This window comes from Pseudoalteromonas sp. 2CM41L (assembly GCF_023161905.1).
Lineage (GTDB): Bacteria > Pseudomonadota > Gammaproteobacteria > Enterobacterales > Alteromonadaceae > Pseudoalteromonas > Pseudoalteromonas atlantica.
Genome location: NZ_JALNTN010000004.1, coordinates 157,468 through 272,810, shown reverse-complemented (window position 1 = coordinate 272,810; position 115,343 = coordinate 157,468). Strand labels below are relative to the sequence as shown.

The following is a 115,343-nucleotide window of genomic DNA, read 5'->3' as shown; positions in this document are numbered from 1 at the left end:
TAAATTAGCGTAGGTTTGCGATGCACTCAATGTGGCACCACTTTGATAGGTTAACGAGTTATCGCCGTTTTTTAATAAAAAACTTAAAATACTGTTCGCTAAGTAATGCGCGCTGCGCTTACTGGTTAAGTGGGCATCAAGTTGGGAAGTGATTGTTTTGTCGAGCTTAAATATGTCTTGCTCGGTTTCAACGTTAATACGGTTAAATGTTGGATGGTTTGCAAGGGCAAGCGGTGGCGGTTCACGCACTGTGGTGTTACATGCGCTTAAATATAAGCAGCTACTTAGTAATAATGCGTTAAAACAAGATATGTTCATAAACCACCTCCAACATATTACATCTATAAGTGTAGATGCAATATGCGCAGGTGGCTTATTAAAGTGTTACAAAACGTGTTTAGTGGTGTTTTTCAAAGGTGGCTACGAGTGCATCAAGCGCTTGAGCGCTATTTGCTAAATCGCGAATTGCTTGCTCGGTGTTTATTTGCTCATTCATAGCACGGTCACTAATTTCACTTATTTGCTCAATATTACGTCCTACATCAGCAACCACGTTACTTTGCTGCTCAGTTGCGGTGGCAATTAAGGTAGCCATGTCGTTTATTTGATTTGCTGTTTCGCTTATCGCATCAAGCAATTCAACAGAGCTTTGCATTGCGCCTACGCTTTGTTGGGCTTTTTGCTTAGATTGACTAATATCGTTTACTACATCTTCAGAAATAGTGGTTAGCTCTTCAATCATTGACTGAATTTCGGTGGTTGATTGCGAGGTACGATTAGCAAGCGCGCGTACTTCATCGGCCACCACTGCAAAGCCTCTACCATGCTCACCAGCCCGTGCCGATTCGATGGCTGCGTTTAAGGCCAGTAAATTAGTTTGCTCTGAAATGCCGCGAATAGAGTCAACAATACTCGCTATATCAATTGTTTTTTTAGAAAGCAGTGTTACTTGCTCGGTAATGCCGTCAATATCAGTGGCAAGCGCTGAAATTGTAGCTTGGCTTTGCAGTACTTGCTGATGGCTTTGGCTGGTGTTTTCTTGACTGCTTTGCGTTAACTTAGCTGCATTAGCCGCACTTTGTGCTATTTCTTGTACAGTTGCGCCCATTTCGTTAATGGCTGCAGCAACCGAAATGGTTTGCTCTTTTTGATTATCAATAGACTGCGAGTTGTTTTTTGCTTGTTCAAATACATGATTAGAACTTTGGCGTATTTCTGTACTTTCGTTGGCGACTTGCTTTATGGCAGTTTCAATTTTATGAATAAACTGGTTAAAGCCATGGCTTAAATTGTTTAGCTCTGGCTGATTAGACTCTGGCAAACGGTACGCTAAATTAGCATCGCCTGATCCTAAACGTGAGAACAGTTCGGCCATATCCGAAAGCGGTGACGCTAAAGAGCGTGCTAACAAGTAACTTAGCATGCTAGCAACTAGGGCTATCACTAGTGTAAAGGTAAATATTTGCCACTCCAATGTACCTACAGTCGCAAATACCTCACTTTTAGGTACTTGGGCTAATACGTATAAGTCGGTATTGGCTATTGGCATGGCTGCTAAAAATGTGGCTTCGTTATTAAGTGATAATTCTGTAATTGCAAATCCAGAGGGGTTATACAAAGTACTATGAACATTACTGCCATAAAGTGTGTCTATGTTTACTTTAGCCACTTTATTTGCATCTTTATGTAACTGAATTAAGCCGCTTTTATCTGCAATAAACACAAAGCCAGTTTGCTCAATTTTAAATTGTTGTAATAGCTTTTGCATGTCGGTGATGCTTTTTGCAAGCCCCGCTAACCCAAGCCCATTTGTTTGTTGATGATTTACAAACATTTTTACATCAGTCGGGGATTCTTGATAAATACTGATTGAGTACGGGTTATTTGAGTTGGTAAAGCCAAAAAACCACCCATCAGCCGCATCGTTTTTAAGCACGCGTAAAAATCCGTGTTGGTTCCAATATTGTGCTGTATCACGGTTAGCCCACGACGCCGTTGCTAAATCAAACTGCTTTGCTACGCGGTTTAATTCTTTAAGCAGTAGTGTGTCGTCTTGGTTATTTGAGCGCGCCCACTCTAAGATAAATTCATTTGATGATAGTTGCTGTGCAGCACCTAGTAGTTCGTTTATTTCGCCACCAATTTGATTGCTAATACTATGTAATTTGCTGGGTAGCTCAGATTCAATCATACGTCGTTCTATAATATCTTCAGAGCTATATAAAGACGTTAAACCAATTAATGCAGCGACACAGATTGCAATGGTACTGCCTAAAATGGTGATTTTTTGAGTGATAGTTAGGTTTTTTATCGTCATATTATTTAACTTTACAACTAGGTAGATAGCCATGTTAGCACATTATTAATTAAGCGCTAATTATTGCAATATATCTAAAAGGGTATACTCGCTTTTTATTATTACTAGCACGAAAAAGCCCACAGCGTATGCATGTGGGCTTGGTTTCTAACAAGCGAAACTAGTTATACAATTTTCTTCATTGCTGACATGTAGCCGCGTAGTCTAGCGCCAACAATTTCAACAGGGTGCTCACGTAGTGCAGTGTTAATTTGAATCAGTGTTTGGTTATCTACTTGGTTACTTTGCTCATTTAAGCCTTTACCAATAACATCGGTGTCGATGTTTTTCATAAAATCGGCCAATAATGGTAAACACGCATGGTTGTATAAGTAACAGCCGTATTCTGCAGTGTCAGAAATAGTACGGTTCATTTCGAATAACTTTTTACGTGCTATTGTGTTGGCAATTAACGGTGTTTCGTGTAAAGACTCATAATAAGCCGACTCGTCAATAATGCCTGCTGCAGTCATGGTTTCAAATGCAAGCTCAACGCCCGCTTTAACCATAGCAACCATTAAAATACCGTTATCGAAAAACTCTTGCTCAGAGATTTCTACATCACCAGCAGGGGTTTTTTCAAAGTTAGTTTCGGCAGTTTCTGCGCGCCATTTTAGTAAGTTTGCATCGTCGTTTGCCCAATCTTCCATCATTACGCGTGAGAAAGTACCGTCGATAATGTCATCTTGGTGCTTGTTATAAAGCGGGCGCATAATAACTTTAAGTTCTTCGCTTAGTTCAAACGCTTTTACTTTTGCAGGGTTTGATAAACGGTCAAGCATGTTAGTAACGCCGCCGTATTTAAGGGCTTCAGTAATTACTTCCCAGCCGTATTGAATTAGTTTTGATGCGTAACCCGCATCAATGCCTTTTTCAATCATTTTATCAAAACATAAAATTGAACCGGTTTGTAACATGCCACACAGAATTGTTTGCTCGCCCATTAAGTCTGATTTAACTTCAGCGATAAACGATGACTTAAGTACACCGGCACGATGACCACCGGTACCCGCAGCGTAGGCTTTAGCTTGTGCTAAACCGTGACCTTGTGGGTCGTTTTCTGGGTGAACAGCAATAAGAGTAGGTACACCAAAGCCGCGTTTGTATTCTTCACGCACTTCAGAGCCAGGACACTTAGGAGCAACCATGATTACCGTAATGTCTTCACGAATTTGCATGCCTTCTTCAACAATATTAAAACCGTGCGAGTAAGCAAGTGTAGAGCCTTGTTTCATTAAAGGCATAATGGCAGTTACAACGGCCGTATGTTGCTTATCAGGTGTTAGGTTTAATACTACGTCAGCGCTCGGAATTAGCTCTTCGTACGTGCCTACAGTAAAACCGTTTTCAGATGCATTTAGGTATGACTGACGACGCTCATCAATTGCTGATTGACGTAACGTGTATGATACATCTAGGCCTGAGTCACGTAAGTTTAAACCTTGGTTAAGACCTTGTGCGCCACAGCCAACAATAACCAGCTTTTTACCTTTAAGTGCATCAACACCATCGGTAAATTCACTTGGGTCCATAAATTCACATTGCGCTAATTGAGCTAACTGCTCGCGTAAAGGTAAGGTATTAAAATAATTCGCCATGTTAGTGTCCTATAATTCGTATTTGTTAGATGCAAAGCGTATTTGCTTTGCTTAAACACACCATAAAAAAAAACTTTGCTTGCGTAAAATGATATATTTGCACTAAAGTATTTCAAAAAATGAAACGTAGAGGCGTGTAATGGATCATAAGCATTTAAATTACTTTTTAGCGTTAGCTAAAACGCTCCATTTTGCCCGTGCGAGCGAGCTGTGCCATATAAGTGCACCTACATTAAGTCGCAATATTAAGCAGCTTGAAGATGAGGTCGGCGTTGCTTTATTTATACGTGATAACCGAAGTGTAAAATTAACTAAAGAAGGGGAGTCGTTTATTGATTACGCCACCTCTACACTGGCTAATTGGCAGCGCTTTAAAGCGAATGTGAAAGACCCAACCCAGCATATTTACGGTAATGTGAGTATTTATTGCTCAGTCACCGCCTCGTATAGTTTTTTGCATCAAATATTAGAACAGCTCCGCGCGCAGCATCAGCATATAGAAATAACGCTAAATACCGGCGATCCGGCGTTGGCAATAAACCGTGTGCTGGATGCCCATGAATCAATGGCTATTGCTGCACGGCCAAGTAAACTGCCTGCCCAAATTGCTTTTGTTAATATAGGCCACTCTCCACTGGTTCTTATTGGACCTAAAATTCAATGCCCGATCAGCGAAAAAATAGCGAAAAACGCCCCACATATTGATTGGTCAGAACTGGAGTTTATTGTACCTGAGCAAGGTTTTTCTAGGCAGCGGTTAGAGCAGTGGTGGCGGAAAAATAATGTGCATGGAAAAATTTATGCACAAGTAGCAGGGCACGAAGCTATGGTGTCTATGGTGAGCCTAGGATTAGGTGTCGCCATGGTTCCCAAAATAGTGCTAGATAATAGTCCGCTACAAGACAAGGTACACGTACTGCCCAGTGAAAATTACCAGCCAGAAGGGTTTGATATTGGTTTGGCGGTGCTAAAAAAAGAACTTAACGACCCTGCAATCAGTGCATTATGGAATATTGCACAAACTTTAGGCGCAAATGTTATTTAAGCTTTTAACGATTAATATAATTCAGTAAATAGTATGATTAACAGTTGCGTATGAGTTTACTATTACTTAACATGAAAGCTTAATAATAAAAAATAATGACGCACGAGAGTTTATAATAATTATGGATCATGCTGTATCGCTCGCTCATTCTGCTCAATGTTTAAAAAAAGCAATTCCTCTGATGGTAAAATACCGAATGCCGGTAACGCCTATCAATTACGCTATTTGGTATTGCTATGTACAAGGCAGTAAGCCAGCATTAAATGCTGAGCTTGATCACGTCATTGCTGAGCAACAAACATGTACTCAAAATAAAGCAAAAGAAATTTTTGATAAGCATTTAAGCGAAGATGACTTAGTGTTTTTTCAAGAAATGGCTGATCGCTTCCATGGCACTATGGAGCAAGTACAGCATGATATAAGCGTTACCCTCGATCATTCTAAAAGCTTTACCACGTCGTTGGTAGATTCTCAAAATGAGTTGGCAAGTTTAGCTAATGTAAATTCGTTTAACGAAATACTCGGTTGTGTTGAACGCTTAACCGACGAGTCGGTGGCTATGCAAGACTATGCGCGAGAATTTCAAACTAAGCTTGCGGTAGCCTATAACGAAATTAAAGATTTAAAAGAAGCACTTAACCTTTCTCAAGAAGCAGCCGATACAGACCCCCTGACAGGCTTTTTTAATAGAAGAAAGTTTGATGATGATATTCAGCAGTTTTGTCAAACCTATTCAGAGCAAGCTGACGAGAGCGTATTGGCGGTACTAATCATGTTTGATATTGATCACTTTAAGCGTTTTAACGACGATTTTGGTCATCAAAAAGGCGATGAAGTACTTAAATTAGTAGCCAAAAAAGTTTCGCAAAATATTTCCGATAGCCTGAATGTTTACCGCTATGGTGGTGAGGAGTTTTGTATTACCGGGTATTTTGACAGCATTAACGAGATTATGGTGTTTGCTGATAAAATTCGTTTAGATATTGCCTCATTAACTATCCGTAAAAAAGACGATGTAAACTCTAAACGTGCAATTTCTGCAAGTTTTGGGCTCGCTATTTTACGTCCATTCACGAAAGGTTCGGTACTTATTGAGCGCGCCGACCGTGCTTTATATATAGCTAAAACACATGGTCGCAACCGTATTGAAATAGCCCCTGATATTTAAATGTGATACGCATGTATAAAAATTGTGAATGATTGTAACCAGGTGGCGCACATTTGTGCTTACCTTGCTAGTATGGGTGACTTACTTATTTTACTCATTTAGATTAGGTTAATGCGGCTCAATACTTTTATTTACATTTTTTGCTTTGTGGTGTGTCTTGTTTGCGTGCCTAGCACAGCTTCGCAGGCCTACAACGAACAAGAGTATGCGCAGCAACATATTACTGTTAAGAAGTGGCATGTAAATCTAAGTGCCGGCGCGGGTGTTATTACCAACCCTCTGCATGGCGGAAAAAACGTCCCGCTCCCTGTGATCCCGCGCATTGCTTTTTATGGCGAGCGTTGGTTTTTCGATAATGGTCGCCTTGGCTACACACTTAAAGAAAATCAAAAGCATCATTTTAATATCGTTTCAGAACTGAACGCAGAGTCACGCTTTTTTATTGATTGGCATCCTAATAACCTCTTTGTTTTACCAGCAACCGCAGGCGCTTCTGCATTAGCGCAAAATAATCCCCAGCCTAAAAAAATAAATATCGATAATATTGATAATCGCCATTTAGCCCTAGATGCTGGGGGCAGCTATCATTATGTGCAGCAAAATCATGTGCTATCGATACAGTTATTACACGATATAAGTAATGTTTATAACGGTACTCGAGGCGCTATACAATGGCAGTACCACAGTGAAGTAGGGCGTTTAAAGTTAAAGCCAACGCTTGGGGTTAACTATAAATCAGCTGAATTAAACAGCTACTATTATGGTTTAAAAGCACACGAAACCTCATTAGGTAAAATTGACGTTGGTAGTAGCTGGCAACCTTATGCTAAAATCGACGCCAGTTGGCCATTGAGTGAGGCTAACAGTCTTCGTTTTCATGTAGCATATTACGACTATTCAGCTATGGATGGCAGTCCGCTTTTTGAACGTAACTATTCAATGACTGCTTTTATAGGATTCGATCATACTTTTTAATATGAAGTATTTAATGTTGATTGTGCTTACAGTTTTTCTGTTTAGCCCTCCCGTTGTAGCGCAAAATGCGTCTTTAAAGGTCTCCCCCAAAGTGTGTGTTGTGTCTGAGCAGCAAGCGTTTTGCGATCTTGATTTAAAGTTTAATTGGCAGCAACCATCGCCAAGCGATGCATGCCTGTACCAACAAAACAAACTGATTAAATGCTGGCAACAGCAGGCTGTTGGTGTGTTTGAGTATAAAGCGCGTGTTCAGGTAGAGACCATATACTCCTTAATCAATCCTCATACCGGTGTGTTAATTGCTAAAACACACGTTGAAGTGCAAAGTGCTGATGCTAAAAAAAGTAGGCGCAGGCTTCGCTCTCCATGGAGCTATTTTTAATTTAGGAGCAACTCATGCCAAAAATTTTACTTGTTGAAGATGACCTAGGTTTACAACAACTAACAAATGATTATCTTGAACATAATGGCTTAGAAGTAGACGTATTAAGCCGTGGTGATGAAGTATTTAGTTATCTTGAGAATAACGCTGCTGATTTAATGATTTTAGATATTATGCTGCCAGGTAAAGATGGCTTTAGCGTATGTCGACAAGTGCGTGATAAGTTTTCGTTGCCAATTTTAATGCTTACTGCAAAAGGTGAAGACTTTGACCAGGTGATTGGCTTAGAGCTTGGCGCAGATGATTATGTGGTAAAACCTGCAGAACCGCGTGTTTTACTGGCGCGTGTAAATGCATTACTGCGTCGCGGGCAACCCGTGGTTAAGGCCGCAGAAGAGATTCAGTTTGGTGATTTAGTCATTGATAAAACCAGCCGAATTGTTAAATTAAACGAAAACGAAATAGTACTTACATCGCATGAGTTTGAGCTACTATGGCTACTTGCCTCAAATGCAGGCGAAGTACTAAGCCGTGAACATGTTCATCAACATATGATTGGCCGTCAATACGACGGGCTTGACCGTACCGTTGATGTACGCGTGTCACGAATTCGTAAAAAGCTAGGTGATAACAGCGATAAACCTTACCGTATAAAAACCGTGTGGGGGCAAGGTTACTTGTTTGTATCAGACGCCTGGGAAAAATAATATATGAAGGTAAATAAGGAATAATGGGCAAACTATTTATAAGTTTATATGTTTATATCATTGTTTCTTTATTTATTGTTAGTGGTGTTATAGAACAAATTTGGCCTTACGAAGAGACGCAGCAGCAAGTGCTGTTAGATGATGAGTTTGGCCAAGCACTTTGGTTATTATCGCAAACCGATGATGGACTAGATAAGCTAAAACACAGCTTTGAAAGCCAAGTTATTGCCCGCAAAGATCTTATTTTACCCCTTAAGCAGCAAGCCTCATTAGACAAAAACCATTACCTGTACCTGTATGATAAAAAGCAGCGCATAGTGTGGTATGTTGAGCTTGGTGATAACAAACTACTTCAAATTGGTCCTGTAGGCGTTATAAAAGCACCTGAAAGCTCTGTTATTCCGTATTTAATGTTACTGGCTATTGTAGGGTTACCTGTGGGGCTGTGGAGCTTTTTACTATGGCGTGATTTTTCTAAATTAAGCCATGCGTGCGAAGCGGTAGATGGCTCGCAAGACTTTAACTTAAGCAGTCCTTCTAAATCGTTTTTTTTACCCGTTACTGATACTCTAAAAGTAATGCAGCAGCGCATAGAGCATCTTCTTAGTGCGCAACAAGAACTGACCTCCTCTGTATCTCATGAATTTAGAACGCCCCTTGCACGATTAAAATTTGGTATAGCCATGTTAGAAGAAACACTGCAATCGGAAAAAGGGCAACATTACCTAACTAATATGCAGGCAGATATAAGCGAACTTGAAGCGCTTGTGTGTGAAATGCTTGAATATGCTCGGCTTGATTCGCAGCAACCAAGCTTAGCTAGAAGCGACGTTGATTTGGCTGCTTTGACACAATCGGTCATTAATAAGCTAAACTTTGCAAGCGGCATAGAGTTTAATGCGGTGTTACCACAGGCTCTAGTGTACAAGTGTGATGCGCACTTTATTGCGCGTGTAATGCAAAACCTGGTGGGCAATGCGTTAAAGTACGCTGTTAGTCGTGTTGATGTCACACTCAAAGCGCAGGGTGATGCAATTTACTTTATTGTGGAAGATGACGGAGAAGGTATTTTAAAAAGCGACAGAGAAAGCGTATTTAAACCTTTTACTCGTTTAGATAAAAGCCGTGATAAAAGCACAGGGGGCTTTGGTTTAGGCTTAGCCATAGTGGCAAAAATTGTATCTTGGCATAAAGGGCACTATGCAATAACAGACTCACAGCTTGGTGGCGCTAAGTTTATAGTTACCTTACCTAATACCTATCCACAATAATATTTAATCATTTTGTGGGGCCAAATGTGTCGCTACCTACGTTAAAAATTCTCATTTACGATTGCATGGATGCAGAAGGTAGAGCAATGCAGGAGCAATTGCCGAGAACAACTAAATAGCGAATTTTTTGCTTAGCTATCCACTCGTTTTTCCATCCTCAAAATAGATCACTTTATTATGCGGATTGGTATAAAAGCAATTCACCTAAAAACGCCAGGCATAAAAAAAGCGCCTAAGGCGCTTTTTGTGGTTAAAAACCAAAATCAACAAGTAGCAAAATAGTAGACCCGGCTACGTGGAAAAAGTTCTCAATTATTTTTCATTTTTTTTAAGTAGGGGCATCAGCATTTGCTCAAGCCCGTTTAATTTAACCTCGTACATCATTGCAAGCTGCGCTCCGAGTTTACTTTCTGGAAACCCTTGCTGTTTAAACCACACTAGGTAGGGCTCTGGCAAAAGCAATAAGGGTCTGCCTGCGTATTTTCCAAAGGGCATAATTGTATTAATGGCGAGCTTGAGTTCGGCTGTATCCATAATAAGTCAGTAATTGATAAAACGTATAATAGTAATACTACTGCTTATTAATAATAAACGCATTAAATAGTGGCTGGGTAAGCGGGCAAGTAAACAGAAATAAAATAGGCTGTGACGGGCAAGAAACAGCCTATTGAACGAGGGAGTAGGCCCTCTGATTGAATAAATTTGTGTTGATAAATAAATGCTTACCTTGCATTAATTAGCTGGAGTCTAATTATGTGACACAGGTGCGAAGGCGTTTATTTAAACAACACCGGTAGTTTATCTGTTTTTTTTACAGATAGAGAGAAGTAATGTAAAGGAATGTAAATAAAATGAGTTTTTAAACTAAAACTAATAAAAAAGCCTTATTAAAAATAAGGCGTTTTCATTTGGTTGTTTTTATTATTTAGTATAAAAGTGCTATTTTTCGAATAGCTCTTGCTTTACGTGCTCGGCAAAACCACTTCCTGCTTCTAAATAAAAGTTATAGGTCGAGTTTACGCCCATTTGTTCAAGCTCTTTTTGTTGATCAGGGTAATTGGCGATAGCTGTTACTTGGCCGTTATAGCCTGAGGCTTGTAATTGCTCTAGTGCAAAAATATTTTGCATATGCTTTGGCATAGCTAACATGACCATTTCAACATGAGAGTGGTTAACGCGCTGCCAAAAGTCAGGGTCGGTGGCATCGGCAAGGAGTACCTTTCGATTGCGTTTAATATGTTTTTCTACCACCTCTGGTTTTATATCAATGCCCGCCACTACATTAGGGTGAGTCGCATTTATTGTTTCGTAAGCACCTGTACCTATGCGGCCCATACCAAATATAACGATTTTAGTGTCGTTTAAATTAACGGGTAACTCTTCAGCTAAGCGGGTTTTGCTTTCGAATTTTAATAGCCAGCGCTCAATTTTTACGTATAACTCGTTTGAGCGTTTATTAAGAGGCGATGCAATAACAAAGGTAATAGACACCGCAATAGCCATTACCGCCAGCCACTCTGAGGTGATCATGCCTGTAGAGGCTGCCACAGCAAACACAATAAGGCCAAACTCACTAAAATTAGCAAGGCTAAATGCAGTGAGTAACGAGGTGCGTGCTCTGAGCTTAAAGGTATTCGTAAACACATAATAAAGTAAGGTTTTAACTGGCAGCACAAATATAAGGATTAGCGCTACAATTAATGAATTCGCTGTAAGCTCTGCGTTTAAACCAATGCTTAAGAAAAAACCGACCAGCAAAATATCTTTTAAATTAAGCAGCGACTTTGAAAGCTCTCCCGCCTTTTTATGTGGCGCAAACATCATCCCCATAATGAGCGCGCCTAAATCGCCCTTTAAACCTGCAAAATCAAAAGCGTTATAACCGGCTACCAACGCAAAGAAAAAGCCAAATAACGGCAATAGCTCACCATGTTTAGAGCGGTTAAGCACTGCATACATAAGTGGGCGCACTAAAGGTAGTGCAATAATTAAAGCAAGAGCCCACATATTAGGTACTTTGCCGGTGCTAATGGCTAAAAATATAACCGCAAAAATATCCTGCATAACTAAAATGCCAATGGCTATTTTACCGTGTAGGCTTGCCATTTCACCGCGCTCTTCAAGTACTTTTACCGCAAATACAGTGCTTGAAAAGCTTAGCGCAAACCCAACTAATAAGGCACTTTGCCAGCTTAAATCAACAAACATAGGCACAGCAAAAATACCTAGCAGTAACATAAAGCCACTAAATAATGCACTGCTAAAAATAATGTGTAGGGTAGCGGGTGCCCATACTTGGGGCTTGATTAAGCTGTTTACTTTAAGTTTTAAGCCAATACTAAATAAAAGAAGTGTTACACCCAGTGCCGCAATGGTATCGAGTAGTTCGGTGCTTTTATAGCCTGATAAATTTAATGCAAAACCGGCAAGTAAAAAGCCAATAAGGGGAGGAAGTTTTAATTGATAAACACCAAAGCCACAAACAAACGCGGCGGCAAAATAGATTAGTTCCATAATTCTTAATATCACTTCATTTGGGATTGCAGTGTAGCGAAAATTTTATACCATTGAAAATAAAAATAGCCCTAAAAATGAGCGCGTTTAATCAATTATTTGCCCAGCTACGTATAAAAAATGCACATTAAACACGTATTTAATCGTAAATAGCATGTAAATAACATTTTTTCACTGACATTGGCTTTTAAATATGGTTAAGATGCTTTAACGAAGGAGTTTAAGCTTGAGCAACAAACTGAGCCGCTCAGCTTAAGGAGATAGATATGTTTAAAAAGATTTTAGCGTCGGTAGGTATTGGCGCTGCAAAAGTAGATACAATTTTAGAAACTGAGCATCTTCAGCCAGGGCAACTTTTTAACGCTAATATCGTTATAACTGCAGGCGATGTGGCTCAAGAAATTGCTGGCCTTGATTTGTTTTTAATGACTCGCGTTAAAGTTGATGGCGAAGAAGGTGAGTACTTTACTAATCACGTAATTGATCAGTGGCGTATAACCGATATAGGCACTGTTGAGCCAGGTGAAGTTAAAAGTATTCCATTTGAAGCGCGCCTTCATCCAGAAACGCCAATTACTGAAATTAATGCCGGCTACAACCAATCACATGTATGGATTGAAACAGGCCTTGATATTGATTTAGCACTAGACCCTACAGATAAAGACCACTTGCATATTTACCCTAACGAAGCTGTTAAAACCTGTATGCAAGCAATGGATAAATTAGGGTTTAGTTTATTAAAAGCTGATGTTGAAAAAGGCCATTTACGTGCGCCCACTTTTCAGTCGGTATCGGGGTGTTATCAAGAGTTAGAGTACAAGCCTAATAGCCGCAGCTTATTTGGTATTCAAGAAATTGAATTATCGTTTGTACCAGAAGCACACAAAACGCATGTTTTAATTGAGCTGGATAGAGCATTTAGAGGCGATGGTTATGTTGATTTAACCATAGAGCACGACCATGTGAATTTATCGCAATTGTGCGACCAATTAGAGCGTTTGTTTGCCTAAGTGATGCGTAATTTAACTAAACCCAGCTTAGGCTGGGTTTTTTATTTTAGGATTTTATATGTCGTTTAAATGTGCGCATTTTGATGCGCTTGATACGCGTACTTTATTTACGATAATGCGCGGCCGTGTTGATGTATTTGTTGTAGAGCAAACGTGTCCTTACCCTGAGCTTGATGAAGTAGACATTAACCCTAGTACTCAGCATTTATATGCAATTGCAGATAATAGTTTATTAGCTTATGCCCGCTGCTATGAAAAAAATGAGCAGTACAGCGCAATAGGCCGTGTACTGGTTTGCAAAAGTGAGCGAGGTAAAGGGCGGGCTACTGAGCTTGTAAATGCGGCCATAGCATGTTGTAAAAAGCAGTGGCCAGAGCGTCATATTTATATAGGCGCACAAACCTATTTATTAGCATTTTATCGCTCTTTTGGCTTTACAGAAGTAGGGGAGCAATACCTAGAAGATGGCATCCCTCATCAAGATATGGTGTTAAATACACTAAGCTAATTTATTACGAGTAAATTTAAGCTATTAAAAAGCCCACTTAACGCGTGGGCTTTACTTAATTTAGAACTTAACCTGAACTCGGGTAAGTTAAAAATAACGTTTTAACTTAACACCGAATGTAAAAACACAGCACCAATAGCTATAGGGCACACAAACTTAGTGTATACAGGCCATACTTTCCAAAATAGTGTGTTATGAACCTCAGGGTTACCTTGCTGTATTGCTTTTAGTAGTGAGCCACGGTACCAAATCCAGCCAACAAAAATACAACACATTAAGCCAAGTAAAGGCTGAGCAACTTTAGTTGTTAGGGTGATCACTAAACCAAATAAGCTTCCTAAGTTACATACTATGGTAATGCTCACTGCGCTTATTAGCGCGCCAATTAACCATGTTGCCTGCAGACGGCTCATTGCAAAGCGCTCCACAGTATACGATACCGGCGCCTCTAACATTGAAATAGAGGAGGTAAGTGCGGCTATACTCATTAGGGCAAAAAATGCAAAGCCTATAAATAAACCCACAGAGCCCATACCATCAAACAATGCTGGTAGCACTTGAAACACCAGTGTGTCTTCAGAGAGAAGTTTGCCTGTAGATGAAAAAATTTCTACGCCTTGAGCTTGTGCGACATACATGGCAGGTATAATTAAAAGGCCCGCTACAAACGCGATAAACACATCTATTAAGGTTACATATGCGCCTAGCGTGACTAGGTTTTCTTTTTTACTTATGTAAGAGCCATAAATAATCATCACACTGGTGCCTAATGACAAAGAGAAAAACGCTTGCCCGAGTGCACTTACGAGTAAATTTGCATCAAATATAGATGAAAAATCAGGCACTAAATAGGCTTTAAGCCCTTGCATGGCACCTTCTTGGGTCATAACGTAGGCAATTAAGGCAAATAAAATACCTAAAAGCGCAGGCATCAGACGCTTAGACCATTTTTCTATGCCGTTTTCTACGCCACGACTAATAATAGCCACGGTGAGTATAATAAATACCACTGTAAAAATGATGTTTCGTGTAAGTGACTGCTCACTTAACCACGCTGAAGCTTGGTTTGCACCAGCTAATGTAGTGATAGGTTCAATTGTTGCGCTGAGCATCCAGCCTGCCACAATGGCATAAAAACTTAAAATAAAGCCCGCACATAAAATTCCGCCAAAACCCACGATAAAAGCAAAGCGCTTATGCCACGCGTGTGATGTTATTTTTGTTAAAGAAGACACCGCATTAGCTTGTCCGTGGCGGCCAATTATAAGCTCAGCCATAAGTGCGGGGTATGCTAAAAAGAACGCAAGTACCAAATAAGCGACTAAAAAAGCTGCACCACCATTGCTTGCTGTTTGGGTAGGAAAACCCCAAATATTACCTAAACCTACTGCAGAGCCTGCGGCGGCCATTATAAATCCAAAGCGAGAGCTAAACTCACCTCTAACTGCGCTCATATTGTTGTACTTCTCTATTTTTTGACGGCGCTGACAATCTACTGGAATTGCAAATAAATAAAAAGTACTTATTTGCCCAATTGTGACAATAATTATCGTCTGGTGTGTCTATCACGCGATGCATTTAATTAATGTTATCAACAGGTTTAGAATAAGGAGTTGATTTTGTGTAAATAATATTTTACGAATCGTGATGCTGGCCAATTTTAAGGGTAAAACACGCCCCTTGAAGCCGCGCACTTTTACTAACGCTTACACTGCCGTGATGCCAATCTGCCACTTTTGCAACAATGGCTAAGCCTAAGCCATAACTTTTATCAGCACGGTTACGGTGGCTTTCTTCTCTAAAAAATGGGCTAAAAACGTTATTAAAGTTCTCTGGTGCGATGCCTGGGCCATCATCTTCAACTGTAATATATAAATAATGCTCATCGCGCTTTGCACTGACATAAATAGTGTCTTTTGCAAAGTCGCAGGCATTGCCAATTAAATTACTAATAGCCCGGGCAAGCCAATGTAAGTCAGCAAAAACCATATCGTCACTACTGTTTAGTTGTATTTTAAGTTGGCTGGTTTCAATTTTAGGCGAAAGCTGAGTAAGTAAATCTTCTAGATAGTGCGATAAATTAGTTTGCGAGTAGGTGAGCTGGTTGGCATTTTGCTCAAGGGTTGCAAAGGCTAAATAGCTTTTAAGCATTGATTCCATATGATCGAGATCGTTTTCCATACGCACAAGGTATTGTTTAACTTTAGGCATATCTGCGCTGTCGAGCGCAGCATCTAAGCCAAAGCGTAAACATGCGATAGGGGTTCTAATATCGTGCGATAAGCTCGATGCCATTAATTTGTTCTCCGCCACGAGCTTTTCTATTTGGCTAGCCATTCGGTTAAATGTAAGCTCAACATCTCTTATGTAGGTAAAGTGAGAGACCTTTATTCTCGCTTGCACATCTCCTGCGGCAAATTTTTTAGCCGCATCGTTTAATACTGTTAAGCGTTTAGCAAGTGGGGCAATAATAAAGCCCATAAAAATGCAGAGCCCAGCATAAAACAACAAAGTTAAAATAATATCGTTGCGCTGATCTGTTTCAAAGCCTTTATCTAGGCGCATGGAAAGATGATAAGGCGACAATACTTCGCTACTGTAGAGCATATAAAAACCTTGCTGGTCTTCTAAAATAAGGCCGCTTTGGGTATGCATTTGTAGTATTAATGACGGCGGCAGGGCTAGGGATTCATTATTTTTGTAATCAAGCTTTACATTAAAGTCGTTTGCCAATTGCTTTACATAAGCTGCGCGCTCTGAGGTCGCTACACTACTCAAATGTTTACTAAAGCCGTTGATCATTTGGCTTTGAAGGCTAAATTCATCATGCGGTGTTTGAGTTTGTTGGCTAAATGCATCGATTAGCCAGCCCAATACAACAATAGAAAGCAGCGCACTACCGAGTAGTGAAATGTAAAATTTTTTCATTTAAACCGCCACGGTTACTATTCCCACGCAGTGGCAACAAGTAAATAACCACGCCCCCAAATAGTTTTAATTTTTTCTGGATTTTGCGGGTCATCATGAAACTTTTTGCGCAGCGCAGATATTAGTACATCAACACTTCTATCAAGCCCATCGTATTCACGGCCTTTGGTTGCTTTAAACACAGCATCACGCGAGACTACTTGGCCTGCATTACTGGCTAAATAGTGCAGTAGGAGGTACTCAGCACTAGAAATAGCCATATCTTGATTATTAAGCGTTACACTGCGTGATTGAGTATCAATACTGAGTGCGCCTACAGTAATCACACTCTCGTTAGTGGTTACTTTAGTCGGTTCGCTGGTTAGGCGCAGTGCTGCTTTTATACGGGCCAGTAATGCGCGAGGGCGCACTGGTTTCATGATGTAATCACTCGCACCTACTTCTAAACCAATTACTTCATCCATTTCATCATCGCGGGCGGTTAGCATAATAATGGGCGCGGTGTAAAAGCTACGTAGCTCTCTGCACACACTTATACCGTCTTGGCCTGGCAACATAATGTCGAGCAGCACTATGTTAGGGTTTAAGTTTTTTACCTGGCTTATTACTTCATCGCCGCGATGGCAAACATGGGTGGTATAGCCTTGCTCGGTTAAGTACTCTGCAACCCATTGGGCTAAAGAGGTGTCATCTTCAACTAATAAAATAGTGCCGTAATTATCCATAAAGCTTCCTTAGTGTTAGAGGGTTGCCGTGTGTGGATTGAAACTCGCCCTTAAATAACTCTAAGGGATGCATAGGTTTGGGATTTATGCTGCGTTAGTGCCTATTTAGGTGAACGACCACACTTTATAAACGCTGACTTACTTAATTACCAAACACATTATTGTAAAATCAATCACGAAGGTCACACCTCTAATTAGAACAAGCGCCAGCGGCGTTTTTTTTGTCTATTTTGATAAACCCACTGCAGTTTAACCTCTGTTGTGGCAATAACTTGGGCTGTATTACTATCAAACAGTTCAAAAGAAATACTTTGCTGGGCGTCGAAGGTATATTCAAATACGCCTTTTTGCTGCTTTAACCAGCATTGCATTATATATTTTGATGTTGCGTCTCTTAGGCAGTAATTACCAATAGTTGGTTGCTGCCAGCTAAGCGTTACATCAGCGTAGCAATTGCGGCCTTCACGTAGTGCAACACAGGTGTCGGGCAGCGCAATTAATGGGGCTGTTTTATCTGTTGTTTTAGCAGATGAAATAGCAGGGAAGATCAATAATAAACAGATCCATCTAAAATACATAACGTAGGCCTACCTTGGCTTTATGTTGATACCCTTGAGAAATAATGGGGCTGTCGTCTATTTCTTTTGAAAACCACGTTGTTAACCAGCCAGACAAAAACACCCAATCTTGAGAAATAGGGTACTCAGCATGAAACTCAAACATAATACTGGTACTGCCATTAGGGGTGTAAATAGGGCGGTTAGCGGTGGCTTCGTCTGCATCTATACCAAAGTAATAGTTAGTAAAACTGCCCGAATAAGCGCTAATACCCACCCCAGATCTAAACTCCCAATTACGCCATGGCAAAATATGGCTAAAAAAGGTGTTAAACACCCAGCCATTATGTGTACCTGTAATATCATGTAAAAACTCAAACGAAATTTGCGAGTTTTCAAAGCGGCGCGTTAATCTTAGCCCAGCATCAAAATCGTAATTACGCGATTTTATACCCGCAAGCTCTTCTATTACACCGTGGTTGTAAAAACCTAAACCTTTGTCATCAAAGCCAGCCTGAGTATTGGTGCCTAATATATCCAAGCCCCAATCAAATTTATCTATAAGGCTGTAACCCACAACTAAGCCGCCGCTTAACTGGTTATGATCAAAGTCGAGATAAAAGTTTTCGTAGGAAATAGCCAGGCTTAAATCGAGTTCAATGCCATCGTCGTAGGAATCAAGGCCAATTAGGTAAGAATCTTCTACATAATAACCAGCCCCAGCGCTCCAATCCCACGCAAAACCTTGGGTGGGCTCTAGCGTGTTATCAGCATAGTATCGATTGCTTGCCTGGCTTTGAAAGCTCAAAAAACTGGCGCAAAGCAATACGCTATTAATAAAAGTATGCTGTAAGAAAGCGTTTTTCATCCCTGGGGACCTAATTATTATTTGTTATTAAGCGTATTATATTGGTAAGTGAATCCTTGAATCTGTAAAAAAATGTAGTTTTTTACGTTATTGCACTTTTATTTTATCAATTAAAATACTGCTTAAGTAATATTGCATCATAGGCGTTAAGGCACTCACCTCTGTACGCGTACATGGGCCTTGTAGTTTAGTTAAGCTGCTTAATTTAGTAATGGTTTTAAAGGGCGGTACAGTTACTTCCTTACCTGCGCGCGCTATACGGGCTTGCTCGGTATTTTGTTGATGTACAAATGTTGCCACTTCTAATTCATTAGTAATTTTTTGCTCTTGGGCGAAGCTAAACAATAAAGGCTCACGGTGGAAGCTTGCGCTGTCTATTGATGATTTTGCAAACCATACCACATCGCCAGAGGCGCGGTGCGTAATGCGCATGCTCACTTGCGCTAGTATGGTGGCGCATTGTTGAGTAGGGTATTGCTGCGCTACTTTGGCAAATAAAGGGTACGGGTTTTCAGGTTGAGTTAACGCATATTTTGTATCGTCAGTAAATGCTAAATCTAACTGATGGATAGCTAACGTGTAGTCACTGTTTTTGCTATCAGTCACTTCTAAGCCTTTATCGTTCAAGGCTTGTGTTATTTGCTTTAATAGCGTGTCTGTTACGCTTGCTTTATCGGTTGTAATACGCACTGTTTGGCCGCGTGTTACTTTGTGCGCCGGTAACTGTACAGACTTAACTTTTGGCGATGCGTGCTCTGTTTTATACTCAAGCTGGTAAGTTTCGCTCTTTAATGTTGGCTTTAACGGTAAAGCCAAAGGCTCGGCCGGCTGTTTGGTAATTGCACAACCTGCTGATAATAATATAAAAAGTGATACAACTATAAAACGCATAAATACTTAACATCCACTTAAAAAGCCAATAATCGCAACATTGTACGTTAGTCCTATCAAAACTTCATGATATTATGCACATAGATGTAGTTAAAAAAGAATAAATTTGTAACGAATGAAGTATCTCACTAATTTTATGTATGTTTGGGTCGCTATTTGTCTATCTTTACCGCTTCAGGCAATAGCTAAAGCAGACTCAAGCTGGGATGGATTCGTAAAACAGTATGGACGCTACGCAGAAAAAAAACTCAACAGTAAAGGTATTCCTGGCGCTGCGCTTTCGATAGTGAGTATTGGTAACGCTGATTATATCCACACCATGGGCCGCACTAAGGCAAGAAGTGGCACACAGGTTAACCGCCACACCCGCTTTAGGTTGGCTTCTGTGTCAAAAACATTTGCAGGGTCGTTAACTGCAAAGCTTGCAAGTGAAGGGTTAATAGATTTATTTAAACCGGTAAGTGAGTATATACCTGCTTTTAAAGGCACTGTTTATAAAGACAATTTAAAAGTGTTTCACTTATTAAGCCACTCCAGCGGGTTGGTTCCTAATGCGTATGACAATTTAATCGAATCAAGAATGAATTACCCCGATATTGTCGAAAAGCTATTAACAGTAAAGCCCATTTGCGAACCAGGCCAATGCTATGGCTATCAAAATGTGATGTTTAGTTTAATTGATGATGTAATTTACAGCAGTACCAATAAAAAATATGACCAGTGGCTGCAAGAGGGGATTTTTACACCATTAAAAATGAGCGATACCAGCTTAGGCTACGATGCAATGGTGCAGGATAAAAATTATGCGCTGCCGCACGTTAGAGGAAAAAAACGTTGGTACACAGCCAAGCTGAAAAAAAACTATTATAAAGTTGGTCCGGCTGCGGGCGTAAATGCAAGTGCCACCGATATGGCAAAATGGTTAAATGCGCAATTAGGGCAAAACCTAGATGTACTTTCTTTAGATGCACTTGCTACACAAACACGTCCTTATACACTTACAAAAAAAGAGCGTTATAGACGAGTATGGAAAAAGGAATTAGAACAAGCTTATTATGGATTAGGCTGGCGTGTTTATAACTATAACGATGAAACGCTTTATTATCATAGTGGCTGGGTGCAAGGCTATCGCAGTGATTTGGTGGTTATACCGCATTTAAATGTGGGTTTTAGCTTGATTGTTAACGCGGAAACAGGCGTGATAAACGAATTAACTACTGAATTTTTAGACCGTTTATTAAAATACAAACGCACTAAATAAAACAGGCCTAAAATTGCTTAAAAAGCGCCGTGCTTTAAATTTATTGCTTAAAGGTAAAAAGCATAAATAAGCGCATATAATAAAAAAACCAGCTTAATGCTGGTTTTTTTATAAAAAGACTCACTGCACAATTAACTTATGCTCGTGGTAATTGAATCTTTTTTTCTGCACTTTGACGATACAATACAACAGTGTGACCTATTGTTTGTAGCTTAGTAGCGCCGGTTTCACGAACGATTGCATCAAAAATAAGTGCTTTTGTTTCACGATCGTCAGTAGGTACTTTTACTTTAATCAATTCGTGAATTTCTAATGCACTTTGAATTTCGACTACTACGCCCTCGGTTAAACCGTTAGAACCTAGTAAAACTACAGGCTTAAGGCTATGCGCCTGACCTTTTAAAAACTGCTTTTGTTTGTTTGATAATGTCATGTTTATACAAATTTTGCTGAATATGGCTTGAATTAAGGGTATTCTAACGCCATCTAAAGAATATTACTAATTAGTTGCGTGTTAATTTATGACAAATAAAAAACATTCAGCCAGTTCAAAGCGATGGCTGAAAGAACATTTTGATGATCAATATGTTCAGCAAGCGCAAAAAAAAGGCTGGCGTTCTCGAGCTGTTTTCAAATTAGATGAGATCCAAAATAAAGATAAACTGCTTCGCCCTGGTATGACCGTTGTTGATTTAGGTGCTGCACCTGGCAGCTGGTCACAATACTTAGCCGAGAAAGTATCTGATAAAGGTCAGGTTGTTGCGTGTGACATATTACCTATGGACTCACTTGCGGGGGTTGACTTTTTACAAGGCGATTTTCGTGAAGAAGCCGTACTTGATGCATTGTTAAAACGCATTGATGGTAAAAATGTTGATGTGGTACTCTCTGACATGGCACCAAATATGAGCGGTAATAACTCGGTAGATCAAGCGGGTAGCATGTATTTGGTAGAATTAGCACTTGATATGTGTCATCAAGTATTAAAGAAAAATGGTGCATTTGTTGTTAAAGTGTTTCAAGGTGAAGGCTTTGATCAATACTTGCAAGACGTTCGTAATAGTTTTAAAGCAGTGAAAATACGCAAACCTGATGCCTCACGTGCCCGTTCTCGGGAAGTATATATAGTAGCGACCGGCTACAAACTGTAGTACAGTTGCTTGGCGTTTAGTTGAATTTAAATTAATTGGATACAAGAGGTTAACCCCTTGAGCGATATGGCGAAAAATCTAATACTCTGGCTGGTTATTGCAGTTGTGCTAATGTCAGTATTTCAGAGCTTTAATGGCGGCGATCAAGTTGATCGTCAAACAAGTTACACTCAATTTGTAAAAGACGTGCGTAGCGGCTCTTTACAAGAAGTTATTATTGACCGTGGAACGGGTAATATTACAGGTACTAAAAGCAGTGGTGAGCGTTTTCAAACCACAATGCCAATGTACGATGAAGACTTAATTAATGATTTACTTAAAAATGATGTAAATGTGAAAGGCGTTCAGCCTGAAGAACAATCGTTTTTAGCAAGTATTTTTATCTCTTGGTTCCCAATGTTGCTGCTTATAGGGGTATGGATATTCTTCATGCGTCAAATGCAAGGCGGTGGCGGTAAAGGCGCAATGTCGTTTGGTAAAAGCAAAGCGCGCCTGATGAGCGAAGACCAAGTTAAAACAACTTTTGCTGATGTAGCAGGTTGTGATGAAGCAAAAGACGACGTAACAGAGTTAGTAGACTTTTTACGTGACCCTTCTAAGTTCCAAAAACTTGGTGGTAGTATTCCTAAGGGCGTACTAATGGTGGGTCCTCCTGGTACAGGTAAAACATTACTTGCAAAAGCCGTAGCCGGTGAAGCAAAAGTACCGTTTTTCACCATTTCAGGTTCTGACTTTGTTGAAATGTTTGTTGGTGTGGGCGCATCGCGTGTACGTGACATGTTTGAGCAAGCTAAAAAGGCTGCACCCTGTATTATCTTTATAGATGAGATTGATGCTGTAGGTCGTAAGCGTGGCGCTGGCATGGGCGGTGGACACGACGAACGTGAACAAACGCTAAACCAAATGCTAGTAGAAATGGATGGTTTTGAAGGTAACGAAGGTATTATCGTTATAGCGGCAACTAACCGCCCTGACGTACTAGACCCTGCATTACTTCGTCCTGGTCGTTTTGACCGTCAAGTAGTGGTTGGTTTGCCTGATATTCGTGGCCGTGAGCAAATTCTTAAAGTACATATGCGTAAAGTGCCATTAGGCGATAACGTAGAAGCGGCAGTTATTGCACGTGGTACGCCTGGTTTCTCTGGTGCTGATTTAGCAAATCTTGTAAACGAAGCCGCACTTTATGCCGCACGTGGTAATAAACGTGTTGTAAGTATGGCCGAATTTGATGCTGCTAAAGATAAAATCATGATGGGTGCAGAGCGCAAGACCATGGTGATGAGTGAGCAAGAGAAAGAAATGACGGCTTACCATGAAGCGGGCCATGCTATTGTTGGCCGTATGGTGCCAGAGCACGACCCAGTTTATAAAGTGTCGATTATTCCACGTGGCCGTGCCCTTGGTGTAACTATGTACTTACCTGAACAGGACCGTGTTAGCCATTCTAAAGAGCTTTTAGAGTCAATGATTTCAAGCCTTTACGGTGGCCGAATTGCTGAAGCACTTATTTATGGCGAAGACAAAGTAACAACGGGTGCGAGTAACGACATTGAGCGTGCAACAGATATTGCACGTAAAATGGTAACGCAGTGGGGCTTGAGTGAAAAACTAGGTCCGTTACTTTACGCTGAAGATCAAAACGAGATGTACATGGGTGGCGGCGGTGGTCGCGCAATGAGCATGTCTGATGAAACAGCTAAAGTAATTGATGCCGAAGTACGCTTATTCTCAGACCGTAATTATCAAAGAGCAGAAGATATATTAAAAGAAAATATTGATATTCTTCATGCGATGAAAGATGCATTAATGAAATATGAAACAATTGATGCTAAACAAATTGATGATTTAATGGCGCGTCAGCCTGTGCGTGAGCCACGTGATGCACACGACCGTTTAGACGATAAGCCAACTAAAACAGTCGCACCTCAAGAAAAGCCGGTTGATGAAAGCCAAAAACCGGATGATTCATCGAAAAAAGATGAAACAAACCTTGATGATAAAGCTGAATAATCGTTAAAATAATACTTTAAAAGCCCCGTACTTCGGGGCTTTTTTGTATCAAATAACTAAAAGGTTGGCGATGACTAACATAATAAACCTTCCCCGTGGGCGTAAACTTAATTTAGAAAAACCATGTGTGATGGGTATTTTAAATGTGACCCCAGATTCATTTTCTGATGGTGGAAAGTTTTTAGATACAGCGCACGCGGTGCAACAGGCAATGCAGTTGTTAGACGAGGGTGCAACTATCATTGATATTGGCGGGGAGTCTACACGTCCAGGCGCGCCAGATGTTAATTTAGACGATGAACTTAATCGTGTGATACCTGCAATAAAAGCCATTAGAGCTAAAAGTGACTGCGTTATATCGGTAGATACCAGTAAAGCACAGGTCATGGAGCAGGCGATTTTAGCAGGTGCTGATATAGTTAACGACGTACGTGCATTACAAGAGCCCCACGCACTTAGCACACTCGCTAAGTATCCCGATGTAGCAATTTGTTTAATGCATATGCAAGGGCAGCCACGGACAATGCAAAGTGAACCCACTTATACTGACTTGCTAGCGCAAATTAACCTCTTTTTTGAGCAGCGCATAAGCGCATGCGAAACAGCGGGTATTAAGGTGGAGCAACTTATCCTCGACCCAGGTTTTGGCTTTGGCAAAACCCTAGAGCATAATTTTGAAATACTTGCTAAATTTAATGCATTTAATAAATTTGAACTACCGCTTTTAGCAGGTCTTTCACGCAAGTCGATGATAGGTAATTTGCTAAACAGAAAAACAGATGAGCGATTAGCTGGCAGCTTAGCCGGTGCGCTAATTGCCGCGCAAAATGGCGCAAAAATTATTCGTGTACACGATGTAAAAGAAACAGCAGACGTGCTTGGTGTACTCCAAGCTTGCGAAAAAGGAGCTTTGTAATGAGCGAAAGAAAATATTTTGGTACCGATGGGGTACGTGGTTTAGTGGGCACAGCTCCAATTAACCCTGAGTTTGCAATGAAATTAGGCTGGGCCGCAGGTCGAGTTTTGTCTCTAAGTGGAACAAAAAAAGTAATTATAGGTAAAGATACCCGTATTTCAGGTTACATGCTAGAAACCGCGCTTGAAGCTGGTTTAATTGCCGCAGGAATAGATGTCGTACTGCTTGGGCCAATGCCAACGCCCGCTGTTGCATATTTAGCGCAAACGTTCAGAGCCGAAGCAGGTATTGTAATTAGTGCATCGCATAACCCATATTACGATAACGGGATTAAGTTTTTTAATGGCCAAGGCTTAAAATTGGATGACGACGTTGAGCTACAAATTGAAGCGATGCTTGATGAACCAATGACCTGTGTTGCCTCAGATAAACTTGGTAAAGCCTCGCGCTTAGTAAGTGCTGATGGGCGCTATATTGAATTTTGTAAAAGCCAATTTCCACAAGGCTTATCACTTGAAGGTTTAAAAGTTGTACTAGATTGTGCCAATGGCGCAACCTACCATATTGCTCCGTCGGTAATGCGTGAGCTAGGCGCTGAAGTGATTACTCATGCATGTGAGCCTAATGGGGTGAATATAAACCATGAATGTGGTGCTACACACGTTGATACGTTAAAGCGCAAAGTGCTAGAGCACAAAGCTGATGTGGGTATTGCTTACGATGGTGATGGTGATCGCGTAATGATGGTTGATCATAACGGTCGCGTATTTGACGGTGATGACTTAGTTTACATTATTGCCTGTCAAGCGGCTGAAGATCATATGCTAGGTGGTGGTGTTGTTGGCACGGTTATGTCGAACATGGGGCTTGAAAATGCATTAAAAGCAAAAGGAATTGAATTTGCGCGCAGTAAAGTTGGCGACCGTTATGTAATGGAAATGCTGCAGCAAAAAGGGTGGAGAATTGGCGGTGAAAGCTCAGGCCATGTATTAAACCTCGATTTAATCACCACGGGTGATGGTATCATTTCAAGCCTTCAGGTATTGGCTGCAATGGTGGCTCAAAATCGCACATTACAAGATTTAGGAGCTGGTTTTACAAAGTACCCAATGAAAATGATTAATGTACGTTACACACCTGGCACAGACCCTACACAAGCACCAGAAGTACAAGATGCGGTTGCGCAAGTAGAGCAAGCTTTAGGCGAAAAAGGCCGTGTTTTACTTCGTAAATCAGGCACTGAACCGGTAGTACGTGTTATGGTTGAAGCCGAACAAGAAAAAATAGTCATAGACAGCGCGCAAAAAATTGCAGCAGTTGTCGAATCTATGAGCAAATAAACTGATTGAGAACAATAACCTCTTGTAACTTAGGGCGAGAAAAGTTAATATCTCGCCCGCTTTCTAATCTGGAGTGGAAAATGGCAATACGTAAGGCAATGGTCGCAGGCAACTGGAAAATGAATGGCTCTTTAGAGCTTGTTACTCAACTGTCTGATGCCATTAACAGTGTTAAATCAAATGAGATAGACATTGTTTTATTTCCTCCATTTCCATTAGTATCAGCACTGGTTGACAGTGGTGTTACCACGGGTACCCAAACGCTAAGTGAAAATACCCCAGGCGCCTTTACCGGTGAAGTGGATGCTCAGCTTATTAAAGATTTAGGTGCTAAGTATGTACTCGTAGGTCATTCAGAGCGACGCAGTATTTACAAAGAAAGCAATGCAACCGTAGCCGCAAAATTTGCCCGTGCACAGCAAGTAGGACTAACACCTATCTTGTGTATCGGCGAAAGCGAGAGCGAACAAGAAAACGGTCAAACCGAACACGTGGTTGCTGCACAAATTGATGCAGTAATTGAGAAATTAGGTGTAGCAGCACTGAAAGATTCTGTGATAGCATACGAGCCCGTTTGGGCCATAGGCACAGGTAAGACTGCATCGCCAGAACAGGCACAAGCTGTTCATAAATTTATCCGTGACAAAATTGCTTCATTAGATAGCGATTTAGCACAAGGGCTTACCATCTTATATGGTGGTAGCGTTAACGAAAAAAATAGCGAATTATTATTTGCACAATCAGATATAGACGGCGGCCTTATTGGCGGTGCTAGTCTAAAAGCAGATTCGTTCACTGCAATCTGTAACAGTGCAAAAGGGACCGTATAAGATGTACGAAATTTTATTAGTAGTTTATTTAGTTGTTGCTTTAGCTTTAGTTGGTATGGTTTTAATCCAGCAAGGTAAAGGCGCAGACATGGGTTCTTCATTTGGCGCCGGTGCTTCGGGCACAGTTTTTGGCTCATCAGGTGCAGGTAACTTCATGACCAAAACAACAACAAGCTTAGCAACAGTGTTTTTTGTTTTAAGTATTGTGTTAGGTAACTTAACTGCCGGTCAAATTAAAAAGACCGATGAGTGGGAAAACCTTGAAGCAGCACCTGCAGTAGAAACTGTAGCGCCAGCAGAAGAAGACGTACCTGTTACTCAACAGCAGAGCTCTGACGTACCAAACTAATTTAGCGTAAAGCTAACGTTAAACGACTTATACTCCTCAAGTAAGTCAATAAGTTTAACAACTAAGCGAAAGCTTAAAAATTGCGGATGTGGTGGAATTGGTAGACACGCTACCTTGAGGGGGTAGTGCTTTCGGGCGTGGGGGTTCAAGTCCCCCCATCCGCACCAAATTATAAAACCAGTAGCAGCAATGCTACTGGTTTTTTTATGGGAAATTTTCAATTTGCTCACTTATTAATCGCCTGATCCTTTTTGCGTTTATTAGTTGTTTAAAACTCGCTGTATTTGTAAAAAAAACTAGAAATATTACAAATTTAGTTAACACTTATAGGTAATAAGCCGATAATAGATATAGACAACAAAATAAGGTATACACAATGGCTTCAGGCTTCTCTTTTCAAAACCTCAGCATAAGTAAAAAAATACATGCGATTACCAGCATTGCGGTTGTAGCATTTTTAGCAATCGTTTTGATTAATTACTTTGCAATGAATGACAATAGAATCGCACTTGATGAAATGGAAAAGTCTTCATATCAGGTTGTTAAGTTAACTTCAGCAAATGTAAGTCTTTTAGAAAAGCTCGATGAGCTTTATACGCAAGCAGTTACATTTGGAGAGCAGGAGTTAGTAGAGAAAGCAGCTGATACATACAATGCACTAAGTAACAACATAAATGCGGTTGAGCAAATAAACGCTTCGTATATTCATAGTGACACGAAAGTTCAGTTAGCAAATTACGAAAAAATATCAGCCAGTATTGCCAATGGCATGGTAAATGGAACGGCTGACTTTAGTAAAATTCAGCAACAAGCACAAAGAAAAACAGCACTGTATAATGATGTGCTTGAAAGGTTTAAAACCGCTCAAGCAAAAGCAGACGATCGCTTTTTTGAATTAGTTGCAAGTACTAAAGAGCGTTCTGATCACGCACTAACACTTATGTTGGTGGTATCTATTGTTTCGTTAATTTTACTGCTATTTATGGCTATTTGGATTGCCAAACGTATTGCAGCCTCTGCAAGTGATGCCGCTAATAACCTGAGTCTACTCGCAAACGGTAAAGGGTCGCTGAGCACTAATCTGAGCGTAAATTCAGAGGATGAAATTGGTCAAGTATCAATTAACTTCAACTCCTTCATCGCTTTGCTGAAAAAAACAGTACTTGAAGTAATCGCGGTATGTGAGCCACTAATGGAGAACTCAACTCGCTTAGTGCAAGGTATGGAGCAGGCTGAACGTGCTACCACAAAGCAAACAACAGAGGCTGAGGTGGTTAAACAGTCTATGGAAGAGATGAAGCAAAGCGTGGGTGATATTTCTCAATCGGCGGCAAGTGCATCAAATGCAGCGCAAACAGCAGAAAAAGAGGTAGAACAAAGCAGAACTCAAGTTCAAATGTCAGTCACAGCCTCACGTACGTTAAGTGATGAAATAAATCAAGCCGCCTCAACTATCAATAAGTTAGCTGATGATACAAAAAATGTGTCTCAAATTCTTAATGTGATCACATCTATTGCTGAGCAAACTAATTTATTAGCACTAAATGCTGCTATAGAAGCGGCTCGTGCAGGTGAGCACGGTAGAGGCTTTGCCGTGGTTGCGGATGAAGTAAGAGAGCTTGCATCACGTACAGCACATTCAACGAATGAAATTCGTGAGTTACTAAGCACCTTGACTGAGGCTGCAAATGAGTCTGTAACGGCGATGACATCAGCGCGAGATATGGCCACAGATAACGCAACAGCCGCAGAGAAAACAGGCGTTTCGATAGAAAAAATTGCAGAGCAAATGTTAGAAATAAATGGTATGAACTCACAAATCGCCGCTGCAACAGAAGAGCAAACATCGGTTGCTGCGATGGTTGTAGAAAATGTGACGAATATGCATGAATCGTTTGAAGACACCATGGACTCACTCGCGGCGGTAAGGGATGTAGCGAAAAATCTACACTACCTTTCAGATAACCTTTTAGATGCCACTGCGAAATTTAAAATTGAGTAATATTAATCTGCAATAATACTTAATCATTTTAGAGGCTAAGCTAGGCGGTAGCTGCATAAAAAAATCGTTATTTAGAGCAACTAAATAACGTTTTTTTTGCCTAGCTATCTACACACTTGTCCGCCTCTCAATTGCTTATTTATTTAAGGGTATTAGTATAAAGCCGTAATATTTAGATATAAAAAAGCCACCTAATCGGTAATGCCGATCAGTTAAGAAATATTTTAATGATCGGTTGACCGATCTTTTATAGATGTAAGAATCCGATGAGCATTTGCCATCGGATTTTTTTATGAATATTAATAATGCGTTACCCCAGTGACGAAATTGTAGACTTATACAGTCACCGCTGGGAAATTGAGCTAGGGTATCGTGAAATGAAACAAACGCTACTGAACAGTGAATACATGCTTAGAAGCAAACGCCCAGACATGGTTGAGCAAGAATTGTGGGGATTACTGCTTGCTTACAACTTGATAAGAGTGGCTATGACCGAAGCGGCTACACGTAAAGGTATCTGGCCAAATCAGCTAAGCTTCAGCGGGTGCTCAAGCGCGGTTGTAGCATTCTTACTTACAACAGGACTTACAAGCCCAGGAAAGCTCCCCGTGCTGTATGAAAATCTCATCACTCAGCTAACTTATTACGCACTTCCGACGAGGCGGGAAGATAGATTTTACCCTCGAAGGGTCAAACCCAAACCAAGTAAATACCCCACCAAAAAGAAAAATGCCAGTCAGCTTAACTGACTGGCATTAACCTAATCGGTGGTTTTTTTATATCTAGCTACCGCGCTTAAAACGTAGCAACTACCTTAACTTTATCTGTTGCCTTACTGCTGTCTATGTAACCAATTGAGTCGCCATTACTAGCAACAAAATCAATAACAGCCTGGTCAGAATCAAATTTCTCTGGTGGTGTACCTTTACCGGTAAAAACAAGTTTTGACCAATAGGCATTTAATTGGCTACTTGATTTACCAACTACTTTAGAATTGAATTCATCAGCAATAGCGGTACCATTTTGAGTGGCTGGGTTCACTTTATTACCGTTAGCAAATGACTTTGCTTTTCCTAGGTAAATCTTTTTAATAGTATCGCCATCAAGTGCACTTGCATTGCCAGGGTTTACTATTACCGCAACTTCAGCATAGGCGCTAAACGCACATACCGACAGTACACTGGCTAGGGTTAATTTTTTCATATTTCGCTCCAATTAGAATACTAAGTCAACGCCGACAGCTACTACATCAGTGTCAATATCAGTTACGTCATCATCAAAACGACTAAAATCAATTTTAAATGCAGCCGATGGGTGGAAGTCGTATCGTGCACCAATGGTGTATACATTGCTTTGCGCGCGCATACTTTCTAATGCGTAATTTACAGTAGTGTTTAATAATGGAATTGACTCAAGCGTATTAAAACGTGATGAATCGTGTTTATCATCATTATTCTCATAAGTTACATGAACAGTTACATCATCGAATCGGTAACCTCCAGATACATAGTATTGTGACTGTTCAGCTAAAATACTGCCTTCCACTTCAAATTGAGTGTACTCAGCATCAAATAAGAAGTTGTCATAATCAACTGAGAAACCAATTCCGAAGAACGTGGTCTCATCCTCATCAGTTACAAGATCATTGGCGGTATCGGTCAACCCACTCGTGTTTAGCACATCGATAAGTTGAATTAGGTCGCTGTCATCAGAAGAGATTGAAGTATCAGCAACAATGTATGCGGCTCTCGCACTAAACCAGTCGTAAGAAACACTCCAGTTAACACCACCTAAGTTATTTAACTCAGCAGGTAAGCTATCTCCAAATACATCAATATCACCGTCGAAAGCGCCGTAAAAGCCTTGTAATGTAGAATCCCAGTCACCTAATTGGCTGTTATAAACTACGCTAAGTCCTTCATAAGTAGAAAAAGGAATACCGTACACAGATCTCGGTGGGCGAACCCAGCGATAAGCATAGCCAACGTCTAAAAAGTCAGAGTACTTGTAAAAAGGGACACGCATTTTACCAGCGCTTAATTGCAGTTCATCGCTGTATTCATAGGTAACATAGGCCCATTCGAATGTTGCGTCAAAGTCATCCTCTCCACGCGCAATAATTTGCGCTGTAGCTGTTAGCTTTTCTTGAAGGTCAGCAGAGAGTTGTAAGGCGAACTTACTCTCATTTTTAAATGAGATATCGTCATCATATCCGTATAAAGTTTGATCACTGTCTAGACTTTTGCCACCCACTATAGATGCAAAGCCATTTATACGAACTTCAGCACTCGTGTAACTAGATGCAAGCGCGGCACATATTGCTACTGCTACAGATAGCTTTTTCATATGTATTTCCTATTTGTTATTTAGATGTTGATTTCATGGGGATTATAGAAGTGATTTTAGTTTTTATCTAATAATTTTAGGAAGTTAGTTAAAAAAACTTTACCGACCGTGTTTTTCTTTTGGTTACAAATGTTAAATCATAGAAGCTATTATTTAAAGCAGTATGATTTTATTAGATATTTTTTATTTTGGTACTAAATGATGATTAAAGAGTGGAATACTATTTTATTAATATAAGCTTATTGCGCATATAAAAGCCTAAAAGCATTTGTCGTTATGCTACATCTTTAAGCTTAATTATTTACTTTATTAAGATTGGCTTGACACCATAACAAGGCCTGCTGCTTGTTTTTAACAGAAATTTTTTGATAAATTTTATGCAAATGTACACGAACTGTTGCTTCGCTAATAAATAAGTTGTCAGCAATGGCGCTGGAGTGTAGCCCTGAGAATAACAAGTTTAACACTTTTATTTCTTTGCTAGTTAAGTTGCTAGATTGTACCGCTGACTGCTTCTCAGTGGCTAGCATTTGCTTCATCCAACAATCAGAAATATCTCGTGGAAACCAGAGCTTCCCTTTTTCAATTGCCTCAAGGCCTTTTTGAAAATATTTTTCATCGGTATTTTCGTAAAATAACCCTTTTAGATTAGGCCACTCTTTCAAAGAAAGTGCATTGCAATTTTTAGGGACATCAAAAATAACTAACCCTTGTTGCTTATTCTGCGCCATAAATTGCGTAATTAAATCATGGGTAGTAATTATGTTAAGTGCTTGGTAGTTAACCAGTAAAATATTGTATTTCGCAGCTACGCAAAATAGCGAGGTGTAATCAGGGTTATTAAAACATTTAAGACTTTTATTACTAGTATTGTCTGATTCCATAACGATTCAATCCATAAGGTTGATAATTATACTATATTGTTATTTATTGCCGATTTCAATGAAGTTTAAAGCCGTTATTTGAAGCATCTATTTCTATAAAGAAAATTAGTTCACCTATATCTATTACACTGTTTTGCTATGTATTTGAATAGGTTGCTTAAAAGTGAGGCCTTATGGCCTGCCGTTATTATTTATAATGTAAGTAATATTATCCAACAATAATCAAAAATTATAATTAATTTGTACCTGTATGTTTATTAAATGAAAATTTTTATACATTTCTTCACAAATATGTAATATAATACCCTTCCAGAGGAAAGATGCTATTAGGCGTCTTTTTTTATGCCCAAAACTTATTGCCCAAGCCAATAAGTTCGCATAACTAAATTATACGGTATCCTTTGGAGAATATTTTGAAACTACGCAAACTCTCACAGTTAAGCCTCGCAATTGTCGCTGCACTAACTACCTCAGTAAATGCTGAAGAAGCTAAAACAACAGCAAAACAAGACGCGTTTGAAAAAATCGAAGTTACAGCTCGTAAACGTACAGAGAGCTTGTTTGAATCTCCAACCGCTATCACATCAATTGGTGCTAACCTAATTGATAAAGCCAATATGAGTAACCTAGAAGATATTGGTAAATACGTTCCAAACTTAAATATCACTCGCTACGGTGTAGGTAATGCGGCGCATGCCTCTGTGTTTATTCGTGGTATTGGTCTACAAGATCACATAATTACAACCGATCCGGGTGTAGGTGTTTATTTAGATGGTGTTTACTTAGGCCGTCAAATGGGGTCAAACTTATCGTTACCAAATGTAGAGCGTGTTGAAGTTCTACGTGGACCACAAGGTACATTATATGGTCGTAATACCTTAGGTGGCGCAGTAAATGTAATTACTAAGCAACCAGGTGATGAAGGGATTGTTTCAACTACAGCTAAAATTGGTAGCCGCGGACGTATTGCTGGCGATGTATACTTTAATAACTCGCTAACAGATGAAGTAAGTATGTCTGCAAGTGCATCATACAAAACGCGCGATGGTGTGGGTGAAGCTGTCAATTTAGCTAACCCAGAAAAAGAAATTGGTGAAGAAGAAGAGTTTAGCGGTCGCGTAGCCCTTAAATGGCAGGCCAATAGCGATTTAGCGTTTACTTTTTCACTTGACGGTGTTGATAACGAGTCGGGTCAATCGCCTTACACTATTGAGTTAACTGAGCCGCTTGATGCAAATGATGTGTTTAATGGTGACTTTCCTTTATTAACACAGGATATGATCCCATCTGACCCCGATGATTTAGGCACTACTGTTGCTGGTATTGAATCTACGTCTTACTCAGGGTGGGGTACGTCATTTACTGCTGATTGGGCAATTGATGATACGTACACGGCTAAATTTATTTCAAGTTACCGTACTTCTGAATACGAAGGTGGACTTGATGATGATGCCTCACCACTTAATTTATCTGAGTTCCCAGAAGAGGGTGGTGCAGACCAATACTCGTTTGAAATTCAACTAAATGCGACTTACGACAATATGGACTTTGTATCAGGTCTTTACTTCTTTAATGAAGATGGCTTTACACGTTCAGGTCCATTTGTATTTAGCCCATTCAATACTCCTAATGGCTTATTAAACGATGGTGTTACACCTTCATTTGGTGGCTATGGCGATTTTGAAATTAACCAAGAAACAAACTCATACGCTGTATATTTTAATACAAGTTACGATTTAACAGATGATTTAAGTATTGGCGGTGGCCTTCGATACTCAAAAGATGAGAAAGATGCCGATGCGATTTTCCCAACATTTGCTGAACGTAAATACGTAAGTGCAGAGTTTGACGCTGTAACATGGGATGTAAACGCATCATATCAAATCAGCAATAACATGAATGTATATGGTCAAATTCAAAAAGGTTACCAAACAGGCGGTTTCCCTCCACGTCCATTTGGTGGCCCCGATCAGTTTGTATCGTTTGATGAAACTAAAGCAATTAACTACGAAATGGGCTTAAAGGGCCAAGTACATGAAAATGTATCTATGATGTTAGCTGTATTTGTAACAGATTACACTGACCTTGCTTTACCATTTTCTGACCCTACTGCAGGCGGTGGTTTTGTAACGATTGTTGAGAATGCTGGTGAATCTAAAGCGCAAGGTATTGAGCTTGAAACTACCGTTGCCATTACAGACGATTTCACAATTCGCAGCTCTGTAGGTTACTTAGATTCTGAAATTACAGAAGTAGATGCAGGCGTACAAGGTATTGGTAAAGGTGATTCACCAGCATTAACACCACGTTGGACTGTAATGATTGCCCCTTCTTACTTTATGGATTTAGATAGCGGTGCAACCGTTGCATTTAACGCTAACTACTCTTTCAGAAGCGAAATGCAAGGCCAGTCGGTTTACAATGAAAGCGAGACTATTGATTCGCGTGAGTTAGTTGGTTTTAATATTTCTTACACTAACCCTTATGGCGATATGGAAGTAACCTTATACGGTGAAAACGTATTAAACGAGGTTTACGATGTAGGTCGTTTACAGCAGTCAGGTTTTGTTGGTGTAATGCGTAGTAATGACCGTAGCGAGTTTGGTTTAAAATTCAAAAAAGACTTTGAGCTTTAATAACCCGCAATGAGTTAATTAAAAGGTAAGCTTAGGCTTACCTTTTTTTTCGCCTGTAAAAAGAAAAACTTAGATCAACAGTGAATCCCTTTAGAACAAGCGCTATACAAGCATGCAGTGCAATTGCTATTGATATATTTAGTGTGGTGCGATGGCTAATCGCTAAGTATTAAAAAGTGCCACTGCCACCAAAAAAACCTATTTTTAGGCAATAAAAAAGCCCACAGAGAGGGCTTTTAAACAATCAACATAAGTTTAAATAAAAACCTCTGCCATTCTTATTTGTTAGATTCATTGTATTCACGCGTTAGTCTTGCGTGCTCACTTAAATCTGTCAGGCCAAGCTTTTCGTAGCTTTTTTCCATCATCTCAAGTGCAGGCTCTAAATAGCTGCTTTGCGAGTAATGCTCAACAACGTACTTACCACGATTAGCGGCCGCTAGGTAAGCTTCACGTTCGTAGTAGTAATTAGCCACTTTTAGCTCGTAACGCGCCATGCGGTTTAAAAGCCACACTAAGCGGCGTTTAGCCTCTGGTGCGTAATCACTTTTTGGAAAGCGTTTTACAAGCGTTGATAAATCGGTAAATGCAACACGTGTACGGTTTGCATCGCGGTCAGCTCTGTCTATGCCAAAATACTCTTGGAAGGCATTTTTATCTGCTTTAATGTTAACCAAGCCACGCATGTAGTACATGTAATCTAAATCTTTGTGGTTTGGGTTTAAACGAATAAAGCGATCAATGGTCGCTAATGCTTGTTCCGTATTACCTGATTGGTAATGGGCATACACTAAATCCATTTGTACTTGCTTTGAGAAAGGGCCAAATGGGTAGCGTGAATCAATAGCGGTTAACAGCTCAATTGCACGGGCGTATAAACCTGAGTCGAGCGTTTGTTTTGCATCTTCATACAAAGCGTGTGCAGATTTGTTAGGAACGCGTTGGATATCTTCTTGGTCAGGCGCAGAAGAACAGGCCCCTAAAGTAAGTACAGAAGCTGAAAAAACAATGGCGAATGCACGTTTCCCTATTTTATTTATCATTTTATTTGTTACCTTCGATGTCTTCGGCTAGGCCACGGCGGTAAAACCGAGTAAACTATGCGTATTATATTATGCTTTTATTAAAAGCGATTCTAACCCAGTCAGGCACAGCTTGCACTGGTAAATTGGGTAAAGTTACTAATGTCAGAACAAATTTCACTTCAAGCCGAGGTTCCTACCGAGTTAGGTGGTAAACGTCTAGACCAAGTATTAGCGCAATTGTTCCCTGATTATTCACGTTCACGTATAAAAACATGGATATTGGATGATAAAATCACCGTTGACGGTGAAATCTATAACACACCTCGAGAAAAACTACTCGGTGGTGAAGTTGTAAATGTTGAAACCAGCATTGAAGCACCACGCGAATACGAAGCACAAGATATCAAATTAAACATTGTTTATGAAGATGATGATATTTTGGTTATCAACAAACCTATGGGCCTAGTCGTTCACCCAGGTGCAGGTAACCCAGATGGCACAGTACTAAATGCATTGCTGCATCATTTTCCGGATATTATTAACGTACCGCGTGCTGGTATTGTGCACCGTCTAGATAAAGACACCACAGGCTTAATGGTGGTGGCTAAAACTATTCAGGCGCAAACACATTTAGTTAAAGCACTGCAAAAACGCGAAAACTTTACGCGTGAATACGAAGCTTTATGTAATGGTACTATGACCGCAGGTGGCATGGTTGAAAAGCCGATTGGCCGTCATCCAACGCAGCGTACACACATGGCAGTTCACGAAATGGGTAAGCCTGCTATTACACATTACCGTGTTGCTGAAAAATTCCGTGCTCATACACGTTTACGCCTTCGCCTAGAAACCGGCCGTACACACCAAATTCGTGTTCATATGGCGTATATAAACCACCCGTTAATTGGTGATAGAGCCTACGGCGGGCGTCCTCGTCCACCTAAAGGTGCTACGCCAGAGCTGTTTGAAATGTTACGTACATTTAATCGCCAAGCCTTACACGCAGTAAAATTGAGTATTGCGCACCCTATTACGGGCGAGATGATGACCTGGCAAGCGCCTATTCCAGATGACATGGTGGCAATGACTCAGGTGCTTAGAGAAGATACCAAAGCTAACCCTAACATAGAGTATTAATGGCTTTTTTGTCAGCACCTTGGCCTAATTTAACCTCGGTAGGTACGCTCAGTACCACACGAGAAGGCGGCGTGTCAAAGCCGCCTTTTAATAGCTTAAATTTAGGCCTACATGTTGATGATGATCCAGAGCATGTGCTAAAAAACCGTGCTTTGGTTGAGCAATCCCTGCCAAACCCGCCACTGTGGCTTAATCAAGTGCATAGTGGCGATGTGCTCTGCGTTGATGCAGATTTTAATTTTCAAACATTACACAGTGCTGATGCGTTGTATACAAAAGTTAAAAATCAGCCTCTTGCTATTATGAGTGCAGATTGCCTGCCTATTCTGTTTGCAAGTCATGATGGCCATGAAGTTGCAGCAGTGCATGGTGGTTGGCGCGGCCTTGAAAAAGGGATCATAAAAAATACGCTTGCCTGTTTTAGCGCGCCTAGTAAGCAAATATATGCGTGGCTTGGGCCTGCTATTGGTGCTGAGCAATTTGAAGTGGGCGCCGAGGTTGCTACGCGATTTATTGCAAAATCCTCGTTGTTTAAAGAGGCGTTTAAATTACAAAGCAATAATAAATACTTGTGCGATATTTACCTAATCGCTCGCATTGAGCTTGAGCAATTAGGCGTTATTAATATTAGCGGAGGCGATTATTGTACTGTTTCTCAGCCATCATTGTTTTTCTCTTATCGGCGAGAAGGTAAAACAGGACGTATGGCAAGTTTGATCTGGCGCAAATAAAACACTATTTCCCCACAATATTCTTCTTAACACCTTGAACAATTCTATTAACATACCCATTTATTAAGCAATTAGTTTATTAAATAGGTAAACCCTCATGCGTTTAGATAGATTCACAAGTAAATTTCAATCTGCGCTTTCAGATGCTCAGTCGCTAGCATTAGGGCGCGATCATCAATTTATTGAACCCGTACATTTAATGTATGCGCTTTTACAGCAAAATGGCTCTAGCGTGCGCGCCTTGCTTGCACAAGCAGGCGTGAGTGCGGATGAGCTCAACACCAAGCTTTCTCAAGAAATAGAAAAGCTGTTTAAAGTTGAAGGAGTAGGGGGCGACGTACAGCTTTCTAATAACATGGCTTCGCTTATTAACTTATGTGATAAGTACGCGCAAAAACGTAAAGATAAGTATATTTCGAGCGAATTATTTGTATTAGCGGCCTGTGACGACAAAGGCCCTTTAGGTGATATTTTTAGAGCGCTTAATATCACTGCAACTAAAATAGAAAGTGCTATAAAAGCAATTCGCGGTGGCCAAAAGGTCGATGACCCTAACGCCGAAGAAACCCGACAAGCACTTGAAAAATACACCATTGATTTAACCGAGCGCGCAGAGCAAGGTAAGCTCGACCCCGTTATTGGGCGAGATGACGAAATCCGTCGCACGATTCAAGTTTTGCAGCGCCGTACTAAAAATAACCCCGTGCTTATTGGTGAGCCAGGGGTAGGTAAAACGGCTATTGCAGAGGGGTTAGCGCAGCGCATTATAAATGGCGAAGTGCCAGAGGGCCTAAAAAGTAAGCGTGTTTTATCGCTAGATTTAGGCGCGCTGGTGGCGGGTGCTAAATACCGTGGTGAATTTGAAGAGCGTTTAAAATCGGTGCTCAACGAGCTGGCTAAAGAAGAAGGCCAAGTGATTTTATTTATTGATGAAATTCACACTATGGTGGGCGCAGGTAAAACCGATGGCGCTATGGATGCTGGCAATATGTTAAAGCCAGCGCTTGCTAGAGGGGAGCTACACTGTGTGGGCGCCACTACGCTTGATGAATACCGCCAATACATAGAAAAAGATGCCGCACTTGAGCGTCGTTTTCAAAAAGTATTGGTTGAAGAGCCCTCAGTTGAAGACACCATTGCCATTTTACGCGGCTTAAAAGAGCGCTACGAGTTACATCACTCGGTGGATATTACTGACCCGGCAATTGTCGCCGCTGCGCATTTATCGCACCGTTATATTAGTGACCGACAATTACCAGATAAAGCCATTGATTTAATTGACGAGGCTGGCTCTTCAATTCGTTTGCAAATAGATTCTAAGCCTGAGTCTTTAGATAAGCTTGAGCGCCGTATTATTCAATTAAAACTTGAAGATAACGCTTTAGCTAAAGAAAAAGACGATGCAAGCCAAAAGCGGCGCAGCGAAATGCAGCAGCTCATCACCGACTTAGAAGCGCAATACCGAGAGCTTGATGAAGTATGGAATGCAGAAAAAGCCTCGTTACAAGGCACGCAAGTAATTAAAGCTGAGCTTGAACAAGCGCGCCTTGATTTAGAGGTTGCCCGCCGAGCGAGCGATTTACAGCGTATGTCGGAGCTGCAATACGGAAGAATTCCAGAGCTTGAGCGAAAACTTGATTTAGCCTCGCAAGCTGAAATGCAAGAAATGAGCTTACTAAAAAACCAAGTAGGCGAGGACGAAATTGCAGAAATACTTTCTCGTTGGACCGGGATCCCAGTATCGCGGATGCTGCAAGGTGAGCGAGAAAAACTGTTAAAAATGGAAGAGCAACTTCACAGTAAAGTGATAGGGCAGGACGAAGCAGTTGTTGCGGTCGCGAATGCGATACGCCGCTCTCGTGCGGGGCTTGCCGATCCTAATCGACCAATAGGGTCATTTTTATTTTTAGGACCCACTGGGGTGGGTAAAACAGAGCTTACTAAAGCGCTTGCAGGTTTTATGTTTGATACAGAAGATGCCATGGTGCGTATCGACATGTCAGAGTTTATGGAAAAACACGCGGTAGCACGTTTAGTGGGCGCGCCTCCCGGTTATGTTGGTTACGAAGAAGGCGGTTATTTAACCGAAGCCGTTCGCCGTAAGCCTTATTCTGTAATTTTGCTTGATGAAATAGAAAAAGCGCACCCCGATGTATTTAATATTTTATTGCAAGTACTCGATGATGGCCGCCTTACTGATGGGCAAGGGCGTACGGTTGATTTTAAAAATACGGTTATTATTATGACCTCAAATTTAGGCTCAGATATTATTCAAGAGCAAGCGGGTAAAAACGACTACGCAACGCTTAAGAGCAAAGTTATGAATGTGCTCGTTAATGAATTTAGGCCAGAATTTATAAACCGTATTGATGAAACCGTCGTATTTCATCCACTTGCCAATGAGCATATTAAAGAAATTGCCGATATTCAGCTTGTTAAATTGCGTGAGCGTTTAACAGAAATGGGCTATTTACTAGAGATAAGTGATGCGGCGCTTGAAAAAATTGCCTCTAGCGGGTTCGACCCTGTTTACGGTGCTCGGCCATTAAAACGAGCTATTCAGCAAACAATTGAAAACCCACTGGCTCAGCAGCTATTAGGGGGAGAGTACAACCCTGGCGATATTGTCGTGATAGATGCAAATGAGCAGGGCCTGATTTTTTCAAAACGCTAATATAGACGCACAATAAGCCGCCAAGCAGGCGGCTTATTGCCTTGCTTTATACTTTAAATGTATAAAGTAGGTTGTTTACTTTTTGAGAGCCGGCAACTAATTCCGCGGCATCTTTAGCAACGTCAAAACTTAAAGCTAAGTTTTCGTTACTCACCTCTTTTATATTATCTACATTATTAGCAATATCATGGCTCACCATCTGCTGCTCCTCTGCAGCCGTCGATATACTGTTTGTAAGTAATGCTATTTCATTAATTTGATTGAATATACTATCGAGCTCTTGGTGTGTTTGCTCGGTTGTTTGTACGCAGCCCTCAGCTTGTAGTTTTGTACTTTGCATTACCTTTGACCAATTAACCAATGTATCCTGTATATCTTTAATCGAGCTGTGAATTTGCCCCGTAGCACTTTGCGTACGAGAAGAAAGAGCACGTACTTCATCAGCAACTACGGCAAAACCACGGCCATGCTCGGCTGCTCTTGCGGCTTCTATTGCTGCATTAAGCGCTAGTAAATTGGTTTGCTCAGCAATACCTTCTATCTCATTCATTACTTGGCCTATTTTATCTGCTTCCTGCGCGAGGTTATTAGCCGTATTGGCTGCATGATCTACGTGAGTTGCCAGCTCAGATACCATTTTTTTGTTATCAGCAATATGTTGTTTTATATCCGCGCAGCTGTGCTGAGTAGAATTAACTTTGTCGGCGGTAGTTGTTGTACTATTCGAAATCTCACCAATAGTGGCGGTCATTTGCGCCATAGCAGTGGCGATTTGTGTAAGCTGTGTGCTTTGTGCCTCAATGCCTTTTTCGGTGAGCGTCGATTTATCATCTAGGTTTTCAGCAATGTTATTAAAGGCATAGGTAGCATCTTTTACGCGCCCCAATACAGTTCTGAGCTTAGCAAGTAACATTTGCTCTTTATAGTCACTCACACTTAGCGGTGAGTTATCGCAAAAAACATAGCGCGAGATAGAGTCAGAATGCTGTTTATAGGTGTTTAATTTAGCAGGGGTTGCCACAAGCTCTTGATAATTTAAGGCCAAAATAAGCACGCAAATTAATACGTTGATAACCGCTGCCATGGCTGAAAAGGCAAACCCACTCATTATTAGCCAGCTAAATACAACGGCTAACGTAAGCATTTGGCGCAAGTGTGTGCGTTCGTTAAAATTAAAAGCGGCTTTACCGCTATTTAATTTTTCGTATAGTTTATAGGCTGTTAAAACATGTTTTTTATCTGGTTTTGTACGTACAGATTGATAGCCAACTAACTGATCACCTTCAAAAATAGGGGTTACAAATGCATCAACCCAGTAATAGCGCCCATCTTTACATCTATTTTTTACTATGGCGCGCCATGAGTGGCCGCTTTTTAGCGTACTCCACATTTCTTTAAATGCTGCTTTGGGCATATCTGGGTGGCGCACAATATTATGATTTTTACCAACCAGCTCCTGGGCACTAAAGCCTGCTACATCGCAAAATGCCTTATTTGCATACGTAATGACTCCTCGTAAATCGGTCGTGGATACCAATTGCTGAGCATCACTAAAGTGAACCTCTTCATTTATTAAGCTTTGATTATGACGCATGTTAGTTTTAACCATCCTTTTTAATTAACTTGTCATTGTATTGGGTAAACAAAAGGAGGTGAAGTAAAGGCGCTGCGCTAAATAAAATTGTCATCAAAATTGCGACTTTTTATGATCTATATCAAATACTGCGTTTAAAATGTTAAAGCTTATGAAGTGTAATCTATTAATTCAGGGTCTTTATGTTTGGGGCGTGAAGGTTTTTGGTGGCTGAATTTACAGCAGTATGTTTGGTTTTTAGGCAAGGGGTAAGAGCAGGACGCGAAAGCTTTGTTCGGTTTTTACTTATTCTTACATGGATGTAAGTCATAAGAATAACGCAGGGCAGTTATCGAGCCCATTAGGTTACAAATATCGCACCGCGATTGAATCGCCCTTAGTTTGGACAAATTTCAATTCACAAAGGCCCACACGCCCTAGCAAAGCGATTGTATATTAGCGTGAGCAGTGGCAAGATTAGCTTGCTGGTTGATGCTTATTGTATCAAGCGCATGCTCAACAGGGTAAATAGCTAAAAATTTTGAAAAATTATATTGTTCTTAACAATTTAATCTTGAGTATGGGCAATTAGCCCCCATAACCCTAAGATTAAGCCACGTGGCCGAGGAAGCATTTTTTGACTATACATGATTTATCTAGCGCGCTAAACGCGTTATCAGCAACACCGCATCAGCACGCAATTAAAGGGATCAAACGTGGTATTGAGCGAGAGTCGTTGCGTATTAAAGGTAATGGCGCCATTTCCACTTTAGGACATCCTAAAGGCGTAGGTAGTGCATTAACAAACGGACATATTACTACCGACTTTTCAGAGTCACTACTTGAATTTATTACCCCTGTTAGTGAATCAGCGACAGAAACCTTAGCGCAACTAAAAGACCTGCAAAAGTTTACACTTGAGCACATGGGTGATGAGCTTTTATGGCCCATCAGTATGCCATGCTTTATTGAAGATCAAGATGACATCGTACTGGCTCAATTTGGTAACTCAAATACTGCGCGTATGAAAACCCTATACCGTGAAGGATTAAAAAACCGTTACGGTAGTATGATGCAAGCGATTGCGGGTGTTCATTTTAATATTTCTTTTCCAGAAACACTTTGGCAATCTTTACACACCTTAAAGCAAAGTGAGCAAAGCCTAGAAGCATTTATTTCGGATGGTTATTTAGCGCTTATTCGTAATTTTAAACGCGAGCTTTGGTTAATTAGTTACTTATTTGGTGCCTCACCTGCATTATGTAATTCTTTTTTACAAGGGCGCAAAACTGACCTACCGTTTAAAAAGCTAGGTAAAGGCACACTTTATTTAGAAGTAGGAACCGCGCTACGCTTGGGTGATTTAGGTTACACCAACAGTGCGCAATCTTCATTACGCGTAATGTATAACTCGCTTGATGAGTACGTTGCTGGGCTTAAAAAAGCAATCAACACGCCTTCTGACTTATACGGCGATATTGATGACTACACCACAGCAACACCTAAGCAGCTTAATAAAAATATTCTGCAAATCGAAAACGAATTTTATTCGCCGATCCGCCCTAAACGTAATGCTAAAAGTGGTGAAAAACCAACGGATGCATTATTAAGAGCAGGCATTGAATATGTTGAAATTAGAGCGCTGGATGTAAACCCGTTTAGTGAAACGGGTATTGATATAGAGCAAATTCATTTTTTAGATGTGTTTTTAACGTATTGTTTGTTAAAAGACTCCCCAGAAATGCAGTGGAAAGAGCAAGCCCGCAGCACTGAGAATTTAGACACAGTGGTTAATCAGGGGCGTCAGTTAGGTGTTATGCTTAACGACAACAACCAACAGCGTACGTTACAAAGTTGGGGGAGAGAAATTTTTGACCAACTAAGAGAAGTCGCTGAGCATATGGATAAGGCGTATGGGGTGACCTATTACAGCGAAACCATCGCACAAATGGCTACTTGGGTTGATAACCCTGCGCTGACTTTTTCAGGGCGTTATGTGCGCGAGCTAGAAAGTGCGGGTATAGATAACGGTTTATTTGCTATTCAATTGGCTAATAAATATAAGCAAAGCCATGCGCACGCCAACTACAATGTGTTTTCTAAAGAATGGCTAGAGCAACAAGTTGTACTCTCGGATAAAGCGCGAGAAGAAATAGAGCGCGCCGACACGCTAAGCTTTACTGACTTTTTAGATGAATATTTTAATGCCAAAGCACCCGCTTAAGCTTTTTTAAGCAAAAAAAACGCAGCCCAAGGTGGCTGCGTAAATATTCTTCAGGGATGAAACAATGCTATACTGCTGCATTCATATACTCAGACCCACGCTTTTTTAAAAAGTTCAGTGAGATCTTATAAAAATGAAAAAAAATGCAATTATTTTATCTTTTGCCCTCTCTTTAGCTGGGTGTGCCACTGCGCCACCAAAGCAACCTAATGATCTTTGTAAAATTTTTGAAGAAAAGTCAGATTGGTACTTTGATGCAAAAGATGCACAAGAAAAATGGGGCTCACCTAAACATGTTCTTATGAGCATGATGTACCAAGAAAGTTCGTTTCGTCATGATGCCGCACCACCCATGGAGTATTTTTTATGGATAATTCCAACTGGGCGTGCCAGTGATGCTTACGGGTACTCACAAGCAAAAACTCCAACTTGGTCTGACTATATTCGTGAAACGGGTAACAGTGGGGCTGACAGAGATGATTTTGACGATGCAATCGACTTTATGGCATGGTTTGTTTATAAAACACATAAAGTAAATGGTATCTCTAAATGGGATGCTTACGCCCAATACTTAAATTATCACGAAGGGTGGGGCGGTTATAAGCGCGGTACCTATAAAAAGAAAAAGTGGCTAATGAGTGTTGCTAATAAAGTAAAACACCGCGCAAGCCGTTATGGTGCGCAGCTTAAACGTTGTGAAGAGGAGCTTGATAAAGGCTGGTTTGAGCGACTGCTTTTTGGCTAACTACATATATTAAAAGCAAAAAAAGGAGCCAAGGCTCCTTTTTTAATGCATTATTTACACTTACAACTTACGTTGATTTGGCTTAATTTTTACCTGTTTGATCATATTCTCTTTTACTTCTAACACCTCAACAGGGTAGCCGGCTATTTTAAGGCTTAAATTAGCATCTGGAATATCTTCTAGGTATTCCACAATTAAACCGCTGAGTGTTTTAGGGCCATCAAGAGGAAACTCCCAGCCCATCTCTTTGTTTAAGTCGCGCACGTTAGCGCCGCCATCAACAAGGTAAGAGCCATCGCTTTGTGTGGTCACTTCTTCACTTGGCGTACGTGTTTGCGTGGTAGTAAAATCGCCAACCACTTCTTCAAGAATATCCTCAAGGGTTACGAGACCTTGTATGTCGCCATATTCATCAACCACTATACCAATACGCTCTTTTGATTGTTGGAACTTTAATAGCTGGGTATTTAGGGACGTCCCCTCAGGAATAAAGTAAATCTCACGTACAGCACGCAATAATGACGGTTTATCAAATTGCTCTTTGGTTAAAAGACGAAGAGCGTCACGCGAATGGATAAAACCTACCGCGTCATCAATATTGTCGCGATAAAGCAATACACGGGTGTGCTGAGCATGAGTTAATTGGCGGCTAATGAGCTTCCAATCGTCGTTAATATCAATCGCCACTATTTCGTTACGAGGGATCATAATATCTTCAACGGTCACTTGCTCTAAGTCTAAAATAGAGGTCAGCATGCTTTGGTGACGAGCTGGCAGTAATGCGCCTGACTCATTCACCACTGTTTTAAGCTCTTCTTTACTCATGCTGTGCTCATCTATTTGTGCTGAGCTGATACCAAATAGACGTAAAATACCGTTGGTCATCCAGTTAACAACAACCACAAATGGGAATAGTATTTTGAGTAACCCTTTGAGAATAATAGAGCTTGGAAAGGCTACTTTTTCAGGGTACAACGCAGCAAGCGTTTTTGGGGTTACTTCTGCAAATATTAGTACCACTAGCGTTAACACACCGGTTGCAATACCAATACCTAAATCACCGTATAAACGAATACCAATGATTGTGGCTACCTGGGCAGCAGCGATATTTACAAGGTTGTTACCAATTAATATTAGGCCAATGAGTCTATCAGGACGGCTAAGTAATTTACTGACTCGTTTAGCTGCGCGATGTTCCTCTTTTGCAAGGTGGCGCAAGCGTATACGATTAATTGACATGATCCCGGTTTCTGAACCCGAGAAATAAGCAGAAAAAAGCACCAATAAACCTAAAATGATAAACAAGGTACTTGTCGATATGTCGTCCAACGATGGATCCTTTTTTTATAAACCAATGCGTATTAAGCTAGAGTGAGCTGACAGAGTCAAGTTAAAACTTATTTAACACCACTTCTTGTATAAAACGGCTGCCAAAATAAGCAAGTGTGAGGATAAATGCAGCGACCATGATGGTAATAACCACAGGTTTACCACGCCAGCCTTTTTTCATGTGCCCAAGCGCAACAGTGACAAAAATAACCCATGCGACAAGCGATAAAATGGTTTTATGGATAAATTCTTTTGCAAACATCCCATCTAAAAACACAAACCCTGTTAATAAGGCAAAGGTAAGTAACACCGTACCTAAGTTTAATAGTTGATAGAGCTGACGTTCTACCACCATTAATGGTGGCAAATGGCTGTGCACAATTGCTAAATCTTTACGTTTTAAGCGTTTATCAATAAAGTAAAACTGCACGCCGTATAAAGTGGCAATAATTAACACGCAATATGCTAACAGTGATAGCGATATATGTGTGATAAGGCCTATTTCAATATTAAAGCTTTGTAATAAAATATGGTGCGGTATAAACAAACTCGCAATGATGAGTAGGGCTGCAAAGCCATAGACAACCGGTAACAGTAATGTAGCAGGGAACTTTAACGACACCGCAGTCACCGACACCACAATAACCCAGCAGGTCAGCAGTGCAACATTAACAATACTTAAATCTTGCCCGTCGGAGCGAAACACCGAATTAACCAACAGCAGCATGTGCGCTAGTATAGCCACGGTACTTAAAATAACCGTTACCTTTTGGCTAGGACCTTGTTGATGAAACAGGCGTGTTAACACGTGAGACGTTGCTAACACATAAAATAAACTGGCAATAATAGTTAAACTAATAATCAGCATTGTGCTTGGGCCACTTATAATTAGAGTCAAATAATTCTTGTTGTTATAAGCACATTGTATTTTATAGCAAAGCAATTGCATAGACCTAAAAAAAGAAACTCAATAAGCTGTGCTTCAATACTGTATTGTGCGCCATCATTTACGGTATACTGTTTTTAATTGAAATTTAATACTATTGCTCCCATCTAATAAGTAAAATGCAAATAAGCGTGAGCTTATTGGGTCAATATAAACGTCTTATCGGAACCGTTACATGTTTGAGAACCTCCAAGAACGATTAGGTAAAACCTTAAAAAATATTAGTGGCCGCGGCCGTTTAACAGAAGACAACATTAAAGACACGCTACGTGAAGTACGTATGGCGTTTTTAGAAGCTGACGTTGCGCTGCCTGTTGTTCGCGAGTTTGTAAAGCAAGTTAAAGAACGTGCCGTAGGTGTTGAAGTAACTAAAAGCTTAAGCCCTGGCCAAGTATTTATAAAAATAGTGCGCGAAGAGCTTGAAAAAGCGATGGGTGAAGCCAACGAAGAGCTTAGCCTAAATGCACAGCCGCCAGCCGTTGTTATGATGGCTGGTTTACAAGGTGCGGGTAAAACAACCAGTGTTGGTAAGCTTGCTAAGTTTTTAAAAGAGCGTAAGAAAAAGTCAGTGCTAGTTGTTAGTGCCGATGTATACCGTCCGGCGGCTATTAAACAGCTTGAAACACTTGCCAGCGAAGTTGACGTGGATTTTTTCCCAAGTGATATTTCGCAAAAGCCAGTAGATATCGCCACCGCTGCTATTTCTCATGCTAAAAAGAAATTTATAGACGTAGTTTTAGTCGATACCGCCGGCCGTTTGCACGTAGATAACGAAATGATGGGCGAAATTAAAGACCTTCATAAAGCAATCAACCCAATCGAAACATTATTTGTGGTTGATGCAATGACGGGTCAAGATGCGGCGAATACCGCTAAAGCATTTGATGAAGCGCTACCTCTAACCGGTGTTATTTTAACTAAAACAGATGGTGATGCACGCGGTGGTGCTGCTTTATCTATTCGCCATATTACCGGCAAGCCAATTAAATTTATGGGTGTGGGTGAACGTACGGATGCACTAGAGCCGTTCCATCCAGATCGTATCGCATCGCGCATTTTAGGCATGGGGGATGTACTTTCATTAATCGAAGAAGTCGAAATGAAAGTCGATAAGGAAAAAGCAGCTAAGGTCGCCGAAAAAGTATTTAAAGGCAACGGCTTTACCCTTGATGATTTTGCAGAGCAATTAAAGCAAATGAAAAATATGGGTGGCATGATGTCGATGCTAGATAAGCTGCCTGGTATGCAAAACTTACCCGATGCTGTAAAAGGCCAAATGGGTGACAAAACCTTCATTCAAATGGAAGCAATCATCAGCTCTATGACCAAACAAGAGCGTGCGCGTCCTGAGATTATTAAAGGCTCTCGTAAAAAACGTATAGCCGCAGGCTCTGGTACACAGGTACAAGAGATAAATAAACTGCTAAAACAGTTTACGCAAATGCAAAAAATGATGAAAAAAATGAAAGGTAAAGGCGGCATGCAAAAAATGATGCGCGGCATGAAAGGCATGTTACCACCTGGAATGATGGGTGGCGGTGGCCCTAAATTTTAATGTAGCGCTTAAATAGCCGCTATATAATGTATAACAAAAGGGCTAATTGGCCCTTTTTTGTTGAATAAATTATGCGCGTGGTGCATGATAATCTATTAATTGTGGCTCAGATCACAGTTTAACCTACTAAAGTGGCTTTTTGCTTCACTTCTTACTTGCATTGTTGCTAAAAACTCGTACAATTCCCCAGCTCCCCATACTGGGGAGTAAATCTTATTAATGAAAACAGTCAATCTATTTAGAGGACGGTATGGTAACTATTCGTTTGCAACGTGGTGGCGCTAAAAAACGCCCTTTCTATCAAATTGTGGTTGCGGATAGCCGTTTCTCGCGTGACGGTCGCTTCATCGAGAAAATTGGTTTCTTTAACCCAATTGCTTCAGGTCAAGAAGAAAAACTTCGTTTAGATTTACCTCGTGTTGATCACTGGGTAGGTCAGGGCGCAGGTCTTTCTGATCGTGTAGCTAAGTTAGTTAAAGACGCTCGTAAAGCGGCTTAATAGGCGTAAGTGTAACCATGAGTCAAGAGAACACCTCATCAATTATTGTCGTAGGAAAGCTCGGTGCCCCATATGGTATAAAGGGCTGGCTTAAGGTACATTCATTTACTGATGATCCCCAAGGGATCTTCGATTTCAGCCCGTGGTTGATAGGGCAACAAGGTAAATGGCAGACCTTAGAAGTGGTCGACTGGCGTCGCCACAACAAAGGCTTTATCGCTAAAATTGCGCAAGTAAACGACAGAGACGAAGCAATGGCTTATACCCATGCAGAAATATCTGTTGATTCAGCGCAATTACCAGAACTCCCGCAAGGCGAGTTTTATTGGCGAGATCTCATTGGCATGTCGGTTGTAACTGATAAAGGTTACAATTTAGGCACTGTTGATGACCTGATGGAGACAGGATCGAATGACGTACTGGTTGTTAAGGCAAACAGTAAAGATGCATTTGGTCAAGCTGAGCGTTTGATTCCTTTTTTAACTGATTCAGTAATTAAAGAAGTTAAATACGAAGCGAGAGAAATTACCGTAGACTGGGATCCTGGGTTTTAATGACTCAAACTAGTTCATTATGGGTAGGGGTGATAAGCCTTTTCCCAGACATGTTTGATGCTATTACACACCAAGGTGTCACTGGTCGCGCAGTGAAAAATGGCTTAATTGACTTTAACTGCTGGAATCCACGTGACTATGCTTTAGATAAGCACAGAACCGTAGATGACCGTCCTTATGGGGGCGGCCCAGGTATGTTAATGATGGTTGAACCATTAAAACAAGCCATTCTTGACGCTAAAAAAGCGGCAGGTGATGGCGCAAAAGTAATTTATATGTCCCCGCAAGGGCGCAAATTAGATCAGCAAGGGGCTAGCGAACTCGCAAACTCTGAAAAGCTGATTTTGATTGCCGGTCGCTATGAAGGTATAGACGAGAGAATAATAGAGTCATACGTTGACGAAGAATGGTCAATTGGTGATTTTATTTTGAGTGGTGGTGAATTACCTGCCATGACATTAATTGATGCAGTAGCGCGATTAGTGCCAGGCGTGTTAGGTCATAACCAGTCAGCAGAGCAAGACTCATTTTCGGATGGCTTGCTAGATTGTCCTCACTATACACGGCCAGAAACATTGGACGACAAACAGGTGCCTGCTGTACTACTCAGTGGAAACCACCAAGAGATTGCAAAATGGCGGCTTAAGCAGTCATTAGGCAGAACTTGGCTACGACGTCCTGACTTGTTGCATAACCTAGCTCTGACTGAGGAGCAAGCGGTATTACTCGCACAATTTCAGCAAGAGTACCAAAAAGCTTGTGGCTAGAAGACAGTTACACCTAGGAAAGTGAGAAACATAATGGCAAAAGTAAACCAAAATATTATTAAAGCGCTTGAAGAAGAGCAGCTTAAAACAGACGTACCAGCATTCGGCGCTGGTGATACAGTAGTTGTACAGGTACGTGTAAAAGAAGGTAACAAAGAGCGTCTACAGGCCTTTGAAGGTGTTGTAATCGCTAAGCGTAATCGTGGTCTTCACTCAGCATTCACAGTTCGTAAAATTTCGAGCGGTGAAGGTGTTGAGCGTGTATTCCAAACGCACAGCCCTCTTATTGATAGCGTAACAGTTAAGCGTCGCGGTGCGGTTCGTCGTGCTAAGCTTTACTACCTACGTGAGCGTTCTGGTAAATCTGCACGTATTAGAGAAAAACTTAACTAATACGCGCTGTTTATCAACGCAAAGAAAACGGGTTGCAGCCTCACGGTTGCAACCCGTTTTGGTTTTTAAGCATTAAATAATATACTACCTCTTCACAAAAGCACCCCTCTGTATTAAGTAATCTTCACTCGCCTTACTACATTAGCCTTTTAACCCATACTTGATCCTGTTAGTATTTAACGTATTGATTAGTTTACTTAAATGTAAATATATATTTACGAAATGAGTTGTTTATAGGTGGAATGAGAAACGTGGCTGAATTAAGTGATTTATCACAATTACGAGATGGCATTGATGAATGCGATGCGCAATTAGTTGCTTTACTTGCAAAGCGAAATGCAATAACCCAAAAAATTGGTGCTATAAAGCAGCAAAATGGCGCCCCCCTTCATGCCCCTGAAAGAGAAGCTGCTTTGCTCGCTGCTCGTCGTGATGAAGCGATTAAACAAGGAGTCAGCCCTGAACTTGTTGAAGACATATTAAGGCGCATGATGCGCGAAGCCTATCAAAACCAACAAGCTAAACTTGCCTGTGCCGCCCCTGATTTATCACCTATTGTAATTGTAGGTGGGCAAGGGGCAATGGGCCAGTTATTTGCTCAGCAGTTTATTCGTTCAGGTTATGAAGTTAAGATTTTAGATAAAGATCAGCAAAACGATGCTAAAGCCATTTTAGCTGGCGCAAAATTAGTGATGATCAGTGTGCCTATCAATGCACTTGAGGCCGTTGTTGCTAAGCTACCTAAACTTGATGATGACTGTTTGCTTGTTGATATTACCTCAGTTAAGCAATCACCCATTAAGGCATTAAAGGCGGCGCACTCTGGGCCTGTTGTTGGCCTGCACCCTATGTTTGGCCCTGATATTTCTCACTGGGTTAAACAAACCGTTGTTGTGTGTGAAGGCCGAGCGCATGATGCTGCAAAAGGCTTACTGCAGCAGTTGAAAGTATGGGGTTGCCAACTTGTTGAGCTAGATGCTAAAAAGCATGATGAAGCTATGCAAATAATACAAGTAATGCGCCACTTAACGACCTTTGTTTATGGGCAGTTTTTAGCAAAGCAAAGCCATACGCTTGAGGAACTAAGAAGCTGCTCGTCTCCTATTTATCAGTTAGAGCTGATGATGGTAGGGCGCTTATTTGCGCAATCTCCTGAGTTATATTCAGATATAATGTTGGCCCAGTTTGATAATGTTGAGAGTTTATTAGCGCAATACCAAGAGACCTTTGCACAAACTCTTGAAAAGCTAAAAGCGGGAGATAAAGGCGCACTCATCGATGCATTTGCTGATGCTAAAGCGTATTTTTCAGACTCTACCGCGCACTTTTTGACGCAAAGCCGTAGCCTGCTAAATAAAGCAAATGACGCCAAGGTATTAGATTAAAAGGGTTAAAAATGTGTAGTTACTTAAGCTATACGTTGAAAGCATTTTAAATGAGCGATTAAAAAAGGGCCTACTTAGGCCCTTTTTAGTATTTGCGTGTTAGGTTAGGTATTAACACTCACAGCTTGTAAAGACTCACTTTGATAACAGCCTAAAACGCGCACATATTGAGTATGCTCTTTTAGCTCCTCTAAGGCATGTTGCACTTGGCTATCGGCAAGGTTTGCTTCTAAGTCTACATAAAACACTTCTTCCCACGGGTTACCCGGTACAGGACGAGACTCTAGTTTAACTAAGTTGATTTGATGTTGTTTAAACACCATTAACGCATCAGCCAATGAACCTGCTTGTTGCTTAGTAGCCATAATAAGGCTGGTTTTAGTCGGTATTTGTTTAGATACCTGCAGAGGTTTGCGCGCCACCACGATAAAGCGGCTGTGGTTTTCACTTTGATTCGCAAGGTTTGATTTAATCACTTCAAGACCAACGTTTTTACCTGCCTGCGCTGAGCCAATGGCCGCACTATTTGGCGTATTTAAAGCTGATTGTAGAGCACTTGAGGTTGAATCACAGGTTTCATGTTGTAAATCACCAAGGCCTTGTAAAAAACGACTACATTGAGCAAATGGCTGAGGATGGGCATAAATTTTAGTTAATTGGCTTAATTCAGTATCTGGGGTAGCAAGTAAGCAGTGCTCTACACTGTGTGTAACTTCACCTACAATTGATACTTGAGCATGTTGTAATAAATCAAATACTTCGTTAATACTGCCCGAGCTGGTGTTTTCTATAGGCAGCAAACCAAAATCTGCTTGGCCATTTTCTACTTTGCCCGTAATTTCATCAAACGAGGTACAGCCAATTTCGACTAACTTACCAGGGCGGCGGCTAAAGTATTTATGACATGCTAGTTGACTGTACGAGCCTTGCCCGCCTAAGTAAGTAACCCGATGTGTTTCGCTTAATGCATCGGGGTTTAAGTTTTTTTGCAGCATGGCCTGTTGATGCAGCACAGAGTCTTCCAAAATGGTTTGAAAAACGTTATTTACATAATACGCATCTAGACCAAGCGACTTGCCATAACCAATCAGCTTTTCGAGTAAGGCTAGTTCGCGCGCTTCATCACGAATTGGTTTGTTATTCGCAATTTTATACTCAACAACACCGTGGCTAATACGGCGGCGCTTAGCTAATAACACCAATAGATCGGAGTCTATTTCGTTAATATCGTGTCTGAGCGCGTTTAAAACATCGTTGGTCATTTTGGTTTCCTCATTCCAAAAATAAGTTGCTTAGCGCAACTAAAACAAAAAAGCCTCCCAAGTGGGAGGCTTTGCTATTCGATTGATTTTATCTCACAAACAGTTCAGCCTCTTTTATATAAAGAAGCTAAAAAAAGAAAAAAAAGTGCAAGATAAGATAATTTTCATGCTGTTAATGTATGAGGTGTTACTAGCAAAGTCAACAAGCAAGCCAGTTTAAATAGACATAATGAATAATTATCAGCTCCTAGCTAACATTTAGATAAAATTTACAAATAGTTTATAAATATGAATAGGGATCTGGTATATTTCAGGTATTAGCTAAAAATAACAACAACTAAAATAGTAAGGTTGGCCTGTGGTGTATAGACGCCCTCCATCGCGTTTTGGACTAAATTCTTTAAGTGTAAAGCTGTCGTTGCTTATATCTGCAATTTGTTTAATTGCCGGTGTGTGCGCTGCCGCGCTGATGCTTAAATCTGAAGAAAAACAATTAGTTTTCGAAGAGCATGAAGTACTTAAAAGCTCCACCGAATTACTTATCAGGCAATTTGACGCACTAATCAAAACAAAATCAGCCGTTGCCAAACAGGCTAATAATGTTGTGTCAGAGCAGCTATTTAGTGATAGTTCAGCAATCAATTTATCTAACAAAACCCAGTTACAATTTAATAGCGACGGCACTATACGCAGTGCATCGAGCGACGGCCTTTCAGCCGCATTTCTTCCTCAGCAGCATTATTCTCCTTTTTATAAGCGTTTATTTAATAACTCAGAGTCGTTATGGAAAGTCATTTCACCAACCTTAATTCACGACTTTTTTAATTTTTATATGATCACCAAAGATGATTTCATCCGTGTCTCGCCTCCCAATTGGGCGTTAAACGCACCGGCTGAACTCAGAGGCTCTAATGGTGCAACATTTAAGTATGTACAAAGCGATTTAAACCCCAGCAGAGAACCTGTTTGGTCTAAGGTTTATTACGATAAAGTGTGGCATAAATGGGTTATTAGTTTGCTTGTCCCCTTGTATGTTGATAATGAATTTTTAGGGGTGACCGGCAGTGATATAGATTTAAACACGCTGATTTCATTTTTACCTGTGGGCGATAAAGAAAAACATTTACTGGTATTTGATAAAAAAGGCCAGCTGCTTGCGCACCCGAGTCTTAACCCGGCGCTACAAGCAAGTTATGGCAGCAAAGATAAAACAATAACAACAAACGAATTTGTAAATCCGCAATTGCAAGCCATTATAAATGAAGCAATTACCATGAAATTACCAGAGTATGCTAATTCGTTTGTACAAAACGATGAAGCACACATTATTAATATTCGTAAAATTGATAAACTAGACTGGTATATTGGGGTTTATAAAAAACGCTCATCAACGCTCTCTGCTCTGCAAGATTTAAAACTGAAGTTTTTTGGCTTGTTTGTGCTTTATGCGGTCTTGGTTGCCTTATTGTTACACCAAGCGCTGTATCAATTAGTGCTTCGCAGAATTCATACATTAGTACATGCGGTTACTGGCTTTGGTAAAGGGCAATTACTAACCGAATTTCCGCCAGAGAACAAAGACGAAATAGGCACGCTAAACGGCTCATTTAGAGATATGACCGTAGAAATTCGTAAGCTTATAGATGGGTTAAACCAGCGAATTACAGAAAAAGAAATTGCCGAGAAAGCCGCTAATAGGCTCTCTAAAGCCGTTGCCTTCTCAGGAACCGGTGTGGTGATCACCGATGAAAACTTTGTTATAGAATACGTTAATCCCAAAATGCTGGAGATGACAGGCTACCCGGAGAGCCACTTTAACCGCGCGCCGCTGTTGAATATTATCGCATCTGAGATGGCCATTTTGGTTGAAGATATCAATATCGACCTTCGCAGTAGAAACTACTGGCGTGGTGATACCTTGATTCAGGGCAATGATAAACAGCCTATTTGGGTATCGTTAAGTGTTTCTCCTATTCGCGAAGACGGCGGTGAGATCACCAGTTATGTAGCCTCCGCACAAGATATTTCGTTTGTTAAAGAAAGCCAGCGCAAAATGGAGCAGCTTGCGTACTTTGACACGTTAACGGGCTTAGCAAACCGAACATTTTTTAGAATGCAGCTGCGTAAATCAATGGCTTTGGCTGAGCGCGGCCATTATGCGTTTGCACTTTTTTACTTTGATTTAGATGAATTTAAACGCATTAACGATACGTTAGGCCACGATGCAGGCGATCAGTTACTAATTGAAGTTGCTAACCGCCTTAAAGCACGCTTACGCGCCGAAGATACAATTGCCCGCCTAGGGGGCGACGAATTTGCTGTATTACTCAGTGGTATTGAAAGCCAAGAGCATGCCAGTGATGTCGCAAATACTATTCAAAAAACACTTAATGTGCCTATAAAGCTTGGCAATAACGAAGTAATAGTCAGTGCTAGTATTGGTATTACAATGGCCCCTTACGATAGCCTTGAAGAAGATCAGCTTTTAAAACATGCTGATTTAGCAATGTATGAGGCAAAAGCCAAAGGGCGTAATACTTACCACTTTTATAGCCAAGAGCTGAACGCGGCTGCCAATGAAAGGCTGTTCATTGAAAACGAATTACGCCATGCGATTAAAGAAAAACAGTTTGAGGTTTATTATCAGCCGCAAATAAACTCATTAACTCAGCACGTTGTAGGCTATGAAGCGCTACTACGCTGGTTCCACCCAGTAGAAGGGCTTATATCGCCGACCAAGTTTATTCCTATTGCTGAGGCAACAGGGCTCATTGTGGAACTCGGTGAGTGGGTATTACAGCAATCGTGCGAGTTTGCCGTGCGTTTAGCGCAAGATGGACGAGATAACAACGTATCTATTAATTTATCGGCACGTCAGTTTAAAGACGCTAATTTAGTGCCCATGCTCAGCAGTATTATAAAACAAACAGGGGTAAGTGCTAAGCGGTTACACTTGGAGCTTACCGAAAGTATGCTAATGGGCAATGTTGAAGCTGCCATTACGCAATTACACGAACTAAAAGCACTGGGTATTTCAATATCGATTGATGATTTTGGTACTGGCTATTCGTCGCTAAGTTACTTAAAACGATTCCCGGTCGACATATTAAAAATTGACCGCTCGTTTGTAAAAGATATCCCTGCAGATTCTAATGACATGGAAATTACCGCCGCTATTATAGCCATGGCGCAAAAGCTTAAATTAGACGTAGTTGCAGAAGGGGTTGAAACGATTGAACAAGTAGAGTTTTTGCAAAATAATAATTGTTATATTGTGCAAGGGTTTTATTACAGCAAACCGATTGCTGAGAGCGACCTGCCAGCGTTATACAAAAAATTAAACGATACGCCTAACATTGTTAGTAGCAAATAAAAGATTGCGGGTTTAGCCACCCGCAATTTTTACTTTAAATTTAAGGGTTTCTAAAATCCCTTTTAGTTTTTCGCGATCATCGCCTTGAACTTCAATAATGCCTTCTTTTACCGCGCCACCTTGGCCCATTTTACTTTTTATGGTTTTAGCTAGCTTTTTTAGATCGTGCGCTTTTGGATCTATACCCACAACCAACATCACCCCTTTACCTTTTCGGCCCTTAGTTTGGCGCTCTATGCGGATAAAGCCATCTTTAAATAGTTTTGCAGTGGGTTCTTGCTCAACCTTTGGCTGGCTAATTCGGCCCATATCGGTTGAATATACTAAGCGGTTATCACTCATAATTTACCTAAATAAACGTTTTTATTGATGTATTAAATAATAACAAATTTGCTGGCGAGTGTTTTTATTTTTGCTAAATACTTTTAACAGGTTATATTTAGGTCAAAGGAAATATTATTGGAGTTTATAATGAGTTTAACAAAGAGTTTATCGGTTGATGAAAGTACTTTAACGATACAAATTAAAGGCAAATTTGACTTTAATTTAGTGCAATCATTTCGCCAAGCCTATGCCCAAATTGAGCCTAAAACAAATAAAGTGATTATCGATTTAAGAGAGACCGACTACATGGATAGCTCTGCTCTTGGTATGTTGCTTAACATGAAAAAAACCATTGAAAGCCAGGTACAAACAATAGAGATCAGTAATTGTCAGCCTCAGCTTAAAAAAATACTGCAAATATCACGTTTTGATAAGAAGTTTGATATTAACTAATGACCCACGTACTTATTGTTGACGATCAGGCGCTTAATCGCATCCTGCTCGAAAAAATGCTGCTCGAAGAAAACTATAAAATATCAATTGCCTTTAACGGCCTAGAAGCACTTGAGGTGTTAGAAAAAGAAGCGATTGATATTGTTCTACTCGATGTACTTATGCCGGTAATGGATGGCTTTGAAGCTGCAAAGCTGATTAAGCAGCGATACAACGACGTTTATCTACCCATTATTTTTATTACTTCGCTTGAAGATCAAAGCAGCTTTGAGCGTTGTTTAGAAGTAGGCGGGGATGACTTTATTCAAAAGCCGTTTGAAAAAGTAATTTTAAACGCAAAAATTAAAGCGCACAGTCGTACGCGCGAATTAAGTAAAAAAGCCCATCAACAAAACACCTTACTTGAGTATCATCGCAATCAAATAGAGCGCGAGCACGAAATAATTGAGCACATTTTTAATAACTCGCTCGAAAACCAAGATAAGTTTAAAGACCATTTAGACTTTAGCCTTTCTCCTGCTTCTATGTTTAACGGTGACATGTTTTTAGTCGCGCAAAGCCCAATAGGCAATTTATATTGCATGTTGGGTGATTTTACCGGGCATGGGTTAGCGGCCGCGATTGGAGCATTACCTGCATCACGGGTGTTTTACACTATGGTGCAAAAAGGCATGGCTGTTAACGATATCGCCTCTGAGATCAATATATTACTGCATAATTTACTGCCAGAGCACATGTTCTGCGCGGCGACTATTATTGAACTCAGTGCCTCGGGCAAAAGTATTTCAGCATGGCTTGGTGGCTTACCAGATGCGTACTTAATAAATACCGATGGTGAAGTAAAGCAAACGCTTGAGTCGCAACATATGGCGCTGGGGATTTTAGACCGCGATGAATTTGAATATGAGCTAATTAATTTAGAAGTTGATAAAAACACCCGCTTGGTGCTTTCAACCGATGGCATAATAGAAACTAACAACGACGCGGATATTTTTTATGGTGAGCAGCGCTTTTTAGCAGCACTTAAAAGCAAGCCGATGATCAGCAGTCAGCGTGTTATAGATAATGTAAATACCTTTGCCAATGGCAGTGAGCAATTAGACGACTTAAGCTTAGTGCTGCTTAATTGTTTGCCGCTAACCCCAGAGCCTGAGGCCAAAGAGGCGTATTCTAATTTGGCATTTAACTTTTCACTTAGCTTGAACGCGCAGCAAATTAAATGCACAGACCCTGTGTATGATGTTGTTAATGTATTAAGCAGTGTTGAGGGGCTTAGGTCGCATCGCTCAAATATATTTTTATTGCTTTCTGAGGCGTATAACAATGCACTTGATCACGGCGTGTTAGGTCTTGATTCAGACATAAAAAAACAAGACGATGGCTTTTTTAAATACTATGAATTAAGAGAGCAAGCACTGAGTAAAATGAAAGAGGCGATGATTATTATTGATATGCGTTATTGCCCAGATACCTTGTGCTTGTACTTTATTATTTGTGACTCGGGTAGGGGGTTCTCAAGTGACTCTTCTACACGCACCGAACTCAACGCAGAGTTTGGCCGTGGCTTATCGTTACTCGAAGAAGTGGCAGAAAAAGTCACGTATAACGCAAGTGGTAACCAAGTCGAAATGTGTTACAAGTTGCTATAGCTCAGAAAAAATTTCCATGTTATTATCTAGAAAATTTTAGATGTATGGATGGCCAAATGATTTCTTCTTACCTTGATATTGCGCAATTAGATATAGACCCACAATTAATTGCCAAAGAGCTAGAGCAGCTAGAACAGTATATTGCTGCAAGCGCGCTGCCGTCTGTACGTTGGGAATATCAAATTCCTGAACTCGGTGAAGGCGGTGCGTGTAGTTTGTTTGGTTATTTACAAGATGAGCCATTTAAACTTACTGATCATGTGAGCACGACTTCACAAAACGAGCAAAAACTAGCAAACCTACAAAATATAGTTAATTACATAGAGCAGCAAACACAGGTCGATTGGTATGGTATTTATCAAGCGGTTGACACTGCTCAGGGTCCGCAATTATTAAAGCTGGCGTATCAAGGTGCGCCAAGCCGTCCACTGTTTCCTCTTACTGAAGCATTTGCAGCAGGCAGCAATAATGTACAAGTTGCATTGTCTAAGCGCGGGCGTGTAATTAACGACGTAGAAAACTATTTAGCACAAGGTGGCGAGTACTATACGTGCGACCCTAAAGTGAAAGCTGAAACCTGTTTACCCTTATTTAATGAGCAACATGAATGCGTCGGTATTATAGATGCAGAGGCATTTAGTAACGACTTTTTTGATAGCCGTACACTGGCTGTATTAGTTGCGTGCTGCATTAAAATTCCTCACTTTCTAGTGTAAATATCACTAGCCAATAAGGTAAGCTTTTATGTTAAGCTTACTACAACAGCCAACCCCTAATTAATGATAAGAGATAGCTAATGTTCTCAGAATTAAAACCATTACCAACAGATCCTATTCTTGGCCTTATGGCAGCCTATAAACAAGATACAAACCCTAACAAGATTGATTTAGGTGTAGGTGTCTATAAAGATGAGCAAGGCAACACACCGGTATTAAAAGCGGTAAAAAAAGCTGAAGCATTTCGTTTAGAAAACGAAACAAGCAAATCTTACATTGGTTTAGCGGGTAACTTAGACTACTGTCAAAAAATGGAAAACCTATTACTAGGTGAGCACCAAGCACTTTTAGCAAACCGCGTACGTACTGCACAAGCACCAGGTGGTACAGGTGCACTTCGCGTTGCGGCTGAATTTGTTAAGCGTTGCAATAAAGACGCAACAGTCTGGGTAACAACGCCAACATGGGCAAACCACATTAGCTTGTTTGAAGCTGCTGGCTTAAACGTTAAAGAATACCCGTACTACGATTACGAAAACAAAGATCTATTGTTCGACGACATGATAAACACCCTTAAGCAAGTACCAAAAGGGGATATTGTGCTACTTCATGCTTGTTGTCATAACCCAAGTGGTATGGACTTAAACGAGACACAGTGGAACACAGTTGCTCAGCTTGCAAAAGAAGTTGGCTTTACACCACTTATTGATATTGCTTACCAAGGCTTTGGCTCGTCACTTGAAGAAGATGCACGTGGACTGCGCATTTTAGCTGATGCAGTAGAAGAGCTAATTATTTGTTCATCATGTTCTAAAAACTTTGGTTTATACCGTGAGCGTATTGGTGCGTGTTCAATTATTGCAAAAGACACTGCAACCGCTGATATTTCAAATTCAGTGCTATTAAGCGTTGTTCGTAGTATTTACTCAATGCCTCCAGCGCACGGTGCTGACATTGTAAACACTATTTTAAGCAGCACAGAGCTTACACAAATGTGGCACAGTGAGCTTGATGAAATGCGTAATCGTATTAATGGTTTACGTAGCTTAATTAAAGAAAGCTTAGCAGCAAAAGAGATAGAGCAAGACTTTTCGTTTATTGAACGTCAACACGGTATGTTTTCTTTCTTAGGTATTAATAAAGAGCAAATTGCGCGCCTACAAAAAGAATACGGTATTTACATTGTTGGTTCTAGCCGCGTAAATGTAGCGGGTATTAGTGATACTAACATTGAGTATTTCGCAAACGCCGTTGCTGACGTTTGTAAATAACGCTTTTACTTAGCAGTAATAAAAAACCGCCCAGCCTAAACTTTAGGCTGGGCGGTTTTTTTTAGCTGTTATTTATACCAATTAGCTAATACCAATCCGCAATAATACTTAATCAATTTACGGGGCTAAACGTGTCGCTACCTGCGTTAAAAAGCTCTCATTTAGAACACCTAAATAGCGAATTTTTTGCCGAGCTATCAACACGTTTATCCACCCTCAAAGTAGATCACTTAATTAGGCGAATTGGTATAACTATAATTACAGCACTATTCGCTATCGATTAAGTCTTCTACGCCTACAATCAGCCATGGAGCATCTGAGGTGGTAGCACGCTCAAGGTGCCAAATCTCTAAAATAGGCTCTTCTTTTTTATCGTCTAAGTCGCGGTATTTGCCTTTAAATTGCACACTTACTTGCCACGAATTTGCTGTTGTTTCAGCGCGCACAAGCTCGGCATCAATAAACATCACCTCAGTTGCTACCCGTTCAATCGCTTCGCGCTCAGTTTTAAACTCTTGAGCTAACGATGGGCTTAAATACTCAGCCATCGTGGCGTAATCGGCATTATTCCACGCAGTTTGCATAGTGTGATAGTGGCTACGTGCGCCTTGTAAAAAGCCATTTACGTCAAAATTAGGGGGTAAATTGAAAGGTACTTGCTCAGTGTGTGCGCTTTGCTGGGTAAAACCACTGCTGGTAGGTTGCTCTGTGGCTGCTTGCTTAAAAGCAGTGTGCCCCGTAGCGTGTGTACCGGCTAATTGCGGGGAGTGGCGAGCGCGCATAAACCCCGTAATAAGTTTAAACAAAATAAAGGCAACGCCTGCTAATAAAATAATTTCTAATAGCTGCATGCCCTCAAAGTTATCTCCTAGCATAGCGGCAATTAAACCGCCGGCTAACAATCCGCCTAATACGCCGGCCATAATGCCTTTTTTACTGCTTTTTGTCTTAGCTGCAGGTGCTGTGGTATCGGCTTTTTGCTTTTGTGTGGTTTGTTGTGTTGCTGGGGTTGTACCGCGTTTACTACTACCAAACTTTTTGCGTGCGTGTGCATCAAAACTTGCTGTACACAGTAGTGCAAGTAATGAAAATATAACGATGATGTTCTTCATGTAATTCCCTAAGTTAAACTGAGCGGTGAGTATAATTAACTTTTCAGTAAAAATTAATAATTACATTTAAAATCAATTGTTTTGGATGAAAAATGAGCGCTGAATAGGCACAAAAAAACCGCTCAGTGTTACTCAGCGGTTTTTAGTCGTTAAGCGCTAGTTACAGCCAGCGAATGGCATTGGTAACCCGCTCGTTGTACACATTAATTGGCGCGCCGGAATTAGCCACTAAAATAGTATCGGCTTTATCGCCTCGATTAATATGACCTGCAAAGCGCGCATCATGAAAATCATCTTCGCCAAACCCAAACGACTTATTCTCAGAAGGAACAATAAAGACCGTCATTGGGCCAAAGTCCGACTCAAAAATTAAGTGCAGACCTTTTTCACCTTTAAAGTCGCAAAACATCGCATAAGTAATTTTACCTGGCAGCTCTTCTATATGAGCGCCTAGCAGTGCAAGCTTATCGTTAACGCTTTGTAGGCTAATAGCATTGGTTTTTTCAAGGGCGGTAATCTCATGGTAAACATGGGTTAAAGCATGTTCGCCTGCTTCATGGGCAATGTGTTGCTCTGTGCTAAAAAAGAATGCGCCAATAGCTACAAAAAAAGACGCGGCTAGGGCTAAGTGAACACGGTCAAACTTAAAACGTGAGCGTGCATCTACAACGTTATCCCCAGTTGCTTGCTCTTCTTGCATTGCTTTTTCTTTTAACGAGGTGTTTAAAAGAATACGCTCAGCAAGGTTGTCAGGCACAGGCACATCTAACGCATCTTGAATTTGTTTATCAAAGTCTTTCATATCGCTTATAAAGTTTTGTCGCTCAGAGCTCTCTTTAGCAAACTCTAAAAGCTCCTTATCTAAATCGTTTGGCTGCGCAATAGTGCGTCGACGAAACTCAAGTTCATCCATTATTTTGATGCCCCTTTAAGTTGTTCATCATCACGGCTTAAAGCCTCTTTAAGTTGGTTTCTGGCACGGTATAAACGAGTCATAACCGTGTTTTTATTTAAATCGAGAATCTCTGCTATTTCTTCACCAGAGCACCCCATAACAACTTGCAGAAGTAAGGGTTCTCTGTATTCATCAGATAGCAGCGCAATTTGGCGTTGGATAACCGTTTGCTCCATTTCATCATCTAACGAATGGCTGGTTTCATCGACAAGTGTATCGTTTTCTACATCGCTGTAGTCAAACTGCTTGCGCTCAAAGCGACGTGCATTTTCTCTACGCAAAATAGTCAGCAGCCACGGCTTGGCGGCTTTTTGATCCAATAATGAGTCAAGCGAGCGCCAAGCACGTAAAAACGTTTCTTGTACTAGGTCATCTGCAATATGTGGGTCACGGCATAACCAATAAGCAAAGCGATAAAGCTCCTTATTATATACATGGACCAAGGCTTCATAGCGCTTTTGTTTCTCTGCCATATCAACTAAGACCTGATTATTTGATTTTTTCTTTCCAAGCATAAGTACTTTTTTAATTAAAATTTATTATTTAATGCATGAAAAGACCTAAATTTATCAAACTAGTTAATAAAGGTCTTTTAATACAGCTTGTTGCGACTTTGTACGTTGAACTTGGTGCTGCTCAATTATGTTAATAATAGCATTAAGATCGACATCTGCACTGCTATTTGCATAAAGAGCTGACTGTAAACGGTTAACCTGCGTCGCCAGTTCATCATTATTGATGTTGTGTATTAACGTATCTATCGCAGCCACTTTTTTGCCCATAAGCTTAATCGCTACCGCATTTAGTTCGCTATAAAATGCATTGAGATTATTTGATTTAGCTGCATTTTTGAGCGCGTTTAATGAAAGCGGTGGGGCTTTATTTACAGATACACTGTTATTTTTTGGCTCATTATTAGTAGAACGGCTTAACCAATAAAAAATTGCAGTGATTATCCAAAAAATATACCCAAGCACAGCAACAATAATTAACCAAAGCGGAATAACACTTTGCGGCGCGGCTATTGCTGTATTGGGCTGCTGTGTATCACTTATTTTATTAGCAGGCAAAGTTGGCTCACCTGTATTAAGGTTGTCGTTTGCAATAGCACCTGGGTTTATAGCATTGGCGCTAGGAGTTACCGTTATAGTGCGCTCAGGCAATGTAGCGTAACTAATGCGGTTTATTTTGGTGTTATACCAAGGCAGTGTTATTTCTGGGAGGGTGTAGGTGCCCGCTTTTTGTGGTAATAACGCAAATGACGCTGTTTGCTGAGATACAACCCGTCCGTTTCTTACGGCATTGTTTGTTTCTACATCATCGGGGTAACTGCGAATTCCCGTAATGGTTTTCATATCAATTTCGGGTAGTTGCTCTTTAGTAACCCCTAATGCGGTTAAGGTAATAGTGCGTGTAATAGGCGTGCCAACTTCCACTGTATTTTCATCAGGCTGCCACTGCTCATCAATATTAACTAACTCACTGGGTAGCCATGCGCCTTTATAGTTTGCTGGTATAGGTTTTATCTCAAGTTGCTGATCATCCCCTAAAGCCGACACCTCTAATTGGCGGTAATTTTGCTGTACACGGCCTTGAAACGTAGGACCAACAATGGTGTATACACCACTTTTTTGCGGTTGTAGTAAGTATTCTCGGGTGATCACTAAATAACGTTTACCATCTACAAGCTCATAGCTTTCGGTTTGTTTACCTAATTGAGTAAGCTGTGCATCTTGCATACTGGGCGTACTTAGGCTGCCATCAAGCAGCTCTTTTGCTAGGTAGAGTTTAATCGTATATACGCCAGCTTCTTGAACAAACAACGAGTCACTTGAGAGCGATGTTTTTAAAAAAATATCGTTATTTTTATCAGCATCGGCAGCGCGCTTTGCCACTTTTAATTTTATTGGCTGCGAGCTTAAACCGGCGACGTTAAAAGCCGGAATGGTGTATTCACCTTCATTACGGGTCATTAACTTAACAGACCAGGTTGTTTGCTTGTTAATGCTGCCATTTATAATGTTGGTGCGTGTACTTAAACTTGTTGGCCCAACTACAAAGTCTTTAAGTAACACCGAGGTGTCGGGTTGCTCGCTTTTTATTGTGTCGTCAACTGAAATGTTAAGCATAAAAAATTCGCCAGCAAGGACTGGGTTTTTATCTACACTTGCCTCTAATTTGGTGGCGGCCCATGATGGCATCGCACTTAATAGCAATAAACAGCAAAATAATCGCATTACCATGATTTTTCTACTCCTGTAGGGCGACGTTGATATTGTCTTTTTTGGGCTTCTAATTGCATTTTATTCCGTAATAAAATTGCCGGATCGTCCGGTACTTTTCTTAATAACTGGTTAAGCTGCTGGGCTTTTTCTTTCTCTTCGTTGGTGAGCTCACGCGTTTGTGCTTGCGCGGCTTGTTGTTGAGCGTTTTGCTTTTGCTCATCTGTTAACGTTTGCTGCTGCGCTGTTTGCGGCTGAGTATTTTCAGCCTGTTCTTCGTTTGTTTGCTCAGGCTGTTTTTGCTCTTGGTTAGTTTGCGGCTGAGTTTGTAGTTTTGGCTCATTTTGTTTATCTGATTGTGAACCCGACTCAGCACTTTGTTGGTCTTGCTCAGTGTCAGACTCATCACCGGGCTCACCTTGCTGCTCTTGTGATTGCTCGCCTTGACTTTGCTCTGATTGAGAATCGCTATTTTCACCTTGTTGGTTTTGATCTGATTGCTGATTGTTTTGTTGCTCACTTTGATCAGATTGTTGCTGATTATCTTGCGAATCACCCTCTTGCTGTTGCTGCTGTTGCTCGAGCAACTGCTCAACCAAAGCTTGGTTATCAGCGGCTTCGCTAAAGTTAGGTTGTAGCGTTTGTGCTTGTTTGTAAGCATCTATGGCTTGTTCTAGCTGTCCTGATTTGGCAAGCGCGTTGGCATAGTTATAAAAACCAGTGGCTGATTTATCTTTACTAAAGGCTTCTAGTGCGGCATCAAAATTACCTTGTTGATACAATGCAGACCCTTTTAAGCTGCTTGAGTCGGCATTGGCGGCCCGTTCAAAATCTTTATTTTTATAAGCATCTAGCGCTTGCTGATCAGTGTTTTTTAAAAAAGAGGGGAGCTCTAATGCACTTGCCTGTTGGGTTGGCAAAACGCTGAGTACTAAAAAGGCACCTATAAATGCTGCACTTCTAAATAAATAAAGGCCTAAGGGCAGTAAAATAAGTAACCCATATATACCTGCGTCTATGCGCCACAGGGCATGGCTTTGTTTTTCATCTTTTAATAACTCACTGTTGGCACTTGGTGCAAAAGTGGCTATGTCACTGCTGCTTGGTTGGTAAAGGGCAAACTTTCCTCCACTGCGCGTCGCTAGGCTTTTTAAGCGGCTTATGTTAATGGTGGGAATAACTATTTGACCGTAGCTGTCTTTTAAAAAACCGCCTTCAGGTAATTTAATAGGAGCGCCTTGCTCTGTGCCTACGCCATAAATATTTAGCCGATAAGAAGAATTACTGGTAAAGCTAGTAATATCGCTTTGCTCTTCTTGGTCTATGCCATCGGTGACTAATATTATATCGCCATCAATATAGCCTGCTTGCGTTAAAAGCTCTTTTGCCATATCAAGGCCAGCTAAAACATTAGAGCCTTTGTCGGGCATAATGTCGGGGCTTAAACTCGGAATTAAATTAGTAAGCGTAGTGGCATCATTTGTAAGTGGCGAAATAGTAAATGCACTGCCGGCATAAGCAACTAAAGCGGTGTCGCCTTCTTTAAATAGCTCAATCATATCGAGTGCTTTAAAGCGTGATTGCATTAAACGATTTGGTGCTATATCGGTACTGTACATTGAGTACGACATATCCATTACAATCACACGGGCACTTTTACTTTGAAATACAGGAACCTGTTTTTCTTCAAAGCTAGGGCCTGCACTAAAAATAATAGCTAAACAGCAAAATACAGCGACCAGCCAAAGTGGTTGGCTGGCTTTAGTGTTTGACTCGTTCATAATAAACGGCGCCAAATGAGGGGCAATTAGGTTATCTGCGCTTTGTTTTTTATGCTTAATAAAGGCTATAAAAAACAACGCAAGTGCAGGTATTAAAAGCCACAAAACAGCGGGACGAATAAATGTAAAGTCCATTAGTTAGGCTCCTTTAATGCACGTAAGGTGCTTAACATTACTTTTAAACTAATGAGTAAAATAGCAATAAGTAGTGGGTAGTAAAACAATGAGCTTTGCGGGCGAAATGTTTGCTCATCTGCGCTAATTGGCTCTAATTTATCAAGCTCTGCGTAAATTTGCTGAAGGCCAGCTACATCTTTGGCTCTAAAATATAACCCACCGGTTTGTTCGGCAATGTCTTTTAACAAGCTTTCATCTAAGCTGCCCCCACTCATACCACCCATATTAAATAGGCTAAATCCACGGGGGTTATCTGAGCCAACACCTATGGTATATACTTTTATGCCTTCCTCGCGGGCAAGGAGTAGGGCATCTTCAGGTTTTAAATTACCTGCGGTGTTTTGGCCATCGGTTAATAGCACCACAATACGGTTACTTTTATCTTTGTTGGCAAAACGCTTTACCGATAAACCTAGCGCATCGCCAATAGCAGTGGCACGCCCAACTAAGCCTATTTGAGACTCGCTGAGCATTTTACTTACGGTTTTGACATCGCGAGTCAGTGGCGTTTGTAAAAATGCGGTGTCGCCAAATAATATCAGGCCTAACCTGTCACCTTGGCGCTGCTCTATAAAGTCACTCAATACCGCCTTTACCATAGTGAGGCGGTCAACATATTGGCCGTTGTAAGCCATGTCTTGTTCGGTCATTGAGCCAGATAAATCGACCGCAAGCATTATATCGCGCCCTTCATTAGGTAATGAAATGGGGTCGTCTAACCATGTCGGGTTGGCTGCAGCAGTGACCAGTAATAGCCAAAGTAGCCATTCAAAAATAGTTAGTCTACGTGCGCTTTTTTCAAGGCTTTGGCTGGCTAAGTTATGTTTGGCAAAGCTTGGAATACGTAACCGGGTATGTGCGTTACTGGCAGCAGGTTTTAATAATAAAAGTAATAAGGGCAGAGGTAGTAATAAAAACAACCATGGCCAGCTAAATTCAAACATGTACTGGCTCCTTTAGTTTAAATTGCTTTATGCCTTGGCGTAATTTTTCGTTAAGCGCGTCATTGGTTTGCTGCGCATTATACAGGCTTAAAAGCTCATGCTCGGTAAAGCTTAAACCGGTTAAGGTATTAAGTGTGTTACACCAGTTAGCTGTTGATTGCGTTGCTAGGCGTTTATCGTAATACTCTATTACTAGGCGCTTTAAAATAATATGAAGTGTTTGCGCGCTTTGCTCGTTGTGGCTTAAATCGATTGCGTAGCGCTTAGGCTTTTTAAATTTATAATTTTTGTAAAACCAAAAAGCAGCTGCACACAGTGCTATAAACAACAGGGTAATAATAACCCACCAAGCAGGGGCGAGTGGCCACCAACTAACTTGGCTTGGCGCTATTATATCGTGCAGGCCATCGAGTGGATTGGTTTGCATGGTTATTTTCTCACTAATTGCAGCTCAAGCGGGCTGGCTGCATTGAATGATATTAAGTTAAGACCCGATTTAGTTAAGCGATTTAGACGTGTGCTAAATGCTTGCTCGGCGTTTTTTGCAAAGCGTTCTCTAAAGCTTTTATCCATAAGCGGTAGCGCAAAATCTTGGCCGTTGGCATTAACAGTGACAGCGTTTTTAAACGCGGGGAGCGTATGTTCAAACGGATCACTTATATGACAGCCTATCAGCTCACAGTGGCGGCTTAATATTTCTAATTGTTTAAAGCTTGCATCATCTAAGGCATTAAAGTCAGAGACTAAATACACTAAGCTGCCAGGTTTAGCTAAGTGGTTAAGGCGTTTTAAATTATCGCTAAAGTTATTGGTTACTTGTTTATCTATATTGTTAAGTGCTTGCTGGTGGCTGTCGCATAGATTATGACACAGCTTTAATACCGCTTTTTCGCGGGCGCTGGGCTTTAGTTCTAAATGCGAGTGTTCATTAAACACAATACCGCCAATTCTATCTCCGCGTTGACACGCCGACCACGCAACTAGCGCGCTAATGTGCGCAGCCTGTACCGACTTAAGCAGCAGCTTTGAGCCAAATAGCATAGAGTTTGAAAAATCAGTAAATACAAAAACTGGGCGCTCTTTTTCTTCTTGAAAAAGCTTTGTATGGGTTTCGCCGGTACGCGCTGTTACTCGCCAGTCAATAGAGCGAATGTCATCACCTTGCTGGTAATGACGCACTTCGGCAAACTCCATGCCTCGGCCTTTATGGGGCGCAAGGTATTGCCCAGTTAAACTGTTTTTAATTTTAACTTTTGGTGCCAGCTCTAATAACTGTGCTTTAGCTTTGTAATACAGCAGCTCTTTTAGCGCTAAATTTACACCGTGGCTGTGGCTTTCTTTTAGCCACGCCTTTGAGTCTAATTGTGTTTGCATAACTTAGGGTACGGCTACAAGTTCAACAATACGGCTTATAACCTGATCTTTAGTAATGCCATCAGCCTGTGCTTCGTAGCTTAAAATAATACGATGGCGCAATACATTATGTACAACGGCTTGAATGTCATCGGGTGCTACAAAATCGCGGCCGTTTAACCAAGCATGGGCACGGGCACATTTATCAAGTGCAATGGTAGCACGCGGGCTTGCGCCAAACTCAATCCAACGGCCAAGTTGCTCATCAAACTTAGCTCCTTCACGAGTGGCAATAATAAGCTGTACTAAATATTGCTCAAGCGGCTCGGCTAAATACAAGCCTAAAATAGCTTGGCGAGCGGCAAATAAATCGCTTTGGGTAATTTGTTGCATAACCGCTTGTTGTTCATTAAGTGCTTCACCACGGGTTAATCGGAGTATATCTAGCTCGTGCTCTGCACCTGGGTAATCAATGCTTAAATGTAATAAAAAGCGGTCTAATTGTGCCTCTGGCAGCGGGTAAGTCCCTTCTTGCTCCAGCGGGTTTTGGGTAGCCATTACCATAAATAAATCGCTTAGCGGGTAGGTGTTTTTGCCTACCGTTACTTGGCGCTCTGCCATGGCTTCTAGTAGTGCTGATTGTACTTTTGCTGGGGCACGGTTTATTTCATCGGCTAAAATAAGGTTATGAAATAAAGGGCCTTTCTCAAACACAAACTCGCTGGTTTGTTGGCGGTAAATATCGGTGCCAGTTACATCGGCAGGTAATAAGTCGGGCGTAAACTGTACGCGCTGGAACGAGCCTTCAATACCTTTAGCAAGGGCGTTAACAGCACGGGTTTTTGCAAGCCCTGGCGGGCCTTCTACTAATAGATGGCCATCAGCTAAAATGGCAATAAGGAGTGCTTGAGTAAGCTCTGGCTGGCCAATAATTTGTGTATCTAAGTACGTTTTTAATTGTTTGAATGCGTTAGCTGCCATAATAAATAGACTTCCTCGTCAGCTGGATTTGTACCTAATTTATTTTAGGTGATTAATACTGACCTAGTTATAAGGTTTATAAGTGAGTAACTCAAGAGTTAGACTGTATTTTTAAAAATAGTTCGTTATTTTTTAACGGTTTTTAGCGTACCACAAAACTTTGTAAAAACGCGTAAAAAAGCCTATTGTGGTAGTCAATATTAAGCACTATGTATATATCTACCTTTAGTGCTTTTGTATAAATTTGTGTTTATCTATTGGCTTTAGCACACGGGTTGTTTAGAATCGAGGAAAACAAACAGGTCAGACCTGTCAGCGGGAGAGCATAAATGTCTGAGCAAAACATACTAAAAACACCAAAAGGCGACCGTATTGCCATCGTTAGCGGCTTACGTACTCCTTTTGCAAAACAAGCAACAGCGTTTCACCATGTACCAGCCCTTGATATGGGTAAGTTGGTGGTTAACGAAATGCTTGAACGATTAAATTTCGACAAGTCAGAAATCGATCAACTTGTATTTGGTCAAGTAGTTCAAATGCCAGAAGCGCCAAATATTGCACGTGAAATTGTTTTAGGTACGGGTATGCCAGTAGGCGTAGACGCGTATTCAGTATCGCGCGCGTGTGCTACCAGCTTTCAGGCCATTGCTAATGTAGCTGAGTCTATTATGGCAGGCTCTGTAAATGTAGGTATTGCCGGTGGCGCCGACTCATCTTCAGTATTACCTATTGGCGTAAGTAAAAAATTGGCAGGTAGCTTAGTTGATTTAAACAAAGCACGTACCTTAGGCCAGCGTTTACAAATATTCTCAAAACTGCGTTTAAAAGATTTATTACCAGTACCGCCTGCGGTTGCTGAGTACTCAACAGGCCTTTCAATGGGGCAAACTGCTGAGCAAATGGCTAAAACACATAATATAAGCCGTGAAGATCAAGATGCACTAGCGCATCGCTCGCATTCACTTGCAACCCAAGCATGGGCCGATGGCAAGTTAAAAGATGAAGTAATGACGGCGCACTTACCGCCATATAAAAGCTTTATTGAAGAAGATAATAACATTCGTAAAAATTCTACAGTTGAAGGCTACGCTAAGCTTAAGCCGGTATTTGACCGCCAACATGGCTCGGTTACTGCTGCAAATGCAACACCATTAACCGATGGTGCAGCTGCCGTTCTGATGATGAGCGAAAGCAAGGCAAAAGCACTAGGCTACGAAATTTTAGGTTATGTACGTAGCTTTGCGTTTTCGGCAATTGGTGTAGAAAAAGACATGCTAATGGGCCCAGCGCATTCAACGCCTATCGCACTTGATAGAGCAGGAATTACACTTGCTGATTTAGATTTAATTGAAATGCACGAAGCCTTTGCATCGCAAACACTTGCCAATATGAAAATGTTTGCATCAGATAAGTTTGCGCAAGAGCAACTTGGTCGTAGCAAAGCAATTGGCGAAATTAACATGGATAAGTTTAACGTTAATGGCGGCTCACTGGCATATGGTCACCCATTTGCAGCAACCGGTGCTCGTTTAATTACGCAAAGCTTACACGAGCTTAAACGTCGTGGTGGCGGTTTAGCATTAACAACAGCGTGTGCTGCTGGTGGTTTAGGTGCAGCCTTTGTATTGGAGAGCGCGTAATGACAGATTCAGTATTTAATTTAACGGTAGATGAAAACAAAATTGCCGTAGTAACCATTGATGTGCCGGGTGAGAAAATGAACACCCTGCGCGACTCATTCGCTGATGACTTAAAAGCTTTACTTGAAGCGGCTAAGCAAGAGTCAGTAAAGGGGATGGTATTTATAAGTGGTAAAAGCGATAACTTTATCGCGGGCGCTGATGTAAAAATGCTTGATAGCGTGCAAAAGCGTGAAGATGCGTTAGCAATTAGTGAACTTTGTCATCAAGCCTTTTTTGATATGACAAAACTACCTTATACAACAGTAAGTGCAATACATGGTGCTGCGCTTGGTGGTGGTTTAGAGTTTGCTTTAGCGTGTGATTACCGCGTAGGCACAGATAGCGATATGACTAAAGTAGGCCTGCCTGAAGTACAACTTGGTTTATTACCAGGTGGCGGTGGTACGCAGCGTTTAACTAAAATTGTAGGCATTCAAAAAGCACTTGAATGGATGCTAACAGGCAAGCAGATTCGCCCTAAGCAAGCTAAAAAAGCAGGCGTATTAGATGATGTAGTACCACAGAGCGTATTACTAAAAGTCGCTAAAGAATTTGCCGCTAAGAAAAAGCCAGCAGATAAAGAGCCAAAGCTTGATAAAGTAAGCAAATTATTAGAGTCAAACCCGTTTGGCCGCAACTTTATCTTTAAAAAAGCCAAAGAAAACGTCCTTAAAAAAACCGGCGGACATTATCCTGCACCGCTTGCGATTATTAAAGCTGTGCGTGCAAGTGTAGAGCTTGATAAATTAAAAGCATACAAAACAGAAGCTGAAAGCTTTGCAACACTTGTAATGAGTGATGAATCTAAAGCGCTTCGCGGTATTTTCTTTGCAACCACTGAAATGAAAAAAGAGTGGCGCAACGACGATGCGCCAGCAATCAGTAAAACAGCTGTTTTAGGTGGCGGCCTAATGGGTGCTGGTATTGCGCATGTAAGCGCAGTAAAAGCCAAAGTACCTGTACGTATTAAAGATGTAGCAGAGCAGGGCATTAGTAATGCTATGAACTACACCTACAAAATTTTAGATAAGCGCCTTAAACGCCGCATTATGTCTAAAGCTGATATGCAGTTAACAATGAACCGTATTACCGGTACTACCGACTACAGTGGCTTTAAACACATTGATTTAGTAGTAGAAGCTGTTTTTGAAGATTTAGCCTTAAAGCAAGGTATGGTTGCCGATATAGAGCAGCAATGCCAAAGCAATACTATTTTTGCAAGTAACACGTCATCACTGCCTATTTCACAAATTGCAGCACAGGCACAGCGCCCTGAAAACGTGATAGGCCTGCATTACTTCTCGCCAGTTGAAAAAATGCCATTAGTGGAGATTATTCCGCACGAAGGGACTTCACAAGAGACTATAGCGCGCGTAGTTAACTTTGCACGTAAGCAAGGTAAAACGCCCATTGTGGTAAAAGACATGGCAGGCTTTTACGTAAACCGTATTTTAGCGCCTTATGTAAATGAAGCAGCTAATTTAATGCTTGCCGGTGAGCCAATTGAAAAAATTGATGCAGCCCTTGTAGAGTTTGGTTTCCCAGTTGGGCCGCTTGCTTTACTTGATGAAGTAGGGATTGATATAGGCTCTAAAATAGCCCCAATTCTTGAAAAAGAATTAGGCGAGCGTTTTAAAGCGCCAGATGCATTTTCTCGTATGATTGATTCAAAACGCCTAGGCCGTAAAACGGGTCGTGGTTTTTATGAGTACGATAAAAAGAGCAAAAAAGTTGACGAGTCAGTGTATGAGCTATTAGGTGTAACCCCTGCACCGCGTTTAAATAAAAGCGAAATTGCTAAGCGCTGTGTATCACAAATGCTTAACGAAGCCGTGCGTTGTTTAGACGATGGCATTATTGCCAGCCCACGTGATGGCGACATTGGCGCTATATTTGGTATTGGCTTCCCACCGTTTTTAGGTGGACCGTTTAGCTATATGGATAAATTGGGCGCCAGCAAGGTTAGCTCTGAAATGTCTACATTAGCTAATAGCAATGCAAATTTTGCCCCATGCGACACGTTAGTAAGTATGGCTGAATCAGGCGCTAAGTTTTATCAAGCGCAGCCTGCTGTAGATGAGCCAAGCCCAGCACCTGTTGCTGAACAAGCAATAGAAGCAGAGCCTGCTGATGAGCAACCTCAAGAAGAGAGCGTTGACTCACCAAAGCAAGACTCGTAAAACAGCTTGATTAAAAAAAACCGCATTATATGCGGTTTTTTTATATCTGCTATTTGTAAATATAGAATACTAGGACGCAATAATACCAACCCGCAATAATACTTAATCATTCTGCGGGGCTAAACGTGTCGCTACCTGTGTTAAAAACGTGCATTTATAAAACCTAAATTGCCAGTTTTTATTTAGTTATCGACAGGTTTTTACCCTCAAATAAGACTTATAATTAAGTGGCTTGCTATAAAGTATGTTAGCTTAATTTGCAGCTAAGTAGATAAGAGGTAAACCATCATGCAGTTGTTTACAGCACGATTGGCAATGCGCCCACTTCAAAGCAGTGATTGGCCATTATTTTTGCAGTTACATCAAAATCCTACCGTGATCCGTTATTGCTACGATATGCCCAGCGAAGCGTTTGTACGCAGCCGGTTTGAACAACGTTTAAAAAGTTGGGATAGCACTTCTACTCATCCACTTTGCCTTGTGGTATTTGATAAGCATTCAAATGAGCCCATGGGTGTAACGGGGTTTACATACGAACTTGAGCAAGCTGAGCTAGGCTATTTGTTTTTACCCGCGTATTTTAATCAAGGCTTTGCCAGTGAGTCATTGCGTGCTGTGATTGAGTGGGCATGGCAACACTGCGGTATTACACAGTTTAAAGCCGTGGTTACAAAGGGGAATATAGGGTCTGAAAAGGTATTACAAAAGTGTGGATTAACGTTAACTGGCATTAATACGCAAGCGCACACTATTAATAATACACGTTATGATGATTTGATATACACATTAAAATTGTAGCAAATAGGGCTAGCAAGCTAGCCCGTGATGGTGGTTTCTATAGATGTGCTTCAATTGCTTTACGGTCTTTTTCTGGCATATTCTCAACAACTAATTTGAACGAATTATCGATCATTCTTTCAATTTCGCCTTGTGGAATAGAGCCATCTAATATCACCGTATTCCAAAGCCGCTTGTTCATATGATAGCCAGGGATCACCGCAGGAAAAATATCACGCAATTTAAGTGCTTCATCGGGATCGCACTTTAAATTAAGCCACCAAATAGGATCTCCATCATCATTTACGTCTCCATCATTACCTAAGGCAAGGGTGGCAAACATTTTATGATTTACTTTATAAACATCAACCTCTTGAGCAAATGGTTTTGTCACTTGCACCAAGGGCTTCTTTACTAAATACTCATGTACTGTGTTTTGGTCCATGATCCAATCCTTGAAGTCATACTCGGTAGAGATACCATAGCAGTTTTTTTCGCTTTTGATTATAGGTATTTAGTTTTAAATTAAAAATTTGCAAGTCTATATCAAATGCAGCCCCAAATTAACGTATTTTTAGTTGAACAATACCCAGTTCGTGGTATGTTTCTGGCAATCAAAAAAATAATAGGAAAACCCCCATGCCAAAGGCGAGTGAAGTTAAAAAAGGAACCGCGATTGAGTTTAATAATCGCGTGTTGGTAGTTAAAGATATTGTACGTTCAGTACCGCAAGGTCGTGCAGGCGGAAGTTTGTACCGTATGCGTTTATACGATGTAGTAACAGGTGCAAAAGTAGACGAAACCTTCAAAGACAGCGACATGCTAACCCTAGCAGATTTAACTCGCCGCGAAGCAATGCTTTCTTACATTGATGGCGATGAATACGTGTTTATGGATAATGAAGACTACACGCCGTATAACTTAAACAAAGAGGCGATTGCAGAAGAAATTCAATTCGTTAACGAAGAAACGCAAGGCGTACACGTTATTGTGATTGATGGCTCGCCTGTAGGTTTAGATTTGCCATCAAGCGTAGAGCTGGTTGTTGAAGAAACAGACCCTTCAATCAAAGGCGCTTCTGCCAGTGCACGCTCTAAGCCTGCACGCCTGAGCACGGGCTTAACCATTTCGGTGCCTGAGCATATATCTACGGGCGACCGTATCCGTATTAATACGGTTGAGCACAAATTTATGGGTCGCGCTGAAAAGTAACCCAAGCTATACAAAAAAGCTGGCGCTATGCCGGCTTTTTTTATGGCTAAATTTTTCAACTAGGTAATAGTAATCTGCATCAATACTTAATTTATATGCACTGATAGCTAAAATGGCGAGTCATTGGCTTATTAAGCCTGCTGCTTTAAAAGTGTGTTATTTGCCGTTAAAATGCGCGGCTTTGCTTTTGAGCTCAGTTGGGGTGATGTTTGCTTTTCGTTTTTATTAATGCTCTATGTGCTTTGGCCATTTATGTTCAAGCGCTTATAAAAGGTATGCCAATTAAACGGTGGATTTTATTAGGGGCGCTAATAGGCCCTGGCGCATGGTGCTTATTTGGTTTGCATTACAGGCGTGCTTTTATACGCAACGTAGGAGCTGGTGCGTGTATATGGCGCCCGTAACATTACCTTATTTGCGCTAAATGTTTATTAGCACTAATAAGGCTTGGCGTAGAGTTGCTTTGTTGCTGTTTCAAAAAGGCCGTAAACTCATCTTTTGAAAGCGGTTTTGAATAGAAGTAACCTTGTACGGTTTCACAATTTAGCGTTTTGAGTATGTCAATTTGGCTTGCTTGCTCCACACCTTCAGCAACCACATGTAAATCGAGGTTTTGCGCAATCGTCACGATAGAGTCAACCATGTTGCGGCCACGTTCGGTTTTCATGTCATCAATAAATGCTTTGTCTACTTTTAAGGTATTCAGCGGAAATTGTTTTAAGTACGCTAAAGATGAATAACCTGTACCAAAATCGTCCATGGCTAAATGAATACCACGGGCACTTAGCGAGCGCATAATTGCAATGGCTTCTTGTGGGTCGTCCATTACCGTGCCTTCGGTAATTTCCAGCTCTAAAAAGTAAGAAGGTAGCTCGTTTTTTTGCAATATCACGTCAATACGGGTCGTTAAATCTGGCAAGCTAAACTGCTTAGCCGATAAGTTAACTGCAACGCGGCCGCTAAATAGCCCATCGTCTAGCCATTGTTTTACATCGCGACACGCTTTGTTTAAAACCACTTCACCAATTTCTATTATTTGCCCGGTTTCCTCTGCAATAGGAATAAATACACCGGGGCTAATAACGCCTTTTTTAGGGGTTATAAAGCGCACTAATGCTTCCATTCCGGTAAGTTTACCTGTGCGAATATTCATTTTTGGTTGGTAATACACTTCAAAATGGTTTTCTTTTAGACCAAAGCGCATTAGGTTTTCTATTTGTAAGCGTTTAACCGCTTGGCGGTTCATGGTGTCGTTAAAAAACAGGTAACTATTACCTTTCTTTTTAGCATGATACATGGCGGTATCTGCGTTTTTTAACAGCAGCTCTGGGGTACTGCCATCTTCAGGGAATAACACTATGCCTACGCTTGAGGTAATAGCGAGCTCGTGGCCTGCCATTTTAAATGGGGTCGCAATTGCAGCTAAAAATTGCTTTGCCATGCGAGTTATAACATGAATATCATTAGTATCTGCCATAACTAAGGCAAATTCATCACCCCCTAGGCGGTAAAAAACATCATTCTCACGGGTTAATTTATTTAATCGCATAGCCAGTTTTGCTAACAGGCTGTCGCCTAGCTGGTGGCCTAATGAATCATTAATCTTTTTAAAGTTATCTAAATCAAATACCAAAAGGGCATGGTGGGTATTTTGTTTTACTAGCTTTTGTAGGTCGGTAAAAAATAAATTTCTGTTAGGTAAACTGGTCGTACGGTCTCTATTTGATAAATTATGCAGTTGCGATTGTGCATTTTTACGTTCGGTTAAATCTGAATAAACCACTACATAGTTTGTTATTTGGTGTTGATCGTTTTTTATCTCATCAATAGAAATCTCTATTGGCAGTAACACTCGCTCACTATTGCGCAGTTTTACCTCTTGTTGAATTCGCTCCCGCTCTCGCACTATATTTTTAATGTTTTCTGTGTAGCTTTTATCGTAACCAGGTAAGTTAAAAGGCTTTTTGAGATATTGCTCTCTAACGCCACCAAAAAGCGTTAAAAAGCTGGGATTAATATCAACTAAGTTAAAGTTTTTATCATATATAGCAAGTGCATCAGTGAGTGATTCTACACACTTAGCAAATAAATTGAGGCGCTCTTGTGTTGATTTTAACACTGAAATATCGCGCACTGTGCCGGTCATTCTCAGTGGCGCTAAGTTGGCATCTTTTTCTATTATTTTTCCGCGGTCTAATACCCAGTGCCAGTGGCCAAAGGTGTCTTTAATACGGTAAGTGGCTTCAAAAAAAGCAGACTTTTGAGCAAAGTGTTTTTTTAATAAATGCTCTACTGAGGCAATATCGTGTGGGTGGATCAAGCTTTTATTTGGCGGAAAACCCATTAACGTTGTTGAATCCATCATGTATTTATCGTTAATACGAATAACTTCGCCAGTTTTTATATTCCAATCCCAAAGCGTATCGCCACTGCCTTCAACCGTGCTTTTTAAGCGTTTTTCCGAGAGGCTGTGCTGTAACCGAGAGCGCTTTAATTTATAAATTACAAATAATAGGTATGGCAAAGCCAGCGCAAGTAGGGCACTGGCAATAATTAAAACGGTGTTGGTATTTATATTAAAGGCGTGTTCAAAGGCAACCGCTGCGGGTGCTAGGCTTAGCAGCAACCAGTAAAAACCACATTTTATTGTTGTTATTTTTATCATTTGTTTTATTACTACTAATTAACAAATGATAATTTAAATCATGCCACTTGCAGAGTCAAAGAGATTGCGAGCAAAGCGGCATTTTTTGCGATTTATTTACTTTTGCGCTACTTAATAACTCATACCTTGGCCTATCTTTAGAAAAAGTAGCTATGGCATAGCTTTTCATTTCTTCTAGGCTGAGGGCGTGCAGTGCCTCTAGCAGGCGTTTTTGCATATGAAAGTCATGATCTTTATTGCCTATTGCAAGCCAAAAGCGCTGTGAGCGTAACCGTAAGTTTTTATCTTTTTCAGCAATATGAGTTGTCAAACCTTGTTTATGCTGCTGCCATGTTGTTTCATCCAGAGAGTCTAGGTTAGCAATAAACTGGCTTACAAAATGATTATGCCTGTGCAGTAGAGTCTGAGCTTCAAATTTTGGTGATTGAATATAAAAAGCAATACCGGCGCGGGTGTTAAATGGTGCATAACCAGAGCCAACTAAGTAACCTAGCTGTTGTGTGGTTCTCAGCTCGTTAAAATAGTCTTGGTTAATTATATGATTAAGTGCCATTAATTTAACTTTTTCATCCACTTCTGCACTTTGTGCTTGGTAGTAAATGACCATAGCGTTATCACTGCATGGCAGTTCAAGTTCGCAGCGAGTCACTTGGTCTATCTCGTACAGCGGGCGTGTTAAATCTTCAATAGCCGTGGCATTTTTTAAATGCTCAGCCACTTTTTTATGAAATACTTTCGCGTCTGTTTGTTGCCAATTACCGTGTAAAAACGACTCAACATGTAAGGCTTTAAAAAAATCGGCTCTAAATTCGTTAAATTGCTGAAAACATGTATTTTTAAGTGCAGTGGCTAACTCGTCGGGTTGTGGGTTCCATGGCATTATTTTGGCACCTAACACGCTAAATAATTCACTCACCGGTTTATTTTGGTTGCTGTTACGCCAGTGCCTTACCAGTTGCTTTTTGTATTCGGCAAAGCGGCGTGCGCAAATATCAACATTAAATAGCGCATCAAGTAATTGCTCCACCAACTCTAGCTGACTAGTCGATAGCCCAGCGGTGTGCAACGTAAGCCCGCCTTGATGAGAGGTTAAATGATAACTTAAACCTGCCAATTCTGCGGGGTAAAACTGCTCGCCAACACTGTCCATAAATAAGTCACTAAAAAGGCGCGTTAATGCCATGTGCTTTACATCTTTTACTGCAAAGTGCGAGTCCATTGCTAAATAAAAATGACCTTTGGCCACTCTAAAGGTGTTGTCTTGTTTAAACCAGAAGTCAAACCCTGGCTCTTTAACTAATAGTAAAGGCTTGGTTTGTGGTTTTTCGACTTTGTATAACACCACTTCTTTTGTTAAATAGGGGTTTGCTGTGGGCAGCAGCATAGTGCTCAGCGGTTTATTTATATGCGCAAGCGACTCCAGCCAATGCGGCGAAATTGGCTCAACTTTGTAAGGGGTGTTGTACCACGCGGTGGTGTGCTCTGCCTCTACGCCTGGATGAATAAGTACTAAGCGCATATTATGCGGGGTAAGCCATTGCATCGCCATTTCGTGAGTGGCTTTATTAAAGCCCTCCATTAAGTAATCGCCTTGCACATAGTTAGCTTCGTCGTAGTGTTGCATATTAATGCTTAGGTTACTTACCCAATCTATTAAGCGCGATTTTTCTTGGTTATCAAACGCAATTTGTAACAGGTTTTTTTTATCTTGATACAGGCGCGGTAGTTTGTCGGTGTTATCGTTGATTAGGCAAATATACTCAAACACAATTTCTATTATGTCTTCAAAGTATTCAATGCCTTCATCGGTAAGCGCCATGCTAATGTTAAAATCTTTAAAGTTACTGCCATTTATACCGCCGCCGGCAGAAAGTGCGTTAATCCACCCTTGCTCTTTTAAAATTGAGTACAACGAGCCTGCGCCTTCGTAGCCGAGTAAATGGGCTATAAAGCTGACGGTTTTGTGGCGATAAAAGTCATCGATATTTGGCATAGCAAAACTAATAATGAGTTTTTGCATGTGCTTGTGTGGTTCAATGTGCAGTACTTTGCCAATATCTTGCGCGCGATATAATGGCTCCTCAATAGGGGCTTTGAGCGCACCTTTATGGCCATTAATGCCACTAAAATAGCGATGTGTCCACCGCGCGAGTGTATCAAGCGGTTCGTTGGCACAAATTACCAGTGTCATCCACTGCGCTTGATAGTGCTTATTAAAAAAATCTCTTAACTCGTCACTTATGCAGCGCTCTCTATCGGCGAGGGTATGTAAATTACCCACCGAAAATTTAGCAAAGGGGTGGGCTGGGTTTACGGTTTCTTTATGAGCCTGATAAATACGACGCCCATCATCTTTTATTTTTAATTTAAACTCAGCCTCTATGGCATTACGTTCTTTTTCGGTTTCCGCTGGGTTTAATAATGGGGCAATAAAAAAACGGCTAAATTGCGCAAGGGCTTTTTCAATGGCTTGATTATTAATATCAAAGTAATAGCACGTGTGCTCAGTGCCGGTCCAGGCGTTGGTGTTTCCGCCAGATTGAGACACAAAATTATTAAAGCTTCCAGAATCAGGGTATTGGTCGGTACCTAAAAAAAGCATATGCTCTAAAAAGTGTGCAAGGCCTTGCCTGTCAAGGGGGTCATCAAAATGGCCAGCGTTAACCGCCATAGAAGCAGCGGCTTTAGTTGAATCTTTATCTTGCACTAATAATACTTTTAGCCCATTGTCGAGTGTAATGGCGCGGTATGCTCTGTTATCATTGCGGCTGATATTCAAATGATGCTCCTGAAACTAGACGTTTACTTGTTAACAACAGATGATAGCTTCAGGACAGCGAAAAAATAGCGAAAAGATTTACCTGAATATCATGAGAGAATTATTCTTTGGAATAATAGTTAATATAGCGGACAAATGGGCAAACTGGCTACTGTTTTATATTCATTAATCGGTTGATTTTTTATGAAAACAATCTTAATTATGCGCCACGGCGAAGCGACACCGATGCAAGCTAACGACGCAGCAAGAAACCTAACACCGAAAGGCCATGCAGAAGCAGAAAAAATGGGCTTATGGCTACACAAACACTTTTCTGTTGATGCGTTATTGGTAAGTCCTTACTCGCGCGCGCAGCAAACGGCTAAAGAAGTTGAAAAAAACAATGTATTTAAATTTAGTGAAACCTGTAGCGACATAATCCCCGAGGGAAAGCCACAAATAGCAGCTGATTATTTAGAAACACTTATTGCCATGCATCCTCAGTGTAATACCTGGTTAGTGGTCGCCCATATGCCTATTGTGAGCTATATGGTTGATCAGCTCAGCCCGGGTAATATGCCTATTTTTAACACCGCAGCAGTTGCTGTAATTCAGTATGACGAAACATCACAGCGCAGTGAATATGTAAATATTAACGCGCCTGCCAACATATAGAGAAAAGAGATAACAATGAGTATAGAACGCCTTGAAACGGGTGCGCGCATGAGCCGTATAGTTAAACATAATGGAACCGTTTATTTATGCGGACAAGTATGCAGCGATGCAGAGCAAAACATTACAGAGCAAACGCAAACTATGCTCGACAAAGTAGAGGCCTTACTTGAGCAGGCGGGGAGTTCTAAAAAGCATATGCTAAGCGCAACTATTTACGTTAAGAGCATGGAATATTTTGCCGATATGAATGCTGTATGGGATGCGTGGGTGCCAGAAGGTTATGCACCAGCACGCGCCTGTGTTGAAGCTAAAATGGCGCGTGATGCGCTATTGGTTGAAATTTCGGTAGTGGCCGCACTTAAATAAGCGATTTTATAAAAGCACTGCAAGCCAAAACGAAAAGCTTACAACACTAAGCACCGTTGAAAGCACCACTGCACCGGCGAGCGTAACTTGATGCGTATTTAATTGGCTTGCAATTAAATACGCATTAACGCCAACAGGCGAGGCGCTCAGCAATACCAGTACGTTACGAATTTGCGTATCTAGTACAAACACCCACGTAGCTGCTACACATACAGCAGCAGGCAAAATCAGTATTTTTAACAGTGAAGAAATAAGGGCCGGCTGCCAATTTGCTGCCACCTTATAAAACACCAAATTAGCGCCTAACACAAATAAAGCACATGCAATAGCAGGGCTGGCGAGTAGCTCTAAGGCATTGGCTAAATTCGCAAATAATGTAATTCCCGACACATTTAAAAGTAATCCACAGCCAATACTTAACACTATAGGGTTAAGGACCATGTTTTTAGCAAATTTTGCCCACGAGAAGTCAGCTGTGTTTCCTTTCGCGCCTATTAAATAAGTTAACGCAAAAAGCAGCGTGCTATGAAATGTGATGATCATAAAGGCGATAGCAATCATGTCTTTGCCAAGTGAAGCAATAACAATGGGTATACCCACTAACACCATATTTGAATAACTACCGGCAAGACCAAAAACACTATGCTGTTGATAATTTCCAGCATTGGCTTGTTTAGTTAAATAGTACCTATCAATAAGTATGCCCAAAGCAAATACCGCTAATACAGGAATATAAAAGCTTAAAAATGCTTCGAGGCTAATACTTTGATGCAAATTTATTTGCGACATATTGAGCATTAAGAAGGCGGGTAAGCTCACATAAAAAGTAAATTTACTTAAACCGGCAATATGCTGCTGATTAAAAAACTTAAAATAACAACAGGTGTAGCCCAGTGCGACAATAAAAATTAAGGGAAAAAGAATCGAAAAAATTTGCACGTATTCTTCCTTTAATTAGCGTCTAAACTCATCGCTTTGTGGTAAATCAATTAAAATCAGCACGGCACCGCGTCCGCCGTATTCTAGCGGTGCTTGATGCATGGCAATTACATCGGGGTGCTGTACCAAATACTGCGGTACTTTGTGTTTTAAAACACGCTCGCCAATGCCATGCACTATGCACGCGCAGTAATAATGCTGTTTTTTGCACTCGTGAATAAGTCCCGCAAGTTCATCTTTTGCACGTTCTTTATTAAGCCCGTGCAGGTCGAGTGTTAAATCGGGCGCATAGTCGCCGCGTCGCAACTGTTTTGCTAAAAAAGAGTCGTGGCCATTTTGCACGTAATTAATGGTGCTATTTGTGTCTATATCGGGAATATATTCGTCAGAGAAGAAAAATTCAGACTCAACCTGCTTTTTTTGCTGGGCAAATTGCTTCGCTTGTGACACCTTAGGTTTTGTATCAAACCTATGGGTATCTTGTTTAAACACCTTAGCGCCTGTAATTGTTTGGCGAAAAAGGTCAATGTCGTCATTGCTTAGGGACGATTGTGATGAGATGTCTTTTTTCATAAATTTTACCTAAACAAAAAAACGTAAAAACGCAGCGCAAAAGGCGGTACAATATAAAGGTGAGGGGCAATTGTAATTTGCTCAGCACAGTTAGGCAATGCAATCGTCGCAAAGACTCAAAACAGTCAGTTAGCTAAAACAGGTAAAAAATATGAGTGATTTACAAATAGAAGAAGCAACACTTGATGAAGCTGTTGCAGAACTGTCAACGTTACATGACTGGTTACGCTGGACTACAAGCCAATTTGCAAGTAGTGGAATATTTTTTGGACATGGCACAGATAACGCGTGGGATGAAGCAGTTAGCTTATTACTTCCCGCACTAAGTTTACCTATTGATGCCCCCAAAGAGTTAATGCATGCGCGGTTAACAAGCACAGAAAAAAACCGCCTAGCAGGGTTAATCGCAGAGCGTATAAACGACTGCACGCCGGTTCCTTATTTAACAAACATTGCTTGGTTTGCGGGCATGCCATTTTATGTTGATGAGCGTGTGCTTATTCCGCGCTCGCCATTTGCTGAACTTATTGCTAATAAGTTTTCACCGTGGCTTGAGCAGCCGCAAAGCGTTAACCGTATTTTAGATTTATGCACAGGCTCTGCTTGTATTGCTATTGCGCTTGCTCAGGCGTTTGAAACGGCGCAAGTAGATGCGGTTGATATTTCGTATGAAGCGCTTGAAGTAGCAGATATAAATATAAACGACTATATGCTAAGTGACCGTGTACTGCCTATTCAGTCAGATGTATTTAGTGGTGTACCAGGGCAAAAGTATGACCTAATAGTAGCTAATCCTCCGTATGTTGATGCTGAGGACATGGCTGATTTACCACGAGAATTTCATCATGAGCCTGAGCTTGGTTTAGCATCTGGGCATGATGGCTTAGACGTTACCCGTACTATTTTAGAGCATGCTAGCAATCATCTAACTGATAACGGTTTGTTATTTGTAGAAGTTGGTAACTCTATGGTACATATGGATGCTTTGTATCCGGGTGCACCATTTGAGTGGGTTGAGTTTGAGCAAGGCGGCTTAGGTGTATTTGTAATAAGCAAAGCGCAGCTTGATACGTATTTTGCAAAATAAATTTTAGGCCGAGCGTATGCTCGGCAACTTTTGTAGTCATTAGGAATGAGGAAAGTTAATGGCAGGTAATAGCATAGGGCAGTTGTTTAAAGTGTCCACCTTTGGTGAGAGCCACGGCGTTGCCCTAGGCGGTGTTGTAGATGGTACTCCCGCAGGCCTTGAGATCACAGAGGCTGACTTACAAATTGATTTAGACCGTCGTAAACCTGGGCAAAGCCGCTATACAACGCAGCGCCGTGAAGACGATCAAATAAAAATTCTTTCAGGCGTTTTTGAAGGTAAAACCACAGGCACAAGCATTGGTTTACTTATCGAAAATACCGATCAGCGCTCAAAAGACTACGGTAAAATTAAAGATGTGTTTCGCCCAGGTCATGGCGATTACACTTACTGGCACAAATACGGCCTGCGCGATTATCGCGGCGGTGGTCGCTCTTCTGCGCGTGAAACCGCAATTCGTGTAGCGGCAGGCGCAATTGCTAAAAAATACCTAAAGCAGTTTCATGGTATTGAAGTAAAAGCATGTTTAAGCCAACTTGGGCCAATAAAAGCCGAAAGCTACGACTGGGATGAAGTTGAAAACAACTTATTCTTTTTCCCTGATGCAAGTAAGCTAGAAGCGCTTGATGAGTACATGCGAGACCTTAAAAAGCAAGGTGACTCAGTGGGCGCTAAAGTAAAAGTAGTGGCTAGCAACGTACCGGTAGGATTAGGCGAGCCTGTATTTGATAGGCTAGATGCTGAGATTGCGCATTCACTAATGAGCATTAATGCCGTTAAAGGTGTAGAAATTGGCGATGGCTTTGATGTGGTAGAGCAAAAAGGCTCAGAGCATCGTGATGAATTAACCCCAGAAGGCTTTACCTCAAACCACGCGGGTGGCGTACTTGCTGGTATTTCTACAGGGCAAGATATTATTGCCTCTATTGCGCTTAAGCCTACATCAAGTATCACTATTCCAGGTAAAAGCATTAATACTGAAAACGAAGCCGTAGAGATGATCACCAAAGGTCGTCATGACCCGTGCGTTGGTATTCGTGCAATCCCTATTGCTGAGGCAATGATGGCTATTACCTTAATGGACCATTTACTGCGTCAACGCGGTCAAAACCCACATGTTAACCACGAACATGGGCCAATTAACGGCTCTGTTTAACCGTTAATATTTTAAAAAAGCGCGGAGTACCGCGTTTTTTTGCGCCTGTAATTTGCTTTTAAGCCTTTCAGGGGTTGTTCAAGTTTGCGCTATATACTGTTTTAAGGAGGAGAGTAATCATGAACGATAATAAGCACGATAACACACACCTTGAAACTCAAGCTGCTATAGCAAGGCTAGAGCGCTTTAGTAAGCTTACAGACAGCAGCATTGGCATTCCTTTTACTAAATTTAATATTGGCCTAGAGGCTGTGATTGGTTTAATACCCGTTATAGGTGATGCCGCAGGGCTTATTTTATCAAGCTATGTACTGGTAGAGGCGCAGCGTTTGGGCGTAAGTAAACGCATAAAAACGAAGATGATCATTAATATGTTGATTGATTTTGTAGGCGGCTTAGTTCCATTTTTTGGCGATATATTTGATGCTTTTTTTAAAGCCAACACCCGCAATACCCGTTTATTAAAAAAACATTTAAATACGCAGTTAGCTAATTGATAGTAATACTGTTTATTTTAGAGGCTTTAAATTTAGCTTTAAGAATAAAAAACAAAGTGTTGTTGGTTGTTTAATCACCTAGTAAGGTAGGGAAGCCTATTCACTTTGGTATATACAAAATGCAATTATTTATCGGTAATAAAAACTATTCTAGCTGGTCATTACGCGCATGGTATTTAATGAGTAAATTTGATGTCCCGTTTGACGAAACTCAGCTTGTGCTCGACACCAGTGACTTTTACGACGAACTAATACAACACTTCCACGTTCAAAAAGTGCCGGCGTTAATTGATGGTGATTTGCAAGTGTGGGACTCGCTCGCAATTTGTGAATATATTAACGATGCCCATTTATCGGGAGCAGGGTGGCCTAAATATATTACTCAGCGAGCTACAGCGCGCGCATTAAGCGCTGAAATGCATGCAGGCTTTATGGCACTGAGAAACGAAATGCCGATGAATATAAGATCCACACGTAAAGTAACGCTTTCAAGTGCTGCACTAAAAGATATTCAACGTATTGATGAGATATTTTCCCAGCAGCAAGATATGTTTCCTAATGAATGGTTTTTTGGCGACTTTAGTATTGCCGATGCGATGTACGCCCCCGTTGTACTTCGTTTAAAAACGTATCAGATTACCTTATCCCCAGCGGCGCAGCAGTATTGTGATTTTGTGATGCGTTGCCCTGTTTTGCAAAAGTGGATAACCCAAGCACTTACAGAAACCGATATAGTGCAGTGCGATGAGGCGGGAGTAGAGGTATAACTCGCTCATCACTTTTACTTTAAAGGTAAAAGCCCGTACAATTCGTCTCGTTTTTAGTGCGCTAATTTTGCGCTGTAACCGAGACGAATTAATCAGTTTTTATGCATCATATAGCCGATCTTATATCTATTTTCGATAGTGTTTTTTATCAAAGCCATAACACTCGCTTAGTAAAAGGCGATGATGAGCCTGTTTATCTACCTGCCAATAATACCCATGGTTTTAATCAAATTGTATTTGCCCACGGCTTTTACGCCAGTGCCCTACATGAAATAGCGCATTGGTTAGTGGCTGGCAATAAACGCAGAGAGCTTGAAGATTATGGGTATTGGTACTGCCCAGATGGGCGAGATAAACACCAGCAAGCTGAATTTGAAAACGTAGAAATAAAACCACAAGCCATAGAGTGGCTGCTCAGCACCGCTGCTGGCTTTGATTTTAATGTGTCGGTAGATAACTTGAACGGTGAGCAAACTTGCCGGTTTGACTTTCAGGCGCGAGTACACCAGCAAGTATTAATGTTATTAGAGCAGGGAGTTAACGCACGTACCCATGCATTATTAAAAGCGTTAAGTGATTTTTATAAAACACCGTGGCCGTTAACCGCTCAACAATTTAATTGGCACCACCCTCAGGAGTTACAAAATGCAGTTTAAGTTAGGCTTAATTATTAACCCTGTTGCAGGACTTGGTGGCAGCGTTGCTTTAAAAGGCAGTGATGGCGAAAACACTGCTGCAAAGGCAATTGAGCTGGGTGCGCAAGCCAAAGCTAACAGCCGCACACAGGCTGCCCTAGAAGTACTTGTACCCTATAAAGAGCAGTTAACAATTTATACAGTAAATGGCGATATGGGCGAAAAAGCAGCACGCGCACTAGGCTTTAATGTTGAAGTAATTTATACCGCCAATACCGTAACAAGCGCCGATGATACAGAGGCTAGCGCTAAACTACTTAAAAATTTAGGCGTAGATTTAGTCCTGTTTGCTGGTGGCGATGGTACTGCGCGCAATATTTGTCATGCCATAGAAGATACCGTACCAGTGCTGGGTATACCTGCTGGCTGTAAAATTCACTCTGGCGTATATGCAATTACACCTAAAGCAGCAGGGCGCGTAGTAGAAATGCTAGTAAAAGGCGAGCTAGTTACACTTGCAGATGCCGATGTAATGGATATTGACGAAGAGGCGTTTAGGCAAGGCACCGTAAAAGCTAAGCGCTACGGTGAAATGCAAATACCAAGCGAAGTACGTTATGTACAAGCGGTTAAAAATGGTGGTAAAGAAACAGACGAATTAGTACTTGCCGACATTGCCGCGCATGTGGTGAGCGAAATGGATGAAGACACCTATTACATTATGGGTAGTGGCTCAACTGTTGAAGCAATAATGCAAGAAATGGGGCTGGATAATACTTTATTAGGCGTAGATTTAATTAAAGATCAAACCCTAGTTGCGCAAGACTTAACTGCTAAACAGCTACTTGAGTACACGCACGGGCAAGCTACTCAATTAGTTATTACATTAATAGGCGGGCAAGGCCATATTTTTGGTCGAGGGAATCAGCAGCTAAGCCCGGAGCTTATTCGCACCATTGGCAAAGAAAACATTATTGTGGTGGCAACTAAAACCAAATTACACGCGTTGAACGGGCGTCCACTTATTTGTGACACCGGCGACAGCGCTTTAGATGATGAATTAACAGGTTACATTAAAGTAACCACCGGCTATAACGACCATATTATGTATGCTGTCGGTTATGAAAACCAGGAGAAGTAACACAATGAGTTTAGTGAATTATATTGATGCTGCGCAGCAATACTTTGATGATTTAGTGATTAAAGCAACAGATGATGAGCTGTTCGCTGGTGGTTACTTGCGCGGACATTACGACCTTGCAGTAGGCTATGCAGAAGTAGAAGAGCTGACAATCTCTATTGATGAGCTCAACGAAACCGTGGAACAAAGCTTAGTAAAAGCATACCGCAATGGCGAGCTAAACGAAGAAGATAAAACCTTGGTTGTTAGGCTTTGGGAAGAAGTGAAAGCCCTCGCTTAACCAATGTTTAGTTCACAATTATAAAAACGCGGCGACGATAACGAAGCCGCGTTTTTTTATGCTCTATTTGTGCCCATAATAGATTTATTAGTTAATTTACTGTTACACATTAATAGTATATTGTTACTTAAACCTATTTTGGGAGCTTTAAATGAACAATAATAATCAAGCTGCGGTACCTACTGGGTTAATCGCGCGTTTTTTAAACTTTGTGGAGCGAGTTGGTAACAAACTTCCCGATCCGGCGATTATTTTCTTATTCGCTATGTTACTTATTTGGTTGTGCTCGTGGTTACTGTCGGGGGTGAGCTTTGACGCGTTAGACCCACGGACAGGCCAAGCCATTGTTGTAAATAACCTATTAGAGGGCGACTCACTCGCCTCATTTTTATCTTCTATGGTAAAAACCTTTACAGGCTTTGCACCGCTAGGGGTGGTACTGGTTGCCATGTTAGGTGTGGGAGTGGCTGAGCACTCAGGTTATATCAATACAGGCCTTAAGCTAATGCTTAAAGTTACCCCAAGGCAACTGCTAACCCCTTCAGTCATTTTGGTAGCTATTGTAAGCCATACAGCAACCGATGCTGGCTACGTATTAGTGATCCCATTAGCGGGTGTTATTTTCTTTGCCGCAGGGCGACACCCATTAGCGGGTATTGCAGCCGCATTTGCTGGTGTGAGTGGTGGATTTGGCGCTAACTTTATTCCATCAGGAATAGACCCATTACTGCAAAGCTTTACCCAAAGTGCAGCGCAAATTATTAACCCCGATATGTCGATTAACCCCCTTAATAACTGGGCGTTCACTTCTGCCTCGAGTTTATTTATTGTGTTATTAGGCTGGTATATCACTGATAAAATAATAGAGCCTCGGTTAAAAAACACAGCACTTAATGAAGACACCCAAAACTTACCCGCGTTTGATGAAGCTAAAAGTGATGAAAAACGCGCTTTTTTTATAGCCAGTAGCGTAATGATTGCAGGACTTGCTTTACTTGCATTTGTATCCGCTCCTGCCGATTCAGCAATGCGCAATGCTGATGGCTCACTAACTAATTTTAGATCGCCCCTGATGCAATCTATCGTGCCTTTAATCTTTTTATTATTTTGGATACCCGGTGCCGTGTATGGTTTTACCGTTGGTACCTTTAAAACCTCAAAAGATATGATAGATGCGATGAGTACCGCGATGAGTGGCATGGCCTATTACATTGTAATGGCGTTCTTTTGTGCGTTGTTTATTGCTGCGTTTTCTAAGTCTAACTTAGGTGCATTAATGGCCATTGAAGGGGCGCAGCTTTTAAAAGCAATGGAGTTGCCCAGTGCGGTAACAGTTGTGGGTATTATATTTTTAACCGGCTTTGTAAACTTGTTCGTTGGCTCAAGCTCAGCAAAATGGGCATTACTGGGACCTATTTTTGTACCAATGTTAATGCAGCTAGGTATATCACCCGATTTAACCCAAGCGGCTTACAGAATCGGAGACTCTAGCTCAAACATTATTACCCCACTTATGCCGTATTTCCCATTGGTTGTGGTGTACTGCCAAAAGTACGTAAAAGATACTGGTATAGGCACGCTCATCTCGCTTATGATCCCTTACTCAATCGCGTTTATGATTGGCTGGAGTATTTTCTTGCTAGGGTATTGGGCACTCGGTATTCCGTTAGGGTTAGATGCGAGTTACGTTTATCCGGCGTTACCTTAACTTAAACTTTAATTTATGAACCTCACTCACTTGAGTGAGGTTTTTATATAAAATTGCTGCAATGTAAAAAGTAGTGTTAATTACCTTTCTAATTCTCTCACTATATAGCCAAACAAACTGGCCTCACCAACAATATACACATAATCGTTTTTGTTATTCATTATTGTAGACTTATCGTCGTACCATCTAAAGTCGTGTGTTTTGTTAGTTGTAGGGTCTTTAAAGTATAAACGAGTACAACTATCTTCATAATCAGACCCACATTCTTGTACATCAGTGAGGATATATTCCTTATACCAATAATCGCCTTGCGTGTAGTAAGCCCATAACTCAATGGGGGCAGAGAGTAAAAAATAGAGAGTTGCATAGATTAACAAAGGGAGTAATGGGTAGGTGAAGATTAATGATAACTTCATTTTTGTATCTGAAAAGCTATCTTTAAGGTGCTCTCTATAGTCACTGCAACGTCTATATTTTTTGATTACAAGTACTTGGAGATAGATAAATGATGCCCCGCAAAAAATAGGCAGCGCTATATAAAAAATAGCCTCATAAATTTTATTTTCGATAAATGGCGGATCGGTAAAATCCATTAACATAAGCATGGCAATGCTCAGTATTGGAAAGCTTATTATTGTTGCAAAGAGCAAGTTGTCATAATATTTTTTCAATTTTAATTCATCCGTGAATTATAGTTTTTTCTTAGTTTACAGAATTTTTATTTTTTACAAAAGCAGTGGCTTTAAAACAAAAAAACCTTGGCACTTTCGTGGCAAGGTTTTTTATAACGTAAGCTATAAAGCTTAGTTAGATGTGAAGCTCACAGGGCGACGTTCTTTACGAGGACCGCCACGCTTATCACCGCGTTGGTTGTCTTTGTTAAAGCTACGCTTTTTATCACCACTTGGGCGCTCAGCGCGTTCACCACGTGGCTCAGCTGGGCCTTGATCTTGTGTTAGTGTCATACCCATTGGGCGTTTACAAATAAACACTTTTTGGAAGTGATCAAGTACATCTTTAGGCATGTTTTGCGGTAATTGTACCGTACTGTGACTGTCGTGTAGACGAATGTCACCAATAAACTTGCTTGAGATATCAGCTTCGTTAGCAATCGCGCCAACAATGTTTTTAACCTGTACACCGTGCTCACGACCCACTTCGATACGGTAAGTATCCATAGGGCCTGCATCGCGGCTGTTACGCTCGCGAGGTTTACGCTCAGGGCGGTCACCACGTTCGTTACGACGACGGTCATTACGATCGCCACGCTCGTTACGTGTATTACGCTCGTTGCGAGGTTGAATCTTAACTTCTTCAACTTTAATTGGCGACTGTTGCTGTGCTAAACACAGTAATGCACCCGCTAGGTCTTCTAAAGATAAGTCTAGTTTTTGTGCCATGCTAGCAGCAACTTCATTGAAGAACGTAATGTCTTTGTTTTCAAGAGCAAGCGTAAGCTTTTCTTTTAACGCATTAATACGTTTTTCTTCAACTACTTTAGCTGTAGGTAGCTCAACTTGTGCAATTTCAGACTTAGTATGGCGAATAATATTTTTAAGCAAGTAACGTTCGTTATGCTTAACAAATAAAATTGCTTTACCAGTACGACCAGCACGACCTGTACGGCCGATACGGTGAACGTAGGCTTCTGAGTCTTGTGGAATATCGTAGTTGATAACTAAGCTTAAACGGTCTACATCAAGACCACGTGCTGCTACGTCTGTTGCAATAACAACGTTTAGCATACCGCTTTTTAAGCGATCTACCGTGCGTTCACGTGCTTGCTGGTTCATGTCACCATTAAGTGGCGCAGCAGAGAAACCTTCGCGCTCTAGTAACTCAGCAAGTTGCACAGTGTCGTTACGTGTACGTACGAAAACAATAGCACCTTCGTATTGCTCTGCTTCTAAGAAACGAACAATGGCTTTGTTTTTATGTACGTGTGCATTCCAAAACACTTGCTCAACAGATGATACAGTTGAGTTACGCGCAGAAATATGAACCTGTTCAGGGTTATTCATATATTTGCTGCTGATGTTTTGAATTTGCTTAGGCATGGTCGCAGAGAAAAGACATGTTTGCTTTTCGCGCGGTGTTTTTTCCATGATGTTTTCAACATCATCGATAAAGCCCATACGTAACATTTCATCGGCTTCATCAAGTACAAGTGCTTGTAAAGCATCAAACTTGATAGTGCCACGGTTTATGTGATCGATTAATCGACCCGGAGTAGCAACAATAATTTGTGCGCCACGACGAAGTGCGCTTAATTGAATGCTGTAGCTTTGGCCACCGTACAGTGCTAATACTTCAACACCACGAGTACCTTTTGCATATTGTTCAAATGCCTCAGCAACTTGGATCGCAAGCTCACGTGTAGGTGTGAGTACAAGGATCTGTGGCTGTTTCACAGACGGGTCAATATTGTTTAGTAACGGCAGTGCAAATGCTGCAGTTTTACCTGTACCCGTTTGTGCTAGTCCCAGTACGTCCTTTCTTTCTAGCAATAACGGTATACATTGAGCTTGGATTTCAGATGGTGTCTTGTAACCCAACTCTTCAACTGCCTTTAAAATTGCAGGAGAAAGATTTAGAGATTCAAACGTGACTGGTTCTGACATTAATACGCCTCAACGAATTTAAAGAGGCGCGCATTGTATAGGAAATACGAGGCAATTGCTTGTATAAATTACAACTAATTTGTATGTGGTTGATGTTGGTCGAAATTTAACCAGTTTAAATGTTTGATTTTTTAAACTGGTTAACAAGCTATATACAAAGCGTTATTTATATAGGCCTAGATTTTCTTTTGCGTAAGCTTCAAATTCAGTAAAACCACCAATGTGAGTTTGATCGACAAAAATTTGTGGCACAGTTGGGCATGGTTTTCCTGCAGACTTTTCTAAATCCGCTTTGCTAATGCCTTCTTTGATAATATCGATATAACGAAACTTAAAATCATCACGCTCATTTGATAGTTGCTCGGCAACGTCTTTAGCACGTACACAAAATGGGCAGCCTTCGCGGCCAAAAATTACTGTAAGCATAATACTCTCCTCAATTTAGTTGGGTTCATATTAAACGATTAATTAATAATTTAAAGCGCAAAAAATCGATTGGTTAATTCTGTTTTACTGTTAACTCGCTTAATTACTCATTTGCCATGCATTTTGAATTGCAATTTGCAAAAGCGCATTTATGTAAAGGATGTGTAATTTTTAAATCTAATGAATTCATCGTATTAGTAAAGGCGCTGCAAGTGGCATGTAAATTGATATTTAACTACAGAGCCATTCTTATTAGGAACGATGATGAGTAATAACAGCCATGTTTTAGAAATTATTCAAGGGGTAATTGCCCGCTTTTGCAAAGCAGATAACACAAATGTGGCAATTACACTCATCAACAAATTACAGTGTAATTATATTTGTTTACAGGTGTCTCCTGAGCAAATGATTATCCAGTGTGAAGCGTTTATTTTACCTTCGCTAAAAGCCGCTAAAAGCCATTTTGTGCTAACAGTAGAGGCCAATTTACAGGGTATTAATTTAAATTACTGGGTAGATTCGAATCCTGAAATGCACACCATTGATATACACGGTTTACTTGCAACCCGTGAGCCAATTTCATCGGTAGATACAAACAAAGAGTTTATTAGCGCAGCCAATAGTAAAGACGACTTAGAGCAAAGCATTCATTACCTAGTTAATTTAAGTGCGCAAAACTATGGTTTAAAACTCGCCGACAGCAGCCACACCAACGCTTTAAAAATTGAAGATGCGCGTCACCTATCTGCAGAGCAACTTGCGAGTAACTTTTTAAATAATGGGGCGTCTCAGAGTATAAAAATTTGCGCATTTGATGCGCTCAGTGAGCTGCAAAGCCATCACGCTATTTCTCAACCTGTATTGGCGTGGCCGTTTTTTGATACTGACTTAGTAAATGCGGTTAATAATTTAAATACCCACAGCAAATTATCTGTATTGGTTGCTGATGACAGCTTGCCAAGCCAAGTTGCGACCAAAGTCATGCTTGAAATGCTTGGTTGCGCAGTAACTTGTGCAGAAAATGGCTCAAGTGCCTTACTTATTGCCCAGCAAGAACCTTTCGATTTACTGCTGTTAGATGAGCGTATGCCAGGTATGTTTGGCAGTGATGTGGCTCAGCAGCTCATTAAACAAAACACCCCAAACGATAACACGCCAAAAGTTATTTTAACGGGCATTACTGAGGAGCAACAAATTGCTCAGTTGTTCGAAAAAGGGGTGACGCACTATCTTCAAAAACCGGTAACAAAAGCTGTATTAGAAGAGTTTATTAAGCCTTGGCAAGCTGCCTAAAGGCCCGTTTAGGAGGACGTTATGAACGATTTATCAAAAACAGCTTTGCTGCTCATTGGTTTTCAAAATGATTACTTTTCGCCTGATGGCATTTTATACCAAGTGGTTGAAGAGTCATCAAGAGTAACCGGCGTGGTAAATAACACGTTAGCGCTGCTCGACAAATACATAGATAAATTTGCATTAGTGCTCAGTACGCCTATTCACTTTACACAAGATTATAGCGAGCTTAAAAACCCAATTGGTATTTTAAAAGTGATTGCCGAAGTAGGGGCTTTTAAAGCCGACTCTTATGGTGCTCAAGGCATTAAAGAGTTTGATAAATATGGCAAACGTATTATGCAAATACCCGGTAAACGCGGGTTAAATGCGTTTACTCATACAGAGCTTGCAAATGTGCTTAATAAAAATGGCATCACTAACATTGTTTTAGCAGGCACGGTGACCTCTATTTGCATTGACTCTACGGCGCGCTCTGCGGTAGAGCTTGGCTTTAATGTGACGGTACTTAATGACTGTACATCAAGCAGAACGCCGTTTGAGCAATCATTTTACTGTGAAGAGGTTTTTCCGCTTTATGCCAAGGTGTGCAGCCATACAGAATTAGTAAATTAATGAGGCGCATATGGAAGAAAAAGACGAGCTACAAGTACAAGTTCATTACGCGCTAATAGAGCAGCTTTCTGCAAACACCCGCAGGCAGACTAAGTTACTTGCCTTACTTGATGAGTGTGTATTTGAATGTGATAAACATTTAGTGTTTAGCTACGTGAACGAAGCATGGCTTAATAAGTTGGGTTTTACGCCGGCCATGCTCATAGGTAAAAAAATCACATCGCTGTTAGAGACCAAAGACTCGTTAAAGCTGTCAGCGTATATTGAGTCTATTTTTGAAGGCGTTTTTAGTGCCAGTATAGAGCTGCAAGTAAAAAATAATGACGGCCTTACTAACTGGTTTGAAATGCGCTTGGCCTGCGACGATAGCGGCGGGTTTATTGGTTCGTTGCATGACATTCAACGACATAAAGACTACCAATATTTACTCACCCAGCAACAAGAGTACGCTAAGCGACTTTCTTTAGTGGCAAGCCACACCAATAATTTAGTTATAATTACCGACCGATTTGGCAAAATAGAATGGGTTAATAAAAGCTTTGAAACGCTTACTAGTTATAAATGTGAAGAAGTCATCGGGCTTAGCCCCGGTAAACTGTTGCAAGGGCCTAAAACAAGCCTAGAGTCGCGCCAGTTAATGGCTAAAGCGATTAAAAATGCCGAGCCTTTTCAAATAGAAACCGTTAACTATGATAAAAATAAAAACGAATACTGGGTTGCTATTGATGCCACCCCCGTAAAAGATGATGACGGTAATGTTAAGCATTTTATAGCCATAGAAACCAACATTACCCAGCGTGTAAAAGCTGAACAAGCCATGGCTGAAATAGAATATAACTACCACTCTGTGGTCGATAACATCCCTGATATTGTATTGAGGTTAGATGCGCAGGGCGGGTTATTGTTTATGAACAAAGCATGGCAAAATTTTTTCCAAACAGACATAAATAAACACCTTGGCTTACCCATTGCTAATTTTGTAATGGGTGAGGATGTGGAAAAGCTAAACACAGCTCTTACAGGCTACAGTAGTGGCAATCGAGAAGTTAAACGTTTGGATATTAGGTTAACCAACGCGCTTAATGAGCCAAATTGGGTTGAAATGACCCTCACACCCATTACCTCATTTAATGGCACACACTTAACGTCTATAGCGGCGACCGTGGTTGATATTCAAGAACGTGTGATAGCTGAACAAATACTCTTAGATGCTAAGCACCAGGCTGAATCGTTGGCTGAGTCTAAAAGTCGCTTTATGGCCAATATAAGCCATGAAATACGCACACCTTTAAATGCAGTGATTGGCTGTGCAGATATCTTACACGACACTGGGCTTACAACAGATCAAAAACGTTACACCCAAATGATTAAAACAAGTTCAGATGCATTATTGAGTATTTTAGATGACGTGCTGACCTACTCACGCTTTGAAGCGCAAGCAATCTCAATAGATAATCAGCCATTTAGCCTCGATATTTGCTTAGAAGAGGCTATTGATATTGTAAGTGAAAGCGCCGTGCAAAAAGGCCTCGAACTTATTTTTGATCTGCACCCTGATGTTCCTGCGCAGGTGGTGGGCGATCATGGTCGTATAAGGCAAATTGCAATAAATTTACTCTCAAATGCCATTAAGTTTACTCAAAAAGGTTCACTTATAGTGACAGCACAGTGTATTGAGTTTGAAAATAATAAATTTACGTTGCAGCTTAGCTTTAAAGATACAGGAATAGGCATTGCGCAAAACAAGCTCGAGAGTATGTTTAAGCCGTTTATACAATCGGATAACTCTATCACTCGGGAATATGGCGGAAGTGGCTTAGGCTTAGCCATATGTAAGCAAATATGTGATGCTGCAGGGGGCAGTATTACGGTTAACTCGCAGTTTGGTAAAGGGAGTGAGTTTATTGTGAATTACCCTTTATTAATAGATACAAGCGAGCAGGTGCAAAGAGAAGGCTTTTCTGCCAGAGCTAAAAAGCCCTATGTATGTGTGAACAGCAAAAACTTGCCATTAAACAATGCGATAGAGCATATGCTTACTCGCCATTCGATAGATTTTTCACGCCTTGAAAACATCGAAAAGCTAGACAGTATCAATACGCCCGACGCTATTGTTACCATTAACAAAGCCGATTTAGACGCAGCGCAACAATTTTTAAAAAGTCACAAGAGCCTAAATAAACCGTGTTTATTACTCATAGACCTACTGGGTAAAAACCAAAAAACAGAGGCGCCGAGCTCTGGTATGTTGATGTTTAATGGGCCTTTTAAGCCTTCGCATTTACCCAGAGCGATTGCTGCGCTTGAGGAAGAGCTTTTTCATCTTGATATTATTTTTACTAATAAAAAAGAAACTACACTAAACACAACCACTATTAATGCTCAGCCATTTAAAGGTACGCACGTACTCGTGGTTGAAGACAATAAAAATAACCAAATTGTGATTCAGCAATTTTTAGAGCAGCAAGGGTGCTTAGTTAAAATAGCCAGTAATGGGCAAGAGGCGATTGAAAAAGTTAAAACGCAAACAATAGATTTAATATTTATGGATATTCAGATGCCAATTTTAGACGGTATTTCTGCCACTAAAAAAATCAGAGAGTTAGCTATTGTCACCCCTATTATAGCGTTAACAGCGAATGCGATTCATGGTGATAAAGAGCGTTTTATTAAAGCAGGAATGAATGACTATTTAGCTAAACCAATTATTAGCGAAAAACTCAATTTGCTCTTAAATCAATACTTACCAAAACTTAATGACGCTAAACACTCTAAGTTAGAGCGCATTAACGAAATTTGGTCATTATTAAAGTAACAAGCAATGCAACCGTGCTTTTAGGTTAATAGTTATAGATGGCCTTAAGGTATTTTGATTAAAGTTTTTAGTTGTTAAGTAAACAAACATAAATAGTGGGTTTAGCAAAAATTTAACCTCAAAAGGTTAAAATTGACTGTTTTCTCAAAAAAAGCGATGGCGATTGAGTAATGCGTAGTCAATTACTTTTACTGCCTAAAAAGCCTTAATGTATTAAGCAAAACTGTAAATAATGCTGAAATACTAATCCTTTTTAATTGATTGGGTTGTGTAGGTTGGTTCTAAATAATTATTTTTAAATTGGTTTGCATTTTGCAAATCAAAATGAAAATGAATCCCATAATGCAAATATCCGCTCAGCTATTTTTTATTATCCCTATCAAAGTAATTCATTTACCCATTGATTTATAAAGACTTAAATTTTTTATCATCATTAAATTTATTATGGCATGGCTTTCGCAATATAAACACCAAGTAGAGCGAAGTTATCATTGATATAAATTTGCTAAGTAGTTAAATAAATTTTAAGGGTGTCCATTATGCAAACTAATACTAAAGTTAAACAGCAACCAAAAAAAATGTCTTTTGTTCTTACTCCAGAGTTAATGGTGCTGTCTATTATTATTGTTGCAGCTGTTATTGTTGGTGCAACAGCACTGCGAGGCACTGTTACTATTGAACCTGTTAATAAAGGTAATACCGAGATGTTCACCAATAAATTTAGCAATAGTGATTTAGATAATGCCACTATTGAAAGCAACACATTAAACTACGCTCAAAACATAGATGAGCAATCTGCCCAATCAGGCACACAAGGTTTAAACAACTAAACAATACTTCTCCTTTAGTATTTATTTCGGCTGACTCTAAGCAATTAGGTCAGCCTTTTTATTTTTAAAGCCACTTTATACCCAAACCATCGCTTACTCCTGCTCCCACTTTAAATCAGCTTGCGTGTCAGTGTGATTTGCAAAATGCAAATATACCCATCAATAATTTTTGACTAACAGCACGCTTTTAACTAATTGAATTTTATGTGTTTATTTTTTATTTTGACGGGGCGTTTTGGTCTGCAATTTGCAATTTATGTAACAAGCTTACGGTGAGCCCTTATTTGTGGAGAAATTTATGAATGCTTTTAAAAGTTTAGAGCCTATCAATACGGTCAACATTGCACGCTGGCATGAACTTGAGCAAATTATGGCTCATGCAATGAAAAACCATTGTTTTAATATGGTGTACCAGCCGCTTGTATCTTTAACAAGTGGGCAATTAGTTGGCTTTGAATCATTAGTGCGCTGCGAATCTTCACGCTATGGTGTTGTTGGCCCAGATGAATTTATTCCGCATGTAGAACAGTCAGGTATGATTTTAGATTTAGGTGATTGGATTTTTAAGCAAACCCTAAGCGATTTAAGCCAAATGAGAAAAATAGGTATGAATGATATAACTATTTCATTGAATATTTCGCCGGTACAAATTATTGAAGGGGATGTGTTTTCTAAAGTAATGAGCTTACTTGATAAGTATCAAATAGACCCCGCAGCCATAAAAGTAGAATTAACAGAAACAGCATTAATAAAAAGTCCGCAGCGTATTGCTAAAACATTTGAGCATTTTCATAAAGAAGGGGTAAAAATTTGGCTAGACGATTTTGGAACGGGCTATGCCTCTTTAGGCCTTTTAAGGCAGTTTAATATTGATGGGCTAAAAATAGATCGCAGTTTTATAAGTGGCATTACAACGAACAATGAAGACTTTACCCTGTGTAGCGCAATTATTGCTATGGCGCAAAGACTCGGGTTAGAGACCATTGCTGAGGGGATTGAACAGCGCGAGCAATTACAAATATTAGAGCAGCTAGGGTGTGATGTAGCGCAAGGTTACTTACTCGGAAGACCAAGCAGTTTAGCTAATAATACGGCGACATGGGTAAAAATGTACACTTAACTTAATGTTTAGATTTGCAAAATGCGAAAAACGACTTACTCTAAAAGTATAAAAGCTTTGTATCACAATAATAAATAAAGGCCTAATATGCCAATACCTGAAGAATATATTGATAACACCATCACTCAAGCTCATGTGCTAGCGCAATTAGAGCAAGATGTTGGCTCACTCACTTTAGTAAGGCTGGTAAACTTATTTATTAATGAATTAGAAGAAATGCGAGTTCGTCTTAAAAATGCAATTGATGAGCAAGATGAAGATAATATTAAAGATATAATGCACGTACTTAAAAATTCTGCGGCGCTATATGGCGCATTAACTTTGGCAGCCCTTGCCAGTCAATTACATGATTACCCCCCCGTTACCATTGATGAAAATATTCACGCTGCTCAGATCGTTCAACATAATCTAGAAAAAACCCACGCTGCATACCAAGTTATTGCTAATAATATTACTTAAAAGGCTCTGCCATGAACGATTCTCAAAAAAAATCACTGGTTTATATAGTAGAAGACAGCATTGCAAGCGGGGCTCTTTATGCGAGTCAATTAGAGCAAGCAGGGCACGAATGTAAACACTTTACCGATGGCTACTCTGCCTTGGTAGGTATAAAAGAGATGATGCCTGATGTCATTGTCCAAGATGTTTGTTTGCCCGATATTAGTGGCTTAGAAGTGCTGCAGTTTGTTAAAAAGCAAGAAAAGCCCGCTAACGTAGTCATGATCACCTCAAATAGCTCTATTGATGTTGCAGTAGAGGCAATGCGTTTAGGTGGTTTTGATTTTTTAGAAAAACCGTTTTCAGGCCAGCGCTTAGTGAGCGCCGTAGATAGCGCGCTTTCGCAAAAAGCTCCTCCTGCAGTTAAAATTCAAGAACAAAAAGCGCAAAACACTTCCGGGTTTATTGGTGAATCGTTAGCAATGCAAACGGTGTTTAGGCTTTTAGATAGTGCAGCGCGAAGCAAAGCATGTGTTTTTATTACCGGTGAGAGTGGCACAGGTAAAGAGGTGTGTGCGCAAACTTTGCACGACACTAGCCCACGAAGTGAAGGGCCGTTTATTGCAATTAACTGTGCTGCTATTCCAGGAGAGTTATTTGAGTCAGAGTTTTTTGGCCATGTAAAAGGGGCCTTTAGCGGAGCGCTAAGTGACAGGAAAGGGGCTGTAGAAGTTGCAAACGGCGGTACTTTATTTTTAGATGAGCTGTGTGAAATGGAGCTCAACCTACAGGCTAAGTTATTGCGTTTTTTACAAACGGGTGCGTTTAATCGGGTAGGTAGTAGCGAGGTTTTACACAGTAATGTAAGGCTAGTGTGTGCAACAAATAGAAGCCCTGTAGTTGAAGTTGCCGAAGGGCGTTTTAGAGAAGATTTATACTATAGGCTTAATGTTATTCCTGTAAAGTTACCTCCGCTACGCGAGCGAGCTGGCGATATAATGTTGCTTGCAAAGCATATTTTAAAGCAAAAAAGTGAAAGTAACGCTAAGTTATTCCATCGCTTTTCAAAAGAAGTTGAAAACCTTTTTTGTAACTACGATTGGCCAGGTAATATCCGTGAGCTGCAAAATGTTATCGAAAATATCGTTGTTATCAACGAGGGTGAGGTAGTTGAGTTAGATATGTTGCCAAGCTCATTTGGTGTTAATTCTGCTATTCCAATCAAAAACAGCAGCTCGTCTCAATCTGCGGAGCAAATACAAACTAACTCGCTTATGGGAGTACACGACATAGAGCCCCTGTGGCAGGTTGAAAAAAGGGCAATAGAGTCGGCAATAGCCGTATGCGATGATAACATTCCACTTGCTGCGGCCTATTTAGGCGTAAGCGCCTCGACTATTTACAGAAAAATAAAAGGTTGGAGTTAGCTTTACGTTTCTTACTTACACCTGCTTGGTGTTTATACTGTGCTAATGCTACTTAAAAAGAGCAAGGTGCCTGTTTTATCTAACATTTTATTATTCTGCTTACAGCTTATAATTCTCCTAATCACATTAAACAAGGCTACTTAATAAAAGCGAGTCGCCTGCCATTTCGTTCTCAGTTACATTTTCATGGTTGAAATAAACAAAGATACCCTAAGCTCTATTACTACACCCTAAGTTTAATAGTAAAAGGAGATCATAATGAGTAACGTTAATTTACAGCCAGCGAGTGTAATGCAGCCTTTAGTGGTAAGCGATTTAGATAACAATGACGTGAATTTAGTTGACCGCGTAAGCGACAAACCTTGGAAAATGATAGTGGTGTACAGAGGCCAGCATTGCCCTAAATGTACCGAGCAACTCAACGAGCTTGCAACAATGCTTGACGATTTTGCCAGCGCAGGTGTAGAAGTTGTAGCAGTAAGTGGCGATAGCGAAGAGCAGCTTAAAAAGCATCTTGAAAAAATAGACGTAAATTTCCCTCTTTATTACAATTTAACCATTGAGCAAATGACTGATCTAGGCTTATACATTAGTGAACCGCGCAGTGATGCTGAAACAGATCACCCATTTTCTGAGCCTTGTATTATTGTTTTAAACGAAGATAACCAAGTACAGATGCTTGATAAATCAAATAGTCCATTTGTTCGCCCAAGCCTTAAACAGCTGCTAGGCGGTATTAAATTTTCACGCGAAAACGACTACCCAATTCGCGGTACTTTTATTAAGTAACGTGTATTGAGTAATTTGATGAATATACGAAGAGGGCACTTTTTTGTGCCCTTTTTTATTTTTTTTCACTTTTTTTAATTTAATTACTTGAAAACTATTTTACTGCCCATAAATAGTTTAGTGAGGACGCCTGATGGGTCCCAAAAAATACAGAAGTTATTGAAATTTATATTATTAATTTAATTATGTTGTACTTGTTCAAACGAAAAGTAACAACATTATATCGCTTAAATATGAGGATATTATTATGCGTACAGTAGACTTATCACCACTTTATCGTTCATTCATCGGCTTTGATCATTTAGCATCTTTAATGGATGCGGCAGCTCGTACAGACAAGCAGCCTAGCTTTCCTCCTTACAATATCGAAGCACTAGATAAAGACAAATACAGAATCACTATGGCCGTTGCTGGCTTTAGTGAAAATGAACTCACCATTGAGTCAGAGAACAACACTTTAAAAGTTGCAGGCACTAAACCAAACAAAGATGAAAATGAAGAGCGCAAGTTTATTCATCAAGGTATTGCGGAACGTAACTTTGAGCGTAAGTTTCAACTTGGGGATCATGTAAAAGTACTCGGTGCCGATTTAGCCAACGGTCTGCTTAGCATTGACCTGGAGCGCGAAATCCCAGAAGCACTTAAACCTCGTAAAATTGAAATTGGCGGTGGAAACCTAATCGAAGGTAAATAATCGCTAATAAACATTTTCCCTGATTGTAGCCGCCTCAACTGAGGCGGCTTTTTCGTTTTTATAACTCGTTTATATGCGTTAAATAATAATTTGCTTGGGCTAAGGTCTGCTGTTGAAGTTGGGGTGTTTGTTTATCCCAGTTTCTATAAACCATGCCAATGCGTGGGTTTTTTTCAAGTAATGCGCGGTGTTTATCCATAAATTGCCAATATAAGCTGTTGTAAGGACACGCCTTCTCACCTACTTTTTGCTTAACATCATAATGACAGTTTTTGCAGTAATCGCTCATTTTATTGATGTAATTACCACTGGCTGCATAGGGTTTAGTGGCGATAATAGCATCATCTGCAAATTGGCTCATGCCACGGGTGTTAGGCATTTCAACCCATTCAATGGCATCAATATAAACCCCTAAATACCACTGGTCGACTTCATTAGGGTCGATACCTGTTAATAAGCAAAAATTACCAATGATCATTAATCTTTGAATATGATGAGCGTATGCGGAGTCTAAGCTCTGCGTTAATGCGTGGCTTAAACAGTTCATTTTTACATTACCCTGCCAAAAGTACTCCGGTAACGACTGGTTAGCCTGTAATTGGTTTTTTTGTGCATAGTCGGGCATGTTTACCCAATATATACAGCGAACATATTCACGCCAACCTAAAATTTGCCTAACAAAGCCCTCTACTTGAGAAATCGAAATTGTGTCTGGGTGAGCATTAAATTCGTCAATTACACGCCTAATAACGTACAGCGGGTGGATTAACTTGGCGTTTAAAGCAAATGATAAACGGCTATGGTACAAGCTGGCGTTATTTGTAACTTGGTCGGTCATTGCATCTTGAAACTGGCCGAAATTTTTTAGTAGGTGGGTACAAAAATACTCTAAACACGTTTTGGCTTGTTTGCGAGTGAGCGGCCATGGCAGCTGCTGAGGATTTATTTCACCAAAGTAATTTACGTTATGTTTTTTAAGTCTGCGAATGATAGAGCTTACATCGTTATTAAATAATTTTGGCGGGGGGATAGCGTTTAAATCTGCTTTTTTAAATTTGTTTCTGTTATTACTATCAAAGTTCCATTGACCTCCTTGCGGGCTACTCCCATCCATAAGAATAGTGTATTGCTTGCGCATAGCGCGATAAAAGTGCTCCATAGTCACATGTTTGTTTTTTTCAAACCGCTCGTTAATACGCTCAAATGGCAGCATAAAATGCTCGGTGTCATAGGCTTTAACAAGAAGATCAGACTCTTTTTTAAATTTACTTAGCTGTGCTTTGAGGCGAAATTCATCAGGGTATTGATAATGTATTTCACTGCAACGATACTGTTTGGCTATGCGCGTGAGTAAATTAGGCAAGGTTTTGTCTTGGTGGGTATCATCAAGGGTGAGGTGCAGTGTGCTGTAATCCGCGCTTTGTAAAGCTGTAGCAAAACGCTCCATCGCATAAAAAAAAGCACATAACTTTTGCACATGGTGCTTAACGTAATTGGTTTCTTGTTTTAACTCGGCAATTAAATAAAGCGTATCAGGCTCTTTTTCTTTAAACCACGAATGCGAAGCATTAAGTTGATCACCTAAAATTAGGCGCAACACTTTATAATGAGCCATAAACCACCTAAATTTAGTTGTACGTAAAAAGCGACAACGTGGATCTAGGTAGTTTGCTCATACGTGCATAAAAGCTAAAGCTTGTATTACTTAAAGCTTACTTGTGCGAAGTTGAGTGATTTTTTGCTCAAGCGAAATAACATTTGTTTTGTTAAACAAAGTTGTATTAGCAAAACTTTCAAAATAACGAAGCGCTTTTTGCCAAGCAAACTGTGTTTGTGCGGTGAATAAACGCCCTAAGTGCTCGTTTAAGGTATCGTAAAAGGCATCGCACAGTAACGATATTTCTTTTGGCGTAACGCCCATCTTTTTTAAGTATTGCAAGTGAAAGGTTAAAAATGGGGCAACAGAAGATGGGTTATCTAAATGCCTAACTATACGTTCTAAAACACAATATAAAATATAACTTTTTTCGTTAAAATAAGCGGCACTTGGGTACTGCATTGTTATATTTGACTCTTCAAGCTTTGCATGAAAGCGCGCGGTAAACGCATGAAAGTTTGGCTTTACTATATGCAAACTTTTAATTAACTGTGGCTGATAAGTATTCATTAGCAATCTCATTAAATTTTGTAATTTTTATTTTTATCCACATTGGTGAGCTTTTAGTATAGTGCGTTGCTCAAATATCGCACGTAATCTAAACGTAAAAAGCACAAAATTTTATCAGTTTTATGAATTTTAGATATTTTATTTATGAATATACGGCTTTTTACGTACATATTAGTGACGTTACGATTACCATTTTAACGTCTGCATAATCATAGTACATACTGGTGAAGCTTAAAATGGGGGTTCACTGATTTTATCAAACTTATTAGTTATTATGGTTGCTAATTACCCCGTATATCCTTATAATAGCCGCCATTGTTTAGCGGTTGATTAACCACTAACAGCGATATTGAATTTTAGGTTTAATATCTATTGGCGCGGGATGGAGCAGCCTGGTAGCTCGTCGGGCTCATAACCCGAAGGTCGTCGGTTCAAATCCGGCTCCCGCAACCAATTTTTATAGTAGGTATATCCTTACTAATTCTATATCGCGCATTCTAAGTAATGCGCGTTTTGCGTTTAAGCTAATGTAGTTTAATTTGGTCAGTGTAATGACCCGCAGCCAAGCTTGGCCTGAGGCCACACAGTTTTATGCTTTATTGGTGTGACGCCCCGCTTGGTTCGGGGCGTTGTTGTATCTGCACCATTGATTTATGGCTTTGTCATTAAATCAAAACTTAAACTCAGTATTTTAGGGCTATAAGCCCTTTTTTTGTTTGTATGGAGGATTTTCGTGACAAAACTTGAGCAAGATTTATTAACCATGCTTACGCCTGCAGTAGAAATGTTAGGCTTTGAATTACATGGTCTTGAGTTTGTACAAGCAGGCCGCCATTCTACCTTAAGGGTTTATATTGACCATGAGGATGGAATATCTGTTGATAATTGTGCGGATGCGAGTCGCCAAATTAGTGCGATTTTAGACGTCGAAGACCCAATTACAAACGAATATGATTTGGAAGTATCGTCTCCTGGTGTTGATCGTCCATTATTCAAACAAGATCACTACGAGAAGGCGCAAGGAGAGGAAGTACGCGTGCGTACTAAGCTTCCACAAGACGGTCGCCGTAATTTTAAAGGCGACTTAGTAGCAGTTAGCAGTGATATGATCACACTTAAAAGCGATGGCGAAGAGCACTTAATCATGCTTAGCAATATCGAACGTGCGAACATCATCGCAAAGTTTTAATTCGAGTGCGAAGGAATAGGGCAAGCGAGGCATTACCCATGGCAAAAGAGATATTATTGGTTGCTGAAGCCGTTTCCAATGAGAAAGCGGTTCCAAAAGAAAAGATTTTTGAAGCGTTAGAGTTCGCTCTAGCAACAGCGACAAAGAAAAAACACGATGGCGAAATTGAAGTACGTGTATCAATCGACCGTAAAACCGGTGATTACGACACGTTCCGTCGTTGGCAGATTGCAGAAGTTCAAGAAGATGGTTCTTTAGAAAACCCTTACAGCGAAATCACATTAGAAGCAGCTCAAGTTGAAGAACCTGACTTGCAACTGGGTGATTATGTTGAAGAACAGATTGAATCTATCAAATTCGACCGCATAACTACACAAATGGCAAAGCAAGTTATCGTACAAAAAGTACGTGAAGCTGAGCGCGCTTTAGTTGTAGAAGCTTATAAAGATCAAGAAGGCGAGCTAGTAACAGGTGTCGTTAAAAAAGCAACACGTGATGCAATTGTACTTGATTTAGGTAACAACGCAGAAGCGGTTATTTACCGTGACGATATGCTGCCACGTGAAAACTTCCGTCCGGGTGACCGTATCCGTGGTCTTCTTTACGAAGTTAAACCTGAAGCTCGCGGCGCACAGTTATTTGTAACGCGTTCAAAACCAGAAATGCTGATGGAATTATTCCGCATTGAGGTGCCAGAGATTGGCGAAGAAATGATTGAGCTTCGTGCTGCAGCACGCGATCCGGGTTCACGCGCTAAAATCGCCGTTAAATCTAACGACAAGCGTATTGACCCAGTAGGTGCGTGTGTTGGTATGCGTGGTGCACGTGTTCAAGCTGTATCATCAGAGCTTGGTGGCGAGCGTGTTGATATCGTACTTTACGATGACAACCCAGCGCAGTTTGTTATTAACGCAATGGCACCGGCTGAAGTAGCTTCAATCGTAATGGATGAAGACACTCATTCAATGGATATCGCTGTAGAAGCTGATAACCTAGCACAAGCAATTGGTCGCAATGGTCAAAATGTTCGTTTAGCAAGCCAATTAACTGGCTGGGAACTAAACGTAATGACTGTTGAAGACATGCGCGCTAAAAACGAAGCAGAGTCAGATAAGTTAATTAACTTATTTACTGAAAACTTAGATATTGATGATGAATTTGCATCATTACTTATCAACGAAGGTTTCTCAACACTTGAAGAAGTAGCATATGTGCCAGCTTCTGAGTTTTTAGAAATCGACGGCCTAGATGAAGAAACGGTTGATTTACTGCGCTCACGTGCAAAAGATGCATTAACCACTAAAGCGCTTAAAACGGAAGAAAGCTTAGAAGGTGTAGAGCCTGCAGAAGACTTACTTGCGCTTGAAGGCTTAGAGCGTCATCTAGCATTTGTTATGGCAAGCAAGGGTGTAGTTACACTTGAAGACTTAGCTGAGCAAGGTATTGATGAATTGGTAGATATTACAGAGCTAACACCTGAAAAAGCAGGTGAGCTAATTATGGCTGCACGTAATATTTGTTGGTTCGCAGACGAGTAATTTATTAACGGAGGTATTACACACTATGGCAGAAGTAAATGTTGAAAAACTAGCCGGCGATATAGGTACAACTGTTGATAAATTGCTTCAGCAATTTTCACAAGCGGGTATCACTAAAAAAGCAGGTGATAATGTAACTGAAGCTGAAAAAGCACAGTTACTTGATCACTTAAGCAAATCGCACGGTGGTACTGGTTCAGATGGCCCAGCACGTATGACTTTACAACGTAAGAGCAAAAGCACATTAAGTGTAACGGGCTCTACGGGTAAGGCAAAAGCTGTTCAAGTTGAAGTTCGCAAAACACGTACTTACGTGAAAAAGAGCGCAATGGAGCAAGAGCAAGAACAGCAACGTCTAGCCGCTGAAGAAAAAGCGCGTATCGAAGAGCAGCAAAAAGCTGCACAAGAAGCCGCTGAATTAAAAGCGAAACAAGAGGCAGAACGTAAAGCAAAAGAAGACGCTGATCGTAAAGCCAAAGAAGAAGCTAAACGCAAAGCAGATGCAGAGCGTAAAGCTAAACAACAGCAGATGACCCCAGAGCAAAGTGCTAAGTCTGAGAAAGATCGCATCGAAGCTGAGCGTCTGCAGAAAGAAGCAGAAGAGGCCGCATTGAAGAAAGCTGAAGAAGAAGCGAAACGTCAAGCAGAAGAGGCAAGAAAGCTAGCTGAAGAAAATGAAGCTCGCTGGAAAAAAGAAGAAGAAGAACGTAAGAAACGCGAAGAAACCGCGGATCACCATCTTACGACTTCTACTTATGCACGTGAGGCAGAAGATGTTGCCGATGCACGTGATGAGCAAGGTTCACGCCGCGCGAAGAAAAAGAAAAAAGCCCCAGCAAAAGATAAATTTGCAGGCGCTAAAGGCCGTAAAGGCAAGCTAAAAGCACCTACGTCATTGCAACATGGTTTCCAAAAACCAACTGCAGATGTTAAAAATGAAGTGCGTATTAGCGAAACAATTACAGTAGCTGAGCTTGCATCACGCATGGCTGTTAAAGGCGCTGAAGTTGTTAAAACAATGATGAAAATGGGTGACATGGTTACCATTAACCAAGTGATTGACCAAGAAACAGCACAACTTGTTGCTGAAGAAATGGGTCACAAAGTTATCATCGTTAAAGAAAACGAATTAGAGCAAACAGTACTAAATGACCGTCATGAAGATGGTAAGTCTGAGCCGCGTGCGCCAGTAGTAACTGTAATGGGTCACGTTGACCATGGTAAAACATCAACGCTTGATTACATTCGTTCAGCTAAAGTTGCATCAGGCGAAGCCGGTGGTATTACACAGCACATTGGTGCATACCACGTTGAAACTAACGGCAACATGATCACTTTCTTAGATACGCCAGGTCACGCCGCGTTTACATCAATGCGTGCACGTGGTGCTAAAGCGACAGATATCGTAATCCTAGTGGTTGCAGCTGACGATGGTGTAATGCCACAAACTAAAGAAGCGGTACAGCATGCTCGCGCAGCTGGCGTTCCTTTAATCATTGCTGTAAACAAAATGGATAAAGAAGGCGCAGATCCAGATCGCGTTAAAAACGAGCTAGCTCAGTTAGATGTTATCCCTGAAGATTGGGGCGGCGATACGCAGTACGTTCATATCTCAGCTAAAACAGGCTTAGGTATTGATGACTTACTTGAAGCTGTTCTTATGCAATCTGAGCTTTTAGAGCTTCGTGCTCCATCAGAAGGCATGGCAGCAGGTGTTGTAATTGAATCTCGTCTTGATAAAGGACGTGGTCCGGTTGCTTCTATCTTAGTTCAATCAGGTACCCTTAACCAAGGTGATATCGTACTGTGTGGTCTTGAATACGGCCGTGTTCGTGCAATGAAAGACGAAAACGGTAAAGACATTAAATCAGCGGGTCCTTCTATTCCTGTTGAGATTTTAGGTCTATCTGGTATTCCGGCTGCAGGTGATGAAGCGACTGTTGTTAAAGATGAGCGTAAAGCGCGTGAAGTTGCTTTATACCGTCAAGGTAAATTCCGCGACGTTAAATTGGCTCGTCAGCAAAAAGCGAAGCTTGAAAACATGTTTACTAACATGGCTGAAGGCGATGTATCAGAAGTTAACGTGGTACTTAAAGCAGACGTTCAAGGTTCAATCGAAGCAATTTCAGACTCACTAACTAAGCTTTCTACTGATGAAGTAAAAGTGAAGATTGTTGGTTCTGGCGTAGGTGGTATCACCGAAACTGATGCAACACTTGCTGCTGCATCTAACGCAATCGTAGTTGGCTTCAACGTTCGTGCTGATGCATCTGCACGTAAAGTGATTGATACTGAAAACTTAGACCTTCGCTACTACAGCGTAATCTATGCGCTAATCGAAGAAGTTAAGCAAGCCATGTCTGGTATGCTTGCTCCTGAGTTTAAGCAAGAGATTATTGGTCTTGCTGAAGTACGTGACGTGTTTAAGTCTCCAAAAATTGGCGCAATTGCTGGTTGTATGGTTACTGAAGGTACTATTAAACGCAGCGCACCAATTCGTGTACTACGTGATAACGTGGTTATTTACGAAGGTGAGCTTGAGTCACTACGTCGCTTTAAAGATGACGTTCAGGATGTTCGTAACGGCATGGAATGTGGTATCGGCGTTAAGAACTACAACGATGTTCGCGTTGGTGACCAAATCGAAGTATTCGAAACAGTTGAAGTACAACGTACACTTTAATTGCTCGTAAACTAAGATTGTAAATGGGGGCTTTGCCCCCATTTCTGTATCCATTATTTAATTAACTTATTATTTTAATTCAGTAAGTTATGATTTTAGGAAAACAATCATGAGAGAATTTTCTCGCACTGATCGTGTTGCTCAGCAAATTCAAAAAGAAATTGCTGTAATTTTACAACGCGAAATTAAAGATCCGCGCTTAGGCATGGTGACAGTGTCTGCGGTAGAAGTATCGCGCGATTTATCTTACGCAAAAGTTTTTATTACGGTGTTTAATACCGAAGATGAAAACAAAGCAAAAGAAAGCGCAAAAATACTTAACGAAGCAACGGGCTATATCCGCTCGTTACTAGGTAAGCGTATTCGTGCTCGTATAATGCCTGAGCTTAAATTTGTAGTAGATAACTCACTAATGGAAGGGATGCGTATCTCTAACTTAGTGGACTCGGTTATTCGCGAAGATAACGCTAAACATGTTGATGATGAAACTGATAGCGAAGAAGGCACTAAAGACTAATGGCAAGACGCAGTAAAGGCCGTCCGATTGATGGTATTTTGTTGTTAAACAAACCTCAAGGCATTTCATCGAACAAAGCCCTACAGCAAGCTAAAGGTATTTATTTTGCCCAAAAAGCTGGCCATACCGGTGCGCTAGACCCACTGGCCACTGGCATGCTACCTATTTGCTTTGGTGAAGCGACCAAGTTTACCCAATTTTTGCTCGATACAGATAAAACCTATGTGGTAAGAGCAAAGCTAGGTGAGCGTACAACTACCTCTGATTCAGATGGCGAAGTGGTTGAAACCCGTGATGTAAACGTTACCACTGAACAGTTAGCTGCAGAAATTGAAAAGTTTTTAGGCGAGTCAGATCAGTATCCATCAATGTACTCAGCGCTTAAATATGAAGGTAAGCCTTTATATAAATACGCGCGTGAAGGCATTGAAGTACCGCGTAAATGCCGAAAAATAAACGTGTTTAGCTTAACGCTTGATGAGTTTGATGAAGCAAACAACGAAGTACAAATGACCGCCCATGTATCTAAAGGGACGTACATTCGTACCATTGTTGATGATTTAGGCGAAAACCTAGGCTGTGGCGCACATGTTATTATGCTGCATCGCTCAGCGGTTGGCCATTACCCTAAAGATAAAATGGTATCGCTTGAGCACCTTGAAACCTTATTAGCCAAGGCTAAAGAAGAAGAGGTGGCCTCTTCTACATACCTTGATGAATTACTATTGCCAATGGATAGTGCATTGGTTGATTTACCCGTTGTAGAAATTAGCAAAGAGCAGGGCGTTTCGTTTAGCCATGGCCAAGCAGTAGTATTAGGCACTGATTTACCCGAAGGGGCAATTAAAGTTCTTGCTGATGGTGTTTTTATTGGCACCGGTGAGCGCAACCCTGACGGGCATTTAAAATCAAAACGTGGCTTGTCTAATCAGCAACCCGAGTAAACTTTAACTTGTAGTTATTCTCATAGTTGGTAGAATACGCCCGCTTAATCGTTTTGGCTGAATTAGTGATCGGCTAAAGCACCTATTAAATTTAACTTTTGGAGTTATTATGTCACTAAGCAATCAAGAAAAAATCGATATCATTGCTAAATTTGCACGTGCTGAAGGCGACACTGGTTCACCTGAAGTACAAGTAGCTTTACTTACTTTTGATATCAACAAGCTTCAAGGTCACTTTGCTGACCACAAGCATGACTTCCACTCACGTCGTGGTCTGCTTCGTAAAGTAAGTACTCGCCGTAAATTGCTTGATTACCTTAAAGGTAAAGATATCTCGCGTTATACTGCGTTAATCCAAGAGCTTGGCCTACGTCGCTAAGAACTTGATTACGAGAAAAGGAGCTTTATAGCTCCTTTTTTTGTGCCTAAATTTAACGCTTCACACTCCATCGTTAACTTAATCTCCCTGCAATATAAATAACATCAACCTTTGCTAGCACTTAACAATTAAGGGTAGGCAACGCTTGCAACCACTGCGTTAAAATTATCTTTAAGAACAATTTAATAGCGAATTATTCACCTAGCTATCTAAAGGTTTTTCATAGCTAAAAATTACACGCTTAATTAAACGCTTTGCGATAAAACAATTAAAAAATAATGCGGCAAAAGCGATTACGTTTTATCTTTGGGTAGGCTCGCAATTTTACGTCGCTTTGGTATATACTATGCGCGTAGATAAATAGGTTATCTGCAGTCATTAAAAATTTTGCCAATTGTAGTACTTAATTGATTTCCAACTGA

The 115,343-nt window shown here is 40.7% G+C and carries 103 protein-coding genes and 2 tRNA genes (1 of these 105 running past the window's edge); 65 read left to right on the top strand and 40 right to left on the bottom strand.

What is annotated here, in order from left to right:
- The 3 genes from MTF64_RS08045 to ilvC all read right to left on the bottom strand — a co-directional run.
- Positions 1-318, bottom strand: partial view of a tetratricopeptide repeat protein gene (locus MTF64_RS08045; RefSeq protein ID WP_248451074.1) — the 5' end (the start) only. 861 nt of this gene lie to the left of the window's left edge; 318 of the gene's 1,179 nt are visible here — the first part of the coding sequence; it begins with the start codon at positions 316-318; its stop codon lies off the left edge, out of view.
- Positions 319-397: 79 nt separating this feature from the next.
- Positions 398-2,317: a methyl-accepting chemotaxis protein gene (locus MTF64_RS08040; protein WP_024031820.1), complete on the bottom strand. Its 1,920-nt coding sequence runs from the start codon at positions 2,315-2,317 to the stop codon at positions 398-400.
- A 164-nt stretch (positions 2,318-2,481) separates the two neighbouring features.
- Entirely contained in the window at positions 2,482-3,954 is a 1,473-nt protein-coding gene (gene ilvC, locus MTF64_RS08035) for a ketol-acid reductoisomerase (RefSeq protein ID WP_029773436.1), read from the bottom strand.
- 139 nt (positions 3,955-4,093) lie between these two features.
- Here ilvC and ilvY point away from each other — a divergent pair, with 139 nt between their 5' ends.
- The 6 genes from ilvY to MTF64_RS08005 all read left to right on the top strand — a co-directional run bounded on the left by ilvY (position 4,094) and on the right by MTF64_RS08005 (position 9,502).
- Positions 4,094-4,999 carry an HTH-type transcriptional activator IlvY gene (gene ilvY, locus MTF64_RS08030; RefSeq protein ID WP_121637162.1) on the top strand — a complete coding sequence of 302 codons (906 nt, stop codon included), beginning with the start codon at positions 4,094-4,096 and terminating at the stop codon, positions 4,997-4,999.
- 121 nt (positions 5,000-5,120) lie between these two features.
- Positions 5,121-6,167, top strand: a complete 1,047-nt coding sequence (locus tag MTF64_RS08025) for a GGDEF domain-containing protein (RefSeq protein ID WP_004587362.1) — start codon at positions 5,121-5,123, stop codon at positions 6,165-6,167.
- Between the two features lie 165 nt (positions 6,168-6,332).
- A complete protein-coding gene (locus MTF64_RS08020) occupies positions 6,333-7,142 on the top strand; it encodes a MipA/OmpV family protein (protein ID WP_248451073.1) in 810 nt (269 codons plus the stop codon).
- Positions 7,143-7,155: 13 nt separating this feature from the next.
- Positions 7,156-7,524 carry a DUF3019 domain-containing protein gene (locus MTF64_RS08015; protein ID WP_039972222.1) on the top strand — a complete coding sequence of 123 codons (369 nt, stop codon included), beginning with the start codon at positions 7,156-7,158 and terminating at the stop codon, positions 7,522-7,524.
- 14 nt (positions 7,525-7,538) lie between these two features.
- Positions 7,539-8,231 carry a response regulator gene (locus MTF64_RS08010; protein WP_248451072.1) on the top strand — a complete coding sequence of 231 codons (693 nt, stop codon included), beginning with the start codon at positions 7,539-7,541 and terminating at the stop codon, positions 8,229-8,231.
- 23 nt (positions 8,232-8,254) lie between these two features.
- Complete coding sequence (locus tag MTF64_RS08005) at positions 8,255-9,502, top strand: ATP-binding protein (RefSeq protein WP_029773440.1); 1,248 nt, start codon at positions 8,255-8,257, stop codon at positions 9,500-9,502.
- A 312-nt stretch (positions 9,503-9,814) separates the two neighbouring features.
- Here MTF64_RS08005 and MTF64_RS08000 read toward each other — a convergent pair whose 3' ends face one another.
- A complete protein-coding gene (locus tag MTF64_RS08000; RefSeq protein ID WP_004587357.1) occupies positions 9,815-10,036 on the bottom strand; it encodes a DUF3820 family protein in 222 nt (73 codons plus the stop codon).
- Positions 10,037-10,441: 405 nt separating this feature from the next.
- Positions 10,442-12,016 carry a cation:proton antiporter family protein gene (locus MTF64_RS07995; RefSeq protein WP_248451071.1) on the bottom strand — a complete coding sequence of 525 codons (1,575 nt, stop codon included), beginning with the start codon at positions 12,014-12,016 and terminating at the stop codon, positions 10,442-10,444.
- A gap of 266 nt (positions 12,017-12,282) precedes the next feature.
- Between MTF64_RS07995 and MTF64_RS07990 the strand changes: the two genes are divergently transcribed.
- Both MTF64_RS07990 and MTF64_RS07985 read left to right on the top strand, forming a co-directional pair.
- Positions 12,283-13,026, top strand: coding sequence for a sporulation protein (locus tag MTF64_RS07990; RefSeq protein ID WP_004587355.1), 744 nt, complete (start codon positions 12,283-12,285; stop codon positions 13,024-13,026).
- Between the two features lie 58 nt (positions 13,027-13,084).
- Positions 13,085-13,534 (top strand): GNAT family N-acetyltransferase, encoded by a 450-nt coding sequence (locus MTF64_RS07985; protein ID WP_248451070.1) that lies wholly within the window; start codon positions 13,085-13,087, stop codon positions 13,532-13,534.
- A 101-nt stretch (positions 13,535-13,635) separates the two neighbouring features.
- Here the strand turns inward: MTF64_RS07985 and MTF64_RS07980 are convergent, their stop codons facing one another.
- From MTF64_RS07980 to MTF64_RS07955, 6 genes are all read right to left on the bottom strand, one after another.
- Positions 13,636-14,988 (bottom strand): sodium-dependent transporter, encoded by a 1,353-nt coding sequence (locus tag MTF64_RS07980; RefSeq protein ID WP_248451069.1) that lies wholly within the window; start codon positions 14,986-14,988, stop codon positions 13,636-13,638.
- A gap of 181 nt (positions 14,989-15,169) precedes the next feature.
- Positions 15,170-16,462, bottom strand: coding sequence for a HAMP domain-containing sensor histidine kinase (locus MTF64_RS07975; protein ID WP_055253011.1), 1,293 nt, complete (start codon positions 16,460-16,462; stop codon positions 15,170-15,172).
- A gap of 17 nt (positions 16,463-16,479) precedes the next feature.
- Complete coding sequence (locus tag MTF64_RS07970; protein ID WP_054982162.1) at positions 16,480-17,187, bottom strand: response regulator transcription factor; 708 nt, start codon at positions 17,185-17,187, stop codon at positions 16,480-16,482.
- 194 nt (positions 17,188-17,381) lie between these two features.
- Positions 17,382-17,765 (bottom strand): DUF3019 domain-containing protein, encoded by a 384-nt coding sequence (locus MTF64_RS07965; RefSeq protein WP_248451068.1) that lies wholly within the window; start codon positions 17,763-17,765, stop codon positions 17,382-17,384.
- Entirely contained in the window at positions 17,755-18,612 is an 858-nt protein-coding gene (locus MTF64_RS07960; RefSeq protein ID WP_004587349.1) for a MipA/OmpV family protein, read from the bottom strand. Before MTF64_RS07960 ends, MTF64_RS07965 begins: the two co-directional genes overlap by 11 nt.
- An 87-nt stretch (positions 18,613-18,699) precedes the next feature.
- Positions 18,700-19,503 carry a hypothetical protein gene (locus MTF64_RS07955; RefSeq protein ID WP_029773447.1) on the bottom strand — a complete coding sequence of 268 codons (804 nt, stop codon included), beginning with the start codon at positions 19,501-19,503 and terminating at the stop codon, positions 18,700-18,702.
- 115 nt (positions 19,504-19,618) lie between these two features.
- On the opposite strand from MTF64_RS07955, the gene MTF64_RS07950 reads away from it, so the two are divergent.
- The gene (locus MTF64_RS07950) at positions 19,619-20,764 is read left to right on the top strand and encodes a serine hydrolase domain-containing protein (protein ID WP_039972217.1); all 1,146 of its coding nucleotides are present in this window, start codon (positions 19,619-19,621) and stop codon (positions 20,762-20,764) included.
- Between the two features lie 136 nt (positions 20,765-20,900).
- Here MTF64_RS07950 and yhbY read toward each other — a convergent pair whose 3' ends face one another.
- Positions 20,901-21,197 carry a ribosome assembly RNA-binding protein YhbY gene (yhbY, locus tag MTF64_RS07945; RefSeq protein ID WP_004587346.1) on the bottom strand — a complete coding sequence of 99 codons (297 nt, stop codon included), beginning with the start codon at positions 21,195-21,197 and terminating at the stop codon, positions 20,901-20,903.
- An 88-nt stretch (positions 21,198-21,285) separates the two neighbouring features.
- Between yhbY and rlmE the strand changes: the two genes are divergently transcribed.
- From rlmE to MTF64_RS07900, 9 genes are all read left to right on the top strand, one after another.
- Positions 21,286-21,915 carry a 23S rRNA (uridine(2552)-2'-O)-methyltransferase RlmE gene (gene rlmE, locus MTF64_RS07940; protein WP_004587345.1) on the top strand — a complete coding sequence of 210 codons (630 nt, stop codon included), beginning with the start codon at positions 21,286-21,288 and terminating at the stop codon, positions 21,913-21,915.
- Positions 21,916-21,981: 66 nt separating this feature from the next.
- Positions 21,982-23,925 carry an ATP-dependent zinc metalloprotease FtsH gene (ftsH, locus tag MTF64_RS07935; RefSeq protein WP_004587344.1) on the top strand — a complete coding sequence of 648 codons (1,944 nt, stop codon included), beginning with the start codon at positions 21,982-21,984 and terminating at the stop codon, positions 23,923-23,925.
- 70 nt (positions 23,926-23,995) lie between these two features.
- Positions 23,996-24,841, top strand: a complete 846-nt coding sequence (folP, locus tag MTF64_RS07930) for a dihydropteroate synthase (RefSeq protein WP_039972216.1) — start codon at positions 23,996-23,998, stop codon at positions 24,839-24,841.
- Complete coding sequence (gene glmM, locus MTF64_RS07925) at positions 24,841-26,181, top strand: phosphoglucosamine mutase (RefSeq protein WP_004587342.1); 1,341 nt, start codon at positions 24,841-24,843, stop codon at positions 26,179-26,181. The genes folP and glmM overlap by 1 nt, the downstream gene beginning before the upstream one ends.
- 80 nt (positions 26,182-26,261) lie before the next feature.
- Entirely contained in the window at positions 26,262-27,011 is a 750-nt protein-coding gene (gene tpiA / locus MTF64_RS07920; protein WP_248451067.1) for a triose-phosphate isomerase, read from the top strand.
- 1 nt (position 27,012) lies between these two features.
- The gene (gene secG / locus MTF64_RS07915) at positions 27,013-27,360 is read left to right on the top strand and encodes a preprotein translocase subunit SecG (protein ID WP_004587340.1); all 348 of its coding nucleotides are present in this window, start codon (positions 27,013-27,015) and stop codon (positions 27,358-27,360) included.
- An 82-nt stretch (positions 27,361-27,442) separates the two neighbouring features.
- Positions 27,443-27,527: transfer RNA gene (locus tag MTF64_RS07910), tRNA-Leu, on the top strand.
- Positions 27,528-27,736: 209 nt separating this feature from the next.
- A complete protein-coding gene (locus MTF64_RS07905; RefSeq protein WP_248443086.1) occupies positions 27,737-29,362 on the top strand; it encodes a methyl-accepting chemotaxis protein in 1,626 nt (541 codons plus the stop codon).
- Positions 29,363-29,667: 305 nt separating this feature from the next.
- Positions 29,668-30,111, top strand: a complete 444-nt coding sequence (locus tag MTF64_RS07900) for a transposase (protein ID WP_248451066.1) — start codon at positions 29,668-29,670, stop codon at positions 30,109-30,111.
- Positions 30,112-30,157: 46 nt separating this feature from the next.
- Here MTF64_RS07900 and MTF64_RS07895 read toward each other — a convergent pair whose 3' ends face one another.
- The 3 genes from MTF64_RS07895 to MTF64_RS07885 all read right to left on the bottom strand — a co-directional run bounded on the left by MTF64_RS07895 (position 30,158) and on the right by MTF64_RS07885 (position 32,592).
- Positions 30,158-30,565 (bottom strand): phosphate ABC transporter substrate-binding protein, encoded by a 408-nt coding sequence (locus tag MTF64_RS07895; protein WP_248451065.1) that lies wholly within the window; start codon positions 30,563-30,565, stop codon positions 30,158-30,160.
- 12 nt (positions 30,566-30,577) lie between these two features.
- On the bottom strand, positions 30,578-31,708 hold the full coding sequence (locus MTF64_RS07890) for a porin (protein ID WP_096739942.1): 1,131 nt from the start codon (positions 31,706-31,708) through the stop codon (positions 30,578-30,580).
- Positions 31,709-32,001: 293 nt separating this feature from the next.
- The gene (locus tag MTF64_RS07885) at positions 32,002-32,592 is read right to left on the bottom strand and encodes a LuxR C-terminal-related transcriptional regulator (protein ID WP_096739941.1); all 591 of its coding nucleotides are present in this window, start codon (positions 32,590-32,592) and stop codon (positions 32,002-32,004) included.
- Positions 32,593-33,005: 413 nt separating this feature from the next.
- Between MTF64_RS07885 and MTF64_RS07880 the strand changes: the two genes are divergently transcribed.
- Positions 33,006-35,228, top strand: a complete 2,223-nt coding sequence (locus MTF64_RS07880; protein ID WP_029773462.1) for a TonB-dependent receptor — start codon at positions 33,006-33,008, stop codon at positions 35,226-35,228.
- A gap of 278 nt (positions 35,229-35,506) precedes the next feature.
- On the opposite strand, the gene MTF64_RS07875 is transcribed toward MTF64_RS07880, so the two are convergent.
- The gene (locus MTF64_RS07875; RefSeq protein ID WP_024031852.1) at positions 35,507-36,271 is read right to left on the bottom strand and encodes an outer membrane protein assembly factor BamD; all 765 of its coding nucleotides are present in this window, start codon (positions 36,269-36,271) and stop codon (positions 35,507-35,509) included.
- Between the two features lie 141 nt (positions 36,272-36,412).
- On the opposite strand from MTF64_RS07875, the gene rluD reads away from it, so the two are divergent.
- The 3 genes from rluD (at position 36,413) to clpB (ending at position 40,795) form a co-directional block, all read left to right on the top strand.
- The gene (rluD, locus tag MTF64_RS07870) at positions 36,413-37,390 is read left to right on the top strand and encodes a 23S rRNA pseudouridine(1911/1915/1917) synthase RluD (protein WP_004587336.1); all 978 of its coding nucleotides are present in this window, start codon (positions 36,413-36,415) and stop codon (positions 37,388-37,390) included.
- Positions 37,390-38,121 carry a peptidoglycan editing factor PgeF gene (gene pgeF / locus MTF64_RS07865; protein WP_055253021.1) on the top strand — a complete coding sequence of 244 codons (732 nt, stop codon included), beginning with the start codon at positions 37,390-37,392 and terminating at the stop codon, positions 38,119-38,121. The genes rluD and pgeF overlap by 1 nt, the downstream gene beginning before the upstream one ends.
- 97 nt (positions 38,122-38,218) lie before the next feature.
- The gene (clpB, locus tag MTF64_RS07860; RefSeq protein ID WP_248451064.1) at positions 38,219-40,795 is read left to right on the top strand and encodes an ATP-dependent chaperone ClpB; all 2,577 of its coding nucleotides are present in this window, start codon (positions 38,219-38,221) and stop codon (positions 40,793-40,795) included.
- Between the two features lie 46 nt (positions 40,796-40,841).
- Here the strand turns inward: clpB and MTF64_RS07855 are convergent, their stop codons facing one another.
- Positions 40,842-42,389, bottom strand: coding sequence for a methyl-accepting chemotaxis protein (locus tag MTF64_RS07855; RefSeq protein WP_248451063.1), 1,548 nt, complete (start codon positions 42,387-42,389; stop codon positions 40,842-40,844).
- Positions 42,390-43,005: 616 nt separating this feature from the next.
- Here MTF64_RS07855 and gshA point away from each other — a divergent pair.
- Together gshA and MTF64_RS07845 are read left to right on the top strand one after the other, a co-directional pair.
- On the top strand, positions 43,006-44,592 hold the full coding sequence (gshA, locus tag MTF64_RS07850; protein WP_248451062.1) for a glutamate--cysteine ligase: 1,587 nt from the start codon (positions 43,006-43,008) through the stop codon (positions 44,590-44,592).
- 133 nt (positions 44,593-44,725) lie between these two features.
- Complete coding sequence (locus MTF64_RS07845; protein ID WP_024031857.1) at positions 44,726-45,337, top strand: transglycosylase SLT domain-containing protein; 612 nt, start codon at positions 44,726-44,728, stop codon at positions 45,335-45,337.
- A 60-nt stretch (positions 45,338-45,397) separates the two neighbouring features.
- On the opposite strand, the gene MTF64_RS07840 is transcribed toward MTF64_RS07845, so the two are convergent.
- Together MTF64_RS07840 and ccsA are read right to left on the bottom strand one after the other, a co-directional pair.
- A complete protein-coding gene (locus MTF64_RS07840; protein WP_004587330.1) occupies positions 45,398-46,666 on the bottom strand; it encodes a CNNM domain-containing protein in 1,269 nt (422 codons plus the stop codon).
- A gap of 61 nt (positions 46,667-46,727) precedes the next feature.
- Positions 46,728-47,534 (bottom strand): cytochrome c biogenesis protein CcsA, encoded by an 807-nt coding sequence (ccsA, locus tag MTF64_RS07835; RefSeq protein ID WP_248451061.1) that lies wholly within the window; start codon positions 47,532-47,534, stop codon positions 46,728-46,730.
- A gap of 253 nt (positions 47,535-47,787) precedes the next feature.
- Between ccsA and ffh the strand changes: the two genes are divergently transcribed.
- From ffh to tyrA, 6 genes are all read left to right on the top strand, one after another.
- Entirely contained in the window at positions 47,788-49,167 is a 1,380-nt protein-coding gene (gene ffh, locus MTF64_RS07830) for a signal recognition particle protein (RefSeq protein ID WP_024031859.1), read from the top strand.
- Positions 49,168-49,417: 250 nt separating this feature from the next.
- Positions 49,418-49,666 carry a 30S ribosomal protein S16 gene (gene rpsP, locus MTF64_RS07825; protein ID WP_004587327.1) on the top strand — a complete coding sequence of 83 codons (249 nt, stop codon included), beginning with the start codon at positions 49,418-49,420 and terminating at the stop codon, positions 49,664-49,666.
- 17 nt (positions 49,667-49,683) lie between these two features.
- Positions 49,684-50,220, top strand: a complete 537-nt coding sequence (rimM, locus tag MTF64_RS07820) for a ribosome maturation factor RimM (RefSeq protein WP_004587326.1) — start codon at positions 49,684-49,686, stop codon at positions 50,218-50,220.
- Positions 50,220-50,987, top strand: a complete 768-nt coding sequence (gene trmD, locus MTF64_RS07815) for a tRNA (guanosine(37)-N1)-methyltransferase TrmD (RefSeq protein ID WP_004587325.1) — start codon at positions 50,220-50,222, stop codon at positions 50,985-50,987. Before rimM ends, trmD begins: the two co-directional genes overlap by 1 nt.
- A gap of 33 nt (positions 50,988-51,020) precedes the next feature.
- Entirely contained in the window at positions 51,021-51,380 is a 360-nt protein-coding gene (rplS, locus tag MTF64_RS07810; RefSeq protein ID WP_004587324.1) for a 50S ribosomal protein L19, read from the top strand.
- Between the two features lie 251 nt (positions 51,381-51,631).
- Complete coding sequence (tyrA, locus tag MTF64_RS07805; RefSeq protein WP_248451060.1) at positions 51,632-52,765, top strand: bifunctional chorismate mutase/prephenate dehydrogenase; 1,134 nt, start codon at positions 51,632-51,634, stop codon at positions 52,763-52,765.
- Positions 52,766-52,869: 104 nt separating this feature from the next.
- Here tyrA and MTF64_RS07800 read toward each other — a convergent pair whose 3' ends face one another.
- The gene (locus MTF64_RS07800; RefSeq protein WP_054982179.1) at positions 52,870-54,027 is read right to left on the bottom strand and encodes a chorismate mutase; all 1,158 of its coding nucleotides are present in this window, start codon (positions 54,025-54,027) and stop codon (positions 52,870-52,872) included.
- Between the two features lie 358 nt (positions 54,028-54,385).
- On the opposite strand from MTF64_RS07800, the gene MTF64_RS07795 reads away from it, so the two are divergent.
- On the top strand, positions 54,386-57,400 hold the full coding sequence (locus MTF64_RS07795) for an EAL domain-containing protein (RefSeq protein WP_248451059.1): 3,015 nt from the start codon (positions 54,386-54,388) through the stop codon (positions 57,398-57,400).
- A gap of 12 nt (positions 57,401-57,412) precedes the next feature.
- Here the strand turns inward: MTF64_RS07795 and MTF64_RS07790 are convergent, their stop codons facing one another.
- On the bottom strand, positions 57,413-57,742 hold the full coding sequence (locus MTF64_RS07790; RefSeq protein WP_024031864.1) for a translation initiation factor: 330 nt from the start codon (positions 57,740-57,742) through the stop codon (positions 57,413-57,415).
- Between the two features lie 129 nt (positions 57,743-57,871).
- Here MTF64_RS07790 and MTF64_RS07785 point away from each other — a divergent pair, with 129 nt between their 5' ends.
- The 4 genes from MTF64_RS07785 to MTF64_RS07770 all read left to right on the top strand — a co-directional run bounded on the left by MTF64_RS07785 (position 57,872) and on the right by MTF64_RS07770 (position 61,813).
- Positions 57,872-58,177, top strand: a complete 306-nt coding sequence (locus MTF64_RS07785) for an STAS domain-containing protein (protein WP_004587319.1) — start codon at positions 57,872-57,874, stop codon at positions 58,175-58,177.
- Complete coding sequence (locus MTF64_RS07780; RefSeq protein ID WP_029773472.1) at positions 58,177-59,826, top strand: fused response regulator/phosphatase; 1,650 nt, start codon at positions 58,177-58,179, stop codon at positions 59,824-59,826. Before MTF64_RS07785 ends, MTF64_RS07780 begins: the two co-directional genes overlap by 1 nt.
- A 56-nt stretch (positions 59,827-59,882) precedes the next feature.
- The gene (locus MTF64_RS07775) at positions 59,883-60,542 is read left to right on the top strand and encodes a GAF domain-containing protein (protein WP_248451058.1); all 660 of its coding nucleotides are present in this window, start codon (positions 59,883-59,885) and stop codon (positions 60,540-60,542) included.
- An 80-nt stretch (positions 60,543-60,622) separates the two neighbouring features.
- On the top strand, positions 60,623-61,813 hold the full coding sequence (locus MTF64_RS07770; protein ID WP_004587316.1) for an amino acid aminotransferase: 1,191 nt from the start codon (positions 60,623-60,625) through the stop codon (positions 61,811-61,813).
- Between the two features lie 266 nt (positions 61,814-62,079).
- Here the strand turns inward: MTF64_RS07770 and MTF64_RS07765 are convergent, their stop codons facing one another.
- The 9 genes from MTF64_RS07765 to MTF64_RS07725 all read right to left on the bottom strand — a co-directional run bounded on the left by MTF64_RS07765 (position 62,080) and on the right by MTF64_RS07725 (position 71,338).
- Complete coding sequence (locus MTF64_RS07765; protein ID WP_024031867.1) at positions 62,080-62,925, bottom strand: Tim44-like domain-containing protein; 846 nt, start codon at positions 62,923-62,925, stop codon at positions 62,080-62,082.
- Between the two features lie 160 nt (positions 62,926-63,085).
- Positions 63,086-63,838 carry a DUF3379 family protein gene (locus MTF64_RS07760; protein ID WP_054982184.1) on the bottom strand — a complete coding sequence of 251 codons (753 nt, stop codon included), beginning with the start codon at positions 63,836-63,838 and terminating at the stop codon, positions 63,086-63,088.
- Positions 63,838-64,395: a sigma-70 family RNA polymerase sigma factor gene (locus MTF64_RS07755; RefSeq protein ID WP_039972214.1), complete on the bottom strand. Its 558-nt coding sequence runs from the start codon at positions 64,393-64,395 to the stop codon at positions 63,838-63,840. The genes MTF64_RS07760 and MTF64_RS07755 overlap by 1 nt, the downstream gene beginning before the upstream one ends.
- 63 nt (positions 64,396-64,458) lie before the next feature.
- Positions 64,459-66,123 carry a BatD family protein gene (locus tag MTF64_RS07750; protein ID WP_248451057.1) on the bottom strand — a complete coding sequence of 555 codons (1,665 nt, stop codon included), beginning with the start codon at positions 66,121-66,123 and terminating at the stop codon, positions 64,459-64,461.
- Positions 66,117-68,018 (bottom strand): VWA domain-containing protein, encoded by a 1,902-nt coding sequence (locus MTF64_RS07745; RefSeq protein WP_248451056.1) that lies wholly within the window; start codon positions 68,016-68,018, stop codon positions 66,117-66,119. The genes MTF64_RS07750 and MTF64_RS07745 overlap by 7 nt, the downstream gene beginning before the upstream one ends.
- Entirely contained in the window at positions 68,018-69,004 is a 987-nt protein-coding gene (locus tag MTF64_RS07740) for a VWA domain-containing protein (protein WP_029773478.1), read from the bottom strand. The genes MTF64_RS07745 and MTF64_RS07740 overlap by 1 nt, the downstream gene beginning before the upstream one ends.
- A complete protein-coding gene (locus MTF64_RS07735) occupies positions 68,997-69,431 on the bottom strand; it encodes a DUF4381 domain-containing protein (RefSeq protein ID WP_029773479.1) in 435 nt (144 codons plus the stop codon). The genes MTF64_RS07740 and MTF64_RS07735 overlap by 8 nt, the downstream gene beginning before the upstream one ends.
- A gap of 2 nt (positions 69,432-69,433) precedes the next feature.
- A complete protein-coding gene (locus tag MTF64_RS07730; RefSeq protein WP_248451055.1) occupies positions 69,434-70,378 on the bottom strand; it encodes a DUF58 domain-containing protein in 945 nt (314 codons plus the stop codon).
- Positions 70,379-70,381: 3 nt separating this feature from the next.
- Positions 70,382-71,338 carry a MoxR family ATPase gene (locus MTF64_RS07725; RefSeq protein ID WP_096042037.1) on the bottom strand — a complete coding sequence of 319 codons (957 nt, stop codon included), beginning with the start codon at positions 71,336-71,338 and terminating at the stop codon, positions 70,382-70,384.
- Positions 71,339-71,667: 329 nt separating this feature from the next.
- On the opposite strand from MTF64_RS07725, the gene fadI reads away from it, so the two are divergent.
- From fadI to MTF64_RS07710, 3 genes are all read left to right on the top strand, one after another.
- Positions 71,668-72,978 carry an acetyl-CoA C-acyltransferase FadI gene (fadI, locus tag MTF64_RS07720; RefSeq protein ID WP_024031879.1) on the top strand — a complete coding sequence of 437 codons (1,311 nt, stop codon included), beginning with the start codon at positions 71,668-71,670 and terminating at the stop codon, positions 72,976-72,978.
- Positions 72,978-75,200 carry a fatty acid oxidation complex subunit alpha FadJ gene (gene fadJ, locus MTF64_RS07715; protein ID WP_248451054.1) on the top strand — a complete coding sequence of 741 codons (2,223 nt, stop codon included), beginning with the start codon at positions 72,978-72,980 and terminating at the stop codon, positions 75,198-75,200. The genes fadI and fadJ overlap by 1 nt, the downstream gene beginning before the upstream one ends.
- Positions 75,201-75,488: 288 nt before the next feature.
- Positions 75,489-75,998 carry a GNAT family N-acetyltransferase gene (locus MTF64_RS07710; protein ID WP_096042035.1) on the top strand — a complete coding sequence of 170 codons (510 nt, stop codon included), beginning with the start codon at positions 75,489-75,491 and terminating at the stop codon, positions 75,996-75,998.
- Positions 75,999-76,035: 37 nt separating this feature from the next.
- Here the strand turns inward: MTF64_RS07710 and MTF64_RS07705 are convergent, their stop codons facing one another.
- Positions 76,036-76,422 (bottom strand): MmcQ/YjbR family DNA-binding protein, encoded by a 387-nt coding sequence (locus MTF64_RS07705; RefSeq protein ID WP_004587303.1) that lies wholly within the window; start codon positions 76,420-76,422, stop codon positions 76,036-76,038.
- Between the two features lie 194 nt (positions 76,423-76,616).
- On the opposite strand from MTF64_RS07705, the gene yeiP reads away from it, so the two are divergent.
- Positions 76,617-77,189, top strand: coding sequence for an elongation factor P-like protein YeiP (gene yeiP / locus MTF64_RS07700; RefSeq protein ID WP_004587302.1), 573 nt, complete (start codon positions 76,617-76,619; stop codon positions 77,187-77,189).
- A gap of 406 nt (positions 77,190-77,595) precedes the next feature.
- Here yeiP and MTF64_RS07690 read toward each other — a convergent pair whose 3' ends face one another.
- Together MTF64_RS07690 and MTF64_RS07685 are read right to left on the bottom strand one after the other, a co-directional pair.
- Positions 77,596-79,854 (bottom strand): EAL domain-containing protein, encoded by a 2,259-nt coding sequence (locus tag MTF64_RS07690; protein WP_024031884.1) that lies wholly within the window; start codon positions 79,852-79,854, stop codon positions 77,596-77,598.
- 55 nt (positions 79,855-79,909) lie between these two features.
- Complete coding sequence (locus MTF64_RS07685; protein ID WP_248451052.1) at positions 79,910-82,633, bottom strand: insulinase family protein; 2,724 nt, start codon at positions 82,631-82,633, stop codon at positions 79,910-79,912.
- Between the two features lie 183 nt (positions 82,634-82,816).
- On the opposite strand from MTF64_RS07685, the gene sixA reads away from it, so the two are divergent.
- Together sixA and MTF64_RS07675 are read left to right on the top strand one after the other, a co-directional pair.
- Positions 82,817-83,287, top strand: coding sequence for a phosphohistidine phosphatase SixA (gene sixA, locus MTF64_RS07680; RefSeq protein ID WP_248451051.1), 471 nt, complete (start codon positions 82,817-82,819; stop codon positions 83,285-83,287).
- A gap of 15 nt (positions 83,288-83,302) precedes the next feature.
- The gene (locus MTF64_RS07675) at positions 83,303-83,653 is read left to right on the top strand and encodes a RidA family protein (protein WP_004587297.1); all 351 of its coding nucleotides are present in this window, start codon (positions 83,303-83,305) and stop codon (positions 83,651-83,653) included.
- A 6-nt stretch (positions 83,654-83,659) separates the two neighbouring features.
- On the opposite strand, the gene MTF64_RS07670 is transcribed toward MTF64_RS07675, so the two are convergent.
- Both MTF64_RS07670 and smrB read right to left on the bottom strand, forming a co-directional pair.
- Positions 83,660-84,592 carry an AEC family transporter gene (locus tag MTF64_RS07670; RefSeq protein WP_248451050.1) on the bottom strand — a complete coding sequence of 311 codons (933 nt, stop codon included), beginning with the start codon at positions 84,590-84,592 and terminating at the stop codon, positions 83,660-83,662.
- A 15-nt stretch (positions 84,593-84,607) separates the two neighbouring features.
- Entirely contained in the window at positions 84,608-85,165 is a 558-nt protein-coding gene (smrB, locus tag MTF64_RS07665; RefSeq protein WP_121637189.1) for an endonuclease SmrB, read from the bottom strand.
- A gap of 151 nt (positions 85,166-85,316) precedes the next feature.
- Here smrB and prmB point away from each other — a divergent pair, with 151 nt between their 5' ends.
- The 8 genes from prmB (at position 85,317) to MTF64_RS07625 (ending at position 92,436) form a co-directional block, all read left to right on the top strand.
- The gene (gene prmB, locus MTF64_RS07660) at positions 85,317-86,252 is read left to right on the top strand and encodes a 50S ribosomal protein L3 N(5)-glutamine methyltransferase (protein WP_004587294.1); all 936 of its coding nucleotides are present in this window, start codon (positions 85,317-85,319) and stop codon (positions 86,250-86,252) included.
- Between the two features lie 58 nt (positions 86,253-86,310).
- The gene (gene aroC / locus MTF64_RS07655) at positions 86,311-87,408 is read left to right on the top strand and encodes a chorismate synthase (protein WP_024031890.1); all 1,098 of its coding nucleotides are present in this window, start codon (positions 86,311-86,313) and stop codon (positions 87,406-87,408) included.
- 119 nt (positions 87,409-87,527) lie between these two features.
- Positions 87,528-87,905 carry a DUF4112 domain-containing protein gene (locus MTF64_RS07650; protein WP_248451049.1) on the top strand — a complete coding sequence of 126 codons (378 nt, stop codon included), beginning with the start codon at positions 87,528-87,530 and terminating at the stop codon, positions 87,903-87,905.
- Between the two features lie 119 nt (positions 87,906-88,024).
- Complete coding sequence (locus MTF64_RS07645; RefSeq protein WP_248451048.1) at positions 88,025-88,672, top strand: glutathione S-transferase family protein; 648 nt, start codon at positions 88,025-88,027, stop codon at positions 88,670-88,672.
- Positions 88,673-88,773: 101 nt separating this feature from the next.
- On the top strand, positions 88,774-89,328 hold the full coding sequence (locus MTF64_RS07640; protein WP_055253038.1) for an elongation factor P hydroxylase: 555 nt from the start codon (positions 88,774-88,776) through the stop codon (positions 89,326-89,328).
- A complete protein-coding gene (locus tag MTF64_RS07635; protein ID WP_029773968.1) occupies positions 89,318-90,448 on the top strand; it encodes an ATP-NAD kinase family protein in 1,131 nt (376 codons plus the stop codon). Before MTF64_RS07640 ends, MTF64_RS07635 begins: the two co-directional genes overlap by 11 nt.
- A gap of 4 nt (positions 90,449-90,452) precedes the next feature.
- Entirely contained in the window at positions 90,453-90,728 is a 276-nt protein-coding gene (locus MTF64_RS07630) for a YfcL family protein (protein WP_004587288.1), read from the top strand.
- 151 nt (positions 90,729-90,879) lie between these two features.
- Complete coding sequence (locus tag MTF64_RS07625) at positions 90,880-92,436, top strand: AbgT family transporter (RefSeq protein WP_248451047.1); 1,557 nt, start codon at positions 90,880-90,882, stop codon at positions 92,434-92,436.
- A gap of 80 nt (positions 92,437-92,516) precedes the next feature.
- On the opposite strand, the gene MTF64_RS07620 is transcribed toward MTF64_RS07625, so the two are convergent.
- The 3 genes from MTF64_RS07620 to MTF64_RS07610 form a co-directional block, all read right to left on the bottom strand.
- Positions 92,517-92,852 carry a hypothetical protein gene (locus tag MTF64_RS07620; protein ID WP_232510934.1) on the bottom strand — a complete coding sequence of 112 codons (336 nt, stop codon included), beginning with the start codon at positions 92,850-92,852 and terminating at the stop codon, positions 92,517-92,519.
- A gap of 387 nt (positions 92,853-93,239) precedes the next feature.
- Positions 93,240-95,057: a DEAD/DEAH box helicase gene (locus MTF64_RS07615; protein ID WP_004587284.1), complete on the bottom strand. Its 1,818-nt coding sequence runs from the start codon at positions 95,055-95,057 to the stop codon at positions 93,240-93,242.
- 162 nt (positions 95,058-95,219) lie between these two features.
- Positions 95,220-95,483: a GrxA family glutaredoxin gene (locus MTF64_RS07610; RefSeq protein ID WP_004587283.1), complete on the bottom strand. Its 264-nt coding sequence runs from the start codon at positions 95,481-95,483 to the stop codon at positions 95,220-95,222.
- A 261-nt stretch (positions 95,484-95,744) separates the two neighbouring features.
- On the opposite strand from MTF64_RS07610, the gene MTF64_RS07605 reads away from it, so the two are divergent.
- From MTF64_RS07605 to MTF64_RS07565, 9 genes are all read left to right on the top strand, one after another.
- Positions 95,745-96,776, top strand: coding sequence for a response regulator (locus MTF64_RS07605; protein ID WP_248451046.1), 1,032 nt, complete (start codon positions 95,745-95,747; stop codon positions 96,774-96,776).
- Between the two features lie 21 nt (positions 96,777-96,797).
- Positions 96,798-97,391, top strand: coding sequence for an isochorismatase family cysteine hydrolase (locus MTF64_RS07600; protein WP_248451045.1), 594 nt, complete (start codon positions 96,798-96,800; stop codon positions 97,389-97,391).
- Between the two features lie 10 nt (positions 97,392-97,401).
- Positions 97,402-100,206, top strand: coding sequence for a PAS domain-containing hybrid sensor histidine kinase/response regulator (locus MTF64_RS07595; protein WP_248451044.1), 2,805 nt, complete (start codon positions 97,402-97,404; stop codon positions 100,204-100,206).
- Positions 100,207-100,745: 539 nt separating this feature from the next.
- A complete protein-coding gene (locus tag MTF64_RS07590) occupies positions 100,746-101,036 on the top strand; it encodes a hypothetical protein (RefSeq protein ID WP_024033795.1) in 291 nt (96 codons plus the stop codon).
- Between the two features lie 298 nt (positions 101,037-101,334).
- Positions 101,335-102,156, top strand: a complete 822-nt coding sequence (locus tag MTF64_RS07585) for an EAL domain-containing protein (protein ID WP_235207553.1) — start codon at positions 101,335-101,337, stop codon at positions 102,154-102,156.
- Between the two features lie 87 nt (positions 102,157-102,243).
- On the top strand, positions 102,244-102,615 hold the full coding sequence (locus MTF64_RS07580) for an Hpt domain-containing protein (RefSeq protein ID WP_024033793.1): 372 nt from the start codon (positions 102,244-102,246) through the stop codon (positions 102,613-102,615).
- 11 nt (positions 102,616-102,626) lie between these two features.
- A complete protein-coding gene (locus MTF64_RS07575; protein ID WP_024033792.1) occupies positions 102,627-104,021 on the top strand; it encodes a sigma-54 dependent transcriptional regulator in 1,395 nt (464 codons plus the stop codon).
- Positions 104,022-104,279: 258 nt separating this feature from the next.
- A complete protein-coding gene (locus MTF64_RS07570) occupies positions 104,280-104,810 on the top strand; it encodes a peroxiredoxin-like family protein (protein WP_248451043.1) in 531 nt (176 codons plus the stop codon).
- 247 nt (positions 104,811-105,057) lie between these two features.
- Positions 105,058-105,504, top strand: a complete 447-nt coding sequence (locus MTF64_RS07565) for an Hsp20 family protein (RefSeq protein WP_004585880.1) — start codon at positions 105,058-105,060, stop codon at positions 105,502-105,504.
- A gap of 58 nt (positions 105,505-105,562) precedes the next feature.
- Here MTF64_RS07565 and MTF64_RS07560 read toward each other — a convergent pair whose 3' ends face one another.
- Both MTF64_RS07560 and MTF64_RS07555 read right to left on the bottom strand, forming a co-directional pair.
- A complete protein-coding gene (locus MTF64_RS07560; RefSeq protein WP_248451042.1) occupies positions 105,563-107,119 on the bottom strand; it encodes a cryptochrome/photolyase family protein in 1,557 nt (518 codons plus the stop codon).
- A 90-nt stretch (positions 107,120-107,209) separates the two neighbouring features.
- The gene (locus tag MTF64_RS07555) at positions 107,210-107,671 is read right to left on the bottom strand and encodes a globin (protein ID WP_004585882.1); all 462 of its coding nucleotides are present in this window, start codon (positions 107,669-107,671) and stop codon (positions 107,210-107,212) included.
- A 376-nt stretch (positions 107,672-108,047) separates the two neighbouring features.
- On the opposite strand from MTF64_RS07555, the gene MTF64_RS07550 reads away from it, so the two are divergent.
- The 7 genes from MTF64_RS07550 (at position 108,048) to rpsO (ending at position 114,921) form a co-directional block, all read left to right on the top strand.
- Positions 108,048-108,124: transfer RNA gene (locus tag MTF64_RS07550), tRNA-Met, on the top strand.
- 280 nt (positions 108,125-108,404) lie between these two features.
- Positions 108,405-108,860, top strand: coding sequence for a ribosome maturation factor RimP (gene rimP, locus MTF64_RS07545; RefSeq protein WP_004585883.1), 456 nt, complete (start codon positions 108,405-108,407; stop codon positions 108,858-108,860).
- A 38-nt stretch (positions 108,861-108,898) separates the two neighbouring features.
- Positions 108,899-110,398 carry a transcription termination factor NusA gene (gene nusA / locus MTF64_RS07540; RefSeq protein WP_248451041.1) on the top strand — a complete coding sequence of 500 codons (1,500 nt, stop codon included), beginning with the start codon at positions 108,899-108,901 and terminating at the stop codon, positions 110,396-110,398.
- Between the two features lie 25 nt (positions 110,399-110,423).
- The gene (gene infB, locus MTF64_RS07535) at positions 110,424-113,081 is read left to right on the top strand and encodes a translation initiation factor IF-2 (protein ID WP_004585885.1); all 2,658 of its coding nucleotides are present in this window, start codon (positions 110,424-110,426) and stop codon (positions 113,079-113,081) included.
- 109 nt (positions 113,082-113,190) lie between these two features.
- A complete protein-coding gene (gene rbfA / locus MTF64_RS07530) occupies positions 113,191-113,598 on the top strand; it encodes a 30S ribosome-binding factor RbfA (RefSeq protein ID WP_004585886.1) in 408 nt (135 codons plus the stop codon).
- On the top strand, positions 113,598-114,542 hold the full coding sequence (gene truB / locus MTF64_RS07525; protein ID WP_248451040.1) for a tRNA pseudouridine(55) synthase TruB: 945 nt from the start codon (positions 113,598-113,600) through the stop codon (positions 114,540-114,542). Before rbfA ends, truB begins: the two co-directional genes overlap by 1 nt.
- Positions 114,543-114,651: 109 nt before the next feature.
- Positions 114,652-114,921 carry a 30S ribosomal protein S15 gene (rpsO, locus tag MTF64_RS07520; protein ID WP_004585888.1) on the top strand — a complete coding sequence of 90 codons (270 nt, stop codon included), beginning with the start codon at positions 114,652-114,654 and terminating at the stop codon, positions 114,919-114,921.
- Positions 114,922-115,343: the final 422 nt, after the last annotated feature.

What these genes read in the sequence shown, in the direction of transcription:
- rpsO (WP_004585888.1), top strand. Translation starts at nt 114,652, where the DNA reads ATGTCACTAAGCAATCAAGAAAAAATCGATATCATTGCTAAATTTGCA.
- ilvY (WP_121637162.1), top strand. Translation starts at nt 4,094, where the DNA reads ATGGATCATAAGCATTTAAATTACTTTTTAGCGTTAGCTAAAACGCTC.
- MTF64_RS07800 (WP_054982179.1), bottom strand. Translation starts at nt 54,027, where the DNA reads ATGACCAACGATGTTTTAAACGCGCTCAGACACGATATTAACGAAATA.
- MTF64_RS07775 (WP_248451058.1), top strand. Translation starts at nt 59,883, where the DNA reads ATGATTTCTTCTTACCTTGATATTGCGCAATTAGATATAGACCCACAA.
- ffh (WP_024031859.1), top strand. Translation starts at nt 47,788, where the DNA reads ATGTTTGAGAACCTCCAAGAACGATTAGGTAAAACCTTAAAAAATATT.
- MTF64_RS07625 (WP_248451047.1), top strand. Translation starts at nt 90,880, where the DNA reads ATGAACAATAATAATCAAGCTGCGGTACCTACTGGGTTAATCGCGCGT.
- MTF64_RS07885 (WP_096739941.1), bottom strand. Translation starts at nt 32,592, where the DNA reads ATGGAATCAGACAATACTAGTAATAAAAGTCTTAAATGTTTTAATAAC.
- MTF64_RS07995 (WP_248451071.1), bottom strand. Translation starts at nt 12,016, where the DNA reads ATGGAACTAATCTATTTTGCCGCCGCGTTTGTTTGTGGCTTTGGTGTT.
- MTF64_RS07790 (WP_024031864.1), bottom strand. Translation starts at nt 57,742, where the DNA reads ATGAGTGATAACCGCTTAGTATATTCAACCGATATGGGCCGAATTAGC.
- MTF64_RS07765 (WP_024031867.1), bottom strand. Translation starts at nt 62,925, where the DNA reads ATGAAGAACATCATCGTTATATTTTCATTACTTGCACTACTGTGTACA.
- MTF64_RS08005 (WP_029773440.1), top strand. Translation starts at nt 8,255, where the DNA reads ATGGGCAAACTATTTATAAGTTTATATGTTTATATCATTGTTTCTTTA.
- yeiP (WP_004587302.1), top strand. Translation starts at nt 76,617, where the DNA reads ATGCCAAAGGCGAGTGAAGTTAAAAAAGGAACCGCGATTGAGTTTAAT.
- MTF64_RS07575 (WP_024033792.1), top strand. Translation starts at nt 102,627, where the DNA reads ATGAACGATTCTCAAAAAAAATCACTGGTTTATATAGTAGAAGACAGC.
- pgeF (WP_055253021.1), top strand. Translation starts at nt 37,390, where the DNA reads ATGGCTTTTTTGTCAGCACCTTGGCCTAATTTAACCTCGGTAGGTACG.
- MTF64_RS07760 (WP_054982184.1), bottom strand. Translation starts at nt 63,838, where the DNA reads ATGGATGAACTTGAGTTTCGTCGACGCACTATTGCGCAGCCAAACGAT.
- MTF64_RS07705 (WP_004587303.1), bottom strand. Translation starts at nt 76,422, where the DNA reads ATGGACCAAAACACAGTACATGAGTATTTAGTAAAGAAGCCCTTGGTG.
- MTF64_RS07780 (WP_029773472.1), top strand. Translation starts at nt 58,177, where the DNA reads ATGACCCACGTACTTATTGTTGACGATCAGGCGCTTAATCGCATCCTG.
- MTF64_RS07620 (WP_232510934.1), bottom strand. Translation starts at nt 92,852, where the DNA reads ATGAAGTTATCATTAATCTTCACCTACCCATTACTCCCTTTGTTAATC.
- ilvC (WP_029773436.1), bottom strand. Translation starts at nt 3,954, where the DNA reads ATGGCGAATTATTTTAATACCTTACCTTTACGCGAGCAGTTAGCTCAA.
- MTF64_RS07730 (WP_248451055.1), bottom strand. Translation starts at nt 70,378, where the DNA reads ATGCAAACACAATTAGACTCAAAGGCGTGGCTAAAAGAAAGCCACAGC.
- fadJ (WP_248451054.1), top strand. Translation starts at nt 72,978, where the DNA reads ATGACAGATTCAGTATTTAATTTAACGGTAGATGAAAACAAAATTGCC.
- MTF64_RS07590 (WP_024033795.1), top strand. Translation starts at nt 100,746, where the DNA reads ATGCAAACTAATACTAAAGTTAAACAGCAACCAAAAAAAATGTCTTTT.
- MTF64_RS07890 (WP_096739942.1), bottom strand. Translation starts at nt 31,708, where the DNA reads ATGAAAAAGCTATCTGTAGCAGTAGCAATATGTGCCGCGCTTGCATCT.
- rimM (WP_004587326.1), top strand. Translation starts at nt 49,684, where the DNA reads ATGAGTCAAGAGAACACCTCATCAATTATTGTCGTAGGAAAGCTCGGT.
- MTF64_RS07950 (WP_039972217.1), top strand. Translation starts at nt 19,619, where the DNA reads ATGAAGTATCTCACTAATTTTATGTATGTTTGGGTCGCTATTTGTCTA.
- MTF64_RS07690 (WP_024031884.1), bottom strand. Translation starts at nt 79,854, where the DNA reads ATGATAAAAATAACAACAATAAAATGTGGTTTTTACTGGTTGCTGCTA.
- secG (WP_004587340.1), top strand. Translation starts at nt 27,013, where the DNA reads ATGTACGAAATTTTATTAGTAGTTTATTTAGTTGTTGCTTTAGCTTTA.
- MTF64_RS07640 (WP_055253038.1), top strand. Translation starts at nt 88,774, where the DNA reads ATGCATCATATAGCCGATCTTATATCTATTTTCGATAGTGTTTTTTAT.
- trmD (WP_004587325.1), top strand. Translation starts at nt 50,220, where the DNA reads ATGACTCAAACTAGTTCATTATGGGTAGGGGTGATAAGCCTTTTCCCA.
- infB (WP_004585885.1), top strand. Translation starts at nt 110,424, where the DNA reads ATGGCAGAAGTAAATGTTGAAAAACTAGCCGGCGATATAGGTACAACT.
- truB (WP_248451040.1), top strand. Translation starts at nt 113,598, where the DNA reads ATGGCAAGACGCAGTAAAGGCCGTCCGATTGATGGTATTTTGTTGTTA.
- MTF64_RS07630 (WP_004587288.1), top strand. Translation starts at nt 90,453, where the DNA reads ATGAGTTTAGTGAATTATATTGATGCTGCGCAGCAATACTTTGATGAT.
- fadI (WP_024031879.1), top strand. Translation starts at nt 71,668, where the DNA reads ATGTCTGAGCAAAACATACTAAAAACACCAAAAGGCGACCGTATTGCC.
- MTF64_RS08025 (WP_004587362.1), top strand. Translation starts at nt 5,121, where the DNA reads ATGGATCATGCTGTATCGCTCGCTCATTCTGCTCAATGTTTAAAAAAA.
- rpsP (WP_004587327.1), top strand. Translation starts at nt 49,418, where the DNA reads ATGGTAACTATTCGTTTGCAACGTGGTGGCGCTAAAAAACGCCCTTTC.
- MTF64_RS07735 (WP_029773479.1), bottom strand. Translation starts at nt 69,431, where the DNA reads ATGCAAACCAATCCACTCGATGGCCTGCACGATATAATAGCGCCAAGC.
- tpiA (WP_248451067.1), top strand. Translation starts at nt 26,262, where the DNA reads ATGGCAATACGTAAGGCAATGGTCGCAGGCAACTGGAAAATGAATGGC.
- MTF64_RS07980 (WP_248451069.1), bottom strand. Translation starts at nt 14,988, where the DNA reads ATGAGCGCAGTTAGAGGTGAGTTTAGCTCTCGCTTTGGATTTATAATG.
- rluD (WP_004587336.1), top strand. Translation starts at nt 36,413, where the DNA reads ATGTCAGAACAAATTTCACTTCAAGCCGAGGTTCCTACCGAGTTAGGT.
- MTF64_RS07600 (WP_248451045.1), top strand. Translation starts at nt 96,798, where the DNA reads ATGAACGATTTATCAAAAACAGCTTTGCTGCTCATTGGTTTTCAAAAT.
- MTF64_RS07555 (WP_004585882.1), bottom strand. Translation starts at nt 107,671, where the DNA reads ATGAATACTTATCAGCCACAGTTAATTAAAAGTTTGCATATAGTAAAG.
- MTF64_RS07570 (WP_248451043.1), top strand. Translation starts at nt 104,280, where the DNA reads ATGAGTAACGTTAATTTACAGCCAGCGAGTGTAATGCAGCCTTTAGTG.
- MTF64_RS07875 (WP_024031852.1), bottom strand. Translation starts at nt 36,271, where the DNA reads ATGATAAATAAAATAGGGAAACGTGCATTCGCCATTGTTTTTTCAGCT.
- MTF64_RS07855 (WP_248451063.1), bottom strand. Translation starts at nt 42,389, where the DNA reads ATGCGTCATAATCAAAGCTTAATAAATGAAGAGGTTCACTTTAGTGAT.
- MTF64_RS07770 (WP_004587316.1), top strand. Translation starts at nt 60,623, where the DNA reads ATGTTCTCAGAATTAAAACCATTACCAACAGATCCTATTCTTGGCCTT.
- aroC (WP_024031890.1), top strand. Translation starts at nt 86,311, where the DNA reads ATGGCAGGTAATAGCATAGGGCAGTTGTTTAAAGTGTCCACCTTTGGT.
- MTF64_RS07565 (WP_004585880.1), top strand. Translation starts at nt 105,058, where the DNA reads ATGCGTACAGTAGACTTATCACCACTTTATCGTTCATTCATCGGCTTT.
- MTF64_RS07710 (WP_096042035.1), top strand. Translation starts at nt 75,489, where the DNA reads ATGCAGTTGTTTACAGCACGATTGGCAATGCGCCCACTTCAAAGCAGT.
- MTF64_RS08040 (WP_024031820.1), bottom strand. Translation starts at nt 2,317, where the DNA reads ATGACGATAAAAAACCTAACTATCACTCAAAAAATCACCATTTTAGGC.
- MTF64_RS07845 (WP_024031857.1), top strand. Translation starts at nt 44,726, where the DNA reads ATGAAAAAAAATGCAATTATTTTATCTTTTGCCCTCTCTTTAGCTGGG.
- MTF64_RS07975 (WP_055253011.1), bottom strand. Translation starts at nt 16,462, where the DNA reads ATGAAAAAATTTTACATTTCACTACTCGGTAGTGCGCTGCTTTCTATT.
- MTF64_RS07970 (WP_054982162.1), bottom strand. Translation starts at nt 17,187, where the DNA reads ATGGATAATTACGGCACTATTTTATTAGTTGAAGATGACACCTCTTTA.
- rbfA (WP_004585886.1), top strand. Translation starts at nt 113,191, where the DNA reads ATGAGAGAATTTTCTCGCACTGATCGTGTTGCTCAGCAAATTCAAAAA.
- MTF64_RS07965 (WP_248451068.1), bottom strand. Translation starts at nt 17,765, where the DNA reads ATGTATTTTAGATGGATCTGTTTATTATTGATCTTCCCTGCTATTTCA.
- MTF64_RS08015 (WP_039972222.1), top strand. Translation starts at nt 7,156, where the DNA reads ATGTTGATTGTGCTTACAGTTTTTCTGTTTAGCCCTCCCGTTGTAGCG.
- MTF64_RS07895 (WP_248451065.1), bottom strand. Translation starts at nt 30,565, where the DNA reads ATGAAAAAATTAACCCTAGCCAGTGTACTGTCGGTATGTGCGTTTAGC.
- MTF64_RS07675 (WP_004587297.1), top strand. Translation starts at nt 83,303, where the DNA reads ATGAGTATAGAACGCCTTGAAACGGGTGCGCGCATGAGCCGTATAGTT.
- MTF64_RS08000 (WP_004587357.1), bottom strand. Translation starts at nt 10,036, where the DNA reads ATGGATACAGCCGAACTCAAGCTCGCCATTAATACAATTATGCCCTTT.
- MTF64_RS07960 (WP_004587349.1), bottom strand. Translation starts at nt 18,612, where the DNA reads ATGAAAAACGCTTTCTTACAGCATACTTTTATTAATAGCGTATTGCTT.
- MTF64_RS07955 (WP_029773447.1), bottom strand. Translation starts at nt 19,503, where the DNA reads ATGCGTTTTATAGTTGTATCACTTTTTATATTATTATCAGCAGGTTGT.
- ftsH (WP_004587344.1), top strand. Translation starts at nt 21,982, where the DNA reads ATGGCGAAAAATCTAATACTCTGGCTGGTTATTGCAGTTGTGCTAATG.
- MTF64_RS07745 (WP_248451056.1), bottom strand. Translation starts at nt 68,018, where the DNA reads ATGGACTTTACATTTATTCGTCCCGCTGTTTTGTGGCTTTTAATACCT.
- MTF64_RS07560 (WP_248451042.1), bottom strand. Translation starts at nt 107,119, where the DNA reads ATGGCTCATTATAAAGTGTTGCGCCTAATTTTAGGTGATCAACTTAAT.
- MTF64_RS07585 (WP_235207553.1), top strand. Translation starts at nt 101,335, where the DNA reads ATGAATGCTTTTAAAAGTTTAGAGCCTATCAATACGGTCAACATTGCA.
- MTF64_RS07985 (WP_248451070.1), top strand. Translation starts at nt 13,085, where the DNA reads ATGTCGTTTAAATGTGCGCATTTTGATGCGCTTGATACGCGTACTTTA.
- sixA (WP_248451051.1), top strand. Translation starts at nt 82,817, where the DNA reads ATGAAAACAATCTTAATTATGCGCCACGGCGAAGCGACACCGATGCAA.
- yhbY (WP_004587346.1), bottom strand. Translation starts at nt 21,197, where the DNA reads ATGACATTATCAAACAAACAAAAGCAGTTTTTAAAAGGTCAGGCGCAT.
- MTF64_RS07580 (WP_024033793.1), top strand. Translation starts at nt 102,244, where the DNA reads ATGCCAATACCTGAAGAATATATTGATAACACCATCACTCAAGCTCAT.
- smrB (WP_121637189.1), bottom strand. Translation starts at nt 85,165, where the DNA reads ATGAAAAAAGACATCTCATCACAATCGTCCCTAAGCAATGACGACATT.
- MTF64_RS07990 (WP_004587355.1), top strand. Translation starts at nt 12,283, where the DNA reads ATGTTTAAAAAGATTTTAGCGTCGGTAGGTATTGGCGCTGCAAAAGTA.
- glmM (WP_004587342.1), top strand. Translation starts at nt 24,841, where the DNA reads ATGAGCGAAAGAAAATATTTTGGTACCGATGGGGTACGTGGTTTAGTG.
- MTF64_RS07755 (WP_039972214.1), bottom strand. Translation starts at nt 64,395, where the DNA reads ATGCTTGGAAAGAAAAAATCAAATAATCAGGTCTTAGTTGATATGGCA.
- prmB (WP_004587294.1), top strand. Translation starts at nt 85,317, where the DNA reads ATGAGTGATTTACAAATAGAAGAAGCAACACTTGATGAAGCTGTTGCA.
- ccsA (WP_248451061.1), bottom strand. Translation starts at nt 47,534, where the DNA reads ATGCTGATTATTAGTTTAACTATTATTGCCAGTTTATTTTATGTGTTA.
- MTF64_RS07635 (WP_029773968.1), top strand. Translation starts at nt 89,318, where the DNA reads ATGCAGTTTAAGTTAGGCTTAATTATTAACCCTGTTGCAGGACTTGGT.
- nusA (WP_248451041.1), top strand. Translation starts at nt 108,899, where the DNA reads ATGGCAAAAGAGATATTATTGGTTGCTGAAGCCGTTTCCAATGAGAAA.
- MTF64_RS07650 (WP_248451049.1), top strand. Translation starts at nt 87,528, where the DNA reads ATGAACGATAATAAGCACGATAACACACACCTTGAAACTCAAGCTGCT.
- clpB (WP_248451064.1), top strand. Translation starts at nt 38,219, where the DNA reads ATGCGTTTAGATAGATTCACAAGTAAATTTCAATCTGCGCTTTCAGAT.
- MTF64_RS07740 (WP_029773478.1), bottom strand. Translation starts at nt 69,004, where the DNA reads ATGTTTGAATTTAGCTGGCCATGGTTGTTTTTATTACTACCTCTGCCC.
- MTF64_RS07645 (WP_248451048.1), top strand. Translation starts at nt 88,025, where the DNA reads ATGCAATTATTTATCGGTAATAAAAACTATTCTAGCTGGTCATTACGC.
- MTF64_RS07785 (WP_004587319.1), top strand. Translation starts at nt 57,872, where the DNA reads ATGAGTTTAACAAAGAGTTTATCGGTTGATGAAAGTACTTTAACGATA.
- folP (WP_039972216.1), top strand. Translation starts at nt 23,996, where the DNA reads ATGACTAACATAATAAACCTTCCCCGTGGGCGTAAACTTAATTTAGAA.
- rlmE (WP_004587345.1), top strand. Translation starts at nt 21,286, where the DNA reads ATGACAAATAAAAAACATTCAGCCAGTTCAAAGCGATGGCTGAAAGAA.
- MTF64_RS07610 (WP_004587283.1), bottom strand. Translation starts at nt 95,483, where the DNA reads ATGCTTACAGTAATTTTTGGCCGCGAAGGCTGCCCATTTTGTGTACGT.
- MTF64_RS07605 (WP_248451046.1), top strand. Translation starts at nt 95,745, where the DNA reads ATGATGAGTAATAACAGCCATGTTTTAGAAATTATTCAAGGGGTAATT.
- MTF64_RS07615 (WP_004587284.1), bottom strand. Translation starts at nt 95,057, where the DNA reads ATGTCAGAACCAGTCACGTTTGAATCTCTAAATCTTTCTCCTGCAATT.
- MTF64_RS07725 (WP_096042037.1), bottom strand. Translation starts at nt 71,338, where the DNA reads ATGGCAGCTAACGCATTCAAACAATTAAAAACGTACTTAGATACACAA.
- MTF64_RS07900 (WP_248451066.1), top strand. Translation starts at nt 29,668, where the DNA reads ATGCGTTACCCCAGTGACGAAATTGTAGACTTATACAGTCACCGCTGG.
- MTF64_RS07595 (WP_248451044.1), top strand. Translation starts at nt 97,402, where the DNA reads ATGGAAGAAAAAGACGAGCTACAAGTACAAGTTCATTACGCGCTAATA.
- MTF64_RS07905 (WP_248443086.1), top strand. Translation starts at nt 27,737, where the DNA reads ATGGCTTCAGGCTTCTCTTTTCAAAACCTCAGCATAAGTAAAAAAATA.
- MTF64_RS08010 (WP_248451072.1), top strand. Translation starts at nt 7,539, where the DNA reads ATGCCAAAAATTTTACTTGTTGAAGATGACCTAGGTTTACAACAACTA.
- MTF64_RS07750 (WP_248451057.1), bottom strand. Translation starts at nt 66,123, where the DNA reads ATGGTAATGCGATTATTTTGCTGTTTATTGCTATTAAGTGCGATGCCA.
- rplS (WP_004587324.1), top strand. Translation starts at nt 51,021, where the DNA reads ATGGCAAAAGTAAACCAAAATATTATTAAAGCGCTTGAAGAAGAGCAG.